This window comes from Streptomyces sp. NBC_01288, from assembly GCF_035982055.1.
Lineage (GTDB): Bacteria > Actinomycetota > Actinomycetes > Streptomycetales > Streptomycetaceae > Streptomyces.
Genome location: NZ_CP108427.1, coordinates 6,401,740 through 6,515,649, shown reverse-complemented (window position 1 = coordinate 6,515,649; position 113,910 = coordinate 6,401,740). Strand labels below are relative to the sequence as shown.

General features: G+C 69.9%; 102 protein-coding genes, 4 tRNA genes and 3 pseudogenes (2 of these 109 cut by a window edge). 51 read left to right on the top strand and 58 right to left on the bottom strand.

The window, feature by feature from the left end; all coding sequences use genetic code 11:
• Window positions 1–168, bottom strand: partial view of a response regulator transcription factor gene (locus tag OG194_RS29420; RefSeq protein ID WP_327403787.1) — the 5' end (the start) only. Its footprint begins 537 nt before the window's first position; only the first 168 of its 705 coding nucleotides appear in the window; it begins with the start codon at window positions 166–168; the stop codon falls past the left edge of the window.
• Between the two features lie 121 nt (window positions 169–289).
• Here OG194_RS29420 and OG194_RS29415 point away from each other — a divergent pair, with 121 nt between their 5' ends.
• A complete protein-coding gene (locus OG194_RS29415) occupies window positions 290–832 on the top strand; it encodes a hypothetical protein (protein WP_442811646.1) in 543 nt (180 codons plus the stop codon).
• 37 nt (window positions 833–869) lie between these two features.
• Here the strand turns inward: OG194_RS29415 and OG194_RS29410 are convergent, their stop codons facing one another.
• The gene (locus OG194_RS29410; protein ID WP_327403785.1) at window positions 870–1,742 is read right to left on the bottom strand and encodes a spermidine synthase; all 873 of its coding nucleotides are present in this window, start codon (window positions 1,740–1,742) and stop codon (window positions 870–872) included.
• Window positions 1,743–1,910: 168 nt separating this feature from the next.
• Window positions 1,911–2,345 carry a hypothetical protein gene (locus tag OG194_RS29405; RefSeq protein WP_327403784.1) on the bottom strand — a complete coding sequence of 145 codons (435 nt, stop codon included), beginning with the start codon at window positions 2,343–2,345 and terminating at the stop codon, window positions 1,911–1,913.
• Between the two features lie 271 nt (window positions 2,346–2,616).
• Here OG194_RS29405 and OG194_RS29400 point away from each other — a divergent pair, with 271 nt between their 5' ends.
• Window positions 2,617–4,089 (top strand): hypothetical protein, encoded by a 1,473-nt coding sequence (locus OG194_RS29400; RefSeq protein WP_327403783.1) that lies wholly within the window; start codon window positions 2,617–2,619, stop codon window positions 4,087–4,089.
• Between the two features lie 91 nt (window positions 4,090–4,180).
• On the opposite strand, the gene OG194_RS29395 is transcribed toward OG194_RS29400, so the two are convergent.
• Window positions 4,181–4,777 (bottom strand): histidine phosphatase family protein, encoded by a 597-nt coding sequence (locus OG194_RS29395; RefSeq protein ID WP_327403782.1) that lies wholly within the window; start codon window positions 4,775–4,777, stop codon window positions 4,181–4,183.
• Window positions 4,778–4,985: 208 nt separating this feature from the next.
• On the opposite strand from OG194_RS29395, the gene OG194_RS29390 reads away from it, so the two are divergent.
• The 8 genes from OG194_RS29390 to OG194_RS29355 all read left to right on the top strand — a co-directional run bounded on the left by OG194_RS29390 (window position 4,986) and on the right by OG194_RS29355 (window position 12,079).
• Window positions 4,986–5,987, top strand: coding sequence for a phosphatase PAP2 family protein (locus tag OG194_RS29390; RefSeq protein ID WP_327403781.1), 1,002 nt, complete (start codon window positions 4,986–4,988; stop codon window positions 5,985–5,987).
• A complete protein-coding gene (locus OG194_RS29385; protein WP_327407248.1) occupies window positions 5,938–7,152 on the top strand; it encodes a hypothetical protein in 1,215 nt (404 codons plus the stop codon). Before OG194_RS29390 ends, OG194_RS29385 begins: the two co-directional genes overlap by 50 nt.
• Window positions 7,149–7,565: a hypothetical protein gene (locus tag OG194_RS29380; protein ID WP_327403780.1), complete on the top strand. Its 417-nt coding sequence runs from the start codon at window positions 7,149–7,151 to the stop codon at window positions 7,563–7,565. The genes OG194_RS29385 and OG194_RS29380 overlap by 4 nt, the downstream gene beginning before the upstream one ends.
• The gene (locus OG194_RS29375; RefSeq protein WP_327403779.1) at window positions 7,556–9,154 is read left to right on the top strand and encodes a hypothetical protein; all 1,599 of its coding nucleotides are present in this window, start codon (window positions 7,556–7,558) and stop codon (window positions 9,152–9,154) included. The genes OG194_RS29380 and OG194_RS29375 overlap by 10 nt, the downstream gene beginning before the upstream one ends.
• On the top strand, window positions 9,151–10,491 hold the full coding sequence (locus OG194_RS29370) for an AAA domain-containing protein (RefSeq protein WP_327403778.1): 1,341 nt from the start codon (window positions 9,151–9,153) through the stop codon (window positions 10,489–10,491). The genes OG194_RS29375 and OG194_RS29370 overlap by 4 nt, the downstream gene beginning before the upstream one ends.
• 396 nt (window positions 10,492–10,887) lie before the next feature.
• Window positions 10,888–11,259 carry a hypothetical protein gene (locus OG194_RS29365; protein WP_327403777.1) on the top strand — a complete coding sequence of 124 codons (372 nt, stop codon included), beginning with the start codon at window positions 10,888–10,890 and terminating at the stop codon, window positions 11,257–11,259.
• 141 nt (window positions 11,260–11,400) lie between these two features.
• Window positions 11,401–12,015, top strand: coding sequence for a bifunctional DNA primase/polymerase (locus tag OG194_RS29360; protein WP_327403776.1), 615 nt, complete (start codon window positions 11,401–11,403; stop codon window positions 12,013–12,015).
• A tRNA-Lys gene (locus OG194_RS29355) sits at window positions 12,006–12,079 on the top strand. The genes OG194_RS29360 and OG194_RS29355 overlap by 10 nt, the downstream gene beginning before the upstream one ends.
• Before the next feature lie 128 nt (window positions 12,080–12,207).
• Here the strand turns inward: OG194_RS29355 and OG194_RS29350 are convergent.
• Window positions 12,208–13,533, bottom strand: a complete 1,326-nt coding sequence (locus OG194_RS29350; RefSeq protein WP_327403775.1) for a M6 family metalloprotease domain-containing protein — start codon at window positions 13,531–13,533, stop codon at window positions 12,208–12,210.
• 366 nt (window positions 13,534–13,899) lie between these two features.
• On the opposite strand from OG194_RS29350, the gene OG194_RS29345 reads away from it, so the two are divergent.
• Window positions 13,900–15,792 (top strand): putative bifunctional diguanylate cyclase/phosphodiesterase, encoded by a 1,893-nt coding sequence (locus OG194_RS29345; protein WP_327403774.1) that lies wholly within the window; start codon window positions 13,900–13,902, stop codon window positions 15,790–15,792.
• Here the strand turns inward: OG194_RS29345 and OG194_RS29340 are convergent.
• From OG194_RS29340 to OG194_RS29330, 3 genes are all read right to left on the bottom strand, one after another.
• On the bottom strand, window positions 15,780–16,916 hold the full coding sequence (locus OG194_RS29340; RefSeq protein ID WP_327403773.1) for an LLM class flavin-dependent oxidoreductase: 1,137 nt from the start codon (window positions 16,914–16,916) through the stop codon (window positions 15,780–15,782). The two genes, OG194_RS29345 and OG194_RS29340, sit on opposite strands and share 13 nt — an antisense overlap.
• A gap of 202 nt (window positions 16,917–17,118) precedes the next feature.
• Window positions 17,119–17,853 (bottom strand): maleate cis-trans isomerase family protein, encoded by a 735-nt coding sequence (locus tag OG194_RS29335; RefSeq protein WP_327403772.1) that lies wholly within the window; start codon window positions 17,851–17,853, stop codon window positions 17,119–17,121.
• Window positions 17,850–18,635, bottom strand: coding sequence for a maleate cis-trans isomerase family protein (locus OG194_RS29330; protein WP_327403771.1), 786 nt, complete (start codon window positions 18,633–18,635; stop codon window positions 17,850–17,852). Before OG194_RS29330 ends, OG194_RS29335 begins: the two co-directional genes overlap by 4 nt.
• A gap of 170 nt (window positions 18,636–18,805) precedes the next feature.
• On the opposite strand from OG194_RS29330, the gene OG194_RS29325 reads away from it, so the two are divergent.
• Together OG194_RS29325 and OG194_RS29320 are read left to right on the top strand one after the other, a co-directional pair.
• Entirely contained in the window at window positions 18,806–19,768 is a 963-nt protein-coding gene (locus OG194_RS29325) for a D-2-hydroxyacid dehydrogenase (protein ID WP_327403770.1), read from the top strand.
• Window positions 19,769–19,790: 22 nt separating this feature from the next.
• Entirely contained in the window at window positions 19,791–21,194 is a 1,404-nt protein-coding gene (locus OG194_RS29320; RefSeq protein WP_327403769.1) for an amidase, read from the top strand.
• Here the strand turns inward: OG194_RS29320 and OG194_RS29315 are convergent.
• On the bottom strand, window positions 21,175–21,669 hold the full coding sequence (locus OG194_RS29315; RefSeq protein WP_019056630.1) for a DUF3830 family protein: 495 nt from the start codon (window positions 21,667–21,669) through the stop codon (window positions 21,175–21,177). The genes OG194_RS29320 and OG194_RS29315 overlap by 20 nt on opposite strands.
• A gap of 47 nt (window positions 21,670–21,716) precedes the next feature.
• On the opposite strand from OG194_RS29315, the gene ehuB reads away from it, so the two are divergent.
• The 6 genes from ehuB (at window position 21,717) to OG194_RS29285 (ending at window position 25,933) form a co-directional block, all read left to right on the top strand.
• Window positions 21,717–22,631, top strand: a complete 915-nt coding sequence (gene ehuB, locus OG194_RS29310) for an ectoine/hydroxyectoine ABC transporter substrate-binding protein EhuB (protein WP_327403768.1) — start codon at window positions 21,717–21,719, stop codon at window positions 22,629–22,631.
• Window positions 22,628–23,350 (top strand): ectoine/hydroxyectoine ABC transporter permease subunit EhuC, encoded by a 723-nt coding sequence (gene ehuC / locus OG194_RS29305; protein WP_327403767.1) that lies wholly within the window; start codon window positions 22,628–22,630, stop codon window positions 23,348–23,350. Before ehuB ends, ehuC begins: the two co-directional genes overlap by 4 nt.
• Entirely contained in the window at window positions 23,347–23,997 is a 651-nt protein-coding gene (gene ehuD, locus OG194_RS29300; RefSeq protein WP_327403766.1) for an ectoine/hydroxyectoine ABC transporter permease subunit EhuD, read from the top strand. Before ehuC ends, ehuD begins: the two co-directional genes overlap by 4 nt.
• A complete protein-coding gene (gene ehuA, locus OG194_RS29295) occupies window positions 23,987–24,784 on the top strand; it encodes an ectoine/hydroxyectoine ABC transporter ATP-binding protein EhuA (RefSeq protein ID WP_442811645.1) in 798 nt (265 codons plus the stop codon). Before ehuD ends, ehuA begins: the two co-directional genes overlap by 11 nt.
• A 220-nt stretch (window positions 24,785–25,004) precedes the next feature.
• Window positions 25,005–25,763, top strand: coding sequence for an IclR family transcriptional regulator (locus OG194_RS29290; protein ID WP_327403765.1), 759 nt, complete (start codon window positions 25,005–25,007; stop codon window positions 25,761–25,763).
• Between the two features lie 96 nt (window positions 25,764–25,859).
• Window positions 25,860–25,933: transfer RNA gene (locus tag OG194_RS29285), tRNA-Lys, on the top strand.
• A gap of 106 nt (window positions 25,934–26,039) precedes the next feature.
• Here OG194_RS29285 and OG194_RS29280 read toward each other — a convergent pair.
• The 5 genes from OG194_RS29280 to OG194_RS29260 form a co-directional block, all read right to left on the bottom strand.
• Complete coding sequence (locus OG194_RS29280; RefSeq protein ID WP_327403764.1) at window positions 26,040–27,662, bottom strand: long-chain-fatty-acid--CoA ligase; 1,623 nt, start codon at window positions 27,660–27,662, stop codon at window positions 26,040–26,042.
• A 39-nt stretch (window positions 27,663–27,701) separates the two neighbouring features.
• Window positions 27,702–28,157, bottom strand: a complete 456-nt coding sequence (locus OG194_RS29275; RefSeq protein WP_327407246.1) for a DUF3592 domain-containing protein — start codon at window positions 28,155–28,157, stop codon at window positions 27,702–27,704.
• A 104-nt stretch (window positions 28,158–28,261) separates the two neighbouring features.
• Complete coding sequence (locus tag OG194_RS29270; protein WP_327403763.1) at window positions 28,262–28,870, bottom strand: lytic polysaccharide monooxygenase auxiliary activity family 9 protein; 609 nt, start codon at window positions 28,868–28,870, stop codon at window positions 28,262–28,264.
• Between the two features lie 127 nt (window positions 28,871–28,997).
• The gene (locus OG194_RS29265) at window positions 28,998–30,125 is read right to left on the bottom strand and encodes an SPFH domain-containing protein (RefSeq protein WP_327403762.1); all 1,128 of its coding nucleotides are present in this window, start codon (window positions 30,123–30,125) and stop codon (window positions 28,998–29,000) included.
• Window positions 30,126–30,192: 67 nt separating this feature from the next.
• On the bottom strand, window positions 30,193–31,539 hold the full coding sequence (locus OG194_RS29260; RefSeq protein ID WP_327403761.1) for a peptidoglycan-binding protein: 1,347 nt from the start codon (window positions 31,537–31,539) through the stop codon (window positions 30,193–30,195).
• 181 nt (window positions 31,540–31,720) lie between these two features.
• Between OG194_RS29260 and OG194_RS29255 the strand changes: the two genes are divergently transcribed.
• From OG194_RS29255 to OG194_RS29240, 4 genes are all read left to right on the top strand, one after another.
• Window positions 31,721–31,794, top strand: a tRNA-Lys gene (locus tag OG194_RS29255).
• 283 nt (window positions 31,795–32,077) lie between these two features.
• Complete coding sequence (locus tag OG194_RS29250) at window positions 32,078–32,791, top strand: FadR/GntR family transcriptional regulator (protein WP_327403760.1); 714 nt, start codon at window positions 32,078–32,080, stop codon at window positions 32,789–32,791.
• 315 nt (window positions 32,792–33,106) lie between these two features.
• Window positions 33,107–35,008, top strand: coding sequence for a glycosyltransferase family 2 protein (locus tag OG194_RS29245; protein ID WP_327403759.1), 1,902 nt, complete (start codon window positions 33,107–33,109; stop codon window positions 35,006–35,008).
• Window positions 35,005–36,939: a kelch motif-containing protein gene (locus OG194_RS29240; protein ID WP_327403758.1), complete on the top strand. Its 1,935-nt coding sequence runs from the start codon at window positions 35,005–35,007 to the stop codon at window positions 36,937–36,939. Before OG194_RS29245 ends, OG194_RS29240 begins: the two co-directional genes overlap by 4 nt.
• Before the next feature lie 106 nt (window positions 36,940–37,045).
• Here the strand turns inward: OG194_RS29240 and OG194_RS29235 are convergent, their stop codons facing one another.
• Window positions 37,046–38,074 (bottom strand): glycoside hydrolase family 6 protein, encoded by a 1,029-nt coding sequence (locus OG194_RS29235; RefSeq protein ID WP_327403757.1) that lies wholly within the window; start codon window positions 38,072–38,074, stop codon window positions 37,046–37,048.
• Window positions 38,075–38,249: 175 nt separating this feature from the next.
• Here OG194_RS29235 and OG194_RS29230 point away from each other — a divergent pair, with 175 nt between their 5' ends.
• Window positions 38,250–38,993, top strand: coding sequence for an ANTAR domain-containing protein (locus OG194_RS29230; RefSeq protein WP_327403756.1), 744 nt, complete (start codon window positions 38,250–38,252; stop codon window positions 38,991–38,993).
• A 249-nt stretch (window positions 38,994–39,242) separates the two neighbouring features.
• Here OG194_RS29230 and OG194_RS29225 read toward each other — a convergent pair whose 3' ends face one another.
• Entirely contained in the window at window positions 39,243–39,926 is a 684-nt protein-coding gene (locus tag OG194_RS29225) for a class F sortase (RefSeq protein WP_327403755.1), read from the bottom strand.
• Between the two features lie 5 nt (window positions 39,927–39,931).
• Complete coding sequence (locus OG194_RS29220; RefSeq protein ID WP_327403754.1) at window positions 39,932–40,480, bottom strand: hypothetical protein; 549 nt, start codon at window positions 40,478–40,480, stop codon at window positions 39,932–39,934.
• 146 nt (window positions 40,481–40,626) lie between these two features.
• Between OG194_RS29220 and OG194_RS29215 the strand changes: the two genes are divergently transcribed.
• Entirely contained in the window at window positions 40,627–41,406 is a 780-nt protein-coding gene (locus OG194_RS29215) for an HAD-IIA family hydrolase (RefSeq protein WP_327403753.1), read from the top strand.
• Between the two features lie 37 nt (window positions 41,407–41,443).
• Here OG194_RS29215 and OG194_RS29210 read toward each other — a convergent pair whose 3' ends face one another.
• The 10 genes and pseudogenes from OG194_RS29210 to OG194_RS29165 all read right to left on the bottom strand — a co-directional run.
• Window positions 41,444–42,499 carry a 2-aminoethylphosphonate ABC transporter substrate-binding protein gene (locus tag OG194_RS29210; protein ID WP_327403752.1) on the bottom strand — a complete coding sequence of 352 codons (1,056 nt, stop codon included), beginning with the start codon at window positions 42,497–42,499 and terminating at the stop codon, window positions 41,444–41,446.
• Window positions 42,500–42,550: 51 nt separating this feature from the next.
• Window positions 42,551–43,348 (bottom strand): ABC transporter permease, encoded by a 798-nt coding sequence (locus OG194_RS29205; RefSeq protein WP_327403751.1) that lies wholly within the window; start codon window positions 43,346–43,348, stop codon window positions 42,551–42,553.
• Window positions 43,335–44,177, bottom strand: a complete 843-nt coding sequence (locus tag OG194_RS29200) for a 2-aminoethylphosphonate ABC transporter permease subunit (RefSeq protein WP_327403750.1) — start codon at window positions 44,175–44,177, stop codon at window positions 43,335–43,337. Before OG194_RS29200 ends, OG194_RS29205 begins: the two co-directional genes overlap by 14 nt.
• Window positions 44,170–45,216 carry an ABC transporter ATP-binding protein gene (locus OG194_RS29195; RefSeq protein ID WP_327403749.1) on the bottom strand — a complete coding sequence of 349 codons (1,047 nt, stop codon included), beginning with the start codon at window positions 45,214–45,216 and terminating at the stop codon, window positions 44,170–44,172. Before OG194_RS29195 ends, OG194_RS29200 begins: the two co-directional genes overlap by 8 nt.
• Window positions 45,213–45,908, bottom strand: a complete 696-nt coding sequence (locus OG194_RS29190; protein WP_327403748.1) for a phosphonatase-like hydrolase — start codon at window positions 45,906–45,908, stop codon at window positions 45,213–45,215. Before OG194_RS29190 ends, OG194_RS29195 begins: the two co-directional genes overlap by 4 nt.
• Window positions 45,905–47,029: a TIGR03364 family FAD-dependent oxidoreductase gene (locus OG194_RS29185; RefSeq protein WP_327403747.1), complete on the bottom strand. Its 1,125-nt coding sequence runs from the start codon at window positions 47,027–47,029 to the stop codon at window positions 45,905–45,907. The genes OG194_RS29190 and OG194_RS29185 overlap by 4 nt, the downstream gene beginning before the upstream one ends.
• A 132-nt stretch (window positions 47,030–47,161) precedes the next feature.
• On the bottom strand, window positions 47,162–47,917 hold the full coding sequence (locus OG194_RS29180) for a GntR family transcriptional regulator (protein WP_327403746.1): 756 nt from the start codon (window positions 47,915–47,917) through the stop codon (window positions 47,162–47,164).
• A 31-nt stretch (window positions 47,918–47,948) separates the two neighbouring features.
• Entirely contained in the window at window positions 47,949–48,797 is an 849-nt protein-coding gene (locus tag OG194_RS29175) for a hypothetical protein (protein WP_327403745.1), read from the bottom strand.
• 502 nt (window positions 48,798–49,299) lie between these two features.
• Complete coding sequence (locus tag OG194_RS29170) at window positions 49,300–50,454, bottom strand: ROK family protein (RefSeq protein ID WP_442811809.1); 1,155 nt, start codon at window positions 50,452–50,454, stop codon at window positions 49,300–49,302.
• 6 nt (window positions 50,455–50,460) lie between these two features.
• Window positions 50,461–50,901: pseudogene (locus tag OG194_RS29165) on the bottom strand (MarR family transcriptional regulator); the annotation flags it as partial.
• Between the two features lie 299 nt (window positions 50,902–51,200).
• On the opposite strand from OG194_RS29165, the gene OG194_RS29160 reads away from it, so the two are divergent.
• The 3 genes from OG194_RS29160 (at window position 51,201) to OG194_RS29150 (ending at window position 53,793) form a co-directional block, all read left to right on the top strand.
• Window positions 51,201–52,286, top strand: coding sequence for a Gfo/Idh/MocA family oxidoreductase (locus OG194_RS29160; protein ID WP_327403744.1), 1,086 nt, complete (start codon window positions 51,201–51,203; stop codon window positions 52,284–52,286).
• A complete protein-coding gene (locus OG194_RS29155) occupies window positions 52,283–52,801 on the top strand; it encodes a heme-degrading domain-containing protein (RefSeq protein ID WP_327403743.1) in 519 nt (172 codons plus the stop codon). The genes OG194_RS29160 and OG194_RS29155 overlap by 4 nt, the downstream gene beginning before the upstream one ends.
• A 113-nt stretch (window positions 52,802–52,914) precedes the next feature.
• The gene (locus OG194_RS29150) at window positions 52,915–53,793 is read left to right on the top strand and encodes an LLM class F420-dependent oxidoreductase (protein ID WP_327403742.1); all 879 of its coding nucleotides are present in this window, start codon (window positions 52,915–52,917) and stop codon (window positions 53,791–53,793) included.
• Window positions 53,794–53,877: 84 nt separating this feature from the next.
• Here OG194_RS29150 and OG194_RS29145 read toward each other — a convergent pair whose 3' ends face one another.
• The 4 genes from OG194_RS29145 to OG194_RS29130 all read right to left on the bottom strand — a co-directional run bounded on the left by OG194_RS29145 (window position 53,878) and on the right by OG194_RS29130 (window position 56,503).
• Complete coding sequence (locus OG194_RS29145; RefSeq protein WP_327403741.1) at window positions 53,878–54,735, bottom strand: fumarylacetoacetate hydrolase family protein; 858 nt, start codon at window positions 54,733–54,735, stop codon at window positions 53,878–53,880.
• Between the two features lie 139 nt (window positions 54,736–54,874).
• The gene (locus OG194_RS29140; RefSeq protein ID WP_327403740.1) at window positions 54,875–55,549 is read right to left on the bottom strand and encodes a YidC/Oxa1 family membrane protein insertase; all 675 of its coding nucleotides are present in this window, start codon (window positions 55,547–55,549) and stop codon (window positions 54,875–54,877) included.
• 86 nt (window positions 55,550–55,635) lie between these two features.
• On the bottom strand, window positions 55,636–55,926 hold the full coding sequence (locus tag OG194_RS29135) for a DUF6412 domain-containing protein (protein WP_327403739.1): 291 nt from the start codon (window positions 55,924–55,926) through the stop codon (window positions 55,636–55,638).
• A 49-nt stretch (window positions 55,927–55,975) separates the two neighbouring features.
• Entirely contained in the window at window positions 55,976–56,503 is a 528-nt protein-coding gene (locus OG194_RS29130) for a winged helix-turn-helix transcriptional regulator (protein WP_327403738.1), read from the bottom strand.
• 68 nt (window positions 56,504–56,571) lie between these two features.
• Here OG194_RS29130 and OG194_RS29125 point away from each other — a divergent pair, with 68 nt between their 5' ends.
• Window positions 56,572–57,987, top strand: a complete 1,416-nt coding sequence (locus tag OG194_RS29125) for an MFS transporter (protein WP_327403737.1) — start codon at window positions 56,572–56,574, stop codon at window positions 57,985–57,987.
• A gap of 85 nt (window positions 57,988–58,072) precedes the next feature.
• On the opposite strand, the gene OG194_RS29120 is transcribed toward OG194_RS29125, so the two are convergent.
• The 3 genes from OG194_RS29120 to OG194_RS29110 form a co-directional block, all read right to left on the bottom strand.
• Window positions 58,073–59,152 (bottom strand): CU044_5270 family protein, encoded by a 1,080-nt coding sequence (locus OG194_RS29120; protein ID WP_327403736.1) that lies wholly within the window; start codon window positions 59,150–59,152, stop codon window positions 58,073–58,075.
• On the bottom strand, window positions 59,149–59,832 hold the full coding sequence (locus tag OG194_RS29115; protein ID WP_327403735.1) for an RNA polymerase sigma factor: 684 nt from the start codon (window positions 59,830–59,832) through the stop codon (window positions 59,149–59,151). The genes OG194_RS29120 and OG194_RS29115 overlap by 4 nt, the downstream gene beginning before the upstream one ends.
• Before the next feature lie 85 nt (window positions 59,833–59,917).
• Window positions 59,918–60,697, bottom strand: a complete 780-nt coding sequence (locus tag OG194_RS29110; protein WP_327403734.1) for a class E sortase — start codon at window positions 60,695–60,697, stop codon at window positions 59,918–59,920.
• A gap of 217 nt (window positions 60,698–60,914) precedes the next feature.
• Between OG194_RS29110 and OG194_RS29105 the strand changes: the two genes are divergently transcribed.
• The 6 genes from OG194_RS29105 to OG194_RS29080 all read left to right on the top strand — a co-directional run bounded on the left by OG194_RS29105 (window position 60,915) and on the right by OG194_RS29080 (window position 68,383).
• Window positions 60,915–62,390 carry a beta-1,6-galactanase gene (locus tag OG194_RS29105; RefSeq protein WP_327403733.1) on the top strand — a complete coding sequence of 492 codons (1,476 nt, stop codon included), beginning with the start codon at window positions 60,915–60,917 and terminating at the stop codon, window positions 62,388–62,390.
• A 41-nt stretch (window positions 62,391–62,431) separates the two neighbouring features.
• A complete protein-coding gene (locus OG194_RS29100) occupies window positions 62,432–63,643 on the top strand; it encodes an MFS transporter (RefSeq protein WP_327407244.1) in 1,212 nt (403 codons plus the stop codon).
• A 576-nt stretch (window positions 63,644–64,219) separates the two neighbouring features.
• Complete coding sequence (locus tag OG194_RS29095) at window positions 64,220–65,293, top strand: SEC-C domain-containing protein (protein WP_327403732.1); 1,074 nt, start codon at window positions 64,220–64,222, stop codon at window positions 65,291–65,293.
• Between the two features lie 108 nt (window positions 65,294–65,401).
• Window positions 65,402–65,827 carry a very short patch repair endonuclease gene (locus OG194_RS29090; protein WP_327403731.1) on the top strand — a complete coding sequence of 142 codons (426 nt, stop codon included), beginning with the start codon at window positions 65,402–65,404 and terminating at the stop codon, window positions 65,825–65,827.
• Window positions 65,820–66,806, top strand: coding sequence for a DNA cytosine methyltransferase (locus tag OG194_RS29085; protein ID WP_327403730.1), 987 nt, complete (start codon window positions 65,820–65,822; stop codon window positions 66,804–66,806). Before OG194_RS29090 ends, OG194_RS29085 begins: the two co-directional genes overlap by 8 nt.
• A 47-nt stretch (window positions 66,807–66,853) precedes the next feature.
• The gene (locus OG194_RS29080) at window positions 66,854–68,383 is read left to right on the top strand and encodes a DNA cytosine methyltransferase (RefSeq protein ID WP_327403729.1); all 1,530 of its coding nucleotides are present in this window, start codon (window positions 66,854–66,856) and stop codon (window positions 68,381–68,383) included.
• A gap of 7 nt (window positions 68,384–68,390) precedes the next feature.
• On the opposite strand, the gene OG194_RS29075 is transcribed toward OG194_RS29080, so the two are convergent.
• The 3 genes from OG194_RS29075 to OG194_RS29065 are packed head-to-tail and all read right to left on the bottom strand — an operon-like array spanning window position 68,391 to window position 72,401.
• Window positions 68,391–69,269 (bottom strand): DUF6339 family protein, encoded by an 879-nt coding sequence (locus OG194_RS29075; RefSeq protein WP_327403728.1) that lies wholly within the window; start codon window positions 69,267–69,269, stop codon window positions 68,391–68,393.
• Entirely contained in the window at window positions 69,266–70,261 is a 996-nt protein-coding gene (locus OG194_RS29070; RefSeq protein WP_327403727.1) for a hypothetical protein, read from the bottom strand. The genes OG194_RS29075 and OG194_RS29070 overlap by 4 nt, the downstream gene beginning before the upstream one ends.
• A gap of 4 nt (window positions 70,262–70,265) precedes the next feature.
• The gene (locus tag OG194_RS29065; protein WP_327403726.1) at window positions 70,266–72,401 is read right to left on the bottom strand and encodes a helix-turn-helix domain-containing protein; all 2,136 of its coding nucleotides are present in this window, start codon (window positions 72,399–72,401) and stop codon (window positions 70,266–70,268) included.
• A gap of 367 nt (window positions 72,402–72,768) precedes the next feature.
• Between OG194_RS29065 and OG194_RS29060 the strand changes: the two genes are divergently transcribed.
• The 5 genes from OG194_RS29060 to OG194_RS29040 all read left to right on the top strand — a co-directional run bounded on the left by OG194_RS29060 (window position 72,769) and on the right by OG194_RS29040 (window position 84,810).
• A complete protein-coding gene (locus tag OG194_RS29060; protein WP_327403725.1) occupies window positions 72,769–72,978 on the top strand; it encodes a hypothetical protein in 210 nt (69 codons plus the stop codon).
• A gap of 63 nt (window positions 72,979–73,041) precedes the next feature.
• The gene (locus OG194_RS29055; protein ID WP_327403724.1) at window positions 73,042–77,799 is read left to right on the top strand and encodes a DEAD/DEAH box helicase; all 4,758 of its coding nucleotides are present in this window, start codon (window positions 73,042–73,044) and stop codon (window positions 77,797–77,799) included.
• A complete protein-coding gene (locus tag OG194_RS29050; protein WP_327403723.1) occupies window positions 77,796–79,700 on the top strand; it encodes a UvrD-helicase domain-containing protein in 1,905 nt (634 codons plus the stop codon). The genes OG194_RS29055 and OG194_RS29050 overlap by 4 nt, the downstream gene beginning before the upstream one ends.
• Window positions 79,697–82,951, top strand: a complete 3,255-nt coding sequence (locus OG194_RS29045) for a helicase-related protein (protein WP_327403722.1) — start codon at window positions 79,697–79,699, stop codon at window positions 82,949–82,951. Before OG194_RS29050 ends, OG194_RS29045 begins: the two co-directional genes overlap by 4 nt.
• Window positions 82,948–84,810: a DUF1998 domain-containing protein gene (locus tag OG194_RS29040; protein ID WP_327403721.1), complete on the top strand. Its 1,863-nt coding sequence runs from the start codon at window positions 82,948–82,950 to the stop codon at window positions 84,808–84,810. Before OG194_RS29045 ends, OG194_RS29040 begins: the two co-directional genes overlap by 4 nt.
• 127 nt (window positions 84,811–84,937) lie before the next feature.
• On the opposite strand, the gene OG194_RS29035 is transcribed toward OG194_RS29040, so the two are convergent.
• Entirely contained in the window at window positions 84,938–85,540 is a 603-nt protein-coding gene (locus OG194_RS29035; protein ID WP_327403720.1) for a nitroreductase family protein, read from the bottom strand.
• Between the two features lie 719 nt (window positions 85,541–86,259).
• On the opposite strand from OG194_RS29035, the gene OG194_RS29030 reads away from it, so the two are divergent.
• Window positions 86,260–87,111, top strand: a complete 852-nt coding sequence (locus OG194_RS29030) for a hypothetical protein (RefSeq protein ID WP_327403719.1) — start codon at window positions 86,260–86,262, stop codon at window positions 87,109–87,111.
• 103 nt (window positions 87,112–87,214) lie between these two features.
• On the opposite strand, the gene OG194_RS29025 is transcribed toward OG194_RS29030, so the two are convergent.
• From OG194_RS29025 to OG194_RS29015, 3 genes are read right to left on the bottom strand one after another with little or no spacing between them, the layout of a single operon-like run.
• Complete coding sequence (locus OG194_RS29025; protein WP_327403718.1) at window positions 87,215–87,568, bottom strand: hypothetical protein; 354 nt, start codon at window positions 87,566–87,568, stop codon at window positions 87,215–87,217.
• On the bottom strand, window positions 87,565–88,902 hold the full coding sequence (locus OG194_RS29020; RefSeq protein ID WP_327403717.1) for a hypothetical protein: 1,338 nt from the start codon (window positions 88,900–88,902) through the stop codon (window positions 87,565–87,567). The genes OG194_RS29025 and OG194_RS29020 overlap by 4 nt, the downstream gene beginning before the upstream one ends.
• Window positions 88,903–88,906: 4 nt before the next feature.
• Window positions 88,907–89,368 carry a hypothetical protein gene (locus OG194_RS29015; RefSeq protein ID WP_327403716.1) on the bottom strand — a complete coding sequence of 154 codons (462 nt, stop codon included), beginning with the start codon at window positions 89,366–89,368 and terminating at the stop codon, window positions 88,907–88,909.
• A 367-nt stretch (window positions 89,369–89,735) separates the two neighbouring features.
• Between OG194_RS29015 and OG194_RS29010 the strand changes: the two are divergent.
• Window positions 89,736–90,662 (top strand): annotated as a pseudogene (locus OG194_RS29010) (hydrolase); the annotation flags it as partial.
• 92 nt (window positions 90,663–90,754) lie between these two features.
• Here the strand turns inward: OG194_RS29010 and OG194_RS29005 are convergent.
• Both OG194_RS29005 and OG194_RS29000 read right to left on the bottom strand, forming a co-directional pair.
• The gene (locus tag OG194_RS29005) at window positions 90,755–92,122 is read right to left on the bottom strand and encodes a HupE/UreJ family protein (RefSeq protein WP_327403715.1); all 1,368 of its coding nucleotides are present in this window, start codon (window positions 92,120–92,122) and stop codon (window positions 90,755–90,757) included.
• Entirely contained in the window at window positions 92,119–93,378 is a 1,260-nt protein-coding gene (locus OG194_RS29000) for a DUF3500 domain-containing protein (RefSeq protein WP_327403714.1), read from the bottom strand. The genes OG194_RS29005 and OG194_RS29000 overlap by 4 nt, the downstream gene beginning before the upstream one ends.
• Before the next feature lie 293 nt (window positions 93,379–93,671).
• Here OG194_RS29000 and OG194_RS28995 point away from each other — a divergent pair, with 293 nt between their 5' ends.
• Window positions 93,672–93,974, top strand: a complete 303-nt coding sequence (locus OG194_RS28995) for a hypothetical protein (RefSeq protein ID WP_327403713.1) — start codon at window positions 93,672–93,674, stop codon at window positions 93,972–93,974.
• A 267-nt stretch (window positions 93,975–94,241) separates the two neighbouring features.
• On the opposite strand, the gene OG194_RS28990 is transcribed toward OG194_RS28995, so the two are convergent.
• From OG194_RS28990 to OG194_RS28980, 3 genes are all read right to left on the bottom strand, one after another.
• Complete coding sequence (locus OG194_RS28990; protein ID WP_327403712.1) at window positions 94,242–94,670, bottom strand: hypothetical protein; 429 nt, start codon at window positions 94,668–94,670, stop codon at window positions 94,242–94,244.
• 62 nt (window positions 94,671–94,732) lie between these two features.
• Entirely contained in the window at window positions 94,733–96,280 is a 1,548-nt protein-coding gene (locus OG194_RS28985) for an MFS transporter (protein ID WP_327403711.1), read from the bottom strand.
• A 65-nt stretch (window positions 96,281–96,345) separates the two neighbouring features.
• The gene (locus OG194_RS28980; RefSeq protein ID WP_327403710.1) at window positions 96,346–97,698 is read right to left on the bottom strand and encodes a DUF445 domain-containing protein; all 1,353 of its coding nucleotides are present in this window, start codon (window positions 97,696–97,698) and stop codon (window positions 96,346–96,348) included.
• 104 nt (window positions 97,699–97,802) lie between these two features.
• Between OG194_RS28980 and OG194_RS28975 the strand changes: the two genes are divergently transcribed.
• Window positions 97,803–99,134, top strand: a complete 1,332-nt coding sequence (locus tag OG194_RS28975; RefSeq protein WP_327403709.1) for an SGNH/GDSL hydrolase family protein — start codon at window positions 97,803–97,805, stop codon at window positions 99,132–99,134.
• 24 nt (window positions 99,135–99,158) lie between these two features.
• On the opposite strand, the gene OG194_RS28970 is transcribed toward OG194_RS28975, so the two are convergent.
• The 4 genes from OG194_RS28970 to OG194_RS28955 all read right to left on the bottom strand — a co-directional run bounded on the left by OG194_RS28970 (window position 99,159) and on the right by OG194_RS28955 (window position 102,729).
• Window positions 99,159–100,016, bottom strand: a complete 858-nt coding sequence (locus OG194_RS28970; protein WP_327403708.1) for a DUF1707 SHOCT-like domain-containing protein — start codon at window positions 100,014–100,016, stop codon at window positions 99,159–99,161.
• Window positions 100,017–100,083: 67 nt separating this feature from the next.
• Window positions 100,084–101,061, bottom strand: a complete 978-nt coding sequence (locus OG194_RS28965) for an ABC transporter ATP-binding protein (RefSeq protein ID WP_327403707.1) — start codon at window positions 101,059–101,061, stop codon at window positions 100,084–100,086.
• A gap of 2 nt (window positions 101,062–101,063) precedes the next feature.
• Window positions 101,064–101,891 carry an ABC transporter permease gene (locus OG194_RS28960; protein ID WP_327407243.1) on the bottom strand — a complete coding sequence of 276 codons (828 nt, stop codon included), beginning with the start codon at window positions 101,889–101,891 and terminating at the stop codon, window positions 101,064–101,066.
• Window positions 101,892–101,928: 37 nt separating this feature from the next.
• Window positions 101,929–102,729 (bottom strand): ABC transporter permease, encoded by an 801-nt coding sequence (locus tag OG194_RS28955; RefSeq protein ID WP_327407242.1) that lies wholly within the window; start codon window positions 102,727–102,729, stop codon window positions 101,929–101,931.
• 221 nt (window positions 102,730–102,950) lie between these two features.
• Here OG194_RS28955 and OG194_RS28950 point away from each other — a divergent pair, with 221 nt between their 5' ends.
• Window positions 102,951–105,398, top strand: a complete 2,448-nt coding sequence (locus OG194_RS28950) for a transglycosylase domain-containing protein (RefSeq protein WP_327403706.1) — start codon at window positions 102,951–102,953, stop codon at window positions 105,396–105,398.
• Window positions 105,399–105,414: 16 nt separating this feature from the next.
• Here the strand turns inward: OG194_RS28950 and OG194_RS28945 are convergent.
• From OG194_RS28945 to OG194_RS28935, 3 genes and pseudogenes are all read right to left on the bottom strand, one after another.
• Window positions 105,415–105,765, bottom strand: a pseudogene (locus OG194_RS28945) (DMT family transporter).
• 77 nt (window positions 105,766–105,842) lie between these two features.
• Complete coding sequence (locus OG194_RS28940; RefSeq protein WP_026150372.1) at window positions 105,843–106,199, bottom strand: GroES family chaperonin; 357 nt, start codon at window positions 106,197–106,199, stop codon at window positions 105,843–105,845.
• A 56-nt stretch (window positions 106,200–106,255) separates the two neighbouring features.
• A complete protein-coding gene (locus OG194_RS28935) occupies window positions 106,256–106,603 on the bottom strand; it encodes a DUF3618 domain-containing protein (RefSeq protein ID WP_327403705.1) in 348 nt (115 codons plus the stop codon).
• A 94-nt stretch (window positions 106,604–106,697) separates the two neighbouring features.
• Here OG194_RS28935 and bcp point away from each other — a divergent pair, with 94 nt between their 5' ends.
• The gene (gene bcp, locus OG194_RS28930; protein WP_327403704.1) at window positions 106,698–107,165 is read left to right on the top strand and encodes a thioredoxin-dependent thiol peroxidase; all 468 of its coding nucleotides are present in this window, start codon (window positions 106,698–106,700) and stop codon (window positions 107,163–107,165) included.
• Window positions 107,166–107,177: 12 nt separating this feature from the next.
• On the opposite strand, the gene OG194_RS28925 is transcribed toward bcp, so the two are convergent.
• The gene (locus OG194_RS28925; protein WP_327403703.1) at window positions 107,178–107,726 is read right to left on the bottom strand and encodes a GNAT family N-acetyltransferase; all 549 of its coding nucleotides are present in this window, start codon (window positions 107,724–107,726) and stop codon (window positions 107,178–107,180) included.
• Window positions 107,727–107,880: 154 nt separating this feature from the next.
• Between OG194_RS28925 and OG194_RS28920 the strand changes: the two genes are divergently transcribed.
• The 3 genes from OG194_RS28920 to OG194_RS28910 all read left to right on the top strand — a co-directional run bounded on the left by OG194_RS28920 (window position 107,881) and on the right by OG194_RS28910 (window position 109,447).
• Entirely contained in the window at window positions 107,881–108,507 is a 627-nt protein-coding gene (locus OG194_RS28920; RefSeq protein ID WP_327403702.1) for an HNH endonuclease signature motif containing protein, read from the top strand.
• A complete protein-coding gene (locus OG194_RS28915; protein ID WP_327403701.1) occupies window positions 108,504–109,361 on the top strand; it encodes an HNH endonuclease signature motif containing protein in 858 nt (285 codons plus the stop codon). Before OG194_RS28920 ends, OG194_RS28915 begins: the two co-directional genes overlap by 4 nt.
• 10 nt (window positions 109,362–109,371) lie before the next feature.
• A tRNA-Leu gene (locus OG194_RS28910) sits at window positions 109,372–109,447 on the top strand.
• A 46-nt stretch (window positions 109,448–109,493) separates the two neighbouring features.
• Here OG194_RS28910 and rdgB read toward each other — a convergent pair.
• The 4 genes from rdgB to OG194_RS28890 all read right to left on the bottom strand — a co-directional run bounded on the left by rdgB (window position 109,494) and on the right by OG194_RS28890 (window position 111,806).
• Window positions 109,494–110,096 carry an RdgB/HAM1 family non-canonical purine NTP pyrophosphatase gene (gene rdgB, locus OG194_RS28905; protein WP_033286089.1) on the bottom strand — a complete coding sequence of 201 codons (603 nt, stop codon included), beginning with the start codon at window positions 110,094–110,096 and terminating at the stop codon, window positions 109,494–109,496.
• A gap of 31 nt (window positions 110,097–110,127) precedes the next feature.
• Window positions 110,128–110,541 (bottom strand): hypothetical protein, encoded by a 414-nt coding sequence (locus OG194_RS28900; protein ID WP_327403700.1) that lies wholly within the window; start codon window positions 110,539–110,541, stop codon window positions 110,128–110,130.
• Window positions 110,542–110,696: 155 nt separating this feature from the next.
• Window positions 110,697–111,434, bottom strand: a complete 738-nt coding sequence (gene rph / locus OG194_RS28895; RefSeq protein ID WP_019056710.1) for a ribonuclease PH — start codon at window positions 111,432–111,434, stop codon at window positions 110,697–110,699.
• Between the two features lie 102 nt (window positions 111,435–111,536).
• A complete protein-coding gene (locus OG194_RS28890) occupies window positions 111,537–111,806 on the bottom strand; it encodes a PTS glucose/sucrose transporter subunit IIB (RefSeq protein ID WP_327407241.1) in 270 nt (89 codons plus the stop codon).
• A 106-nt stretch (window positions 111,807–111,912) separates the two neighbouring features.
• Between OG194_RS28890 and OG194_RS28885 the strand changes: the two genes are divergently transcribed.
• Both OG194_RS28885 and OG194_RS28880 read left to right on the top strand, forming a co-directional pair.
• Window positions 111,913–113,205: a PTS transporter subunit EIIC gene (locus OG194_RS28885; protein WP_327403699.1), complete on the top strand. Its 1,293-nt coding sequence runs from the start codon at window positions 111,913–111,915 to the stop codon at window positions 113,203–113,205.
• Between the two features lie 205 nt (window positions 113,206–113,410).
• Window positions 113,411–113,910, top strand: the 5' portion of a protein-coding gene (locus tag OG194_RS28880; protein ID WP_327403698.1) for a PTS transporter subunit EIIC. It continues 817 nt past the right edge of the window; the window shows 500 of its 1,317 coding nt (coding positions 1–500); it begins with the start codon at window positions 113,411–113,413; the stop codon falls past the right edge of the window.

Genomic DNA, 113,910 nt, shown 5'->3' with positions numbered 1-113,910 from the left:
GGGCAGTCCGAGGTCCAGGATGACCACGTCGAAACGGAAATGGGCGACCTCGCGCAGCGCCTCAAGTGCCGTACCGACACTGCGCACCGTGTGCGCGGCATCGGTCAGATGCCGGATGAGGGCCGAGCGCACGAACTGGTCGTCCTCGACCACGAGCACACTTGCCATGCGCCGCACCGTAGCCCATGCGGGCGACCCGCATCCGGGCCTGTGGACAACTCCCCACCTGTGGACAACCGGTGGGACATCGACGGGACACCTGTGGGGCGCGTGAGGCAGTATGGCGGCGATGCCCACGTCGCCCAGAGGACTCGTCAACGGATTCGTACACGTGCTGGCCTGGTCGCTCGCCACCGGCGCGGCCGTCACGCTGTCCTGGTGGGGCGTCCACACGGTCATGACGGGCACGGCCTACGACCCGCCGCGCGCCCTGCCCATCACTGCGGCCGGCGCGAGCGCGCAGGCGGCTCAGCCACCGTCCTCGGCACCGGTTCGGGCCGAGTCCTCGCCGAGCCCGACGAACAGCCCGACGCCGACCCGCACCCCCGTCCCGACCCCCACGAAGACGACGACGGCGAGCCCGTCCCCCTCTCCCTCCACCACCGGCCAGGTGAAGAGCTACGCCACGGACGGCGGGCGGGTGGTGCTCGAACTCGACACCTCACCGGCCTATGTGGCGCTCGTGTCGGCGACACCGGGTACGGGCTGGTCGATGCAGGTGTGGAAGACGGACTCGTGGCTCCGGGTGGAGTTCACCAAAGGCACGGACAAGGTGTCGGTGATCTGCACGTGGCACGACGGGGCGCCGCGGGTGGACGTGGGCAACTACTGAGTTTTCCGGGTGCGTTGCTCCGGCTGAACTGTTCCGGCTAGCGGAACACGGACGGGGGCGGTGCCGGTGAGGCGACCGCCGACGCGTCCGTCACGGGTACGGCTCCGCCGGTGAAGTCGGTGAGTTCGCGGCCGTGTTGGAGTCGGCCCGGGTGCGGGTCGGAGGCGGCCCGCCGGGTCAACTCGGCGAGCGGCAGCGGGTGGTCGGAGGCGACGAGCACCGCGTTGCCGAACCGCTTGCCGCGCAGCACGGTCGGGTCGGCGATCAGCGCGCGTTCCGCGAACCGGGCGGCCACGGTGGCGATCTGGCCCCGGAGATGCGCGAGCGGGGGCCCGTCGGCGAGGTTGGCGGCGTAGAACCCACCGGGCTTGAGCACCCGGCGCACCTCGTCGAGAAATTCGGTGGAGGTGAGGTGGGCGGGGGTGCGAGCCCCGCTGAACACATCCGCCACGACGAGATCGGCCCACCCCTCGGGCACCTTCGCGAGTCCCGCGCGCGCGTCGGCCGACCGCACCCGGATCCGCGCGTTCGGGTCCAACGGCAGCTCCCGCCGGACCAGTTGGACGAGCGCCGCGTCGAACTCGACGACCTGCTGGGTGGATCGGGGCCGGGTCGCGGCGACATACCGGGCGAGCGTGAGGGCACCCCCGCCGAGGTGCACGACCTGGACGGGCTTCCCGGCCGGCGCGACGAGGTCGATGACGTGTCCGAGCCGCCGCTGGTACTCGAAGGACAGATACGCCGGGTCGTCGAGAGCGACGTACGACTGCGGCGCCCCGTCGATCAGCAACGTCCAGGCACGCGCGCGTTCCCGGTCGGGTATGAGCTCGGCAAGCCCACCGTCGACGGCCTCGACGACGGCTTCGGCGGTGCCGGCACCACCTCGCCGGGTGCTCCTGGACTTTCCCATGGGCCCATTATCGACGGGCGGGGTGAGTCCGGCGCGTCCGGCCTATGAGTCCCGGGTGGCATCCGCGCCCCAAAGGGGCGCGGGGCTGTGTCGATATGCGGCTCCGCCGCGTGGGCGCGACCAGCCCCCACCGGCCCGCAGGTTTCATCACGGCCCTCCCCGCGAAGCTCACCGACAGCCGTCCGCCGCCTCGATCAGCCTCGCCGCCTCACCCAGCGCGGCCCGCAGAACCTCCGGGTCGGTCGCGAGGTCGGCGTCACCGGGGGGCAGCAGCCAGTCCGAGCCCTCGACGGGCGGCTCGGGGTCAGGGGCGAGCCGCAGCCCCCTGCCATTGGTCTCCGTACACGTGCTGCCCGGCAGGTCCCACGCCGCCGCCGTGCCCGGCGGTACCAGGAAGCCGAGCGTGTCGTCGCCGTCGTCGTGCAGAACGGGGCCGACCCCGTCGCACGCGCCGCGCCGCAGGATGTCGACCGCCTCAAGACCCTGCCGCGTCGGCACCGTCACCAGGTCACAGGCCGAGTCCACGAACGGTGGCGCACTGCACTCCGCGCTCGGCATTCGAGGATCGACGCTCTGCCTGGTCTCCATCCCGGTCTCCACCACGGAACCCCTCCTTGGACGAGCGGGTCGGGAGTCGGGTGGCTCCCGGGTCCATCGAGTTCAACGCGTTGAAGCGTCAACGGCTACGGCACAAGTCAGCCGCAAAGGATGGCAGTTCATGGCAGATCCCGGATGAGATATCCGGTTTGTAGCCAAACCCTGCGTGGCGGGTCATGCACAGCAGGTACGTTCTTGCCCGCTGGAAACAGGGCGTCACTCAACAAGTCACCCTGAATCCGGCATGGTTCGACGGTTCGCACGAGAGGACCCGGCCATGGCGTCGTCAATGGTGACCCCGTCCCCGTTCCCCCAACCCCCGAGACCCAATCTCGCCTTCCGGCGGCTGCGCGGACAGCGCTCACCGGCGGAGTTCGCCGCGGCCGTACGCCGGTCCGCGCGGGAGATCGGCGAGCGGGTCAGCTGCGACGCGCGCTACGTAGGCCGCGTCGAGGCCGGTGAGATCCGTTGCCCCAACTACGCGTACGAACGGGTGTTCCTGCACATGTTCCCCGGCCGCGCGCTCGCCGACCTCGGCTTCGCGCCCCGCTCGTCCGTACGCGGACGCGGGGCGCGAACCGCCGAGGACACGCCCCCCGCACACCTCACGAGCCCGGCCCTCACCACGGATGAGGCGGCGAGGACGGGTGAGACGCGGGACGTGTACGAGCCGTATGACACGCAGGACCCGTACGACACGCACGAGAACCACGAGAACCGCGAGGAGAGCGACGTGCTGCGTCGCGCATTCATGAGGGGCGGCACCGTCACGGTGGCCGCCGGCACGCTGGGCCCCCTGGGGCTCACCCTGGACGCCGGGGCAACGGAACGTTCCGTCCGCCGCCCCGGTACGAGCGAGGCGGGCGCCCTGGAAGAGGCCGTCCGCAGAATCCGGCTGCTCGACGACCGACACGGCGCCGACGGCCTCTACCGGCGCGCGGCGGCCCCGCTGCGCGCCGCCTACGCCCTGCTCGACGCGGGCACCACCCGGCAGTCGGTCGCCGAGAGACTGCACTCCGGAGCGGGTGAACTCGCCATCTCGGTGGGCTGGTTGGCGCACGACTCCGGCCGCTTCGACGACGCCCGCTCGCACTACGCGGAGGCGCTCGCCACAGCCCGGATGACCGACGACCCCGGCCTTGAGGCACACGCCTTCTGCAATACGGCGTTCCTCGCGCGGGACGCCGGCCGGCCACGGGAAGCGGTGCGCGCCGCGCAGGCCGCGCAGCGCGTCGGACGCCCGCTGGGTTCCGCCCGCCTGATGTCGCTGCTCGCGCTGCGCGAGGCGGGCGGCTGGGCGGGGCTCGCCGACCGCACCGGCTGCGAACAGGCGCTGGCCCGGGCGCAGGCCCTCTTCGAGCGGGGGCACTCGGACGCCGACCCGGAGTGGATGAGCTTCTACGGAGAGGCCGAGTTGGAAGGGCTTGAGGCGCAGTGCTGGTCCACCCTGGGCGACTGGCCCCGGGCCGCCCGGCACGCGCGGCGGGCGGCGCATCTTCAGGATCCGCATTTCACTCGGAACATCGCGCTGTACATGGCTGAGCTGGCGGATGACCTTGCGCGCGGCGGGCGTCCCGACGAAGCGGCGACTGCGGGGATGCGGGTGCTTGATCTTTTGGACCTGGTGCAGTCGTCGCGGATTCAGACGATGTTGGCGGGGACTGCGCGGGTGCTGTTGCCTCACCGGCGGGCTTCGGGGGTGTCTGCGTTTCTGGACAGGCACTCGGGGTTGCCTCGTACTGCGGCCTAGTTGCTACGGAGGATGCGTTGTCATCCGTCTGCGGGCCGGTGGGGGCTGGGCGCGCAGTTCCCCGCGCCCCTAAAAACAGGGCGCTTAACGCCTAGGCCGTCAGATGGCCCAGGTCGTTCCAACTCTCGATCGCCGGCTCCCCGTAGGCCCACCCAAGTACCGACAGAGAGGTCGGGTTGAGCCGTATCCGCGCCGCGAAGTCGATCGGCAGGCCCAGCCAGCGGGCGCCGATCGAGCGGAGGATGTGGCCGTGGGCGAAGACCAGGACGTCGCGGTCCTCGGAGCGGGCCCAGGTGACGACCTCGTCCGCGCGGGCGGTGATCTCGGCGAGGGTCTCCCCTTCGGGGACGCCGTCGCGCCAGATCAGCCAGTCGGGGCGTGCGGAACGGATCTCCTCCGGGGTCAGGCCCTCGTAGGCGCCGTAGTCCCACTCCATGAGGGTGTCCCAGGGGGTCGCGCGGTCGGCGAAGCCGGCGAGTTCGCAGGTCTCACGCGCGCGTGCCAGCGGGCTGGTGCGGACCTCCACCCCGGGGAGGCCGTCGAAGGGGGGCCGGTGCAGTCGTTCGCCGAGCACCTTGGCGCCGCGTCGGCCCTCTTCGAGGAGGGGGACGTCGGTCCTGCCGGTGTGCTTCCCGGACAGCGACCATTCGGTCTGTCCGTGCCGGGCCAGCAGGATGCGCGGTGCCATGAGGGACCCTTCCGGGAGAAAACGAGAGGCGGGTCACTCCATCATCGCGCACCCTTGAGAAGGGCAACCCGGGGGGCGATCTCTGCGTCTTTGAGGTCCGGGGGCTCCCGAAACAGGGCGCTCACATACGCCGTAAAGTGTTCCGACCGGGCCATCGGGAAGCCGGACCACGGGGCAGCGCACAGAACAGAAGGGGGAGGGCGATCGGATGCCGCAGACCGAGACACCAGGCATCGAGGCGGACCGGCGAAGCCGGCTGCGCTGGTGGACCGAGCTGCCGCTGATCCTCATGGTGTACGCCTCGTACTCGGCGGGCCGACTGCTGGCCCGGGGCGACACGGCGAGCGCCGTGGACCACGGACTGGCGATCCTGCGGATCGAGAAGGTCCTGCACATCAACGCCGAGCACCCGCTCAACCGCCTCTTCACGCGCGAGTCCTGGATCGGCATCCCGGCGGACTTCTGGTACGCGTCGCTGCACTACCTGATCACGCCCGCGATCCTGATCTGGCTGTTCAGGTCGCGCTCTCACGTCTACCGCGCGGCCCGCACCTGGCTGATGACGTCCACGTTCATCGGCCTGATCGGCTTCACCCTGCTCCCGACCTGCCCGCCCCGGCTGCTCTCCCCGGACTACGGCTTCGTCGACACGATGGCCAAGTACAGCTCGTACGGCTGGTGGGGCGGCGACGCGAGCGCGCCGCGCGGCCTGGGCGGCATGACGAACCAGTACGCGGCGATGCCGAGCCTGCACTGCGGCTGGGCGCTGTGGTGCGGTGTGATGCTCTGGCGCCACGGCGGGACCCGGCTGACCAAGGTCATCGGGGTCGCCTATCCGCTGCTGACGGCGATCGTGGTCATGGGCACCGCGAACCACTACCTCCTCGACGCGGTCGCGGGCGTGGTCGTGATGGGGCTCGGGTTCGTGCTGGCGCCGCAGGTGATGAAGGCGGCGGACCGGCTCAGGGCACGGTTCGAGGGGCGCGGATCGCTCGTCGCGGCCCGCTCGCGTGACACCGCTCGGGACGCTTCCCCTGACGCCTCTCGTGACGCCTCTCGTGGCTCAGAAACCTCAATTGTCAGTGGCGGATGCCAGACTTCGCCGGGTGAGCGAATTCCACGGCAGCGCGAGTCACAGCTCGGTACCGGAGCCGAGCCGGGTGCCTCCCCCACGGACGCGGGGGACGGCGCTCCGGCACCGGCTCGCTGAGCTGCGGGGCCCGGACGTCCCGGCCAAGGCGCTGGACGCGCGCGCCCTCGCGGCGCTGGCCGCGAACCCGGGCTGCAAGCGGCGGGCGATCCTGGACGGCGCGGGGGTGAACAAGGCGGTGCTGGCCGACGCGCTCGGCTCGCCGTCGTCCTTCGGGCAGTCCCAGTTCGCCTTCATGCGGGGCAACGCGTTCGAGGCCCGGGTCAAGGCGGACGGCGGCGCGGAGCTGCTGCGGCTGGTGCACGAGAAGCTTGACCCGGGCGCCGAACCGCCGACCCGCGCGCGGGTGCCCGAGCTGGAGGCGATCGGCCCCGAAGGGCGCGCGGCCCGTACGGCACTCGCGCTGCGCGAGGCCACCGAGGCCGCCGCCTGGACCCTGCTCGACCACCCGATGCTCGCCCTCGACGTGGCGGGTTCGCCCGCGTTCCTGGAGCCGGACGCGGTCGTCGTGCACCCGGACGGCAGTTGGACGGTCGTGGAGATCAAGTCCTTCCCGATGTTGGACGGTTCGGCGGACCCGGCGAAGGTGGGCGCGGCGGCCCGCCAGTCGGCGGTGTACGTGCTGGCCCTGGAAGCGGTCGCCGCCAAGCTGGATCCCGCTCCCCGGGTCCGGCACCGCATCCTCCTGGTCTGCCCGAAGGACTTCTCGAACCTGCCCACCGCGTCCGCCGTCGACGTCCGCAAGCAACGCGCGGTCACCGGCCGCCAGTTGGCCCGCCTCACCCGCATCGAGGACATCGCCGACACCCTCCCGGAGGGCACCTGCTTCGCCCCCGACCGCCCCGCCGCCGAACTGACCGCCGCCATCGAGTCGGTCCCCGCGGCCTACGCCCCCGAGTGCCTGGCCGCCTGCGAGTTGGCCTTCCACTGCCGCGACCACTCCCGCACCTCCGGCGCGGTCACCACCCTCGGCCGCTCCCTCCGCGCCGAACTCGGCGACCTGACCACGGTCGAGGAGGTCCTGGCGGCGGCCCACGGCGAGTCCGGCGACCCGGACGACCCGGCGGTGGCGGCGCTGCGGAGAGCGGCCGAGCTACGGGCCGAGGCCCTGGAGAACGCGGCGGCGCTGAGGGAAGCGGCTGCGCTGCGCGGGCAGGCGCCGGGCAGCGCGGCCGAGTTGCCGATGGAGGCGCTGGGGAGTGCGACGGGCGGTGGGGTGCGGTGACTGTGATCCTTTCCGGCACTGTCGCCGACCCGGCGCAACACGCGATGACGGCAAGTCTGTGCGCCGTCGCCGTCGCCTCGGCACGACCCGCGACGACCACAGTCCCGCGCGGCGCTCTCGCCTCCGCGGCGCAACGCATGATGGCCGCGGGCCCGTGCGCCGCCGCGACACGACACCCGATGACCGCGAACCTGGACGCCACCGTCGCCGACCCGGCGCGACCCGCGACGGCCGCGCTCCCGTGGGCCGGCGTCACCGCCATCACGCGACACGAGGTGACCGCGACCCTGGACGCCCCCGTCGCCCCGGCACCACACCGCCGCCCGACATCCAGCGCCCCGCACCACTCACACACCCCGCACCACCGCACCCCGCTCCCGGTCACCCACCCCAAGGGGACCCCGTGTCGCTGATGTCAACTCTCGCCCGGCTGGAGGCAGTTCAGACCGGCCGTGCCCAGCCCGCCGCCACCGTCCTGCACCGGCACCTCTCCGCGCGCCCCCTCGTTCTCGTGCCGCTCACCACCGCCGGTGAGGCCGGGGCCCCGCTCGGCGCGCTCGTCGGTACGGACCGGGACGCGCCGCGCCTGTTCGTCGTACCGCAGCCGCGGGACCGCGACCTCAGGTTCACGTTTCTCGCCGAACTGGCGGACGTGGTCCTGCCGTACATCGACACGTTCGCGGACGACGTGGAGGCCGCCGAGCGGAACGAGACCGACCCGGAGACCGGGAAGCGGGTCAAGGTCGAGGTCGAACTGTGCGCGGACGCCCCGCAGTTGATCGTGCCGAGCCGCGCGGGCATCGAGTTGGTACGGCTGTTGGGCCGTTCGATGCGCTTCCGGCGTACGGCCGAGCAGGACCCGGAGACGCCACATCCCGCGCCCCCGCGCGTGCCGTTGCTCGGCCGGTGGCTGACCCACTACGGGGAGCGGGCCCGCGTGCCCGGTTCCTCACTGCTCCTCGCGCTCACCGAGGTCCTCGGCCGGCACTGGGCCACCGGCCAATCCAGCCTGGAGGACCAGCACTTGGCCGCGCTGCTCGCCTGGATCGACCCGCCGGACGGTGTCTCCGGGGCCGAGGCCGCGCTCGACGCGGAGCTACGGCGGGACGCGCGGGGCCAGTTGGCGTGCCCGCCGGCCGGCCCGGCCACCGACCCGGCGTTCGACAACAAGCTGCTCGCCCCCGCCATCGAGCGCTACGACCGCGCCCGCACCGCCCTCGCCGCCGCCGAGGACGGACTGGAGGCCGACGACCGGCTCGGTGAACTCACCGCCGCCGAGCGGGAGATCAGGTCCCTCGTCGAGAGCATCACCCGCCCCACCTGGGACGCGGTGTGGCACGGGCTCGACCTGCTGCGGGCACTGCCGGAGGGCGCGCACGCCGTCGACCGGTGGACCCGGGACCGCTGGTCGTTCACCGGCCACCGGGACCGGATCGTCGCCGGTGAGCCCCCGCAGCCGCGCCGCGACGACGCGGTCACCGCGGCCAACAAGCTCGCCACGCGCGAGCGCGAGCAGGCCCGGCTGGACGCCCAGGAGGCCCTGGACGACCCGCTGGTGATGGCCGGACGGCGGCTCGCCGGGGAGGCGTTCGCGGGCGAGGTCATCGATGTCGTCATGGCGTACAGCGAGGGCAAGAGCCCCCGCCCGCGCCCGCTGGTGACCGTGCGCACGGACGACCGGCCGCATCTCGGGGAGCGGGTGAAGGTGTTCCGGTCGCTCGGCGGAAAGCCGCAGTCGGCGGAGTTCGTGGGCCACGAGGAGGAGGGCGCCCTCGTCGTCCTCCGGGTCGTCGACAAGATGGGGCGCGGCAAGGAGCCGGAGACCGGTTCGCTGCCGGAGAAGGGCGACCGGATCTGCTTCACGCTGTTCGAGCACGAGCAGCGGGGCGGCGCGAAGTTGCCCGACCAGGAGGAGACACCGTGGACGCACGGGGGTCCGCCGGGCGAGGAGAGCGCCGTGCGGGAGGCCGCCGACCCGGTGACCGAGGAGGACGTCCTGTGAGCGCCGACATCGTCTTCGACCCCGGTGCCGAGGCCGGCCGCGCCACCGACGCGATCCTCCGCGACACCTTGCACGGCACCGCGCGCGGAGTCGTCGTGGACTCTCCACCGGGCGCCGGCAAGTCCACCCTCGTCGTCCGCGCCGCCCTCGAACTGGCCGACGCCGGGCGCCCGTTGATGGTGATCGCGCAGACCAACGCGCAGGTCGACGACCTCGTCCTCCGGCTCGCCGAGAAGAACGGCGAGCTGCCGGTCGGCCGCCTCCACAGCAGTGACGCCGACCCGTACGACAAGGCGCTGGACGACCTGCCGAACGTACGGAAGTCGGCGAAGGCGGGCGAACTCGCCGGGCTCCCGGTCGTCATCTCCACGGCGGCGAAGTGGGCGCACGTCAAGGCCGACGAGCCGTGGCGGCACGCGATCGTCGACGAGGCCTACCAGATGCGCTCGGACTCGCTGCTGGCCGTGGCCGGGCTTTTCGAGCGTGCGCTGTTCGTGGGCGACCCGGGCCAGTTGGACCCGTTCGCGATCGTCGGCGCGGAGCAGTGGGCGGGTCTTTCCTACGACCCCTCGTCCTCCGCGGTGACGACCCTGCTCGCGCACAACCCCGAACTACCGCAGCACCGCCTGCCGGTGTCCTGGCGGCTCCCGGCATCGGCGGCCCCTCTGGTCTCGGACGCGTTCTACCCGTACACCCGTTTCCGCAGCGGCACGGGCCACGGTGACCGGCTCCTCGACTTCGGTGTCCCGTCGGACGGTTCGGGCCCGGACCGGGTCATCGACGAGGCCGCGGAGTCGGGCTGGGGCCTGCTGGAACTGCCGGCCCGCCACACCCCTCGTACGGACCCGGAGGCGGTGCGGGCGGTGGCGACGGTCGTACGACGCCTGCTGGACCGGGGTGGCGCGGCCACGTCCGAACGCTCACCCGACCCCACTCCCCTGACCGCCGACCGCATCGCGGTCGGCACCGCGCACCGGGACCAAGCGGCGGCGATCCGGGCGGCGCTGGGTGAGTTGGGCGTCACGGACGTGACGGTGGACACGGCGAACCGGCTCCAGGGCCGGGAGTTCGACGTCACGGTGGTCCTCCACCCCCTCTCCGGCCGTCCCGACGCCACCGCCTTCCACCTGGAGACGGGCCGGCTGTGTGTCCTGGCCTCCCGACACCGGCACGCGTGCATCGTGGTCTGCCGGGCGGGAGTCACCGAGTTGCTGGACGACCATCCGTCGACGGAGCCGGTGCAGCTGGGGGTGACGGTGAAGTTTCCTGACGGGTGGGAGGCAATGATGTCCACATGGGACCACTGGTCCGAGCACCGGGTGGCCTGGCGTCCCTGACCGTCCTACGGCACCTGCCCGTCAGGCGGTCAGCACGGCGCCGCCCGAGCCGCCGGACGGAGTCCGGCACGCCGCCGGAGGCGGCCAATGGAAACAGCCCTGACGGGTGGGAGGCGAATCACGCGGTGCTGGCGCATCTCGCGGAACACCGGGTGGTGTGGAGACCCTGACCGGCACGCCCGTGCGCACGCCGGGTAGTGCGCGACCTTGACCTGCGGCCCCTCGTGATCCCGCCCGCGGGGTGATGAATACCGGGCCGGGCGGCTGGGCATCCAATCATGCGGTGCGGGATCCGTGCCTCGGGAGTATGCCCGGGGCCCCTTGCGCACCCGGGGGACAATGGACGGTGGTCCGCTCGTGAGGCGGGTCATCCACGACGTACGAGGAGGAGAAGACATGGCGGAGCACACGCCGCGTCGCAACGAATCGCGGCTACGCCCCGCGCCCCTGCTCTTCGAGCCCGCCCAGGCGGCCGAGGACCCGGAGCACTTCTTCGACCTGGAGTCGATGGACGACCCCCGCGCGCTGCTGGCCCGCGCGACGGAGTTGACCCACGCGTTCCGCGCCGCGACCGACCGCGCGGTGGAGTTCCAGGCGATCGCGGCGGCTCAGCTCGCCGATCCGCGCCGGTTCGACCGGCTGACACCGGCGGACATCGCCGAGCGCGCCGAGTGGACCGAGGACTACGCCAAGAAGATGGTCGAGTTCGGGCGGGATCTGCTGCGGGGCACGGAGGGCAGGGGCAGCGGGGGCGCCGACCCGGTGTGACGTCGGGGGCGCGGGCTCGGAGGACGAGAAAGAACTTCTGGCATATGCCGGTCGGGCAAGATACTCCCTCCCGCCCCCTCCTGTCCCGATTTCCGGCAACCCTCAGAGAGCGGACGCTCACGGCCGGTAGATCTAGGGGGCATGAGCCGCACACAGGATGAGCCCTTCGCCGACCGCTTCGACATCTCGGGTGTCACCTCGGACGGTGCCGCCTGGCTCGCCTCGGCAGGAACGTATCCGCGCAGCACTCTCGCCCTCTGGAGGGAACGGCCGGACGCCCCGGTCGTCCTGCCCTGCGGGTCCGCCTTCGATGTGGTGAGCGCCCCGGTGGTCTTCGGGCGGCGCATGGTCGACCGCCTGTGGGACGAGGGGCCGGGGTCCGGGCCGGTCGCGACGCACCGGGGTCGGATGCTCCTGTTCGCCGGCCCGGGTACGGCTCAGCGACTGCCGTCGCTGATGGGCTGGGAGGAGTGGGGCGCACACCCCGGGGAGCACAGCCGTACGGGGTCCGTCCCGCCGTTGCTGTGTCACGGCAGGGGCGACGCGGTGACCGTCCCGGCGCTGGTCGGCGGGGCCGAGCCGACCCCGTTCGACTCGCGCTGGCTGGTCGCCCCGGACACCCGTCGGCCCTGGCTTCCCGGCGCCGAAATCCTGCTCTGGGCGGCCGTGCGAGCGGCCCGGACCGCCGTGCGGATATCGATTTTTCCTCCCCCGGATCAGGATGCTAAGGTCTACGACGTCAGCAGGCGCCGCTAGCTCAGTTGGTTAGAGCAGCTGACTCTTAATCAGCGGGTCCGGGGTTCGAGTCCCTGGCGGCGCACGCTAGCGATGGCGAGGCATGTTCGCGGAAAACGCGAACCGGCCTCGCCATCGTTGTTTCTGCGCGGCTTCGCCGCGCGTTGCGGGGGCTTCGCCACCCGCACCCCCATCGCCAGTGATCCGGGGTTTTCAGCCCTGCTCCCCCGGCGTGATGGTCACCGTCCACGCCCCCGAAACCGTCCGCCCCTCCACCTCCACCTTCACGTTGTCGCCGGGCACGGTGAAGCTCTCTCCGAGGGAGACCGGGGCGTCGGCGAGGGGTGGGTAGACCGAGGTCTCCCAGCAGGCCTCGGTGTGCGGGTGGGCGTCGACGACCTCGATCGGGCCGTTCCCGGAAGGCGCGCCGCCGCGCACCCGGTACACGAGGACGCCCTGTTTGCAGGCCGTGCGGTCGTTGCCGACGGAGCTGCGCGCCTCGAAGGCCAGCGCGCTGTCGGTCCCGGTGCGTACGACCGCCAGTTTGACCCCCAGGCCGAGGCCGAACGCCGGTGATCCCGCGGCGCTGCCCGCCGGGGACGTACCCGGCCCGGCGGCCACCGGTTCCAGGGTCAGCCGTTTCGGCGCGGCGCCCCGTACGCACACCACCTGGCGCGGATCCAGCCAGCCCAGCTTCCACTTGTGCCAGGCGAACAGGTCCGGGGAGAGCCCGAACTGACTGCCCATCAGATCCCAGTCGCCGACATAGGTGTCCCAGTCGCCCTTGCCGTCCACCGGCCGGTGGTAGAGGTCGGGGAGGTCGAAGACGTGGCCGGTCTCGTGGGCGAGGACGAGCCGGTCCGGCGGGTGCTTCTCGAAGACCGTGACGACCCGCCGGACGTCCGTGCCGTCGGCCCGCAGCGGGGTGTCCAGGTTGACGACCTTCGTCGCGTCCGAGTCCACACCGGGCGCGTCCGGATCGGCCACGAAGTAGACGATGTCGTAGCGCGAGAAGTCGACCTGGGGGTCGGCGGCGGCGAGCGCGTCGCGGAGGTACGCGGCGCGGTTCGCCGGGTTCCAGTCGCGCTGTATGGCGTACGACGTCGACGCGTGCGGCATGCGGATCCAGTTCCGCAGCGGGTGCGGGCGGAGCGTGAACCTGCCGTAGGAGGCGCGTTCGTAGAAGCGGGTGGTGGCCGGGAAGTGGTCGGCGGCGAGTTCGGCGGGGGTGGTCCGCGGGGTCGCGTCGGGGAAGGAGAGGAAGATCATCACCGCGTCGAGCGCGCGGGTGGGGCGCGGGTAGGCGGTGTTCCAGGTGTCGAGGCCCTCGGAGTGGTGGGCGTCGGTGCGCTTGAGGGCACAGGGTGTGGTCGAGAACGGCTCGGCGACCGACTGGCTGGACATGATCGAGGTCGCGGCGAGCGCGGACATCGTGGTGAACACGGCGGCGGTGCCGCGCAGTCCGGGTCGGGTGCGCCACTGGGCGAGCCCCTTGAGCGCCGTACGGGAGAGCCCCTTGAGGGGGAGCTGACACGGCACGTTGGACCTCCGGGAGCGGGTTCACGGGACACCGACACCCAGCCTGTGATGGTTTGTTGGGGTACGCCCTGTTTATCTGCACCAGATGAGTGAGGGGGCGGCCGGGACACGCCCGGGCTGACATCCGGAAACACTCACGGAACGTCACATGTGGTCGGCCATTTGAAGAACCCGTCCAGGTGCGGGCGGAAACGATCTGCCGGAACCGGTCGTTGTTCCGGGACACTGGACAGTGGCTGGAAGGGCCGGGGGCCAACCTCTATGATCGGCACACTTTCCTGCACGGACACGGCACGGCGGCCCCCCACCCGGTCGGCCATCCCGACGAGACCCATCCGAAGATCGAGTGCACTGCGGGAGCGAGCGGTGAGCGGAACGTCCGAAGGGCCGGCGCCCGCGGCAGACCTCATCCGGCCAGCCGTCACAGAGAGTAAGGGCGAGGCATCGCCTCGTACCGATGTCCCCGATTCCACCGGGTTCCCGAATTCCCACGAGTCCCATCCGTCCCCCGAGTCCCTTGAGTCCCTCGAAGGCGGACGCCTCGGTTCCGCCTTCTCCGCGGCTCCCCTCGCGATGGCCGTCGTGGACCACGACGGTCTGGTCGTCAGCGCGAACGACTCGTTCGGCGCGCTGCTCGGCAAGACGGGGGCCGCGCTGACCGGGCGGGTCGCGGCCGAGCTGATGGACCTGAAGTCGGACGCGCGCACCTGGCACGCCTATCGCGAGGTGCTCCGCGGCCGGCAGGCCAAGCTGAGCTGCACCCGCCGGGTCAAGCATCCCGACGGGCGCGTGCTGTGGGCGCAGGTGACCGTGGCGCCACTGCCGGCCGAGGAGCACGGTGTGCTGCTGTCCCTCACCGACATCAGCGCCCGCCGTGAACTCCAGGCGCGGCTACGGCACTTGGAGATGCACGACCCGGTGACCCGGCTGCCCAACCGCACCCTGTTCTTCGAGCGGCTCTCGGCCGCGCTGGAGGCGGAGTCGTACGAGCAAGGGGGTACCGGGCGGATCGGCCTGTGCTATCTGGACCTGGACGGCTTCAAGGCGGTCAACGACACGCTCGGCCACCGGGTCGGCGACCGGCTGCTGGCCGCCGTGGCGGAACGGCTGACGCGGTGTGCGGACGAAGCCGGTTACGCGCGGGCGAGTTCGCCGCTGGTGGCTCGGCTCGGCGGGGACGAGTTCGCGCTGCTCGTCGAGGACTCGACCGGGACCGATCAACTGGCCGAACTCGCCGATTCGGTGCTGAAGGCATTGCAGGCGCCGTTCGACCTGTCCGGGCAGCGGCTGTCGTTGTCGGCGTCGATCGGTGTGGTCGAGCGGCACGCGTCCGGTACGACGGCCACCGGTCTGATGCAGGCCGCCGACACGACGCTGTACTGGGCGAAGGCGGACGGCAAGTCCCGCTGGACACTGTTCGATCCGGAGCGCAACGCGCACCGCATGACCCGGCAGGCGCTGGCCTCCACGCTCCGTCCGGCCATCGAGCGGGGTGAATTCACCCTGGAGTACCAGCCGTTGGTGGGGATGGAGAACGGACGGCTGCGCGGGGTCGAGGCGTTGGTGCGCTGGAATCACCCGCAGTTCGGCATGCTGACGCCGAATCGGTTCATCGGACTGGCCGAGGAGGACGGCTCGATCGTGCAGCTCGGCCGCTGGGTCCTGGTCACCGCCTGCCGTCAGGCCCGGCGCTGGCAGCTGGACCACCCGGACGAGCCGCCGATCTTCGTGAGCGTCAACGTGGCCGTACGCCAGGTGTGGGACTCGGACCTGGTCGCGGACGTCGCGGAGACGCTGGCCGAGACCGGACTGGACCCACGGCTGCTCCAGTTGGAGCTGACCGAGTCCGCGGTGATGGGGTCGGCGGGGCGGCCGTTGCAGACGCTCCAGGCGCTGAGCGACATGGGTGTGCACATCGCCATCGACGACTTCGGCACCGGCTACTCGAACCTGGCGTACCTGAGCCGGCTGCCGGTCTCCGTCCTGAAGTTGGACGGGTCCTTCGTGCGGGGCTTCCAGTACGAGGGCGAGGGCGTCCCGCCGAACCCGGCGGACGAGGTCATCGTCGAGGCGATGATCCAACTCGCCCACCGGCTGGGCCTGTCGGTGACCGCCGAGTGCGTGGAGACCTCGGCACAGGCGGCCCGGCTGCGCCGGATCGGTTGCGACACCGGACAGGGGTGGCTGTACTCCCGTCCGGTGGCGCCGGATCGTATCTCCGAACTGCTGGGCACGAAGGCCTGCAATCAGGCTTCCTGACCGGCAGTCAACTCATAGGCGTCGGCGATCAGTTCGTACGAGCGCAGGCGCAGGTCGCCGTTGTGGGCGTGGGACGTGAGCATCAACTCGTCGGCGCCCGTGCGCTTCTGGAGGTCGTCGAGTCCGGCGCGGACCTCGTCGACAGTGCCGTGGATGACGTTGGCGTTCCAGGAGGTGATGAACTCCCGCTCCATGGGGCTGAATTCGTACGCCTCGGCCTCTTCGGGGGTGGGCACGAGTCCGGGGCGGCCGGTGCGCAGCCGGACCATGTTGAGGGCGGCGGCCAGCACCTGGCGGCGGGCCTCCTTCTCGTCGTCGGTGGCGAGGGCCGAGACACCGATCAGGGCGTACGGCGCGTCGAGCACCGCGCTCGGGCGGAAGGACTCGCGGTAGAGGTCCAGGGCCGGGATCGTGTTCTGCGCCGAGAAGTGGTGGGCGAACGCGAAGGGCAGGCCGAGCATGCCGGCGAGGCGGGCGCTGAAGCCTGAGGAGCCTAGGAGCCAGATCGGCGGGCGGTGCGGGGACTGGACGCCGCCGGGTGAGGTCGACTGGATCGGGCCGGGGACCGCGTGGATGCGGGCGAAAGGGTGGCCGGAGGGGAAGTCGTCGTCCAAGAAGCGGGTCAGTTCGGCCAGTTGCTCCGGGAAGTCGTCGGCGCCCTCGTTCAGACGGTCGGTGCGGCGCAGGGCCGCGGCGGTGGCGCCGTCGGTGCCGGGGGCGCGGCCGAGGCCGAGGTCGACGCGGCCCGGGGCGAGCGCCTCCAGGGTGCCGAACTGCTCCGCGATGACGAGCGGCGCGTGGTTCGGGAGCATGACGCCGCCCGAGCCGAGGCGGATGCGGTCCGTGTGGGCGGCGAGGTTCGCCAGGATCACGGCGGGCGAGGAGGAGGCGACGCCCGGCATCGAGTGGTGCTCGGCGACCCAGTAGCGGTGGAAGCCGCGCGACTCGGCGAGCTTGGCGATCTTCACGCTCGTGCGCAGCGCCTCCGTGGCGGTGCGGCCGGCGCCCACGGTCACCAGGTCCAGTACGGAGAGGGGGACGGGGGCGGTGCCCTGTGCCGTGCCCCGGATCTCGTCACCCCTGATCTCGCCGGTCGCGCCCCGGACCTCGTCGTCTGCCGCCACGGTGGGTGCCTCCTGTTGTGAGCTGTGCGGTGTCCTGCCGGGGCTAACAGGAGGCTGTCTCCGCTTTATTCCCGGAGGCGCACCGCCCGGAGGGCGGGCACGGGGGGTTACTCAGGAAAGTGTGACACTTCCGACGAAACTGTCACACTTTTCTGGAGAGCCCCCTCACCCCCGGCGCCGCGACCGACCCTGCCCGACTTGTTCAGCCCGCCTGCACGAGCGGTTCCTTCGTGAACAGCGCCCCCAGATCAGGCGCGTTGACCTTGCGGTCCGCCAGCCGCAACGCCTCCCAGACCGTGACCTGGTTGGCCGTGAGGACCGGCTTGCCGAGTTCCTTCTCCAGGGCGGGGATGTGGGCGGCCGTGTGCAGGGCCGTGTCCGGGAGGAGGACCGCCTCGATGTCCGGGCCGTCCACCGCCCGGGCCAGGGCGAGGACCTCGTCGTAGCCCCAGGTGCCGACCTCCGCGGCGGTGATGATGCCGGAGGCGCGCACCGTGACCGGTTCCACTCCCCCGGCGCGCAGGAAGTCCGCGAACAGGTTCGCCACGTCCTCCGGATATGTGGCCCCTACGGCCACCCGGCGCACCCCCAGCTCCTTCGCCGCGTGGACGAAGGCGAAGGACGTCGACGACGCCGGCAGGCCCGCGGCCCGGGCCAGGGCGCGGATCTGGTCGTGGGCGCCCTCCCAGCCGTAGACGAAACTGCCGCTGGTGCAGGCCCAGACGACGGCCTCGGCGCCGGACATGCGGAGTTGTTCGACGCCCGCCGTGAGGCGCTCGGGGGAGCCCATCTCCAGGAGCGCGTCGACGCGGTGCGCGTCCTCGCCGATGTCCGTGTGGACCACGTCGAGGCGGACGTCGCTGCCGAGGAGCTGTTCGAGGCGGGGGTAGTCGTCCTCGGCGGAGTGGCCCGGGTAGAGGAATCCGAGTGCGGTCATGACCAGCCTTCCTGGTGTTCTTCCGGCAGTACCGGCCCCTGGCGGCGGGCGGACTCGTCCAGCAGCGCCTGATAGGGGCCCACGGCACGCGTACCCAGTCGGCGCAGGGCTGCCCACATCGTGACCTGGTTGGCCGATATCACCGGTATGCGCAGTTCCGCCTCCAGCTGGGGGATCACGTCGTACGTCGGGAGGTTGGTGCAGCTGATGAAGAGCGCGTCGGCCTCGCCCTTGACGGCCTGGTGCGCCATGTCGACGACGTCGCGGTACGGCACCTTCCAGATGTGCCGGGTCAGGCCCATGAAGGCGCGGCCGGTGACCTCGACGCCGGCCTCGGCGAGGTACTCCTCCAGGGACTGGGTGACGGACACCGTGTACGGCGTGACCAGGGCGATGCGGCGGGCGCCCAGTTCGGCGAGGGCGGCCAGCAGGGCGCCCGAGGTGGTCAGGGACGGGACCTCGCCGGCCCGGGTCATCGCCTCGCACATCGCGCGCTCCCCGGCGACCCCGCCGACGAAGCTCCCGGAGGTGCAGGCGTACGCGACGACCTCGGGGGCGACCGCGTTCAGCGTGCGGACCGCGTCGTGGAGCGTCTCGTGCTCGCTGACGAGCCGCGCCAGGTCGAGGCTCACCTCGACGGGCACGAACGGCGTCCGCGTGAGATGCAGCGAGATGTCGTCGGGGACCCAGCGCCACAACTCGCGGTCCAGCGCGAAGTCGAAGGGGGCGACGACACCGACACCGCGCTGCGGGCGGGGTCCGCCCAGGAAGGAAACATGCATGGCTACACCGGCCTCACCAAGAGAAACGGGGTGACAACGGTCCGTGCGGGCGTCCGTGTTGACGAAGGTAGGTTCGAGTGCGAGCGTGGTCAATCCGTGCATGTCAGACGGCCGCGCTCGGTGCCTCCCGCCGTGCCTCACGCTGTACCTCCCGCGAGAAACGGCTTCGCATGACCGCAATTCCCCCTGCCCTGCCCACCCTTCTCGTCCTGGACGCCGACCCGCTGCCCCGCCTCGGCAAGCTGACCGGGCGGGTGCGCGTCGAACACGCCGACGCGTCGACGCTCGCTGATCAACTTCCCTCGGCCGACGTCCTGTTGGTGTGGGACTTCGCCTCGCACGCGGTACGCGCCGCCTGGCCCGGCGAGGGTCCCCGGCCGCGCTGGGTGCACACCGCGAGCGCGGGCGTGGACCACCTGATGTGCCCCGAACTCGCCGCCTCCGACACGGTGGTGACGAACGCGCGCGGCGTCTTCGACCAGCCGATCGCCGAGTACGTCGCCGCCCTCGTCCTCGCGATGGCCAAGGATCTGCCCAGGACGCTGGAGCTCCAGCGGGAGCGGACCTGGCGGCACCGCGAGGCGCAGCGGGTGGCCGGAACCCGCGCCTGTGTGGTCGGCTCCGGGCCCATCGGGCGGGCGATCGTCCGCACCCTCAAGGCACTTGGCGTGACGACCGCGCTCGTCGGCCGCACCCCGCGTACCGGTATCCACGGCCCCGGCGAACTCGACCGGCTGATGGCCCGCGCCGACTGGGTGATCTCGGCGGCCCCGCTCACCGACGACACGCGGGGCATGTTCGACGCCCGCCGCTTCGGCTGCATGCAGCCCTCGGCGCGCTTCATCAACGTGGGACGCGGCCAACTCGTCGTAGAGGAAGCGCTCGCGGAGGCCCTCACCAAGCACTGGATCGCGGGCGCCGCACTGGACGTCTTCGAGGCCGAACCCCTCACCCCCGACAGCGTGTTGTGGCAGGTCCCGGGGCTGATCGTCTCCCCGCACATGAGCGGCGACACGGTCGGCTGGCGGGACGAACTCGGCACGCAGTTCGTGGCGGCGTACGAGAGATGGGAGGCGGGAAAGCCGCTGCCGAACGTGGTCGACAAGAAGCGTGGGTACGTACCGGGGCACTGAACTCCCCACTCTGGAGGGCCGGATGACGACCGAACTCACCGAGCTGACCGCCGTGGAACTCCTCGACGGCTACCGCAGAAGGGAGTTCAGTCCCGTGGACGCGACCCGCGCCACCCTCGATCGGGCCGAGGAGATCCAGCCCGCCGTGAACGCGTTCGTACGGCTCGACGCGGACGGCGCGTTGGCGTCGGCGGCCGAATCGGCGGAACGCTGGCGACGCGGGGAGCCGACCGGGCTGCTGGACGGCGTGCCGGTCACGGTCAAGGACATCCTGCTCCAGCGCGGCACACCGACCCTGCGCGGCTCCAAGACCATTGCCGAGCAGGGCGGTTGGGACGAGGACGCACCCTCGGTGGCCCGACTGCGGGAGCACGGCGCGGTGTTCATCGGCAAGACGACGACCCCGGAGTTCGGCTGGAAAGGCGTCACGGACTCCCCGCTGTCCGGGATCACCCGCAATCCGCACGACCCCTCGCGCACGGCGGGCGGTTCAAGTGGCGGGAGCGCGGCGGCCGTTGCCCTGGGCGCGGGTCCGTTGTCGCTCGGCACGGACGGTGGCGGCAGTGTCCGTATCCCCGCCGCCTTCTGCGGGATCTTCGCGCTGAAGCCGACGTACGGCAGGGTGCCGCTGTACCCGGCGAGCGCGTTCGGCACGTTGTCGCACGTCGGCCCGATGACCCGGGACGCGGCGGACGCGGCGCTGCTGCTGGACGTGATCGGCGTACCGGACGCCCGCGACTGGTCGGGGCTCGACCGCGCGCCGGGTTCCTTCACGGAGGGGCTCGCGGACGGCATACGGGGCCTGCGGATCGCGTACTCCCCGTCCCTCGGCGGCCAGGTCGCGGTGCGCCCGGCGGTCGCGGCGGCGGTCCGGCGGGGCGTGGAGCGGCTGGCCGCACTCGGCGCGTACGTCGAGGAGACCGACCCCGACTTCAGCGACCCGGTGGACGCCTTCCACACCCTGTGGTTCAGCGGCGCGGCCCGCGTGACGCAGAAACTCGCGCCGCGGCAGAGGGAGTTGCTCGACCCGGGGCTGCGGGAGATCTGCGCGACGGGAGCGGGCTTCTCGGCGCTGGACTATCTCGCGGCGGTGGACGCCCGCATGGAACTCGGCCGCAGGATGGGCCTGTTCCACGAGCGCTACGACCTCCTCGTCACGCCGACGCTGCCGATCACCGCGTTCGAGGCGGGAGTCGAGGTCCCGAAGGGTTCGGGGCACCGCCGCTGGACGGGCTGGACCCCGTTCACGTACCCCTTCAATCTCACCCAGCAGCCCGCCGCCACCGTCCCCGTGGGGAACGACGGCGACGGGCTGCCGATCGGGTTGCAGATCGTGGGGGCGCGGCACCGGGACGATCTGGTGCTGCGGGCGGCGCACGCGCTGTTCGCCGCCGGGGTCTCCGGAGTCAGGCCCGCCGGAAGCTGAGGCTCTCCCCCGCCGCCCCCGACCGCCACAGGTCGTTGCAGGCCTCCGCCATCTCCTCCAGCCCTTCGACCACCTGGCCCCAGACGATGCCGGGCACCCAGCCCACATCGCCGTTGAGGAGGAGGTTGTTGCGTTCGTAGAACAGGGCCAGGTCGACGACCGTCGTGCCGGCGCGGACCTCGCGGTCGTAGCCGTAGGCCTTCGTGCCGAGTTCCGTGCCGGCGAAGGCGAAATAGCAGAGATCGCCCGGTATGGGGGTGACTGTGGGGTTCTCCAGCGGGGGTTCCGTTTCTGCGAATGGCGGGAAAAGGGCGTAGATCTCGTTGCGGGCGTACTTGGCGTGGTAGACGTCGCCGATTAGCGGGAGTGCGTCCCAGATGGCCGCGCAGGTCAGCGGTGCGCGTTCCACCAGCAGTTTTGCCCGGCAGTGGACGTTCCGCTTTGCGAGTGAGACCTCGATGAAGTGATCCGTCATGTCTTCCAGGGTGCATAACCCGGGAGCGGTCGGGTAGCTGCGCGCCCATGGCTCCACCAATTGGGAACGACAGACACACATCCGGTCACACGCCGGGTCACACCCGTCGGGCACTGCTCGCCGGGGTGGCGGCGGCGGGTGCGCTGGGCGCGGCCGGCTGTAGCCGTGTGGCCACCGCGTCGACCAGCGGCGGTGAACTGCTCGACCGGCTGAAGGCGCAGGGCGTCGTACGGCTGGGGATCGCGGGTGAGATCCCGTTCGGGTACATCGACAAGGACGGTCAACTGACCGGTGAGGCACCGAAGTTGGCGGAGGCGATCTTCAAGCGCCTCGGCGTCGACAAGGTGCAGCCCGTGCCCACCGAGTTCGGCTCGCTCATCCCGGGGCTGAACTCGCAGCAGTTCGACGTCGTGGCCGCCGGGATGTACGTGACCCCGGAACGCTGTGCGCAGGTCATCTTCGCCGACCCCGACTACCAGGTGCTGGACTCCTTCGTCGTCCGCAAGGGCAACCCGAAGGGGCTGCACACCTACAAGGACGTCATCGCGAAGAAGGCGAAGTTCGCCACCGGCACCGGGTACGCCCAGATCCAGCACGCCGTCGACGCCGGGTACAAGCAGAGCGACATCCTGATCGTCCCGGACCAGGTCGCCGGGCTGAACGCCGTGGAAGCGGGGCGAGTCGACGTCTTCGCCGGTACGGCGCTCACCACGCGCGCGGTCGTGAAGAAGTCCGCCAAGGCGGAGTCGACCACGCCCTTCGCACCGCTCGTCGACGGGAAACCGCGGATCGACGGGGGCGCCTTCGCGTTCCGGCCGACCGAGACGAATCTGCGCGACGCCTTCAACGTCGAGCTGCACAAGCTCAAGAAGAGCGGGGAGTTGTTCCGGATCCTGCGGCCCTTCGGGTTCAGCAAGGCCGAGATGACGGACCTCACCGCGAAGGAGCTCTGCGGCGGATGACCTCAGGCCTCTGGGAACTCGTCCTCAAGGGAGTCTGGACCACCGTCCAACTCCTCGTCCTCAGCGCGCTGTTGGCGACCGCCGTGGCCTTCGTCGTCGGCATCGCCCGCACCCACCGGCTGTGGATCGTCCGCTTCCTCGCCGGTCTCTACACCGAGGTGTTCCGCGGCACCTCCGCCCTCGTCATGATCTTCTGGGTGTTCTTCGTCCTGCCGGTCGCCTTCGGCTGGCAGTTGGTCCCCCTGTGGGCGGGCACGCTCGCCCTCGGTCTGACCTACGGCGCGTACGGCACGGAGATCGTGCGCGGCGCGCTGAACGCGGTCGACCCGGCGCAGCAGGAGGGCGGGGTCGCGCTGAGCTTCACGCCCTGGCAGCGGATGCGGCTGATCCTGCTGCCGCAGGCGGTGCCGGAGATGATCCCGTCCTTCTGCAACCTGCTGATCGAACTGCTCAAGGGCACCGCCCTGGTGTCCGTCATGGGCATGGGCGATCTCACCTTCAGCGCCAACCTGGTGCGGCTCGCGTTGCAGCAGAGCGCGGAGATCTACACGTACATCCTGCTGATCTACTTCGTGATCGCCTTCACGCTCACCCGGCTGATGCGCGGACTGGAGAAGAAGCTGAAGGCCGGGATCGGCAAGGCGCCCGGCAACGAGAAGGCCGCGCGTGAGCTGAAGCGCGCGCAGACCACCGGCGTCGGAGGAGGTGGCGTCGCGTGAAGTGGGACTGGAACGCCGTGAGCGAGTTCATGCCGTACTTCTGGGACGGCCTGAAAGTCACCCTGCAGATCCTGCTCCTGGGGTCGCTGATGTCCTTCGTGCTGGGACTGGTGTGGGCGCTGCTGATGCGGACGCCGACCCGCTGGGTGCGCTGGCCGGTCGGGGTCGTCACCGAGTTCGTGCGGGACACCCCGCTGCTGGTGCAACTGTTCTTCCTGTTCTACGTGTTGCCCGAGTGGGGCCTGACCTTCTCCGCGCTGACCACCGGTGTCTTCGCGATCGGGCTGCACTACTCCACGTACACGATGCAGGTCTACCGCGCGGGCATCGAGGCGGTGCCCGTCGGCCAGTGGGAGGCGGCGACCGCGCTGAACCTGCCGGTGCGCCGGACCTGGACGGCCGTGATCCTGCCGCAGGCGATCCGCCGGGTGATCCCGGCGCTGGGCAACTACGTGATCGCGATGCTCAAGGACACCCCGATCCTGATGGTGATCACGGTGCTCGAACTGATGGGCCGGGCCCGGCTGTTCTCCCAGGACCACTACCAGTTCACCGAGCCCATCACGGTGATCGGTGTGGCCTTCATCCTCATCTCCTATCCCGCCTCCCTGCTGATCCGAGCCCTGGAGCGACGCCTTGTCCGCTGACACGCCCCTGACGAAGGAAACCGACGCCAACGCCAACCCCCCGGTGGACGGCAGCGAGTTGATCCGCCTGGACCATGTGACGAAGCGCTTCGGGTCCAACACCGTGCTCGACGACCTCGACTTCTCCGTGGAGTCCGGCAAGCACGTCACCCTGATCGGTCCGTCCGGGTCGGGCAAGACCACGATCCTGCGGCTGCTGATGACCCTGACCAAGCCGGACGAGGGCACGATCACCGTCGACGGGGAGCAGCTCTTCCCTGCCCCCGAGAAGCAGATCCGCGAGATCCGCAAGAAGATCGGGATGGTGTTCCAGCAGTTCAACCTGTTCCCGAACATGACCGTGCTGCGCAATGTCACCGAGGCGCCGGTCACCGTCCTGGGCCTGCCCAAGGAGGAGGCGGAGGCGCGCGCCCTGGAGCTGCTCGACCTGGTCGGCCTCGCCGACAAGGCCGGCGCCCGCCCGACCCAGCTCTCCGGCGGCCAGCAGCAGCGCGTCGCGATCGCGCGGGCGCTGGCGATGCGGCCGCGGGTGCTGCTCCTCGACGAGGTGACCTCCGCGCTCGACCCGGAACTGGTCGTGGGCGTCCTCGACGTCCTGCGGGACATCGCCCGCACCACCGACATCACGATGCTCTGTGTGACCCACGAGATGAATTTCGCCCGTGATATTTCAGATCAAGTCCTGATGTTCGACGCGGGCAGGGTCATCGAATCGGGCCCGCCGGAGCAGATCTTCGGCGATCCGGAACAGGAACGGACCCGGGAATTCCTCGGCGCCATTCTTTGACATTTATTCAATTACGACACGTGAGCATTCGAACACCCAAGGTCCACGTCACGTGGCATGACAGGGGCATATGCCAAAGGATTCGCGCCGCAGTTCGGAGGCCATAAGGAAGGCCACAATCTCACCAACAGCCGCTCCACATCGGCCGTTTGACAGCTATCGTGGAGGGGATTCGCTGTCCGGTATCACGGCCCAAAAAGCGAGCGCAGGGAGAAACACCGTGGCGCTGATGCACGAGCCGACCGCTCCCTACCACTCGGTACAGGACGCACTGCGCATCCTGGAGACAGTCGCCGGACACTCCACCGGCGTCACGGACACCGAACTCGCCCGCCGCACCGGCCTCGGCACCGAGCGCCTGACGATACTGCTGCGGACCCTGCGCCGCGAGGGCTACGTCGAGCAGCTCACCGACGGCGCCTACATCACCGGCGAGGCGCTGAGCCGGCTCGGCTCCGCGGCCGGCCGGGAGGAGGCGGTGCGCGAGCAGATCCAGCGGACCCTGGACCGGCTGCGCGACTCCCTGGGCGCGGCGGTCTACGTCAGCCGGTACGTCGACGGCGAGGTCACGATCACCCAGTACGCGGCCGGGCCCACCACCCCGGCCGTCAACGAGTGGGTCGACTTCCGCGTCTCCGCGCACGCGACCGCGCTCGGCAAGAGCCTGCTGGGCCAGCTCGACCACAACGGCCGCCGGGACCATCTCTCCCGGCACAAGATGGCCCGCCTCACCTCGCGCACGATCACCAGCGACCGGCTGCTGCTCTCCCGCCTGGAGACCCAGCCGCCGACCGTCCCCCACCTCGACCTCCAGGAGTACGCGGTGGGCACGGTCTGCGCGGCGGTCCCGATCACGGCCGGCGCCTCGGTCGGCTGCCTGGCCCTCTCCCTCCCGGTCGAGCACGCCCACCGCCTGCGCCAGGCGGCGGACACGCTGAACCGCGAGGCGGGGCCGGTGCTGCTGTCCCTCGCGATCTAGCGCGCGTAAACCTGGTCCAGAGCACCCCTCCGGACCAGGTAGTATTTTTCTCGTCGCCCTCCGCGAGACTCTGATCCAGCGGAAGGCGTGAGTCACGCGCCGCTAGCTCAGTTGGTTAGAGCAGCTGACTCTTAATCAGCGGGTCCGGGGTTCGAGTCCCTGGCGGCGCACGATGACGAGGACGAGGCACGTTCGCAGAAAGCGCGAACCTGCCTCGTCCTCGCTGTTTTGCACGGCTTCGCCGCGCGCAGTGGGGGCTTCACCACCCACACCCCCTCAAGCCGGGCCCCTCGTTCCGACGAGGGGCCCTTCGGCGTCCTCGGGGGTCAGTCGTCGGTAGGCCGCCTCCCCCGGCGGCCGCCACCACACCGGATCCGGACATACGACCCCCTCCCGCCGCAGCCCCGCCCGATGGATCTTGTTCGTCGCGGTCACCGGCATCCGCTCCACCACCCGCACGAACCGTGGCGCCATCTTCGTCCCCAGATCCGGCTGGGCCAGCAGGAACTCCGCGAAGTCGAGCGGGTCGAAGTGTCCGGCGATCGTCGCCATGACCTGGTCGCCGGTCACCGGGTCCGGTACCGCGTAGACCGCCACGGCGTCGGCGCCCTCGTAGCGGGCGAGGATGTTCTCGATCATCGCGGCGGCGAGGTTCTCGCTGTCGACGCGGAGGCGGTCGTCGGTGCGGCCGGCGAAGTAGAGATAGCCGTCGCGGTCCCGGTAGAAGAGGTCGCCGGTCCAGTACCAGCCCTCGCGGCGCCGCTCGGCGTCCGCCTCGGGGTTGCGCCAGTAGCCCTCGAAGGGGTTGGCGCCCCGGTTCACCAACTCCCCTATCGCCTCTTCCCCGTTGAGCAGCCGACCCGCCGAGTCGAAGGCCGCCGGCGAGCACTCCGTCCGCGTCTCGGGATCGAGTACGGCGAGCCCGGGCGCCGCCCGCCCGACCGCCCCGGCCGGTGTCCCCGGCGACCACTGCACCGCCGCCCCGCCCTCCGAGGACCCGTACCCCTCCACCAGCCGCACCCCGAACCGCCGCTCGAACGCCACCGCGTCCACCGCCCCCGCCTCCGTGCCGAAGCCCATGCGTAGTGGGTTGTCCCGGTCGTCGGGGCGTTCCTCGGTGGCCAGGACGTACTGAACGGCGCGGCCCACGTAGGTGAAGTACGTGGCCCCGTACGCCCGTACGTCGTCCAGGAACCGTGACGCCGAGAACCGCCGCCGCAGCGCCACGCCCGCCCCGGCCGCCAACGCCGGTGCCCAGTCGGCGATCACCGCGTTGCCGTGGAACATCGGCATGCAGATGTAGTGCACGTCGTCCGCGCGGACCCCGAAGCTGTCGGCCAACGAGCGCCCCGCAGCGGCCAGTCGGCCCTGGGTGCAGATCGCGGCCTTCGGGGCGCCGGTGGAACCGGAGGTGAAGTAGAGCAGGACGCGGTCGTCGGGCGTGGCCCGGGAGAAGGCGGACGGGTGCGCGTCCGCGTACGGGGCGAGCAGGTCGTCGTATGACTGAGTGTCCGTCACCAGGAGTCGTACGCCGGGGAGTTGGAGGCCTTCGAGGAGCTGGACGTGGGCGCGTTCCGTGACCAGGAACCGGCACTCGGTGTGCAGGATGTCGCGGGCCAGTTCGGGGCCTCGGCGGGTGGGGTTGATACCGGCGACGGCCGCGCCCGCGAGGGCCGCCGCGCTCAACCACAGGGGATATTCAGGGGTGTTGTCGAGCAGTACGCCGACGTGGGGTGCGGTGCCGGGTGGCAGGAGGTCGGTGAGGAGCGCCGCTCTGGCCGCCGCGCCGGACGCCATCTCGTGGTGGGTGAGCACCTGTTGCCCGCACCACAGGCCCGGGCGGTGGTCGCCCCACCGTGCCTGTACGAGTTCCGCGACGGTACGCCTGCTGGACTCCATGGGGGCGCAGGGTAGTTGACGTACCGTCAGATATGGAGACTACGAGCCCATGGAGTCGAACATCTTGTGGGTCACGAGGATGAAGACGACGCAGGCGGCGACGATCACGCCGAAGAACACCAGCGCGCAGCCCGCGCCCGCCGCGAGCTTCCCGCGGGACGGGGCGTGGGCGGTGGCCTGCTCGGGGTGGTCGGCCGCGTAGTGCACGGTGACGATGTCGCCCTCCAGCGTCGTGCCCGGCCCGTTGCTCTCCTCGAACCGGACCGTGCGGCCCTCGCGGGTCGTGAACTCGTAGACGTGGTGCAGCGTCGTCGACACCATGGTGTCCCCGGCGTCGCCGCTGGTCGTCGTGTACGTCCGCAGACAGCGGGCCTCGGCCGTGAGTCCGCTGCTCCAGGCGCTGTTGACCTGGCGCGAGCGGCGGATCACGCTCACCGCACCGAGCACCACGACGGCGATGATGAGAAGTGGCGCGATGTAGAACAGCGCTTCCATGGTGTCCCCCGAGGTCAAGTACCGCTTGGTGGAGGGAACCTACCCCCGGGGGACGCCGAACTGTCTCAAGCAATGCTCAGAACCTCATGCCGAGAACGTCAAGGTCAGAACGTGACGTCCGAGCAGGAGTAGAACGCGTTGGTCGTGTCCGCGATCGTCCACACCGCGACGATCACGTGGTGGCCGGAGAGGCCGGACGGCAGCGTGCCGGTGTGGGAGATGGTGGACGACGAGGGGCGCTGGCCGTTGTAGGGGACGGTGAGGAACGGGGTGGTGTTGAGGTCCGAGCGGGCCAGGTTGTGGTTCTGGTTCCAACCCGCCTTGGTGACGTAGTACTTGAAGTCCGTCGTCGCGTGGATCGCCGTGAACTGCCAGCGGAACGTGTACGACTGACCACCCGTCACCTTGGTCGTCGGCCAGGCGGTGCCCGACGGGGCCTTCGGTGCGCTGAGTTGGGCGAAGCGGCTGATTCCGCCGTTGCAGATCTGGCCGTCGGCGGGGCCGGCCGCCGGGAAGCCCTTGGGGCCCTCGACGCTCTGCGGCTCGTACTGGATGTCACCGCAGTTCGTCACCGTGCCGTTGGCACAGAGCTTCTGCCTGCTGATGGGGAGGTCGGTGTAGCCGTGGCTGCTCGCGGCCCCGGACGAGAGCACGATGGCCCCGGCCGTGGTGAGCCCGAGCACGCCCGCGTACCACTTGGCCTTTTTGCGCATGCTGCCGCTCCTGGAGAACGTGTGGGGAAGTTCCGTGAGCCGTGCAGGTCTAGACCAAGTCCCAGATTATTGCCCCTACTTGACCGTGTCTATATCAAAGACGCGTCCATCCCCGTCGCACTCCTCATCACGGCGCCGATTCCCCCCGCCCCGAGCAGAACGCGACCGTCAAGTCCTTCACCAGCGCCCGGCGTTCGTAGTCGTCCAGCTCCACCAGACCTCGCATGGTCAGTCGCGTCACCGTGTCCTCCACGGAGTCGACCACAGACGTGAGCATCGTCGCCCGCTGCTGCGCGTCCAGCGTGGCGATACGGCGCCGGGTCATCGCCGCCGCGACCTCCGGGGCGTACTCCACACGGACCGGCCGTACCGAGAACACCTCGATGCCGACCGGCGCCGAGTCCGCCGCGACCAGCCGGGTCAGCGCGTCGACGGCCAGGTCGGCCGCGCCCTTCGCGCCACCGCCCGGCGGCTCCACCGGCACCCGGGCCAGCGCCGCCTCCACGCACTCGCGCAGATACGTCTCGTGGTCCTCGACCCCGAGCGTGGCCCGCGCGGTGTCCCGCACCCGCCACACCACGAGCGTCACGACCCGCAGCGCGACCCCGTTCGCGTCGGCCCCCGGCATCGGCTCACTGCGCCAGTGCCGCAGCCGTACGTCGACGCGGCGGCGCAGCAGCAAGGGGTTGACCCACATCAGCCCGGTGCGCCGGACGGTCCCCCGGTACCGCCCGAACAGACCGAGCACCCAGGCCCGTCCGGTACGGCCCCGGGCCAGACCCCCGAAGCCGAACAGCCCGAGCGCGCCGGCCCCGGCGTACGCGGCCCACTGCGCGGGACCGAGTCCGGCACCGGCGTAGAACGGCAGTCGTAGCGCCTCGGTCGCGAGCGGGGGCAGGACGCCCGCCCACCACGAGGTGGCGAGGCAGCCGGCCAGTCCGCAGGAACCGGCGAGCACGCCCGCCGTGCCGGGCAGCACCCGGGCCGGGCGCTCCACGAGGTCGGGGTCGACCTCCGGGGCCGGGCGCGGCTTGGCCGGGACCGGGCGGCGGAAGCGGGGCTGCTCGCCGGTGCCCTGCCGACGGGCCACGACGGCGGGCCTGAGCGGCACCGAGACCGGGTCGGGGTCGTCGCGGAACAACAGGTGGACGGGGATCTCGGTGGTCGCCTCGTTCTGGATGAGCCGCGCGGGACGGGTCTGTCCCTCGGGCGGCCCCTCGTTCTCGGGCGTGTGTGAAGTGGTCGTCGTACTCATAGGTGCCTCCAGCCTCCGCGCCAGATGCGTCACAACGGGTGGTCATGGAACGGGTGGTCATAGGTGGTCAGGAAAAGAGCCGGCGCCAGGTCTCCGGCCCGGGGTAGCCGTCGGCCGCGCCGCCGCGCCAGCCCTGGGCGCGCTGGAAGGCCTCGACGTTACGGCGGTCCGGCTCGCCCCAGCGCGGTCCCGGGCCCGTCGTGTAGTACTTGCCGAAGCCCTTCTTGACCAGCTGCTTTCCCAGCTCGGTGACGTACTTGTTGTTCGCGCCGAGGCGGAACACGGCCTTGCCCGGGTAGCCCGGGACGCCGTGCGAGGCGGGGGCGGGCGGGCCCGCCGCTCCGACGGCCGCCGCGCCGCCTACGTTCTTGCCCTTGCCGGTGACGAGGAGTTGCCAGGTCTGCGGGCCGGGCAGGCCGTCCGCGTCCGCGCCGTTCCAGCCCTGGGCGAGCTGGAACGCCTGGGTGGCCCGCCGGTCCGCGTCCGACCAGCGCGGGCCCGGACCCGAGGTGTAGTACGCGCCGGCGCCCCGGGCGACGAGCATCGTGCCGAGCTGGGTGACGTACTTGTTGTCGGCGCCGGGGCCGAAAGACGACGCTCCCGGGTACGGCGTGTTCGTCCTGCCCGCGTCCGCGGGGGTCACCGGAGCCACCGGTGTCACCCCTTCCGTACCGCCCGTCACGCCCTTGTAGCGGTACGGCACATAGCTGTCCGAGTGGCTCCAGTACGCGTACGGGGTGGACTGGCGGCGGGCGTGCGAAGGGGTCTCCTCCAGGGCGATGTAGTAGGTGTGCGTGTAGTCGGTCCAGCCGCCGAAAATGACGACGTGCGAGCCTTTCTCGGGGTTCGCGAGATTGTGGAACAGGAGAATGTCGCCGGGCTCCAGTTCCTCCTTGGAAATACGCACCCCGTACTGGTCGAGACTCCCGGTCCATTCGTTCCCCGGCAGCCCCCAGGCCATCGAGACGAACCCCGAGCAGTCCTGCCGGTAACCGTCCGACCAGTACGCGTTCATGCTGTACGGCACCTGCGCCGCGATCCAGGTCTTGGCCCGGTTGATGATCTCCGCGCGGGTGGCCGTGGGCGCCTTGACCGCACCGGCCGGCTTCGCCGGTCTCCCGCTCGGGCCGTGCAGCGGGGCCTTGCTCCCCTGCGGGGTCGCGGGCTCGTCACCCGTGTCACCTGCGGGAACTCCGGGGCGAGCCGGAGCGTGGGGAGCGGCCGCGGCCGGTACGGCATGCCCGGCGGCGAGGGCGGCGGACGCCGCGGCCGCCACGAAGAGGGCCCGCTGGGCGGCGGGGTGGCCGACGGTACGGCCGGTCGGGGAATGCGACGGGAGGCGCCGCCGGTCAGCACATCCGGGGCAGTCGCAATCGCTCGCGGGATCGAATTCCTCGAATACCGGAGTCTCCATGCGATGCCCCTCACACTCCAGGTGGAAATATCCGCGCTCGTGCACATCCGCCAGTTTCTCAACTGTCTTCCGGACTCGCATGTTGACGGTCCGAATGATGTACAGGGCCCCCGCCCGGGCCTGTCCGGGGGTGGTCGGGAGCACCCCTACGCATCCGGTAGAGTTGTGCAGGTCAACGCACGCGCCGCTAGCTCAGTTGGTTAGAGCAGCTGACTCTTAATCAGCGGGTCCGGGGTTCGAGTCCCTGGCGGCGCACGATGACGATGGCGAGGCACGTTCGCAGAAAGGGCGAACATGTCTCGCCATCGTCGTTTTTGCTCGGCTTCGCCGCGCGCGGTGAGGGCTCCGCCACCCACACCCCCTACCCCGGCACCACGCCGACCGCGACCGAAAAGTCCGGCCCCCGAAATCCCCTCGCGACGCCGGAGGCCCTCCGCACTGCGGGGGGCCTTTTGCGTGGGCGGAAGACCCGCATGGGCGGAACATCCGCGCGGGCGGAACACAGCTCACCCCCCGTTTGGCCGGATACCCTCTCGCCATGACAGCCCGTGACCTTCAGGAGCGGATCAAGAAGCTCATCCTCGACCGTCGGCTGTCCTCCGGGGCCCCGCTGCCGACCGAGCCCGAGCTGATGGTGCTGCTCGGTGCGAGCCGGAACTCGGTGCGCGAGGCGCTCAAGGCGTTGCAGGCGATGGGGATCGTCGAGATCCGGCACGGGTTCGGGACGTACGTCGGCCCGATGTCGCTCGCGCCGATGGTCGAGGGCCTCGCGTTCCGTACCGTCGTCGGGCACTACCGCGGCGAGGACAGCCTGCTCCAGCTCCTCGAACTGCGGGAGGCGGTCGAGTCGGGGCTGGTCGCCCGGCTCGCGGGGCGGCTGCCGGAGCGGGATCTCGTCGAACTGGACGCGCTGGTACGGCAGATGGAGCGGGAGGCCGCCGAGGGGGTCGGGCTCGCGGCCACCGACCGGGCCTTCCACGCCACGCTCTACCGAGGGCTGGACAACGCGCTGCTGAGCGAGGTCCTGGACGCGTTCTGGGACGCCTTCCACCGCGTCCACACCGATCTCGCGGCCGGCCCGCAGGACCCCGAGGTCACCTGCCGCCAGCACCGGGCGATCCTCGACGCGGTCCGGTCCGGGGATGCGAAACGTGCCGAGAACGCCATAAGAGAGCACTTCGACAACGTGCGCACAAGGGTGTCCACAACGGCTGCACATGATCCCCACACGCACCCCAATGAACGCGTATGACCGGTAAACACCGCGTTTCGTGTCTTGCGATCAAGCTGAGCACCGTAGAACCCTGGTTTTGAAGAGACTGCCGGTACACGGCAGTTGAGGGGGTACGGAACCGGTTGCGCGGTTTCGCGGGGCGGAGGGGCCCCGCGCTGGAACAGATGTCGGAGGGGGCATCGCGCAACCGGGCGGTCGCAGCCGCACATCTCTGTGAGCGGACTGTGCGGTGACTGTGGCCACCACTGACACGCCCGTCGATCGTCGAGGGGGACGCCGGCGGGCGGCCGAGACAAACAGACACGCGCGTTCTCGCGTGTGGGGGGATGACTCATGACGTCGACGCCGACGGGCGCCCGGCACGACCTCGACCCGTCACCAACACAAACCACCGAACTCAGAGTCCCGGGACACCGGACCGGCAGCTTCCGCCGGATCAAGAGCACACTTCCGAGATACGACTACGAGCACTACAGCCGCCTGGCGGGACCCCTCACGCAGCCCGAACCGGGCAAGCCGTACAGGGTCCAGTACCGGTCGCTGCTGTCGCAGGAGACGCACCGCCTGCGCGCCGCCCTCATGCTGGGCGCGGCGCCACTGCTCTCGCTGGTCCTGCTGGGCTGGCTGATGCAGCCCGAGCACTGGACCCAACGCGACTATCCCGCCTACGACTTCCTGCCCGCGCTGGACATCGTGATGCTGGTCGCGATCGGCCTGATCGAGTTCTTCCGCTGCATGAACGTGCTGTCCAACGCGCACGCCACGCTGGTCGCCCGCGACCCGGTCCCGGTGGTGCCCGAGACGGGCACACGCGTCGCGTTCATCACGACGTTCGTGCCCGGCAAGGAACCCCTGGAGATGGTCACCAGGACCCTGGAGGCGGCCGTACGGCTGCGCCACCGGGGGCTGTTGCACGTGTGGCTGCTGGACGAGGGCGACGACCCGGCGGTCAAGGCCGTCTGCGGGCGGCTCGGCGTACACCACTTCACCCGCAAGGGAGTTGAGCGCTGGAACCAGCCCAAGGGCGCGCACCGCGCGAAGACCAAGCACGGCAACTACAACGCCTGGCTTGAGGCGCACGGCGACGAGTACGACTACTTCGCCTCCGTCGACACCGACCACGTGCCGCTGCCCAACTACCTGGAGCGGATGCTGGGTTTCTTCCGCGACCCGGACGTCGGCTTCGTCATCGGCCCCCAGGTGTACGGCAATTACGAGGGCCCGGTCACCAAGGCGGCCGAGTCGCAGCAGTTCCTCTTCCACGCCCTGATCCAGCGGGCCGGCAACCGCTACGGCTCGCCGATGTTCGTCGGTACGTCAAATGCCGTACGCATCAGGGCACTTCAGCAGATCGGCGGCCTGTACGACTCGATCACCGAGGACATGGCCACGGGATTCGAAATGCACCGGGCCAAGAACCCGGCGACCGGGAAGAAGTGGAAGTCGGTCTACACGCCGGACGTGCTCGCGGTCGGCGAAGGGCCCAGCGCCTGGACGGACTTCTTCACGCAGCAGCTCCGGTGGTCGCGGGGGACGTACGAGACGATCCTCAAGCAGTACTGGAAGGGCTTCTTCTCGATGCCTCCTGGGAAGTTCTTCAACTACACGATGATGATCATCTTCTACCCGATGTCGGCCCTCAACTGGATCCTGGCGGCGCTGAGTTGCGCGCTGTTCCTGGGCCTGGGCGCCTCGGGCGTGAACATCGACCCGACGGTGTGGCTGATGCTCTACGGCAACGCGTCCGCGCTCCAGATCGGCCTCTACATCTGGAACCGGCGGCACAACGTCTCCCCGCACGAGCCGGAGGGGTCGGGCGGGGTCGCGGGCATGGTGATGTCGGCGCTGTCGGCGCCGATATACGCCCGCTCGCTGTTCGACGCCGTGCTGCGCCGCAAGAGCAAGTTCGTGGTCACGCCCAAGGGCGACTCGGCCAGCCCCGACACGCTGTTCGGGACGTTCCGGGTGCACTGGTTCTTCATCCTGATCTTCGCCGGGTCGCTGATGGCCGGGTTCGAGAACGGGCACTCCCATCCGGCGATGATCACCTGGGCGACGTTCGCCCTGCTGATCACCGCGTCGCCGATCCTGGCCTGGCGGTACATGCTGCGGCAGGACCGGAAGAAGCCCCCCGTCGTCCCCACCGTCCCGCAGCAGAAGCCCAGTTGGGCGGCGGGCAGTGGTGAGCAGACCATGCGGATCGCGCTCGGCGGGCCGGGGGGTCGTAAGGAATGAAGGAAGCCGGCCGGCGCCGTGCCCGTCGACTCGCGATCAGCACGGTGGTCGTACTCGCCCTGGCCGGGATGAACGGGCCCTGGCTGTACAGATTCGGGACCGAGAGATACCACCGGTACGTCATCGACAAGCCCGAGTACAAAGCCGACAACGGGCACTGGGACATCGTCCAGTTCCCCAAGGAGTACCGGCAGGACACCATTCACGCGGTGCTGCTGCACACCGGGAAGGTGCTGCTCGTCGCGGGTTCGGGGAACAACCAGGACAACTTCAACGCGAAGAGGTTCGAGTCGCGGATCTGGGATCCGGTGAAGGGGACCGTCAAGAAGGTCCCGACTCCCGCCGACCTGTTCTGCACGGGGCACACCCAGCTCGCCAACGGCAACATTCTCATCGCGGGCGGCACCAAGAAGTACGAGAAGTTGAAGGGTGACGTCAAGAAGGCGGGTGGCGTCATGATTCTTTACAACGAGAATCCCGACAAGCCGATGACGTTGCCCCAGGGGACGAAATTCACGGGTAAGGCGAACGGTAAGTCGTTCGTCTCCACGGACTCGGTTCTCATCCCGCGTGCGACCAAGGTGTTCGACAAGAGCACCGGCAAGTTCCTGCGGAACAACCCCGGTTACGCCCGGGTCGTCGTCGAGGCGCCGAAGGAGGGCACCGAGTACGAGACCGGGGCCCAGGACAACTACCGGATCCGGGGGTTGACCGGTGCCGATGAGCGCAACACGTACGGCATCGGGAACAAGTTCGGGCTGGACAAGCGGGACTTCGAGGGGATCAAGAACGCGTACGAGTTCGATCCGGTCGCCGAGAAGTACATCAAGGTCGATCCGATGAACGAGGCTCGGTGGTATCCGACGTTGACGACGTTGAGCGACGGGAAGGTGCTCAGCGTTTCCGGGCTTGATGACATCGGGCAGTTGGTTCCGGGGAAGAACGAGGTCTTCGACCCGGCCACCAAGAAGTGGACGTACACGACGACGAAGCGGCAGTTCCCTACGTATCCGGCGTTGTTCCTGATGGAGAACGGGAAGTTGTTCTACTCGGGGTCCAATGCGGGGTACGGGCCGGACAACGTGGGGCGTGACCCGGGTATTTGGGACGTCGACACCAACTCGTTCACCAAGGTGCCGGGGCTCAGTGATCCGAACCTGTTGGAGACCTCGGCGACCGTGTTGTTGGCGCCGGCTCAGGACGAGAAGTACATGGTCATTGGGGGTGGAGGTGTCGGGGAGTCGAAGTTGTCGACCGCCAAGACTCGGCTCGTTGACCTGAAGGACGCCGATCCCAAGTTTGTGGACGGGCCCTCGCTGGAGAAGGGGACTCGGTATCCGCAGACCTCGATCCTGCCTGATGACACGGTGCTTGTGTCGGGTGGGTCCGAGGATTATCGGGGGCGTGGTGAGTCCGACATCCTTCAGGCTCGGCTGTATCACCCGGACACGAACAGTTTCGAGGAGGTCGCCGATCCGCTGGTCGGGCGGAACTATCACTCCGGGTCGATTCTGTTGCCGGACGGGCGGGTGATGTTCTTCGGGTCGAATCCGTTGTACGCGGACAAGGGGGACACGAAGGCGGGGGTCTTTGAGCAGCGGATCGAGATTTATACGCCGCCGTATCTTTACCGGGATTCTCGGCCGGATCTTTCCGGGGGGCCGGGGTCCATTGCTCGGGGGGCGTCTGGGGCGTTTACCTCGGCGCATGCGTCTTCGATCAAGAAGGTGCGGTTGATTCGGCCGAGCGCGTCCACACATGTCACGGATGTTGATCAGCGGTCCATCGCGTTGGACTTCAAGACTGCGGGCAACAAGATCACGGTTACTGTGCCGAAGGATCGGAATCTGGTGCAGTCGGGGTGGTACATGCTGTTTGTGGATGACGATCAAGGGACGCCGAGTAAGGCGGTCTGGGTGAAGGTGCCGTAGGGGTCGTTTTTTGGGTGCGGGTGCGTGGGGGCTGGTCGCGCTCGCGCGGCGGAGCCGCACATCGATACAGCCCCGCGCCCCTAAAGGCAGGGCGCGAGGCTGTGCGTCAGTTGGAAGACTTGGCCAGGCTCAGTGCGTAGCTCGGCCACCAGTCGCCCGCCTTCGGGCCGCCCTTGCACTCGCCGTCCGACTCACCGGGGCGTTTGATCCACAAGTACGCGTCCACCAAGGGGTCCGCGGTCTTCGTGGTCGGGGTTTCTCCCAGAGCCCTGCCCGGGGGGTTGCACCAGTTCTCGTCTGTGTCGCCGGACGTATACGGTCCGTTGCCGTTGCGGCTGGTGTCGATGACGAAGTGTTTGTCGGCGGTCTTGGCCGAGAGCTGTTTGCCGTAGGTGATGGAGTCCTGGGTGGAGTAGAAGTTGGAGACGTTGACCGCGAAGCCGTCGGCCTTCGCCAGGCCCGCTCGTTCGAGGGGCTGGTAGATCTCGTCGGGGTGGCCCCAGCCCGCGTTTCCGGCGTCCAGGTAGACCTTGGTGTTCTTCAAGGACGTGAGCTTGGTGATCGCGTAGGCGAGCAAGTCGTAGCGCTCCGCCTGGAATTGGGCGGGGGTGCAGCCGTCCACCAGGTGGAGGACGGCGTCCGGTTCCAGGATCAGCGTGGCCGAGCGGTCCCCGATGCCCTGCGCCACCGCGTCGATCCAGGCTCGGTACGCGTCGCCGTCGCCCGCGCCGCCCTGGGAGTACTGGCCGCAGTCTCGGTGCGGGATGTTGTAGAGGACCAGGAGGGCGGTGCGGCCGGCCCGGTCGGCGGCCTCGGTGAAGCCCTGGGCTTCCGCCTTCGGGTTCTCCGCGCCGATCCACTCGCCGGTCGGCTGCTCGGCGATCTTTCTGATCTGCTCGGCGTCGGCGGTCTTGCCCGCGTTGACGTAAGTGGCCACCTGGCGGGCCGCGTTGGTGTCCGGGTTGACCCAGATCGGGTCGGCTCCGTCGGGTTGCTGGGTGATCTTCGCTCCCGCGTCGGGTTTCCTGTCTCCGCCCCCCGAGGAGGAACATCCCGCCATCAGCAGTGCCGCTCCCAGGACCAGCGCCGACGTCCGTGTGCCGAAGGAGACAGGGGTCCCCTGGCTGCCGTACATCCAACTCCCCCTTGGCTGTACCGATCCAAGGGTCAATCGTGACATACGTGGCGTGCCGCCCACGAGAACAACGGGGTGTTGTCGGCGGGCTGTTACACCTCCGTCCTTGTGGGTAGGTGCGCCGCCTAGGGTCTGCCCGGCGGATCGGTTCCGGGGCAGGGAGAAGGTGGCCGTCATGCACCACACGACCCGGGAGGGCCGGTTCGCCGCGGCGCTGATGGAGGCCGCCGACACACTGACGGAGACCTTCGACACCGGGGACTATCTGCGGCGGCTGGCCGATCGTTGCGTGGAGCTGCTGGCCGCCTGGGCTGCCGGGATCGTGCTGATCGACGGTGGTGAGGCGGTGGCGCTGGGCGGGAGCACGTCCGGTGGCCGGGAAGAGGCTGCGCTCGAACTGCTTGCCGCGCAGCGCAACGGCGGGCCCTGTCTGGAGAGTTACGGCTCCGGGCAGCCCGTTCCGCCGGTGTCGATCGGCGAGGCCCATGCGGCCGCCCGCTGGCCGGAGTTCACCGAACAGGCCCTGCGGCACGGCGTCGTGGCGACCTTCGCGGTGCCGGTGCGGCGGCGGGACACGCTGTTCGGCGCGCTCAACGTGTTCGTGCCGAAGCTGCCCGACTGCGCCTCGGACAGCTGGCGTTCGGAGCTGGTGGTGGCGCAGGCGCTCGCCGACGCCGCCGGTCTCGGGCTGGAGAACAACCGCGCGTACGCCCGATCCCGTTCCCTGGCCGGGCAGTTGCAGGAGGCGCTGTCGAGCCGGGTGCGGATCGAGCAGGCCAAGGGGATGCTCGCCGAGCGCTGGCAGGTCGGCACCGACGAGGCGTTCGTCGCGCTGCGCGGACATGCGCGGCGGCGCCGGATGCCGTTGGACCGGGTGGCGCGGGCGGTGATCGAGGGGGGACTCGTGGATCGACTGTGACCAGTGCATATGACAGCGAGCAACTACCCTGAGACATGGCGTTATTTGCCCTCTAGGCCCTGACGCCCATTCGTTCTAGAGTCATTCCCAACGGCCCCGGCCCCTGGCCTAGTCCACACCTTCCACCACTGGTTTTCCAGACCTCCCGCGCCGTTCGCCGGGTTACTCCCGCAGCCCGTGCGCGTGCGGTTGAGGACCAGCCCGGTCGGCGGCTTCAGGGGGGAGCAGGTCGTCGGCCGGGCCCGGTTGTCAGAGTCCGGTGCCGGTGAGGTAGGCGGACACGATCACGTTCGCCGTGTAGCTGCGGCCGACGCGGTCGAAGGTGCCGCCGCAGGTGATGAGGCGGAGTTCGGCGCGGCCCGACTGCCGTGTGCCGTAGGCCTGTTGGGCGTCGAAGTGGGCACGGGTCAGGACGCGGACGTCGTCGACGGTGAACTCGGCGACCTTGCCGTCGTCGCGGATCACCCGGATCGTTCCGCCCGGGCGGAGGGTGCTGAGCTTGTAGAAGACGGCGGGGCGGGTCTCGGTGTCGACGTGCCCGACCATCAACGCGGTGCCCGCGGCTCCCGGCCGTACTCCGCTGCCGTACCAGCCGACCACGCCCGCCTGGTCGAACGGCGGTGGGTCGATCGCGCCCTGCGTGTCCAGGCCGCGGGCCACCACCGGTGCCTGTACGGCGAGTTGGGGGATGTCGATGCGCTGTGGCAGCGCGTTCCCCAACGGCTTCGCGGCGGGCGGGAGTTCGGCCTCCGGGGGCCGTCCGACCGCCGCCACGTCACCGGTGGTCGGCGCGGATATGCCCAGCCGGATGTCGGTCAGGTCCTGCCCCCACAGCCAGAGCCCGAGCAGCAGCACGGCCCAGGCGACCCCGGTCAGCAGCCGCCCGGTGCCGGAGGAACGCTCGTGCTCGGCGGGCCTGTCGTGATCGAACATGGCGGTCAGCCCGTCCTGCGGCTCCGGCGGGCGCTGCGCAGTGCCACGGCCGCCGCGGCGACACCGGCCAGCAACAGACCCACCACGGCGTGCGCGGTACCGGGACCGGCCGCACGCGCGTCCACGGCCGCGAGGTGCGCCGCCGCACCGCCGCCGCCCGCGTGGACGGGGGCGACGGGCGAGGCGGGGGCGGAGGGGGGCGCCGAGGGCGACTGGGAAGCGTCCGCCACGACCTTGATCGCGCCCTTCACCGTCACGCTCCCGCAGGTGATCTTCACGTCGTAGCTGCCCGGTTCCAGCGAGGTGCGGACCCGGGTCTCGCCGGCGAGGGTGCCGGCCGCGCCGACCAGCTTGGCGTCGGCGACGAACGCGGCCGACGCCGCCGAACCCGTCGTACCGGCACAGCCGCTGATCCTCAGCGCGACATCGGCGCCGGGGGCCGGGGAGGCGGGGGTCACCGTGACACCGCCTCCGTCCGCCGCGTACGCCGTTGGGGTGAGCGTCGCGAGGACCACCGCGGCACCCGCACAGAGTGTGACTTTCAGTGAACCCATCGTGAACCTCCAGATATCTGGAGACTCCTCCTCACAGCGGGCACCCGCATCCTCAGCCACGCCCCGCTGCTCCGTATGGGGGACGGCGCCGGAAGGTGCATAGCATGGTCACCTCACATGCCCGCGTACCGCAGGAGAGCCCACCCATGACAGAGCGCAAGCCCATCGAATCGTGGCTCACCGACATGGACGGGGTGCTGATGCACGAGGGCGTCCCGGTGCCGGGCGCGGAGGCGTTCATCAAGACGCTGCGCGAGAAGGGACGCCCGTTCCTGGTCCTCACCAACAACTCGATCTACACCGCGCGTGACCTGCACGCCCGGTTGAACCGGATCGGTCTCGACGTGCCGGTGGAGAACATCTGGACCTCGGCGCTGGCCACCGCCGCGTTCCTGGACAACCAGCACCCGGGCGGCACCGCCTACGTGATCGGCGAGGCCGGGCTGACGACGGCACTGCACGACGCGGGGTACGTGCTGACCGACTCCGACCCCGATTTCGTGATCCTGGGCGAGACCCGGACGTACTCCTTCGAGGCCCTGACCAAGGCGATCCGGCTGATCAACGACGGCGCCCGGTTCATCGCGACCAACCCCGACAACACGGGTCCCTCGCCCGAGGGCGCCCTGCCGGCCACCGGTTCCGTGGCCGCGCTGATCACCAAGGCGACCGGCAAGGAGCCCTACTTCGTCGGCAAGCCGAACCCGCTGATGATGCGGTCGGCGCTGAACACCATCGGCGCGCACTCGGAGACCAGCGCCATGATCGGCGACCGCATGGACACGGATGTGCTGGCCGGACTGGAGGCCGGGATGGAGACCTTCCTCGTCCTCACCGGGCTGACGACCAAGGGCGACCTCGACCGCTACCCCTACCGCCCCACGAACGTCGTCGACTCCATCGCGGACCTCGTCGACCTCATCTGAGGGTCGGCTTCATCTGAGAGTCGGCTTCACGGGAGGCTCAACTGCCCGTGGCGGACTGCCAGTCCTCGACGTACGAGGTCAGGTTCTTGTCGATGTCGGCCCAGTCCGGCTGGAAGATCTCGACGCCGGTCATGAGATCGGTCAGGGCGGTGGCGTTGGCGTCGGTGGCCTTGACGTCCCGGCGGGCGCTGAAGCCGCCGCCGACCGAGCTGACCTGCTGCTGGGCGGTACGGCTGAGCATGTAGTCGAGGAGCTTCCTGCCGTTGGCGCTGTGCGGGGCCTCGGTGACGAGGCCGGCCGCGTACGGGAGGGCGAAGGTGGTGGGCCTGCCGCCCCGCTTCGCCGGGAACCAGATCCCGAGGTTCGGCATGGTCTTGGACTGGGCGTAGTTCATCTGCACATCGCCGTTGGCGACGAGCAGCTCGCCCTTGTCGACCTTGGGCGCGAGCTTGCCGGTGGAGGCGGACGGCCCGACGTTGTTGGACTGGAGCTTCTTGAGGTAGGCGAGGGCCGCGTCCTTCCCTCCGAAGTCGTGAATCGCCTTGATCAGTACGGCGGTTCCGTCACCGGCGACTCCGGGCGTGGAGTACTGAAGCTTGTTCTTGTACGTACCGTCGAGCAACTCGTCCCAGGTGGTGGGCGCTTGGGTGAGCTGCTTCTTGTTGTAGACGAACCCGAAGTAGTTGTTGACGACGGAGGTCCAGGTGCCGTCGGTGGCCTTGTCGGCGCCACCCACCTGGTCGGCACCGGCCGGGGTGAACTTCTGCAACAGCCCCTTGCTGTCGGCCTGTTGGATGAACGGCGGCAGGGTGACCAGGACATCGGCCTGCGGGTTGCTCTTCTCGCGGACGGCACGCTGCACCATCTCGCCGGAGCCGCCCTCCACGTACTTGACCTTGATACCGGTCCGCTTCTCGAAGTCCTTGAAGACCTCGTCGTACCAGCCGTCACCGTTCTCGCCCTTGAGCCCGTCCGCGCTGTAGACGGTGACGACCTTGGCGTCCGAAGCGGCGGAGGTGCCACCGCAGCCGGTGAGCAGTGGGGTGGCGCAGAGCGAGACGGCTACGGCGGTCTTGAGCGTGTTTCTGGGCATGGCGAGGCCAACTCCTGGCGTGGTGAGGGCGGTTGAGGTGATGCCGGTGGATCAGCGGTACGAGGCTCGGTTGCGGACCCGGGAGACGACGAGCAGGACGAGCAGGGTCGCCGTCATCAGGACCACGGCGAGCGCGGACCCGGCGAAGAGGGCGCCGCGGTCGGTGGCCGAGTAGATGAGGACCGGAAGCGTGGTCCAGTCGGGCGGATAGAGCATCACCGTGGCGCTCAACTCGCCCATGGACAGGGCGAAACAGAGTCCTACGGCGGCGGTGAGCGAGGGCAGCAGCAAGGGCAGCCGGATGCGCCACAGGACGTACAGCGGCCGGGCCCCCAGGGAGGCGGCGGCCTGCTCATAGCCCGGGTCGAGGCGGACGATCGCCGCGGACACGGACTGGTAGGCGAACGCGGTCACGAGCACGGTGTGGGCGAGGATCACGATCCACCGGGTGCCGTTGAGCAGCATCGGAGGCTTGGAGAACGCGACCAGGATCGCCAGCCCGACCACGACGGACGGCACGGCCACCGGCAGCACGAACAGGGCGTCCAGCAGCCTGCGTTGACGCTTCTTGAGCCCGGCGGCGGCGAGCGCGGCCCAGGTCCCGATGCCGAGCGCGAACAGGCTCGCGGTGAGGGCGGTGACCAGGCTGGTGGTGAGCGCCTGGAGGGCCTCACCCCGGGTCGCGGCGGAGTAGTGGGAGGTGGTGAAACCAGAAGGGAGGACGCCGGACCAGTTGGTGGCGAAGGACGCCCCGAGGACGACGAGGAGGGGCAACGCGAAGAGGGGCAGGAAGAGAACGGCGAAGACCAGCCACACAGCCCACTTCGCCTTGCGGCTATGCACCAACACGACGGCTCACCACCCGGTAGAGGCCGTAAAGCCCCACGGATATAAGGACGTTGACGACGGCGACCACACACGCGCCCGGGTAGTCCGACTCCAGGATCGCCTTGCTGTACACGAGCATCGGGAGCGTCGTGACCCCTTTCGCCCCGGTGAACAGCACGATCCCGAACTCGTTCAGACAGAGCACGAGGACGAGACTCCCGCCGGCGGCGAGCGCGGGGAGCGCCTCCGGCAGGATGACCTGCCGGATGATGCGGGGCGCCTTGGCTCCGAGTGAACTGGCCGCCTCCAACTGCGCGGTGTCCAGCTGCGAGAACGCGGCGAGCAGCGGCCTCATCACGAACGGCGTGAAGTAGGTGACCTCCGCGAGCAGCACACCCCAGGGCGTCGCGAGGAACTGGAACGAACCGACGATGCCGGTGGTGCCGTAGATGAAGAGCAGGGCGAGCGTGATGAGGAAGGAAGGGAAGGAGAGGTAGACGTCGATGAAGCGGGCGACGGCTTTCGCCCCGGGGAAGGGGACGAAGGCGATGATCAGCGCGAGCACGAAACCGAGGACCAGGCAGCCGGCGGTGGAGGTGACTGCGATCCAGACGGTGGTCCAGAGGGCGGTACGGAACAGCTCGGAGGAGAAGACGTCGGCGTAGGCAGTGGCCGGCTGAAAGGACTGCCGAACGACGAGGGCGAGGGGGTAGAGAAAGAACAGGCTGAGGATTGCAACGGGCAGCAGGGCGATACCCAAGGGGCGCGGGGCTGTATTTGATTTGCGGCTGCCGCCGCGTGGGCGCGCCCAGCCCCCACTCAGCCGCACCCGACGAACAACCTCACTCATCGCCAACTCCAGCAGCCAGCAACACCGCGTCATCGGGAGCGAAATGAAGAGTCACCGCGTCCCCATGCACAGGCGGCTTCTTCAGTTCCGGCACGTCAGCCATGACCCGCTGCCCATCCACATCGACGTAGAGCCGGTGGGTCGCGCCACGCCACTGGATCTCCCGTACGACACCCGCGAGTTGATTGGGTCCATCCCCCAGCTCGACCAGATGCGGCCGTACGCACAAGGTCGCCTCCGCCCCCGGCACAACCCCCCGCACCTCAACCCTCCGCTCCCCGAAGAACACCCCCCGCTCCCCCACCGTCACCGGCAACAGATTCGCGCTGCCGACAAAGGACGCCGTGAACTCACTCTTGGGCGCCCGGTACAGCTCGCGCGGCGTCCCGCACTCCTGGAGCCGAGCCCGGTCCATGACGGCGATCCGGTCGGCCAGAGTGAGCGCCTCGACCTGGTCATGGGTGACGTAGAGGATCGACAACTCGGGCAACTCCCGGTGCAGTCGGGCGAGTTCGGCCAGCATCCCGGACCGCAGCTGCGCGTCGAGCGCGGAGAGGGGTTCGTCCAGAAGCAGCACCCCGGGCCGTATCGCCAACGCCCGCGCGATGGCGACCCGTTGCTGCTGTCCGCCGGACAACTCCCGTGGATGGCGCCGGGCATACTCCCCCATGCCGACCATCTCCAGCGCCTCGGCGACCCGGGTCCGGATCTCCGCCCGCGCCACCTTCCGCGCCCTGAGCCCGAACGCCACGTTCTCCTCGACCCGCAGGTGAGGGAACAGCGCGTACTGCTGCACGACCATCCCGACACCCCGCCGGTACGGCGGCAGGTCGGTGACATCGCGGCCGCCGAGGAACACCCGCCCCGACACCGGCCGTACGAACCCCGCGACCGCCCGCAACGCCGTGGTCTTGCCGGAGCCGGACGGTCCGAGCAACGCCATGACCTCACCGGGTTCGACGGCGAGGTCGAGGGCGTCGAGGACGACCGTGCCGTCGTAGGCCACGGTGACGGAGTCGAAGCGGATCCCGTTCGTCATGCGAGGATTCCGGGCAACTGTCCGACGCCGTCGAGGACTTGGGTCGCCCCGGCCGACCGCAGCGCGTCCGCGTCGTGCGCGCCGGTGAGGACACCGGCGACCAGCCCCGCCCCCGCGCGGACCCCGCTGAGCATGTCGTACGAAGTGTCGCCGACCACGGCCAGCTGCCGTACGTCATCCGCAACTGCCGTACGCAGGAAGGCGGTCAGGACCATGTCCGGGTACGGGCGTCCCCGGCCGCCGGCGTCGGCGGGGCACAGCGTGAGGTCGGCGAGGCCCTGCCAACCGAGCGCGGCCAGGATCGCGTCCTGGGTGGCGCGCGCGAAGCCGGTGGTCAACACGACCGTACGGCCTTGGGACTTGAGGGTCTCGATGGCCTCGCGGGCGCCGGGGAGGGCGGCGACCCGACCGCCGTCGACGAGGTCCGCGTACGCCGCTTCGAAGGCCTTGTTGGCGTCCTGGGCCTTCGACTCCTCGCCGAACAGGTGGCGGAAGACGGAGATCTTGGACTCGCCCATGGTGGCGCGGACGTAGTCGAGCATGTCAGCGGGTTCCGCGCCCATGTGCCGGGCGGCAGCGGCGAACGCCTCCTCGACGAGGCCGCCGTCGGCGACGGTGGTGCCGGCCATGTCGAGGACGACGAGACGGATGTCTGGTGTCGTGGGGTTGATGAGAGGGGTCACGGGGGTCACCAGTCCAGTTCGTTCGCGGTGGTTTCGGCGATCGCCGGGGAACAGGTCATGCCACGGCCACCCGGCCCGGTCACCAACCACACGCCGTCGCGCACCTGTTGGCGGTGGACGACGCGGGTGGGGTCGGTGCACTGCGCGTACACGCCGGCCCAGCGGCGGCGGATCTTCGGGAGGGGACGGCCGAGGAACGACTCGACGACCTCGGTGAGGTGGTCGTAGGGGTCCTCGGTGGTGTCGAAGGCGAAGGGGTGCTCGTACTCGTGGGTGTCGCCGATGGTCAGTCCGCCGTCGGCGCGCTGCACCATGAGGAGTTGCATGGCGTGCGCGGCGGCGGTCGGCAACTGCGGTTGCTCGTCGTTGAGTTGGTCCAGGGCCGGGCCGCGATAGGCCGGGTAGTAGCGAAAGCTGTCCGCATCGGCCACGGACGTGGTGAGCGGTTCGCCGAGCGGGTCGGTCTGCATCATCTGCAACCGGACGCGGCGGACGGGGAGTTCGGGCCCGGCGAGTTCGCGGACGAGTCCGCCGAGCCAGGCGCCCGTGCAGAGCACGACGGTGTCGGAGGCGTGCACGTCCCCGTGGTCGTCGCGTACCGCGTGCTCGCCGATGACCTCGCGGACCTCCCGGCCCGGCAGGAAGGTGTAGTTCGGGGACTTCGACAGCTCGGCGCGCAGGGCGAGTTGGGCGGTACGGGGTTCGACGGCCGCGTCGCGCTCGCAGTACAGGGCGGCGGTGAAGTCGCCGCGCAGAGCGGGGTTCACGGCGCGGGCCTCGGTGGCGGTGAGGAGCTTGTAGCCGCGCGCCGCGGAGTCCTCCCGTGCCACGGCCGCCTCGGCGACGGCGAGTTCGCGATCGCCCCGGACGGGGGTCAGCGAACCGTTGGCCCGGAAGCCGAGCCCGGGAACGCGGGCGCCGATCCCCTCCCACAACTCCCTTGCCCGCAGGGCGGTTTCCAGCTCTTCCCCGCCCGCGCGGCCGCTCACCCAGATCTGCCCGAAGTTGCGCAACGAAGCGCCGCGAGCCTCCGCCTCGCGCTCGATCTGTACGACCTCATGGCCGCGTTCCACTGCTTGCCAGGCGTGCATGGTGCCCACCACGCCGCCTCCGACGACTGTCACTCTCACGACGGCCACGCTCCTCGGGATCCGGGAACCGGAAAGGTCCGGCTCCCAACGAAAGCGTGAACGACCCATCACGTTTGGGCTAGACCCGTTACCTACACGTGACAATCGAGGAGGCTGCGGCAGGCCTGTTCGTCAGCCTCTGTGGTGCGTGGTGAAGGAGAAGCGGTCGCCTCGGTACAGGCCCCGCACCCGTTCCAGCGGGCGGCCCTCCGTGTCCCGTGACACGCGGTGGATCAGGAGCATCGGGAGGGCGGGCGGGGTGCCGATGAGGAGGGCCTCGCGCGGGGTGGCGAGCACGGTCTCGATGCGTTCGTCGGCGTCGCCGAAGTGGATGCCCCGGGCGCCCAGGTAGCCGTAGAAGGAGGAGTCGGGCTCGAAGTCGGTGTCCAGGTGCGGGACCCGGGCGACGGAGACGTAGGTGCTTTCGAGGCCGACCCGCTCGTCGTCGGCGAGCAGGACGCGCTCCAGGTGCCAGACGGGTTCGCCGCGGGTCAGTCCGGTCTCGGCGGCGAGCGCGTCGGTGCAGGGGAAGCTGTCGAGCGTGACGAGGCTGCGGCCCGGGGTGCGCCCCTGCCGCCGTACGCCCTCGGTGTAGCTGGCCAGGGACAGCGGCTGCTCCAGCTTGGGACCCGCGACGACCGTGCCGCGGCCCTGCCGGCGCAGCCTGCCCTCCAGCACGAGTTCGCGCAGCGCCTGCCGCACGGTCTCGCGGGCGACCTCGTACCGCTCGGAGAGGTCGCGCTCGGTGGGGATCAGGCCGCCCTCCCCCAACTCGTCGACGAGCACGGCGATTTGAGCCTTGACCGCGTAGTACTTGGGGATGCGGCCGTGCTCCGGGATGCCGGAGCGGACGGGGGCGCCGGGGGCCTGGTCGTTCGGGTAGTCCACGGGGAGATCGTCGCAGAGGTGGCGGCCGGTGTTATCGGCGCCTCCGGGCCAGCAGCAGGGCGCCGGTGGTGACGAGGAGGACGGAGGTGGCGGCGAGGACGAGGTGTTCGGGGCCGATGCCGGTGCGGGCGAGTTCGTCGGTGAACGAGAGGTCCTCGGCGGGCGCGGTGGTGGCGGGCGCGGGAGTCGTCGTGGAGGTGGCGGGGGCGGTGGATCCCGGGGCGGCGGGCTCGACGTAGAAGCGGTAGTCGTTCGACTGGCCGATCCAGTCCCCGTCGTCGGCATGCCGTTGTACGACGGCCGCGTCGGCGGTGATCTCGTTCGCGACGGCGTCCGGGGCGAGGGCGAGGCGGACCTTCACCGTGAGGGTCTTGCCGGGGTCCACGGTGAAGCCCGGGAAGCCGTCGTCGAAGGCACCGACGAGTTCGGCCTCGTCGGTCTTCTCGAAGTGGACCGGGTAGGGGCGCGGGCGGGTGCCGTCGTAGAACTCCAGCTTGGGCTGGGACGGTTTCAGGGCGCGTTGCCGGTCGACGAGGACGACGACCGGGTGGATCGCGGTGCAGCGGCGGGCGGTGGTGTTGGTGAGGTCGAGATACCAGGTGCCGTAGCCGCCGCCGGCCGCGTAGGTGTCAGGGCCGTCGTGGATGCGGGTGGTGAGGGGGAAGGTGTGGGTGTCGGGGGCGGCGCAGGCGGGGGCGGGGGCGGCCGTTGCGTGGCCGGGGGCGGCGGCCTCATGGGCGGGAGCGGTGGCTGCCGCGTGGGCCGGCGGGGCGGTGAGGAGGAAGAGGAGGGGGGCGGCGGCGGCGACGAGGCGGAGGGACAGGGATCGGTGCAGCAAGGTCAGGGACCGGTGCAGCGGCAGGGACCGGTACTGGGTCACGGGTCGGTGCAGGGGCAGTGACCGGAACAGAGGCTGAGACTGGGGCGGGGACTGGGTCACGGGCCGGGACGGAGGCTGGGACCGGGACAGGGACAGGAGCCGGTACAGGGACAGAGACAGAGGCACGGGCCGGGACTGGGACCGGGACGGAGGTGGGGACGAGAACCGGGGCGGCGTCACGGGCCGGGACGGGGATGGGGACGAGGACAGGGGCTGGGACCGGGGCTGGGACCGGGGCAGGGGTGTGCGCAGTGGGGTGCGTGGACTCAGGAGAAGTCGCATAAACACATGAGCATGTCGGACGGGCGCTGCCGATCAGGGTGCCGTGCCGAGCGCGGGCCGCGAATGCCTCGAACGGGCGCGGCGGGACCCCTGTTCGGCGGAAGTGTTACAGATCCGTCGAAAGTGTCACACTTCCCCGGGTCACCTATCGCCCCCACCTGCCAGTCCGCCGCGCGAATGCCGAAAGCGTCACACTTCCCCGGACCACCCACCCGCCCGCCTACCCGTCCGCCCGTCCGAACAGCGGCCCCAGCAGCAACTGCGCCGCCCCCTCCGCGACACCCCGCGCCCCGCCGGGGGCGACCCGTACGGGTACGGCGGCCTCGCGGGCGCCTTCGCGCCGGGCGCGTTCGTCGAGGACGGCGGCGACTCCGCGTACGAAGGGTTCCGGGTCGGCGGCGACGGTACGGCCGCCCAACAGCACGAGGTCGATGTCGAGCAGGCCCACGAGATTCGCGGCGCCGGCACCGAGCACCCGCGCCGCCTCATCGACATCACCGCGCGCTACGGCGGCCAGGCACAGGGCCTCGATGCAGCCCCGGTTCCCGCAGTCGCAGGGCGGCCCGTCCAGCTGGATCACCTGATGCCCGAACTCCCCGGCCCCGGTCCGCGCCCCCCGGTGCACACCCCCGCCGATCACCAGCCCGGCACCGAGCCCGGTCCCGAGATGCAGATAGGCGAACGCCCCGCCCTCCCCACCGACGGCCAGCCCCAACGCGGCGGCGTTCGTGTCCTTGTCCACGACAACAGGCACCCCGAGCCGCCGAGCAAGCGCGTCCCGCAACGGAAACCCGTCCCACTCGGGAAATCCGGTGACCCGATGCAGGATGCCGTGGGCATGATCGAGGGGGCCGGGGAGGGCTACGCCTACGCCGAGGAGGTGGGCGGTGACGGGGGTGGGGTGCGGTGCGGATACGGGGGGCGCGGGACGGGCAGGGTCAGTGGGACGAGCAGGGTCAGTGGGGGGCTCAGGATCGGTGGGGCGCGCAGGGTCAGCGATGCGCCCGGAATCGGCGGGACGCACGGATGCCGGGTCCACGGGACGCGCCGGGTTAGCGGGACGCCCGGCGTCGGCAAGGCCCGCAGCGTCGGCGAGGCGCCCAGAACCGGAGGGACGTCCGGATCCCGGGTTCGCGGGAGGCACCAGGTCAGCGGGACGCGCGGAGTCAGCCGGGCTCGCAGTATCGACAGGGCGCGCGGCGTCAGCGAGGCCCGCAGAATCGGCGAGGCGCCCAGAACCGGCCGGACGCCCGGAGTCGGCAAGGCGGCGCTCGACACCCGCACCCGCCGCACCGACAACCTCCGTACCGGCAGCCCCCCAGCCAGCACCGACACTTCCACCCGAACCCGAACCCGAACCCGAACCCGCACTCACACCGGCACCACCACCAGCACCCACACCACTCCCCCAACCCCCTCCCCCCACCAACCCCTCAACCTCTCGAGCCACCGCCTCCACGACAACCCCGGCTCCCGCCCCCAGATCCAGCGAAGCGCCCCGCTCCCCCACCACCGCCCCGGTGAGATCGACCAACACCACCCGCAACTCATCCCGGTCCAGATGCACCCCCACCGCATGCCCCGCCTCCGGCACCAACCTCAGCACCGTGCGCGGTTTCCCGCCCGTGGACGCGCGCCGCCCCGCCTCCGCGACGAGGCCGGAGTCCCGCAACCGAGCGGTGATCTTGCTGACGGCCTGCGGAGTGAGCCCGGTACGGTCGGCGAGTTCGAGCCGGCTGATCCCGTCCGTGCCGGCCGTCCGCAGCAGGTCGAGAACCAGCGCGGCGTTGTGACTGCGCACGGCAAGCAGATTCGCCCCCACCGGACCGACCCCCGCCCTGGCCCCTGCCGCGCCAGTCGAACCGATCCCTGCCCCGGCCCCCGCCGCACTCGCCGAACCAATGCCCGCCCCGGCGCCTACCGCGCTCCCCGAACCGCCCCCCGCCCCGACCCCTGCCACACCCGCCGAACCAATCCCTCCCCCGACTTCGACCCCCGAGCCAGCCCCCGCCCCGGCCCCAGCCCTCTCCCCCGCCGCCGTCCCACCCCACTCACTGTTGTCCACACCCCCATTCTCCCCACCACTTGCACTTTGGCAACAGCGTTGCGAAAGTGGAGGGCATGACTGGACGCACGACTCGCACACCCCTCCGCGTCGGCCTCGTCGGCTACGGCCTCGCCGGCTCCGTCTTCCACGCCCCGCTGATCGCCGCCACCGAGGGCCTGACCCTCGACACGGTCGTCACCTCGAACCCGGAGCGGCAGGAACAGGCCCGCGCGGAGTTCCCGGACGTCCGCACGGCCGCGACCCCCGAGGAACTGTTCGCCCGCGCCGACGACCTGGACCTGATCGTCATCGCGTCCCCGAACAAGACGCACGTCGCGCTCGCGACCACCGCCCTCAAGGCCGGCCTCCCGGTCGTCGTGGACAAGCCGATCGCCGGCACGGCAGCCGAGGCACGCGAGCTGGCGGCCCTCGCCGAGCAGCACAGCTTGCTCCTCTCCGTCTTCCAGAACCGCCGCTGGGACAACGACTTCCTGACCCTCCGCAAGCTCCTCGCCGAGGGCGAACTGGGCGACGTATGGCGCTTCGAGTCCCGTTTCGAGCGCTGGCGCCCGCAGCCCAAGGGCGGCTGGCGCGAGTCCGGCGACCCGGCAGAGATCGGAGGTCTCCTCTACGACCTCGGCAGCCACGTCGTGGACCAGGCGCTGGCCCTCTTCGGCCCCGTCGCCTCCGTGTACGCCGAGTCGGACATCCGCCGCCCGGGCGCGGAGACGGACGACGACACGTTCTTCGCCCTGACCCACACGAACGGCGTCCACTCGCACCTGTACGTCTCCGCGACCACCGCCCAACTCGGCCCGCGTTTCCGGGTGTTGGGCTCCAAGGCGGGTTACGTCAAGTACGGCCTCGACCCCCAGGAGGCCGACCTCCGCGACGGCAAGCGCCCGGGCACGGAGAAGAACTGGGGCCAGGAACCCGAGTCCCTCTACGGCCGTGTCGGCGCCGGAGAGTCCCCGCTCACCGGTGGCGGCCGCCCCGAGCCGACCGTCCCCGGCGACTACCCCGCGTACTACGCGGCCGTCGCCGCCGCCCTCCGCGACGGCGCCCCCAACCCGGTGACCGCCCTGGAGGCGGCCGCCACCCTCGACGTACTGGAAGCCGCGCGCCGCAGCGCCCGCGACGGAGTGACGGTGACCCTGTGACCCAGAACAAGCCCGCGATCACCCAGCGGATCGCCCCCGAGATCACCCCGACGGTCGAGGAACTCGAAGCACAGGAACGGCACTTGGTGTTCCAGCGCTTCACCTACGACGACGCCTGGGCGCTGGGCTCCCTCCTCGTGGAACTGGCCCGCGAGAGCCAGGCCCCGGTCGCCATCGACATCCGCCGCGCCGGCCAGCAGCTCTTCCACGCGGCACTTCCGGGCTCCTCCCCCGACAACGACGCGTGGATCGACCGCAAGCGCAAAGTGGTCGAACGCTTCGGCGCCGCCTCCTACCTGGTCGGCACCCGCTTCCGCGCCAAGGGAAGCACCTTCGAGGACTCCTCCCGCCTCGACCCGGACGAGTACGCGGCCCACGGCGGCTCGTTCCCGATCAGGGTCGAGGGCGTGGGCGTGATCGGCACGGTGACGGTGAGCGGTCTGCCGCAGCTCCAGGACCACCGATTCGTGGTGGCGGCGCTGGAGCAGTTCCTGGACGACGAACGACGAAATTAGATGAACGACGGGATTGAACGACGGGATTAAGCAGGACCCGACTCCGGTTGGCACTGTCCACAGGGCTCCTAGGGCTCACCGGTCCAGGTCCGACAGCGGAGGGAACAGCAGCGATGAGCAGCGATACGCCGAAGAAGCTGAGGGAAACGGTCGGGCGGTACGGCATCTGGAGCGTGGGCCTGCGCACCGAGGATCCGGCCCGGCGCGGTGAACTCGCCGACGCGGCGGCCGAGTTGGAGCAACTCGGTTACGGCGCGGCGTGGTTGGGCGGCAGCAGCGCCGCCCGACACGCCGTACCACTCATCGAGGCGACCTCGACGCTCGCCGTCGGCACCAGCATCCAGAGCATCTGGCAGTACGACGCGGCCGAAAGCGCCGCGGGCTTCGCGGAGTTGGAGGCGGCCCACCCCGGCCGCTTCCTGCTCGGCCTCGGGGTGAGCCACGCCAAGCTGGCGGACCAGTACCGCCGCCCGTACTCGGCACTCGTGAGCTACCTGGACGCCCTGGACACCGCCGGAGTCCCCGCCGACCGCCGTCTCCTGGCCGCCCTGGGCCCGAAGACCCTGGAGCTGGCCCGCGACCGCTCGGCCGGCTCGATCCCGTACCTGGTCACCCCCGACCACACGGCCAAGGCCCGCGCCATCCTCGGCGAAACCCCGCTCCTGGCCCCGGAGTTGAAGGTGGTCCTGGAAACGGACCCGACCCGGGCCCGCACCCTGGCCCGCGACTACCTGGCCATGTACCTCGCCCTCCCCAACTACACCAACAACTTCCTCCGCAACGGCTTCACCGAGTCCGACCTCGCGGATGGCGGCAGCGACCGCCTGGTGGACGCGGTCTTCGCCTGGGGCGAGGACGCTCAAATCCGCGCCCGCATCGACGCCTTCGTAGCGGCAGGCGCGGACCACGTGGCCCTACAGATCGTGGACGGCGGCTCCCGCGAAGACCTCCCGAGGGAGGCCTGGCGCAAGCTCGCCTCTCTATTGGGCTGAGGGACACCAACCCAGGGGCGCGGGGAACTGCGCGACCAGCCACAACGGCCGCGCACCCGCAAACAATGCACAGCCCCCCACCCCTCAGGCGTCCTTGAACTCCTGCCGCTGCTTGCCCAACCCCGCGATCTCCAGCTCGACAACATCCCCGGCCCGCAAGAACGGCTTAGGCTCAGGCTGCCCAAGAGCAACCCCCGCAGGCGTACCGGTATTGATGACATCCCCGGGATACAAGGTCATGAACTGGCTGACATACCGCACCACTTCAGCCACCGAGAAGATCTGCTCACCCGTCGTCCCGTCCTGCTTCAACTCCCCGTTCACCCACAGCCGTAGCGACAAAGCCTGCGGATCCGGAACCTCGTCCGCCGTCACCAACCACGGCCCGAGCGGGTTGAACGTCTCGCAGTTCTTCCCCTTGTCCCACGTCCCGCCCCGCTCGATCTGGAACTCCCGCTCGGACACGTCATGCGCGACCGCATACCCCGCGACATGCGCGAGCGCCTCCTCGTGGGACTCCAGATAGCGGGCCGTACGCCCGATGACGACCGCGAGTTCGACCTCCCAGTCCGTCTTCACCGACCCGCGAGGGACCAGCACCGTGTCGTACGGCCCGACGACCGTGTCCGCCGCCTTGAAGAAGATGACCGGCTCGGCGGGCGGCTCGGCGCCGGTCTCGCGGGCGTGGTCGTGGTAGTTCAGCCCGATGCACACGACCTTGCCGATCCGCGCCAGCGGCGGCCCGACCCGCAGCCCGTCGGCGTCCAGCGCCGGCAGCTCCCCGGCGTCGGCCGCGGCCCGGATCCGGCCCAGCGCGGCGGTGTCGGCGAGCAGCGGCCCGTCGATGTCCGGGACGATGCCGGACAGGTCCCGCAGGGTCCCCTCGGCGTCGAGCAGCGCGGGCCGCTCCGCCCCAGCCGTACCGACTCGCAGCAGCTTCATGTTCACCATCTCCATCGATCGCGGACGGTCGACCGATGGGTGCAGCCATCGGAGGACTGGTCGATCCTCCAAGCTCACGGTCCAGTCCGCAATACCTGGTTCACGGACTGGACCGTAACCACAAGCCGTCAGGCTGCCGTCACGTGTAAAGAACCGCCCGTTCTACGGCGCTCCAGGCCGCGCTGGTCACCACGTACAGCGCGACGGCGAGCGGCACGACGGCCACGGTGATCAGCGTGCCGTAGGAGAGGAGCGGCAGCACCTTCCCGAGGGCGCCGGTACCGGTGCCGGCCGGGGCGACGGCGGCCGCGCGCCGGGTGCGGACGTAGGTGAAGGTCGCGACCGCGACGACGACGAGGAACAGCCCGACGTAGACGAGCCCGGCCGGTCCGAACATCCCGTCCCCGGCGAGCGCGTCGGCCCAGCGTCCGCCGAGCGGCGCGGCGAACAGCTGGTGGGAGAGCAGGCCGTCGCCGCCACCGGAGAACAGGCGGTAGAGGAGGAAGAACGCCGGGAGTTGGAGCAGGCTCGGCAGGATCCCGGACAGCGGGGACACCTTCTCCTCTGCGTGCAGGTCGAGTACGGCCTTCTGCAGCTTCTCGGGCTGCTTCGCGTACCGCTTCCGCAACTCGGCGACACGCGGCTGGAGTTGGGCCCGGGCCTGCTGCCCACGCGCGGCGGCCCGCGACAGGGGATGCACGAGGAGTCGTACGAGAGCGGTGAACAGGACGATCGCGGCGGCGGCCGCGGCCGTACCGAACAACGGGTGGAGCAGGTCGGCGAGTTGGTCGACCAGGGCAGCGAAAACGGACATGGGTGAGCCCTCCGTGGGTCTCGTCGTGCCGGGAGTGGGCATGGCGACGGGACGACCCTCAGCGCGGGGCGGCAGAAAGAGGTGCCTTACGCGGTGGTCGTCCGGAGGGTGTGTCCGGGGGCTCGGGGGCGTGGGCGGCCCGAGGCGTCGGGGTCTCGCTGAGGCAGGAACGCCGTACGGCGGGCCCGGTCGCGGATGGCCGTACGGACCCGGGTGGGCGGTACGGCGGGCGCGCTGCGCGCGGTGAGGAGGGCGCAGACGGCGAGGGCGGTACCGGTCGCGGCGAGCGCGACGGCGGCCGGGAGGCTGCCGGTGTCCACCAGCACGATCGGGAGCAGGAAGAGGAGCAGCAGGGCGCTCGCCCGACGCTGGTTCATGGGTCCGCTCCCTCCCTCGACTGCCGTTCTCGTACTGTCCGTCTGTCCGTTATACCGGATCCGGCTCGATCGGCTGGAGCAGTCGCCTCGGTTTGAGGAACGCCCGGCTGACCGGATCCGCCGGGTCCGGATCGAGTCCGGGGCCCGGGTCCATGATGACATCCGCGACGGGGACGATGACGGCGCAGGTGGGGCACTCGCCGTAGGAGCCGAGTTCGGTGCCGCAGTCCGCGTGCCGGAAGTAGCGCAGCTGCGTCTCACCGTACTGCTCGCGCTTCCACCGGCCGAGCGAGCGCAGCACCGGCCACAGGGCGATCCCGCGCTCGGTGATGACGTACTCGTCGCGCGGCGGGGACTCCTGGTACCGGCGTTTTTCGAGGATGCCCTCGGCCGTGAGGGCCTGGAGGCGGCCGGCGAGGACCGCGCGCGGGATGCCGAGGTGGGCGAGGAAGTCGTTGTAGCGCCGTACGCCGTAGAGGGCGTCCCGGACGACGAGCAGCGTCCAGCGCTCGCCGACGACCTCCAGCGCCCCGGCCATCGAGCATTCCTGTCCCGCGTAGTCCTTGCCTAGTGACATGTCCTCCACTGTAGCCACTTTCCGACAGTAAGTTCAATGAACGAACCTAAGGTGCTACCGTGCCCCCCATGACTAGGTTCAATGAACGAACCCTCGATGAAGCTGCCCAGGTCGCCGAGGTGACGAAGGCCCCCGAGGTCTCCGGGCGGAGCGTGCCGCACCCCCGCGCCACCCTCGCCCTGACCAGCGCGGCCACCGCCGTGGCGCTGATGACGTACACCGCGCCGATGGTCACGCTCCCCGACATCGCCGCCGCCCTGCACACCCCGCTCTCCGCCCAGGCCTGGCTCCTGAACGGCACCCCGCTCGGCCTCGCCGCACTGCTCCTGGTCGCCGGCAGCCTCGCCGACGACTACGGCCGCCGCCGGACCTTCCTCGCCGGCACCTTCGCGCTGGGCATCACCACCGCGCTGTCCGCGCTCACGTCCTCGACCTGGCTGTTCACGCTGACCCGGATCGCGCAGGGCGCGTCCAGCGCGGCGCTGCTCGCCAGCAGCCTGGGCCTGATCGTGCACGCCTTCCCGACCCCGCGCGGCCGTCTGCACGCGACCGGCGTGTGGGGCGCGTTCGTCAGCGGCGGCATAGCCGTCGGCCCGCTGGTCGCGGGCGCGATGCCGGACTGGCGGCTGATCTACGCCGTGCTCGGCGCGGCGGCGATCGTCGTGGCGGCCCTCGGCGTCCGTACATTGTCCGAGTCCCGCGCGCCGCGTGGCGGACGCCCCGACCTGGCGGGCGCGGTCACCTTCGGACTGGCCCTGGTCGCCCTCGTCGCCGCCCTCACCCTGGGCCGCGACGGCTGGCTGCGGGCACCGGTGGGCCTGCTGGCACTGGCTGCCGTGGTACTCGTCGGCGTCTTCGCGCTGGTGGAACGCCGGATCGCGACCCCGATGATCGACCTGAGCCTGCTGCGCCACCGCCTCTTCCTGGCGTCCTCGGCGGGCGGCCTGTTCACGGGCTTCGCGGTGATCGGCCTGTTCAGCTTCCTGCCGGCGCTGTTGCAGCAGACGCTGGGCCTGTCCGCGATGGACACGGCCTGGCTGTTCCTCCTCTGGTCGGGCCTGTCCTTCGCGGTCGCCCTCCAGGCCCGCCGCCTCGCCGGCCGCGTCTCGCCCCGGCACCAACTCGCCCTGGGTTTCCTGCTCCACGCGGCCGGCGTCCTGACGATGCTGGGGGCGCTGGACTCCGGTTCCTGGCTACGGCTGCTGCCGGGACTGGTGATCGCGGGCGTCGGCAGTGGCCTGCTGAACGCCGCGCTGCCGTTGCTGTCCGTCGAGTCCGTACCGGCGGCCCGGGCCGCGATGGGCTCCGGCGCCCAGCAGACGTTCCGCTACATCGGCTCGTGCGCCGGGGTCGCGCTGACCATCGCGATCGCCACGTCGGCGGGAGGTGGGCTTGCCCGGGGTGCGGACATCGCGATGGTGGTGTCGGCGGGGCTCGCTGTGGTGGCGGCGGTGAGTGTGGGCGTGCTGCGGGAGCGCGCGTGAGGTAGGTGAGGTGTGTGAGGTGTCCGCACCCCGCCCGCGCCCACCCCGGCGTTCCACAGGGGCGCTCCCCCGGCGCGTCTCAGGGTCAGGGGCGCTCCCCCGGTTTGTCCACGACGCCCCATGCGGCGCGGGCCGTGATCATCTCGTCGGGGTCCGTGCCCGGCGCGGGCGACGCCACCGCGTACGGGCGGCCGTCGGCGCCCTTGGGGATCTCGACCGGCGCGGCGTGCCTGGTCTCCCCCAGGTACGCGTACGTCTTCGGGTCGAAGAACAGCTCCTGCTTGCCCTGCCAGCCCGAGGCGCTGGGCTTGGCGTAGGTCACGGTGACGCCGATGGCCGCCCGCCCGAGGGGGTCCTTGACGCCCTTCTCCACCCGGGCGCCGGGGATCTTGGCGAGCGCCCGGAACAGACCGGCCTGCGCGTTCGGCGGGATCAGGACGGAACGGTAGAGGACGTCGATCTCCCGCCAGTCGCGCTGCGCCGCGCTCTCCCCCTTGATGTCGCCGAGGGCGTGCTCCTTGCGGATGGCGGCCATCATGCGGTCGGGGTCGCTCGGGAGGGTCGCGAGGAAGCGGTAGAACTGGCGCTGGGACCGGTCGTCGTAGCCCTCCTTCTTCCACTTCTCCTCCTGGTTGGGGCCGTACCAGACCTGGAGTTTGTTCGGGTCGAAGTGCGAGATGTCGCCCGAGCCCGGGATGCCGGGCAGGTGTGCGGAGCCCGTGCCGTCCCAACGGGTCCACTGCTCCCCGCTCTGGGGCTTCCCCTGATCGAAGGAGGTGGTCTTCTCGTAGACCCACTGCTTGGGGCCGGGCTCGGTGGCGCCGATCTTCTCCACGGTGGCGGCGGCCAGTTCGAGGGTGTCGGCCGAGGCCTGCGCGGACAGCAGCTGACGGCCGCCGGTGGCGGCGGACGGGGTGGGGGCGGCGGACGGGGAGTCGTGGGTGAGGGAGACCACGGCCCCGCCGGTGACGACGAGGCCCGTGGCCGCCGCGGCGCCCATCAGGACGAACCCGCGGCGGGGCAGCGCGGCCCTGGCGGGTCGGTTTCCGGCGGCGGTCTCCTGCCGGAACGCCTCGGTGAGCAGGGCCCGTTGCGGCGCGAGGCGGTCGCTGTCGGGCAGGGGGACGTCGGCGCGCAGGGCACGTGCATCGACCGGCTCGTTCATGCGGGATCACCTTCGGGTACGTGCGGTTCGAGCGGTTGGACGGCGTCACCGGCGGTGTCGTCGGACCCGTCGGACGGGCGGTAGGGACCTGCCGTGACGCGCAGTTTCCGGCGGGCCCGGTTGAGCCGGGACCGGACGGTGCCGACCGGGATGTCGAGGGCCTCGGCGATCTCCTGGTAGGTGAAGTCGGCCCAGGCGAACAGCAGCAGCGCGTGCCGGTCCCCCTCGGAGAGGGCGGCCAGCGCCTTGGCCAGCGGCCGGGAGGCGGCCTGCGCGGTGACCCGGTCGTCGGCGGAGTCGGTCCATGTCTCGGCCACCGGGTCGTGACCGGTGCGGGCGAGCAGCTTCAGCGCCTTGACCTCCTCACGGCGGTGCCGGCTGATCAGCTTGGCCGCGATGCCGTACAGCCAGGGGCGGACACCGGCCCGCCCGCTGTCGTAGCGGGCTCTTATCCGGAACGCCGTGAGGAAGGTCTCGGCGGTGACGTCGTCGGCCGCGTCACGGCCGAGGCGCCGGGCGACGTACTGGTGGATGGTGGGCGCGTGGCGGTCGAACAGCACGGCGAAGCGCTCGGGTTCGTCGAGCGAGGCCGCGACGAGCACGGCGTCCGGCTGCGCGGTGTCCGCTTGCGCGGTGCCGCTCCCCCGGGAGGAGCGGCACAGTGAATCGGAATCGGTCATGGACGGTCCGTGTGGTCGGAGGAAAGGGACAGCGTTCACCCAGTACTTGCCGACTGACCGGAATCGGGTTCACGGCCCCCCAGTGTCACGTGCGGGGTCGCGTGGAGGTGAGCGTGCCCCACACGACCATGCGGTACCGGGACGTGTACTCCGGGGTGCAGGTGGTGAGGGTGACGTAGTAGCCGGGCCGGCTGAAGCCGTAGGACGGCTTGACGATCGAGCGCGGGACCGGCCGGATCACGCCCGAGTCGGAGGCGGAGGTCTGCGGCAGGATCTTGTCGACCGTGTACGTGTAGGTGGCCGCGCTCGTCTCGACCTCGACGGTGTCCTTGAGGCGCAGTCGCGGGAGATACCGGAACGGCTCGCCGTGGGTGTTGCGGTGCCCGGCGAGCGCGAAGTTCCCTGCCTGGCCCGGCTGTTGGGTGCCGGGGTAGTGGCCGACGTACCCCTTGTTGAGCACGTTCCGCTTGCTGACGCCCTCGGCGATCGGGACGCGGAGGTGGAGGCGGGGGATGGTGAGCACTGCGTAGGCCTGGGAGCGGCGGGGAGCGGTGGCGGAACCGGTGGGGTCGGTTGAGCCACCGGCTGCGGTGCCCCGGCGCGGTGAACTGCCGCCCACCAGACCGCTGTTGGCCGACGGGGTGTCGCCGCTCCCCGCACCCGGTGTCGCCCATTGCCGTTCCAGGGCCTGTACTTGATGCTCGGCGCCCTGACGGGCCTCCCGGTTGGTCCACCACAGCTCGTGGACGACGAGGAGGAGCAGGACGACCCCGGCGGTGACGAGGAACTCCCCACCGGTCCACAGGGCGCGTCGGCCCAGCGCACGGCGTCGACGGCCGCGGTGCTGCACGACGGGAACCCGCATGGGCCGCACGATAAGGGCCGGTTCGCGAACTCACCAGACGCATGGCTCCGTTGACCGGAAAGGGCGCCCGTTCGATCCTTCGTACACGGGTTTTAGAAAGGGGTGTCGCAACCCTCGACAACCTCACGCACCACACCCGATGCTTCCTGATGGCACGAGCCGGGGGGATGGCCGACGCCGGTGGGACGACCGGCGGTTGAGCGAATCGGGAGTAGAGATGATCCGACGCAGAACCCTGCTGGCCGCAGCGGGCGGTGGGCTCCTCGGCACCGCCCTGGCGACCGGTACCGCACGGGCCGACGCGACGATCGCGGTCAACCCGGGTACGACGTACGGCACTTGGGAGGGCTGGGGCACCTCGCTCGCCTGGTGGGCGAACGTCTTCGGCGCCCGGGACGACTTCGCCGACATCTTCTTCACCACCAAGTCGACGACGTACAACGGCACTTCGCTGCCGGGCCTGGGCCTGAACATCGCCCGTTACAACCTCGGCGCGTGCAGCTGGAACGCGGTGAGTGGCGAGTCGATGGTCGCCTCCGCCAACATCCCCGCGTTCAAGCAGATCGAGGGCTACTGGCAGGACTGGAACAACGAGGACCCCACGTCCTCGGCCTGGGACTGGACCGCGGACGCGACCCAGCGCGCGATGCTGGTGAAGGCGACCTCGCGGGGCGCGACCACCGAACTCTTCGCCAACTCCCCCATGTGGTGGATGTGTTCGAACCACAACCCGTCGGGCGCCTCCGGCGGCGGCAACAACCTCCAGACCTGGAACTACCGCCAGCACGCCTCCCACCTCGCCTCCGTCGCCCTCTACGCGAAGAACAACTGGGGAGTGAACTTCGCGACGGTGGAGGCCTTCAACGAGCCCTCGTCGAGCTGGTGGACGGCGACAGGTACGCAGGAGGGCTGCCACATGGATTCGACGGTCCAGGCGGCCGTACTCCCGTACGTGCGCAGCGAGTTGGACAGCCGAGGCCTGACGAGCACGAAGATCTCGGCGTCCGACGAGACGAGCTACGACCTCGCGCGCACGACCTGGAGCGCCTTCTCGTCCACGACGAAGGGGTACGTGAACCGGGTCAACGTCCACGGCTACCAGGGTTCGGGCGGCCGTAGGGACCTGCTCTACACGGACGTGGTGACGACGTCGGGCAAGGCCCTCTGGAACTCGGAGACGGGCGACAGCGACTCCACAGGCCTGACGATGGCCGGCAACCTGCTCTACGACTTCCGCTGGCTGCACCCCACGGCGTGGACGTACTGGCAGGTCATGGACCCGTCGTCCGGCTGGGCGATGATCGCGTACGACCAGAGCACGCTCACGGCCGGCGCGGTCCAGACGAAGTACTACGTGATGGCCCAGTTCAGCCGCCACATCCGCCCCGGCATGACGATCCTGGACACGGGCGTGAGCTACGCGGCGGCGGGCTACGACGCGTCGGCGAAGCGGTTGGTGATCGTCGCCGCCAACACCGGCTCGTCGTCGACGAAATTGACCTTCGACCTGTCCAAGTTCACTACGGTGGCGGGTGGTTCGAGCGGTCTGGTCCCGCGCTGGAACACGGTGACGGGTGGTGGAGGTGACTTGTACACCTCCCACTCGGACACGTATGTGAGCGGCAAGACGGTGAGCGCGACGTTCGCGGCGGGGGCGGTGCAGACGCTCCAGATCGACGGAGTGGTGATCTGACCCCGGGCCTCCAACTCGGTTACGGCGGCGGGCGGTTCGGCCTGCTCGCCCTGGCGCTCGGCGGTTTCGGAATCGGCCTGACCGAGTTCGTGATCGCCGGGCTGCTGCCCCAGGTGAGCCGCGGCCTGCACGTGTCCACGGCGGCCGCGGGCTGGCTGATCTCCGGCTACGCGCTGACGGTCGCGGTGGGCGCGATAGCGGTGACGGCGGCGACGGCGTCCCTGCCCCAAAAGCCGGTCCTGGTGGGCTTGGTGGCGCTGTTCGTCGTCGGCAACCTGCTGTCTGCGCTGGCCCCGGGATACGGGGTGATGCTGCTGGGCCGAATCGTCGCGGCCCTCTGCCACGGCTCGTTCTTCGGCATCGGCTCCTTGGTCGCCCGCCGCCTGGTCCCTCCCGAACGGGCCTCGCGGGCAGTCTCGTTGATGTTCACCGGCCTGACGGTGGCGAACGTGCTGGGGGTCCCGTTCGGCGCGCTCGTCGGCGAACGGTGGGGCTGGCGGGCGACGTTCTGGGCGATCACGGCGATCGGGGCGGTGGCGCTGATCGCCATCGCCGCCCTGATCCCGGCGTGGGCGGGAGGGAGGGGTGGCCGCGCTGACCTCCGCACGCAGGTGCGCGCCTTCCGCTCCACCCAGGTATGGCTGACCCTGACGGCCACGGCCCTCGGCTACGGCGGCATGTTCGGCGCGTTCAGCTATCTCGCGTACACCTTCACGCGGGTCGCGGGTTTCTCGCCGACGGATGTGGCGTGGCTGCTGGTGGTCTACGGCACGGGGCTGGTCGTCGGCAACATCGCGGGCGGCCGGGGCGCGGACCACAACCGGGACGTGACGCTGCTGGTGTCCCTGGCCGGCCTGGCGACCACGTTGACGTTGTTCGGGGTGCTGGCGAGCAGTCGGCCGGCCTCGGTGATCCTGGTGTTCTTGCTGGGTGTGTTCGGGTTCGCGACCGTCCCCGGGATGATCACGCGGGTCACGGATGCGGCCGGGGGTGTGCCGTTGGCGGCGAGCGCGAATGTGTCGGCCTCGAACGTGGGGAACGCGGTGGGGGCTTGGGCGGGGGGTCTGGTGATCAGCGCGGGGTTTGGGTATGCGGCTCCGTTGTTTGTGGGGGCGGGGATTGTGGGGGTGGGGGTGGGGGTTATGGGGGTTGCGGTGTGGGGGGTGCGGGTTGGGGGTGGTGAGAGCGGGGTGGGGGCGGGGGCGGGTGAGGCAGTCGGAGGGGGAGGGGTCGTAGGGCGGCGGGGGTTGTAGGGGTGAGGGGTTGGTGAGAGCGGGGCGGCGCGAGGGCGTAAGGCGCGGGGTCGGTGCGAGCCGGGCGGCTCGGTATTGGCGAGGACCGGGCGGCGCGGGGTCGTAGGGACGCGGGGTCGGTGGGAGCGGGGTCGGTGGGAGCGGGGCGACGGCGCGGGCTCGGCGACGCTAGGTTGCGGAAGCGCAGGGGGCGTATACGTGCGGGTCGCAGAGAATGAGGGGGTTGAAAGGCCGGGGCGCCGGTAAGCGCGGGGTCGTACAGGCGCGGAAGTCGTGGAGGCGGGGCGACGGCGGGGGCGGGGCGACGCAGGGCCGTAGCGGCGCAGGGGTCGTAGAAGCAAGGCGCCGACAACGGCGGGGCGTCGGCAACGGCGAAGCGACTCGGGGTAGCGGCGTAGGGGTGTAGACGCGAGGCGGTCGTAAAGGCGGCGGAGCCCGAGAAGTCACCCCGTGCTCCCCGTGGGGCGGGCTCCGGTGGCGTCCTTACCGCTCCCCCACGCCACTCTCACCGGCCGACCTGGGCATATCTCTGCCCTTGCCTCCATCTGTGTCGGCATCGGCAGTACCGTGTCGTTCATGCGCCCCGACACGCCCGCCGAGAACGTCGACCACTCCGCCGAAGCGGCCCGCCTGGAGCGGACCGCCGCCCGTTACCCCGAGGACGCCGAAGCTCTGCTCCTCCAGGCCGCGGCCCACCTGGAACTGGCCGGCGACCGCCCCGCCGCCACCGCGCTCTACGACCGCCTGCTGTCATCGGCGGACGCCCTGGAAACCCCCCATCTGGTACGGGCCCTCAAGGCCTCGAACCTCTGGGAGTACGGCCACGAGGCCGAGGCCAGGGCGATCATCGACGGGGTACGGACCGCGTCCCCCCGCGATGCCGCGCCCTGGGTGATCGTCGCGGAGTCCCTGGAGTCCCACGACGAGTTGGAGGCGGCGCAGGAGACGTTCACGGAGGGCGTGACGCTGCTCCTGACCGATGTCCCCGAACCCCCTTACTCCACCCACCCGTTGCTGTACGGCCGGCACCGGGTGCGGCGGATGCTGGGCGTGTCGCACGACGAGTGGGACACGCTGGCGGACACGCTGCACTCGGCCCACGCGTCCTCGTCGTCTTCCTTGTCTCCCGCATCCTCCTCGTCTTCCTCGTCGCCGGTGTCCCTGGACGAGCTGCATGATCCGAAGCGGGTGTGGTCGCTGGGGTCGGACAATCCGGCGGAGCTTGAGGCCGAGATCTCGCGGCTGCGGGCGGAGCTGGGCGCGTTCCGGGAGGCGTTGTCCCGTCCATTCCCGGTGGCCGTACTGCACTGGCCCGAGGGGGAGTTGGCCGAGCTGGTGGGGGCGTACGAGTCCCTCGCGGTGGAGTACCCGTCCCACGAGGAGCACCTCGCGACGATAGAGGGGTCGTTGCGGGAGCTGGCGGCGAGCGGGACGCCGAACCTTGGGATCGTTACGGGGACTGTGCCTTCTTATGAGGCGTTCGCAGCGTCCGAGGGAGCTTCGCCGGGGGATGTTGATCTGTTGCCGCAGTATGCGACCACTCTTGCTGCGCGGGGGCGGGCTGTGGTTTGGCCGCCTCAGCGGGGGGCCAGTTGTTGGTGTGGGTCGGGAGATGCGTACGGGGAGTGCCACGGGACCGGGCAAGCCTGACGGTGTGCCGGCTCCGAAGGTTGACACCCCGGAACGTAGATCACGGGTTCGTGAGGCTGGACGACAGTGAACAGTGTGACGCCCTCCTCTCCGGGCGTATCGGCCCGCATGAGCAGACAGGCGAGCAAGGACACGGAGGCCGAACTGGCCGTGCGGCGGCTGCTGCACGCCGGCGGGCTCCGATATCGCGTGGAGTACCCCGTGCCGGACATGCCCCGACGCCGGATCGACGTGGCCTTCACCCGGGCCAAGGTCGCGGTGCTCATCGACGGCTGCTTCTGGCACGGCTGCCCTCAGCACGCCACTCGCCCGAAGGCCAACGCGGACTGGTGGCGCACCAAGTTGGACCGGAACATGGCCCGTGACCGGGAGACCACCGAGCATCTGCGGACGGCAGGGTGGACCGTGCTGCGGTTCTGGGAGCACATGCCGGCGGAGGAGGTCGCGGCCACGGTGCGCGCGGTGGTGGACCGGCGGACGCAGCGGACGCCGGAGCAGGACGGCCGGACGGACCGAGGGGGAACTGATGGCTGACCGACTTCGGTTCGTGGACATCTGCTCGGGCGCGGGCGGATTGGCTTCCGGGCTGGAGAGTGCGGGCTTCTCGCCGGTGCTTCTGCTCGACAACAAGCTCCAGGCCTGCGAGACGCTCCTGGCCAACAGGCCGCACTGGAGCGTGGTCCGCGAGGATCTGGTCGATTTCCTTCCGGAGGAGCACCCGGAGACCCTCGACGTCGACCTCCTGTCGGCAGGCCTACCGCGGGTGAAGTCCTCGGCCGCGGTGCGGCGTTCGGACAGCGACCAGGAGCTGCGCCTTCTCACCGCCGCTGTCTATCTGGTCCACTCGATCCAACCGCGGGCCCTGCTGCTGGAGAATCTGCCCGCGCTCGTCGAGTCCCCGGCCTACGCCGGCATCCGCGACTTCATCCAGTCCGAACTGACGCATCTCGGCTACGGATTCCGCTGGTTCGTGCTGAACGCGGCCGACTTCGGTGTGCCGCAGGAGCGCAGGCAGGGCATTCTCGTGGCGCTCAAGAAACCATGGCTCGACGCCTTCACCCCGCCCGAGCCCACGGTGGACGCGCATGTCCCGGTCGGTCGGGCCCTGCGGCGGTCGATGCGCGCCCGGGGCTGGCGCGACGCCGACGCCTGGGCGGCCCAGGCGCTGTCCGTGGCACCCACCCTGGTCGGAGGTTCGGACAACCGCGGCGGGGCGGATCTCGGCCCGTCCGGAACGAAGCGGGCCTGGGCGCGGATGGGGGTGAACGCGGGCTCGTTGGCCGACGAGGTGCCGGGGGCGGAGTACCGATGGCCGCGCTCGGCGGACCCCGCACAGATGCTGAAGATCACGGTGGATCAGGCGGCCCTGCTCCAGTCGTTCCCCCCTGAGTGGCACATCACCGGGAAGAAGACAGCCAGGTACCGGCAGATCGGACACGCGACTCCCCCACCGGTCGGAGGGGCGCTCGGAGCCGCCATCGCGACCGCTCTGAACTCCCCCGGTCGCACCTGAGCAAGACACACGCAGCGCCCCGGTGGCGCCGTCTAAACTTCAGGCCCATGAGCCACATCGAGAAGGTAGACTCCCCACCTGCGCATTTCCATATCCTGGACTTGTTCGCGGGACCGGGCGGACTGGATGTGGCAGCAGATGTGCTGGGGTATCAGGTCACCGGCATCGAATGGGATCCCGGGGCCTGCGCCACCCGCAGTGCGGCGGGGATGGACACTTTTCAGGGCGATGTCCGGCAGTACCGCGCGGCTTTCTTCCCTCGTGCCCAGGTACTGACCGGTGGACCCCCTTGCCAGACTTTCACCGTGGCCGGGCACGGGGCGGGCCGTAGAGCGCTGGACAAGGTTCTGGAGTACATCGAGCGTCTGCACGCGGCCGTACGCCCGGAGAACCAGCAGGACTGGCGGCAGATCTTCCGGACCTGGCGAAAGATCTCCGAGGAACTCAGACAGCGGGAGCTCGACGCCAAAGGGATCAAGGCCGAGAAGCGCGAGGTCGAGGAGCTCAGAGCCAAGATCCGCAAGGCCATGAGGAACAGACTGGACCAACTGGGGACCTCGCCGGACGAGGTCAAGAAGTTCGTGAAACAGCTCAAGACCCCGCAGAAGATCGACTCCACGGATCGCGAACTCGGTGATCTGGTCAAGGAGTTCAGCGATCTGAACAACAAGCTCGGCAAGTTGAAGATCCAGCTGGAAGAACTGGGCGACGAGCGCACGGGGTTGGTCCTGCAACCCCTGTGGTGGGTGATCGAGCGGAGCCGGCGCCCGGGATGCACCCCCTACGAGGCAGTCGTCCTGGAGCAGGTGCAGGCGGTCATGCCGGTGTGGGAGAAGTACGCCGAGGTGTTGGCCTCTCTCGGCTACCGGACCCGGACCCAGCTCATGCACACCGAGGCCTTCGGTGTTCCGCAGACCCGACGGCGCGCGGTCCTGATGGCCCGGCTGGATCGGACCGCCTTCCCCGGGGCCGGCACCGGCCGTCTCCCGACGGTGCCCGAGACTCATGAGCTGTACCACCGCAGCAGTTCCTCCGTCCCGCCGTCGAAGACAGGTCAAGCGGACACCCTCCCCTTCAAACAGCCCTGGGTCTCCATGGAGACAGCCCTCAAGAAGGCACGGCAGATCTCACGCAAGGTGGGTGATCGCCCCGCTTTCACCGTCGTCTCCAACTACGGGACAGGCGGCATCCCCGAGGCGCGCGGCCGACGGGACCACGACGTCCCGTCCGCCACGATCACGGGCAAGGTGTCGCGGAACCGGGTGGTCCACAAGGGCACCGACAAGGACCTCGCCGACTTCAACCGCTTCAACAACGCCGAGGCGGGGGTGCTCCAGACGTTCCCCGTGGCGTACCCGTGGCGCGGCAACGACGTGGCGCAGCAGATCGGCAACGCCGTACCGCCCAGACTGGCTCTGCACGTGTTGCGGCAGGTCCTCGAACCCGGGCTGAGCGCCGACGGGGTCGAGGACCGGCTGGATCGGGCCGTCGTGAAACTGGAGAAGTGGAAGCCCGGCAAGCCGGTCGAACTCCGCGAGCACGGTGGATGGGAGGGGCATCCGCTCACGGGCAGATGACCCCTCGTCAGGCCTGCGGCGCACGTCCTCTGACCGGGGCAGTCTCGAAGAGTTCGGCGAAGCAGTCCGTGAGCGCGACCACCGCCCCCTCCGGTACCGGCTCCTCGTCCGGCCCGGCCGGCAGGGAGTGCCGCGGCACCGGGGGCGCGGACTCCGCCTCCGCGATCCACTGCCGGAGAGCCTCGGGATCGCGTGGCTCGTCCGGGGCCAACGCGTCGTAGACGAGGGTCGCGCCGGCGGCGTTGATCGCCGTCATGAGGCCCTCGATCTCCCGGCCGGTGGTGGCGATCCCACGTCCCAGGACACGTACCAGTGCCTGGGCCGTAGGCCGGTGGTCGATCAGATCCCGGCGCAGCGCGTTGTGGATCAGGTCCTGGTTGGCGCAGGCCGCAACCACGGGAGAGTAGTCCTTGCCGTTGCGGAACATCTCCGCCGCCCACCACAGGCGCGAGAAGCACTGTCGGTCGAGCGGCCCCCGGAACCGGGCCGGGTTGATGCGCGGCTCGGGCCGGCCCGGCGCGGGCACCGGGGGGTGCCGCCAGGCCACGTAGTCCGGGGCGACGCCCAGCGCGAGGTGGGTCCAGAGCCTTCGGTCCGCGGCCTCCCGCCGGGTGATGCGGAGCGTCGCGTGCAGCCGGGGCGCCAACCAGCCGTCGGCTCGGGTCCTGTTGTCCCTGAACTCGTGCATCGCGTCCTCCACCAGTTCCCTGAGGGGATCGACCTCCCACCGAGGGTCGTCGGCCGACAACGGTTCGACGGTCCTGGCGAGATCGACACCTGCATGTCCCTGGACCCCCTTGAGCAGATCCTCGGTGAGGAAGGGGTCTGCCGCCGTCGCGGACAACAGGCCGAGTCGCCGCGGAAGTCGGTACGGCTTCTCGATCATGCGCTGTCCTCTCTATTCATCTGCTGCAACCCGCGCAGGGCGTTGGCGAGCGCCTTGCCCGCCCCGGCACGCCGTACGGCGGCATAGTGGATGCGGGTCTGGAGCTCCACCCATCCCGCGTCTCCGGTACGTCGCCGATGCACCTGTCGGAGCGCCTCCTCGACGTGGACACCCGGCACCACGTCGGGAAGCATCTCCCGCAGCACTTCGCCCTGCCAGTCGGTGGGGAAGACCGGTGAGCCGTCGGGTTCGACCTCCAGGTCGCCGACGGAGCTGTGGAACACCGCGGTCCACACATCGGTGGCCATCTGGGAGACCAACATCTCGTGGACCTTGCTCTCGATGCCCCCGCTGTCACCGCCCAGCAGGTCCGAGAAGCCCTCGATGTCGGTGTTGACCAGGACGGTCGGTACACGGCCCGAGGCGTCCACGATCCAGGGCGCGTCGGCGTAGGAGTGCAGCCACTCCCGCGCGCTCTTGGAGAAACCCATCTGCTTGACGTCGAGCCGCAGACCGCCCAGCGGCTCCTCCGCGACCACGTCGACGGTCCACTCGTCCCCGGTCTCGGCGATCGCCCGACCGACCACGTCGTCGACCGTGGCGACCGCTTGGACCGCGAGGCCGGCACGGCCCACGTGATCGTCACGGAGCACCTCGATGTCGCCGGACCACTCCTTGCTCCCGGGGGCGTCCTGCCGAAGATCGACGGCGGTACGCACATTGGTCTCACCGTCGGTGAGCACCGCCAGGACACGCAGTCCGCTCCACGGTGCGTCAGGAGCATTGGCGCCGGGCGGCAGCGTGGCGGACAGACCGATCCTGGCGGAGACCCAGTCGTCGCGCTGCGCCACGCCCAGGGCGACGGTCCGCTGCGGGGTCGAGTAGGCCGAGGTGTCCAGGCGGTCCCTGGAGCCGTCGACGAGCTTCAGGGACACCGAGGTCACGCGAAGGGCGATCGGCCGGTTGAGCCGCTTGTACGGATAGAACTTCACGTCGTCACTCCCCCGTACCGGCACGCAGTTCGACAACGAGCCGGGTGAGCGCGGCCCGCACCGGATGACCGGTGACATCGGTCGAGCCCCGGAAGACCGCCCGCCGGGCGTTCGGCGTGAAGCGGAGCACACCACCCTCGACCTCGCAGCCGTCCACGGCGACAAGTTCCGCCCAGTCGAGTCTGGGACGGCTGCCCGACCGCACGTCGAGCAGGACCACCGGCGTCATGGCAGGCAGTTCGTCACCGCGGGGCAGTTTCACCTCGGCGACGATCTGCCACTCCCCGCCCTCGCCGATCCGGGCGTCGAGCCCGTCCAGTTCCGGCAGGACCTGCCCGGAGCCGCGTGTCGGCGCGGCCCTCCGCGCGACGGTGAGCGCCTTCCGCAGCTTCGCGCTCCCCGCCTGGCCGTCGGAGCGCTTCGGACGGACGACCAGTTCCTTCACGGCCGCGTTGACCTCGGTGGTCAACCTGGCGATGCGGTGGTGCGCGGTGTGCGACCAACGGAGGGTCAACTCCTCGGTCTGGCCCCAGCGGTCGTGCTCGGGCGGCTCGGCCGCGCGCAGGAACTCCTCCGCCTCTTCCGCGAAGGGAACCGATTCCCCGGCGGCCTGCCCCACCAGGAGCACGGCCTGAAAGGCGTTGACACCCAGCGGCAGGCCGGCGACGCCGGACTTCTTGATGGTCATCCGATTGCCGCGCAGCGAGTGGACCTGGTTCGGGACGCCGTCCGCGTCCTCGGCCTCCGTGACCAGAAGGACCGCCGGGTGGGTCCCGAGCGTGCCGCGGCGCTCGCCGGAGAGCGGCAGCCGGAGCGGAACCGTGCGGAGGGCGACCTGACCGGCCTCGGTGAGTCGGTCCACGGTCGCCCCGTCGTAGAAGGCGCGCAGCGCCCGGGTACGGGCGGGTTGGGTGTTGGTGGGGTCGACCTTCTGCTCCTCCATGACGACCTTGCCGTTGCGCAGTGCGCGAACCGAGGTCTCCAAAAGGGGAAGTCGGTTTCCGCCACCGGTCATCGCCGCCCAGAAGTCCCGCTCCAGCGCCTGGACCAACCGTCGGTGCATGGCTCCGATGTCACGGGTGCCGTCGTCGTCCGCGTCCTCGTCGTCGGTTCCGGGACCGGCCTGGTCGAGGCTCGCCAGATCATGGGCGCCGACGATGAGGAAGGAGGTACCCGGTTCACCGCTGTCGCGGGTGAGGTGAAGGCGTTCGACCGTCTCCTCGTCGGCCCACCAGGAGCGGGCGACCTCGGCTCCCTGGGTGTCGGGGTCGGGGCGCCCGAGCCATGCGGGGCCGGCGTACTCCCGGCCGTCGACGGAACGCCACGGCAGCTCCAGTCGTCCGATGACACGGCGTTCGGTGCGGCCCTCGTGAGGAACAGAGAGGGTGGAGTTGATCAGCACCATGCCGAGGGCGCTGGTCGCCCAGAGCGTCGCCTTGCCCAGACCGTAGGAGCCGCCCGCACTCCGTCCCGACTTGAGACTCTCCAGTTGACGTCGGACGACGGCCGCGAACTTGCCGTCTTCGTAGTCGTCGCCGGTGAGACCGGAGGCGTTGTAGTCGTCGATCCGCAGCAGGACCAGGCGCCCCTTCTCGAACATGTCACGAACGCCGGCATCCACGACACGTCCGACCTTCTGGTGGGACGCCGCCTGCGACACCGCCAGATAATGGGGGTGCAGCTCGTCCCAGAGGATCGCCTGACGGAAAGCGTCCAGCGCCTCGCCGGTGAGTTCATGGAGGGTGTAGCGCACGCGCACCGGACGGTCGTTCTCGGTGAGCCGCTCGTCGAGGCTGTTCTGACAGGTCTCGCGGGCGAGCACCTGGACGTCCGCGTCGAAGGCGAAGGCCGCCGCGTTGCCGCCGTCGCGTCCGCCGTCGGAGTAGCCGGGTCGGTGGTACCAGGTGACGGGGAGACCGACCTGGGTGTCGGTGGTACGCATGTGGACCGTACCGACATCTGTCCCGAGCGCCTTGGCGATCTCCGCCATCACGGTCGGACGAGGTACCGACCTCTTGGTGATCCAGGCCGAGACCGCGGCCCGGGTCAACCCCAGCTCCTCGGCCAGCTCCGCCTGGGTCCTGCCCGTCAGCTTGAGTTGGCGGGCCAGCCAGGGCCCGAACTCCTCACCGGTCTCCACGTAGACCCACCCGATCCTCCGTTGCGCCTGCGGACACGGACAGGCTAATTTGACATGGGGCCCGACGTCAATTGTTGCTTGACGAAAGCCTCGCCCAACCTTCCTGATCATCGACTGCCCGAGATGTCCCCTTTGGGGCGCTTCGTGGAGTTTGAAGACATTTACACCGCGGTTCGGAATCTGGAATTCCGATTCCGTCCACCGAAGCACTTGAACAGGGTGGCGCGGGCCCCGGGATTTGCCCTACGGTTCCTGTTGATGGATCTGCCATCTCGCCCGGAACTCGCCACAAGAGATTCCGACGCGGCTGGCGACAGCCATGCCTTTTACACACTCCAGAGTCGAAAGAAACCGGGGGAAGCACACCATGGAAGAGCCTTCCGAGGACGACGAGGAGTCGTCGTCCTACCCGCCTCCGCACTCGCAGCGCGAGCTGGGTGCCGTGCTCCTGGAGCTGGCGGCGGCGCCCACCGTCGCGGACAGGAAGCGCATCTTCGACAAGACCGGAATGACGGTCGAGGAATTCGGCGAGCACTTCGGTCCCTACGGGTTCGGACTCGCCGACTTTACCGACTGATGGCCTTGACCGGGTCCCGTGCTCTCCCTCACCGTCTCTTTCGACTTCAGGAGTCGAGAAACAATGTCAGTCGCCACGTCATCGGTCGTTCGTACCGTTCTCGAACAGTCTTCCCGTGTATTGCAGACCTACGAGGTCGACCCCGGCCTCATTCCGGAACACGCCAACAGTGAGCGGCGGATCACCCAGGGTGGCTACGGTGATCGTCAGCTCTTCGAGCTCGTGCAGAACGCGGCCGACGAGATCGCCGACGAGCCGGGGGGCTCCACCCAGGTCGTCCTGACCGACACGCATCTCTACTGCGCCAACGAGGGCGCCCCGGTGACCCCCGAGGGCGCCGAGACCATTCTCCGCATGAGCATGTCGCGCAAGCGCGGTGGCCAGATCGGTCGCTTCGGCGTGGGCGTGAAGTCGGTCCTGGTCGTCACCGACACCCCGCAGTTCTTCAGCAGTACGGGGTGTTTCGGGTTCGACCGCGAGTGGGCGTACGAGCGGATCCGGTCGGTTTCCGGTGTGGAGGAGCACCTGGGCGCCGGCTTCGAAGCGCCGGTGCTCCGCATGGCACGCCCCCTCGACATGGCCGGCGAGCGCGCCCAGGACCCCGTCCTCGACGAACTCCTCGGTTGGGCCACCACAGTCGTCCGCCTGCCGTTGCTCCCCGGCGCCCCCGACAAGTTGGCCCAGGACATGCACGGCGGACGGACGACCGCCGGCTCCGCCCGTGAGGAGTTCCCGCTCGGCTTCCAGCTCTTCTCCCCTCATGTGGCGAGGGTCGTCCTGGAGGACCGCCGGCCGCGCCCGCTCGCCCGCCGTGTGCTGACCACCGAGCAGACCGATGACCTGCACACGGTGGTCGAGGAGCGGACGGGGAAGCCCACCACCACCGGCCGCTGGCGGGTCTTCACCGCCGCGCACGAGCCCGGCCCGGCGGCGCGGGCCGACGCCGGCGAGCTGCACGACCGTCTTTCACTCGCCCTCTCCTGGGCGGTGCCGGCACTGGAGAAGGACCCGGAGAGCGGCCTGTACCTCAGCCAGAAGGCGCGTGGTCGGGGCCGCTTCTGGTCCTTCTTCCCGACCAAGTACGAGATGTCCCTGAGCGGCATCCTCAACGGAGCCTGGAAGACGAACGAGGACCGACAGAACCTGCTCGACTCCTCGCCTTTCAACCAGGAGATGATCCGGGTGTCGGCGGCACTGGTGGTCGACTCCCTCCCCGGGCTGGCTCCCGTCGAGGACCCCGCCGCGTACCTCCCCCTGCTGCCCGGCCGTGTGAAGGAGTCGATCAGTTGGGCCGACGAGTTCCTGACGCGGGAGATCTGGGCGCGAACGGCGGTCCGTCCTTCGCTGCCGGACCAGGAAGGGGTGTTGCGCGTTCCGACCGAACTGCGGGTCCACCCGCGTCTCGACAAGGACCTCAAGCGCCTCTCCAACTGGCTGCGGATGTGGCACGAGTGCCCCGGTCGTCCCACGGACTGGCTGCACCCCGGCGTCGAGGCGGACGCACTGCGGTCCGGGAAGGTCGAGCACATCCTGGGCGCGGCCGGACACGGGCGGACCGAGGTCCGTGAGTGGCTGGAGGCACTCGTCGCGTGCGGCACCGCCGAGGCGTCGGCGGTGGCGATCCGCATCCTCGCGGACATGGTCGAGATCGGTTCCCCTTACGCCCAGGAAGCCCGCAAGGCACACATCGTGCTCACCGAGGAGCACGGCCTCGTCGCCCCCGTGCCCGGCCGGGTGTTCCGCCGGGCCGACGAGGGTGGACTGCGCGAGTCCCTGGTGTACGTCGTCGGGGAGATCGCCCATGATCCGTCGCTGACCCACGCGCTCAATGTCCTCGGCATCCGTGAGGCGGATGTCGAGGGCCGGTTCATCAGCGTCCTCGACCAGGGCTTCGACGGCTATGGGGACGCCCAGTGGGAGCGGTTCTGGGAGCTGTTCCGCCAGGCAGGTGGGCGTCGACTGGCGCACAAGGTGCTGGAGCGGGTGGCCGATCCGCGCGAGACACTGCGCGTGCGAACCATGGACGGAAGGTTCCGGCCGGTGCGCGACTGCATGCTGCCGGGCGCGGTGGTCGACGCGCGACGGGACCCGGGCATCGCCGTCGACAAGGCGTTCCACTCGGACGACTTCTCGTTCTTCGCGGAGATCGGCCTGCGGGAGCGGCCCTCGACGGCGGTACGGCCGGAGGGCGAGGCCTGGTTCGAGGAGTACCGGCAAGCGGTCCACTCCGCCTATCTGCGCGGGTTGGACGAGCGCGCGCCCCGGCCTTCCCTCACCAGGATGAAGGTGGAGGGCTCCGCGATCGGCGGCCCGCTGCATCTGTTCCCGTCACTGTCCGAGGAGTCCCGCGCCGCCTTCCTCAAGGCGCTGCCGGACGACGCCGTGGTGGACAACTGGACGCGTCAGATCGGTACGCAGACGAGCACCCGGCAGGCCGTGGAGTCGCCGATCCGTTGGATGCTCAGAAGGTACGGGCGCGTCGCCACCTCCCAGGGGATCAAGCCGCTGAGGGAAGCCGTCGGGCCGCAACTGGCCGCCTACCGCGACGTGTTGCCGGTCGCCGACATCTCCCCGGAGAAGGCCCGCAAGCTGCGGCTGCCGATCACGGTCGACGAGGTCCCGGCCGACCGTTGGAACACGCTCCTCTCGGAGGTGTCCCGGAGCGAGGACGACACCTTCGTCGGCGCCACCTACGTGATGCTGACCCGGTTCGGCGCGGACTTCCCCGAGGACTCCCTGACCCGCTGCCGGATCGGCGACACCTGGGGCACCCGTGCCGACGACGAGATCACCGTCGCGGTCGGCGCCGCCGAGTACCGGGCGCTGCGTGCCGAGCAGCTTCCCGCACTGCTCGTGGCGAGGCCCCAGGACGCCGAGCTGATGGTCGACAAGTGGGGCATGCTCCGCTACGCGGACGTGATCAGCAGAGAGACCCGGGAAGTCCCGGACGGCGATCCGGTGCCTCTGCTGGAGCTGTACCCCGCGCTGCGCCAGCGGCTGAACAGCACCGCCCGGAACAGCCTCGTGCAGCGATGCACCGAGCTGGAGGAGGTGACCCGTACGCCGAACGGCACGCAGCCCACCCCTCTGGACGCGGTGCGCCAGGGCAGCACGGTCAAGGTCCGCGTCCCGCTCGACGCCGAGCCCATGCTGCGGTTGATCGACCGCGAGCTGGAACTCGGGCTCGGTGCGGACGGCTGCCGGGCGGTACTGGAGCACCAGGAGCGCATCGCCCGGGACAGCCGGACGAAGGCGGCGCTCAAGGCCGTACGCGACGCCGAGGACGTGGTCACCAAGATCGAGCTGCTGATCGGCGCGGAGTCCCTGCGGTCCGGGCTGCCCGAAGGGTTGATGGAGGCCGAGCTGGAGGAGACCGACGGTGCGGAGGCGTCCGGGCACCGGATCGCGCAGATGGCCTTCAACGCACACGGCGACGGAGTGCTCCAGCAGCACGCCCGGGACATCCAGGCCACGTTCCCCAACGCGCCGGTCGCCTACGGCGGTTCATCGGCCGCCGTCGCCTTCGTGTCGGAGCTGCGGCTGCCCGTTTCCTTCGCCGGTTCCCGGACTCCGTCCCCGCCCGCCTTCGAGACCGTGGACGGCCCTCGGGACTTCCCCCGGCTGCACGCCTACCAGGAGGATCTGGTCCGCAACGTCACCACTCTGCTCGACCGGCTGGCCCCGCAGCGCGGCATGCTGTCATTGCCCACCGGCGCCGGGAAGACCCGGGTCACCGCCGAGGCCGTGATCCGTTGGGTGAAGCGGGTGGGTGATCTGGAGGGCCCGCTTCTGTGGATCGCGCAGACCGAGGAGTTGTGCGAACAGGCCGTGCAGAGCTGGAAGTTCGTGTGGAGCAAGGTGGGCGCGGAACGGCCGCTCACCATCAGCCGGTTGTGGGGCAGCAACGAGGTGGGTGACGTCGTCGACCACCCGCACCTCGTCGTCGCCACGGATGCCAAGCTGGAGCGCTGCCTGGACACCGACTCGTACGCGTGGCTGCGTGCGGCGGTACTCGTGATCGTGGACGAGGCGCACACCGCCGTCTCGAAGCGGTACACCGGGATTCTCGGGCAGTTGGGCCTCACCCAGTACACGACCGAGCGGCATCTGCTCGGTCTCACCGCCACTCCGTTCCGCAACACCAACGAGGAGGAGACCAGCCGTCTGGTCAGCCGCTTCGGCAACCGGCGGCTCGACGAGGGCGTCTTCCCGTCCGGAGACCCGTACCGGGATCTCCAGGAATGGGGGATGCTCGCGCAGGTCGAGCACCGCACGCTGGAAGGCGGTCGGATCGAGCTGACCCGGGACGAGAAGGCGCAGGCCGACCGGATGGCGACGCTCTCCCGAGCCGCCGAGCAGCGTCTCGCCGACGACCACGCGCGCAGCCGGCGCATCGTCGACGAGGTGGCGTCCCTCCCGGAGAACTCGCCGACCCTGCTCTTCGCCACCTCGGTGGATCATGCCAAGTACCTCGCGGCCAGGCTGAACGACCGGGGTGTCACGGCCGCCGCCGTGGACTCGACCACCAGCGCCCAGGACCGCCGCCGACGGATCGAGGACTTCCGTTCGGGACGTATCCAGGTGCTCACCAACTACGGTGTCCTCACCCAGGGCTTCGACGCCCCCGCCACCAGGGTCGTGGTGGTGGCCCGCCCGGTCTACAGCACCAACGTCTACCAGCAGATGATCGGTCGTGGCCTGCGCGGTCCCGGGAACGGCGGCAAGGACACCTGCCTGATCCTGAACGTCAGCGACAACATCGCGAACTTCGACACCCGGCTCGCCTTCACCCAGTTCGAGCATCTCTGGAGCCGGACGTGACCGACGCCTACCTCGACAGCCCCTCGCTCACCGACGAGCAGCGGGCCGTGGTCGAGCAGCCCTGGGACGCACGCGTCCTGGTCACCGCCGGGGCCGGGGCCGGAAAGACGCACACACTGGTGCGCCGGCTCGACGCGCTGTGCGGTCACGAGGACCCCGACCAGGCGTTGGAGGCCGCCGAGATCCTGGTGCTCACCTTCTCCCGGGCCGCCGCCCGCGAGCTGCGCGAACGCATCGCCCGACACGGCGAACGGGCCCGCCGGGTGCGCGCCCAGACCTTCGACGCCTGGGCGTACGGGGTGCTCCTCCAGGCTTATCCGGACGAGGAGTGGGCCGGGGTCGGTTTCGACGAGCGGATCGGCGCCGCGACCCGGGCGATCGAGAACGGGGCGCTGGAGGCCGGCGATGCCGTCCCGCCCGCGCATGTCGTGATCGACGAGGTGCAGGACCTGTTGGGCAGACGCCGAGAGCTGGTGGAGGCCCTTCTCGACCGGTACCAGGAGAGCTGCGGCTTCACCGTTGTCGGCGACGCCGCCCAGTCCGTCTACGGCTTCCAGATCGAGGACCCGACCGAACGCGCCGCCGAGACCGGTCGGTTCTTCGACTGGTTGCGCTGCTCGTACCCCGACGATCTCGTGGAACTGCACCTCACGCGGAACTTCCGGGCCGTCACCCCCGAGGCCCGGATCGCGCTGGCCCACGGCCCCCTGCTCCAGCAGATCACCGACGCGGACGAGGCGGCGACGTACTACGAGGAACTGCGTGACCTGCTGATGGCTCCGGCCAACGGGATGGGTGAGCTCACCGATCCGTTCGTCCTGGCCGGGTTGCGGAGCCTCTCCGACACCTGCGCGATCCTCACCCGCGACAACCGCCAGGCCCTGGTGATCTCCGGACTGCTCCACGAGCACGGTGTCGAGCACCGGCTGCGGCGCCCCCTCGAAGAGCGGCCGGTGCCGTACTGGGTGGCGGAGTTGTTGCGCCGCACCGAGGCGACCGGCCTCACCGAGGACCGGTTCCGGTCCCTGCTCGCGAGGATCCCGCTGCCGTACGAACCCAATGCGAGCGCCCTGTGGACGGTACTGCGTCGGGTCGCACGCGGGCCCGGGGGCGCCGTGCTCGATCTGGAGCGGCTGCGCCGCTCGGTCGCCGACGGCAGGTTCCCCGACGAGGCGGCCGACCCGGAGACCACGCGGATCGTCGTCTCCACGGTGCACCGCGCCAAGGGCCTGGAGTTCGACCGGGTGATCGTCCTGACCCCACCGACCGTCGCCGAACTGTACGGACAGCACAAGGAAGAGTCGGACCTCCCGGCCGAGGCCCGCGCCCTCTACGTGGCGATGACACGCGCCCGCCAGGACCTGTACCACATGGACTCTCCCGAACTGCCGATCGTCAAGAGGGCAGGCGGCAGGCGGAACGGCCGTCGGTACGTCGGAGGGTGGCGGCCGTACGACAGGTTCGGGATCGTCGCCGAGGCGGGTGACGTCGACCGGGACAGTCCGCCCGGTCACGCGACCGCCGCCGTGGCCACCCAGACGTATCTCCTGGATCAGGTCGGTCCCGGGGCCGACCTGGTGCTGCGCAGGCGCCACGACCTGCCGATGGGCGAGTTCCAGAGTCCGCCGTACGCCCTGGTGCACGAGGGGCGGGAGGTCGGTGAGGCGTCGGAACGGTTCCGCGAAGAGCTGTTCCAGGTGCAGAAGGTGAACCGGACCTGGGATCCGTGGTGGCCCGACGAGATCCACGGCATCCGGGTCGACACCCTGGAGACCGTGACGGGCAGCAGTGCCGCCGGCGCCAACGCCGGACTCGGGGACCGAGGCGTGTGGATCGTCCCCCGGATCACCGGCATCGGAACGTACCGACGGGCCGAGAACAACGAGGAGCAGAGCGCATGACAGACGGAGCGGGTCAGCACTCCGAGCACTATCGGGTCCGGGACGACGAGTTGTTGGTGGGGCTCCGCCGTGAGCTCCTCGGTCCCGCTCCGGACGCGGCGGCGGACGACCGGGACGAAGTCCTCACCCAGGACGCACCGATCGATCGCTATCTCACCGGCGTCCTCTACCCGCGGTCGGCGAACGCGACGGCGGAGCAGCGGATCCGTGAGGACGAGGCCGAACAGGACGGCCTCGACATCGCCCCGCTGCGCACCGGTGACAGCGTCGAGGAGTCCGGTACCGCGCAGGAGGTGGGTGCTGCGGGGTCCCGTCGCCCCTCGTCGATGGGCCTCACCTTCGCGGTCGCCCCGGCCATAGGCGAGGCGATCGTGGTCTCGGCGCGCGCGGCCGTCTACCAGCCCACCGATGAGGAGGGCCGGCCGATCCCGGCCCGCCGTGCCGAGGCTCGCACCACCTCCGACCAGCGGGAGCGGTGGCGGCGCAAGGAGCTCTCCCTGCCGGACACCACGATCGACGTGACCAGGCCCGATCCGGACAGGAGGGTCGACCTCGGCACCGGGGCCGAGCTGCGCGTCAACGTACGACGCCCCGACCGCGGCACCGGTACGGTCACGATCACGATCACGCTGGTCAACACCCACGAGGTCGACGAGCGAGAGCTGCAGGACGCGTCCGCGCTGTTCCAGTGCGGACTCACGGTTCGCGCGACCAACGGCTCCACCGCGTTCGTGGAACGCCCCGCACCGGCCGCCGCGCACGATCCCGAGGTCGCCACCAGCCGGCTGCTGCACCGCCACGCCCCTACCTTCGCCGTCGGTCACGGCTGCGCCGCCGAATGGGACTGGACGCCGCCGCCGATCGGCATGACGGACACCGTCCTGGCCGCGGTCACCCAGGTGCGGAGCGAGTTCGTGCCCACCGTCGAGGTGCTGCTCACCGACTCCAACCCGGAGATCGACAGCTCCGCCCTGTCCATGATCGGCCTTGCGGAGCGCTCCGACGCAGAGGTCCTGGCCGCCCTGGCCGCACTCGCCGACGGCTATGAACGCTGGATCGAGCGCAAGGAGACCGAGGCGGGCGCGCTGGCGGGCGACCCGTACGAGAGGCCCGCGCTGGGTCAGGTGGCGGCCTGCCGTGAGGCGCTCGGCCGTGTACGCGAGGGCATCGACCTGCTGGGAGCGAAGCCAGATCTGATGCGGGCGTTCCGGTTCGCCAATCGCGCCATGGCCGACCAGCGCGCCCGCAGCGACTGGGTGAAGGACGGTCGAAGCGGTCGCCCCGACCTGGCAAAGGGTCGTTGGCGCCCCTTCCAGATCGCGTTCCTGTTGCTCTGCCTGGCAGGCATCGACGACCCCGAGCACCGTGATCGCGGCATCTCCGACCTGCTGTGGTTCCCCACCGGCGGTGGCAAGACCGAGGCGTACCTCGGCCTGATCGCCCTCACCTCCTTCCTCCGACGCATCCGCAAGGGCTCGGCCGGCGGTGGCGTCACTGTGCTCATGCGCTACACCCTGAGGCTCCTCACGCTCCAGCAGTTCGAGCGTGCGGCGATCCTGCTCTGCGCCATGGAGTGCATGCGTCGAGGCACGCCCGAGTTGGGCCACGAGGAGTTCTCCATCGGCATGTGGGTGGGCCGTTCGGCCACGCCCAACACCCTGGAGGAGGCCGAGAACAAGCTCGCCGAACTCCACGGGAATCTCGACAGACGCCTCGCCACCGAGAACCCCGTCCAGTTGCACGCCTGCCCCTGGTGCGGAACCCGCCTCGACGCACGCGCCTATGAGGTCGACAAGGACGCCGTACGGATGCGCGTCCGTTGCCCCGGTACCGGTTGCGACTTCGCGGACGGTCTGCCGGTCCACCTGGTGGACGAGACGGTGTACGACGCCCGGCCGACGCTGGTGATCGCCACCGTCGACAAGTTCGCGTCGATGCCTTGGCGCCCGGCCACCGCCGCGCTCTTCAACCGTGACGACCCGCACGACCGTACTCCGCCCCCGGAACTGATCGTCCAGGACGAACTCCACCTGATCTCGGGCCCGTTGGGCACACTCACCGGGCTCTACGAGACCGCCGTGGACGCGCTCGCCGACCGCCCCAAGGTGATCGCCTCCACGGCGACCATCCGTCGCGCCGCCGACCAGGGCCGCCGGCTCTTCGCCCGCGAGGTGCGCCAGTTCCCGCCCGCCGGTCTGGACTCCCGCGATTCCTGGTTCGCCGTGGAGACCCCACGCGAGGAGAAGGCGAGCCGCCGCTACGTCGGCCTCCTGACCCCCGGCACCAGCCAGTCCACCCTCCTGATCCGTACCTACGCCACCCTGCTGCACCGGGCCGGGCAGGCACGGACCACGGACGAGGTGCGCGACGCGTACTGGAGCCTCGTCGGTTACTTCAACAGCCTCCGGCTGCTGTCCGCCGCCGAACTCCAGGTCCACGACGACGTGGTGGCCTACCTCGAACTGCTCGCCGAGCGTGAGGGAGTGGCGGTGCGCTCCATCGCCAACTACTCGGAGCTGACGAGCCGGATCGACGCCAGCGAGATCCCCGCCCGTCTCAAGGGCATCGAGAAGAAGCTCCCCGACGAGGACACCGTGGACGTCCTCCTCGCCACCAACATGATCGCGGTGGGCGTCGACGTGGACCGACTCGGCCTCATGGCCGTGATGGGTCAGCCGCAGACCACCGCCGAGTACATCCAGGCCACCAGCCGTGTCGGCCGTGCCCGTCCCGGACTGGTCGCCGTCATGCTCAACGCGACCCGTTCCAGGGACCGCTCCCACTACGAGAACTTCCTGCACTTCCATTCCGCCCTCTACCGCGAGGTCGAATCCACCTCCGTCACTCCGTTCTCCGCCAGGGCCCGTGAGCGAGGCCTGCACGCGGTGATCGTGGCCCTGGCCCGCATCCTCATCCCGGCTGCCCGCCCCAACGAGGCGGCGGGCCGGGTCGACTCCTACGAACACCTTCTCCGCGAGGACATCAGACCCGTTCTCCTGGAGCGTGTCCGTGCCGTCACGGACGAAGAGGCCGACGCGGTGGCCCGTGCCTTCGACGAGTTCGTCGAGTGGTGGTGCGACGAGGCCGACACACACGGCGGCCTGCTCTTCGAGCCCCGCAGGGGAAGTCGTACCCCCTCGCTCCTGAAGTCGTACGACGACGAGTCCGAGGACGCCGAGGCCTGGCGCACCCTGTGGAGCCTGCGCGACGTCGACGCCGAGTCCGCCCTGTTCATGGAGGCATCCCGATGACCCCGCCCCCCGCGCGCCGCCGCCGGGCCGGCGCGGACCGCTCCGCACCCGCCCGCAACCTGCTCCGCCGCGGTTCGGTCCGTCGCGCCCAGGCGATCACCACGTACGGTGTCGGCTCGCTCGTGGCCGTCGACCAGGAGTCCTTCATCGTCTCCGGCCTCGACGGGGCGGACGAACACTGGAGCCTCGACGAGTCCCCCCGGATCCACGAGCGGCGCCTCGCCCGTCTCCTGGGCGTCCAGCACTTCCGACTGCCGCCCGCGTCGGACGACTCGAGCAGGGACGGCCTCCGGGTCCGCCGGTTCCCCCTCATGCATTCCTGCCCCGAGTGCGACGACCTGCGCCGGCACCGTGACTTCAATCCGCCGCCCGGTCGGAGCATCTGCGGCACATGTGAAGTCGACCTCGTCCCCTCCCGTTTCGTGATCGCCTGCGAGGCGGGGCACCTCGACGAGTTCCCCTACTGGCACTGGGTCCATCGCGCCGCCGGTCGCGGCACCACGGCCGCCGGGCAGTGCGGCGGAACCCTCAAGCTGCGCTCCACCGGCCGGAGTTCCTCGCTCCGCTCGATCCTCGTCTCCTGCACGTGCGGAGTACCCGAGGTCTCGATGGAGGGCTCCTTCCGCAAGCGTGCCCTCAAGGATCTGGGACTCCGCTGCCGTGGCACCCGTCCCTGGCTCGGCACGTCCGTTCCCGCCCATACCTGTTCTCTGACCCCGCGCACCCTCCAGCGCGGTTCCTCGACCGTGTGGCAGCCCGTGTTGAAGTCGGCTCTCTCCATCCCGCCGTGGAGCGACGGCCGCGCCGATCCGCTGGCCGAGCACTGGGACAGACTGCGTCGGCTCAACAGCCGCGAGGAAGTGGAGATGATCCTCAACTACGTGTTCGAGGGCGGGAGTCCGGTCCCGATCGACGAGGTGATGGCGCTCCTCGACGCGGAACGGGAGGAGGACCCGAACGGAGAGGACACTCCCACCTTCGACCACCGCTACAGCGCTCTGCGCAACAAGGAGTACGAGCGCCTCCGCTCGGGAAACGACGAGCGCGAGCATTCCCGCAACGAACAGTTCATCTGCGAGACCCCGCTCGGCGACTCGACCGCGCTCCACCCGCTCGGTGTCACGGGCCCGATGCTCGTCAAGAAACTCCGCGAGGTGCGCGCGCTCAAGGCGTTCACCCGCCTCACCGACCCCGACTCCACGACCGAGTCCAACGAGGTCCCGCTCTCCGACTCCGACATGCGGTGGCTCCCCGCCATGGAGGTGCACGGCGAGGGAGTGTTCCTGCGCCTGGACGAGGACCGCCTCGGCTCATGGGAGAAGGCTCCTGCCGTGGCAGCCCGGGTCGAGAGGATGCGCGGCGCCCACCAGAGGACCTTGGACCAACGCGCCGCGGATGCGAGCCGCGTCGCCCCCTCCCCCGCCACTCCCCGCATGGTGCTGCTGCACACCCTGGCCCATGTCCTCATCAACGAGTGGAGCCTGGAGGCCGGCTATCCGGCCGCCGCCCTGCGGGAGCGCCTGTACGCCACCGACGACATGGCGGGGATCCTCGTCTACACCGCGACGAGCGACTCAGCGGGCAGCCTCGGTGGACTCGTCGCCCAGGGCGAACCGGACAGCCTCGCCCGAACCCTCCACTCGGCCGTGCGCCGCGCCTCGTGGTGTTCCTCCGACCCGCTCTGCGTCGAGTCCGAGGCGTCCGGCACCGGCGGCACCAACCTCGCCGCCTGCCACGCCTGTGTGATGCTCCCCGAGACGAGCTGCGAGCACAACAACATCCTGCTGGACCGTGCGCTGCTCGTCGGGACCCCGGAAGATCCTCACCTGGGCTTCTTCGCGGACGTACTGGAACAGTGACACCCGGCCGACCGCGGAGTCACCGGGTCGGGAACGGGGCCGCAGTCGCCGCTCCGTTCCCGGTCCCCGACTCTGCTCACGGCTCGTGCCGCGAGCTTCCGTCGCCTCGAAGCGGTGACCCCCGCGCTCAGGCGTGCCGCCCCCACTGCCCCCGGTGAACAACATCCCCCACGCCCCGCCGCCGCTCCGCGACCCGCCCGCTCTGCTCGGGAACGTCCTCCGCCCGGTACCCCACCGTGATCCCGCCGATCGGGTCGTACTCGTCCGGAATCCCGAACTCCGCCCGGAACGGCTCCAGATGCTCCGGCATGATGCCGAAGAAGCACGCGCCGAGCCCCTCGTCGACCGCGGTCAGGAGCATCAGCAGGGAGGCCATTCCTGTGTCGATGTACCAGTACGGGGCGGGCCAGCGGGCCTCGGCTCGGTCCTCCCAGCCCTTGTCGGGTTCGGCGTAGCGCGCCAGGTAGGCAGCTTTGTGGGCCAGGGGCACCACGACCAGCGGGGCGTCCTGCATGGTCGGGGTGTTCTCGACCCGGGTGGGGACGAACGGCCAGAAGCGGGCGCGGTCGGCCGGGTCGGTCAGGGCGAGAAACGCCCAGCCCTGGGAGAAGCCGGCCGAGGGGGCTCGTAGCGCGGAGGCGAGGATGCGTTCGATCACCTCCGGGGTCAGCGGCTTGTCGGAGTAGTGACGGATCATGCGTCGCCGGCGGACCACCTCGGAGAATTCCATGCTGGCAGATCTTGCCATGAACTCCCGCCGCGGCTCGTGGTGTTGGGGCGCCTCTCAGCCGTGGACGACGTGCGATGCGCAGTGGAATCCGAGAACGTCGGCCACTTCATATCGCCCGTTTCCGGGTGAAGGTCAGAGCTCCGGAGCCGGCAACGTCAGCCGAAGCACCGCCGCGACCGCCAGCCCCGCCGGAGCTGCGTACCACCACCTGCGGACCCATTCCCCCCTGACGAACACCCAACTCAGCCCCGCTGTAACGGCCGTGAGCGCCAGGGCGGAGCCGGCCGCGAAGTTCGAGTGGGCGACCGTCTCCCTGTCCCAGGGGCCCGCGGGGTCAGCCGTGTGTGCCAGGAGTGCCAGGTATGCCGTCACCAGGTGGCCCAGGGCTGGTCACCGCAGGGCCTCCTTGGCATCGTCCAGTTTGCGGTCGAGGCCGCGACCGTAAGCCTGGGCGGCGGGGTCCCGTCGGCGGGGTCGGGTCGTCTGGTCCGGCAGGGCATCACCGACGCCGGTGAACCGGCCTTCACCGCAAGGAATTCGATGCCCTCAGCGGTACGGCGAGCCTGGTCGATACCAACTCCCAAGCCCCACTGGTCCGTTACGCACTTATTGCACAAGAGATCTTCACCATTTCCGACCTGGGTCCATATCATGCGGAGATCAACAGGCCCGGCCAAGGCGACACTTGGGCGGGCCTCTCGGGTTCCCGTGGGGGTTTCATGCGTATACGTGTTGCGGCTGCCGCCGTCGTTTCCGGTGCCGTCGTACTTTCCGCGCTCGCGCTTCCGGTGGCCGCCCAGGCGGCGGAGCGTCCGGGTGCGGCGGCGGGGCTGACTTCCTTCGCCGCCAAGGCAGTTCAGCCCAGAGACTCCTCGGGCAACACAAAGTTCTCGCACGCTGTCATCAACGGCGGCAAGGACATCGTCCTCGGTACCACCGGCACGAAGTCCGTCGCCGTGACGTACACCGCGACGGACGCGAGCGGTGTCGCCCTCACCGAGGCGTTCCTGTGGCAGGGGACCGACAGTTCGACCACGGACGGCATCACCGGCGGGCTGGGGACGGACGACGACCCCAACTGCACGGAGACGGCGACCCAGGGCACGTACACCTGCAAGGCCGTCTTCAACATCCACCCCGCCACCGACATGAAGGACAACGGCGCGGCCGGGACCTGGAAGCTGTTCCTGGGGGCCTGGGACCTGTACGCGAACGCCAGTTACAACGACGACGTCGCCACCGCCTCGATCAAGAAGGCCGCCACGCTGACCGCCAACGCAACGCCCGAGCCGGTCAAGAAGGGCAAGACCATCACGGTCACGGGCAAGTTGGCGCGCGCGAACTGGTCGACGGGCAAGTACGCGGGGTACGTGTCCCAGCCCGTGAAGCTGCAGTTCCGTAAGAAGAGCAGCAGCACCTACACCACCCTCAAGACGGTCAAGACCAACAGCACCGGCGTCCTGAAGACCACCACCAAGGCCACGGTCGACGGTTACTACCGCTACGTCTTCGCCGGCACCGCCACCACCGCCGCGGCGACAGCGCCCGGCGACTTCGTCGACGTCCGGTAGACGGCGGTTCGGCAGCACCACACGTCAGCACCACACGCAGTACTCCGGTGCCGGGCCGTCCTCCATCACGGCGCCCGGCACCCCCTTTTTCCGAACCGACCGGTCAGAGCTCCGGAGCCAGCAACGTCAGCCGAAGCACCGCCGCGACCGCCAGCCCCGCCGGAACCGCGTACCACCACCCGCGCACCCATCCCGCCTTGACGAACACCCAACTCAGCCCCGCCGCAACCGCCGTGAGCACCAGGGCGGTGCCCGCCGCGAAGTTCGAGTGGGCGACCGTCTCGCTGTCCCAGGGGCCCGCGGGGTCGGCCGCGTAGGCCAGGAGCGTCAGGTAGGCCGTCACCAGGTGGCCCAGGGTGAGGACGAGGGCGCAGAGCGCGGACGCGATGCGGGTGCGCGGGGGGCGGGGCGCCCGTACGTCCGCGTGAGGGGTCGGGGGGCGGACAGGGCTGGTCACTTCAGGGCCTCCTTGGCGTCGTCCAGTTTGCGATCGAAGCCGCGACCGTAGGCCTGGGCGGCGGGGTCCTCATAGTAGGGACCGCCGTTGTAGCGAGCGGCCAGCTCCTGTAGCTGTGCTCGGGTCATCCGGTCCGGCGGGACATCCGCGAAGCCGCTCTCCGCCTTGAGCTGGGCCAGGTACTCCGAGGAGATGAAGATGTTCTTGGCCGGGTCCTTGATCGAATCCACCACGACGTCCCGCTGCATGTCGGTGAGGTGGTTCGGGTCGTAGCCGAGGACCTCGGCGGCACGGCGGACCTGGATGGACATGGGCCCCATCGAGGTGCGGTCGGGGTCCTCGCTGAAGGGGAGGACCTTGCGGCCCTCGTAGGCCAGGTCGTCGAGGACGCCCGGATCGCCCTCGACCTCCTGCCAGGCGATGCCGGCGACCATCTCGGGCGGCAGGCCCGCGTCCTGGGCGGCGGCCTTGATGACGGCGCTGTTGGCCGAGATGTACTGGCGGCGGCTCTCGTCGGAGTTCGACGGCAGCCAGTAGTTGTTGCCCTCGGCGCCCGGCAGGCCGTCTATGCGGGTCTGGATGCGGGACAGCGTCTCGTTGATCACGACGTTCCCGCCCATGGTGGGGATCGAGTCCACCTTCGGCCCGGCGCCCGGGAGTTGGGCGTACGGGTTGTCGCTCGCCTGGCGGGCTTCGGCCTGCAACGGGCCGAGGTTCTTGAGGAACTGGCCCGGGTCCGCGATGGGGCTCTGGAAGTCGGGAAGGGAACGGTTGGCGGCCTTGATGTCCGCGACGCAGGCCTCGCGCGCCTCGGACTCCACGCGCAGGGCGTCGCCGTAGTGGCCGCCGGCCTGGTTGTAGTAGCGCTCGGCGTCCTCGCGGATCGCGTCGACGTCGACCGTCAGTTCCGCGAACCAGTCCATGACGCCCGTGGTGGCCCGGAGGTCCTCCCACTGCCTCATGGGCTCCGCCGCGCGGGCGGTCGGGGTGACGGCGGTGGCCTCCCGGGACATCACCTCGGACAGTTTGCCTTCGCTGACTTTGCCGCTCTTGTAGTGGCTCTTGGCCGTGGTGACCGCGTCCGCATACGTCGTGAGAGCGTTCCCCACTCTGCGGAAGGCTTCCGACAGGGCGTCGGTGAGATCCTTGGCCTCGCTCAGCCGCTTCGCGTACAGCTCGCGGGCGTCGCTCCGCCACTCCACCTTCACCGCCTTGCGGAAGGCGTCGTCGGTCGTGTCGATCAGCTTGTGCAAACGCGTGAACTCGGCGGCGCCGCGACCGATGAGTGCCGGGTTCGCGTCCTCCAGGAACTCGACGTCCTCACGGTGGGCCACGGGATCACCGGTTCCCTGGTTCGGTGTAACGGCCCGCCACCAGAACGGAGTTCAGCTGCCCGCGTACGTCGCCGTCGTACTGCGTGTACGTGTTGTTCGCGGACCTCAGCTTGCCCGACAGCGCCGCCAGCAGGACGACCGCGTCCGTGTACTGGTCCTGGGCGAACCGGGCGAACGCCTCGACGTTCGAGGCCACGTCCGGGTGGGATCGGGGCACCCGGGCCATCGTGGCGTTCTCCCCGTCCATGCGTCCCTCGTACAGGACTCCCGCGATCTCGATGAGCAGATGCGAACTCCCGTCGACCGAGCCCGCGTTGACGGAGAACCCGTCCGCGCCACCACCGGCCGGACCAGTGGACGAGCCACCCGGGTCGGCAGGCAACTGGTTCAACCGCATCCGCGCCGACGGCTGTTGCCGCGCCAGCGCGTCCGCCTTGAGCCGGGCCCATTCCTCGTCCCACGACACGCTTCCCGTCCCCCGTTCAGCCGTGACATCGCGCGAGCACACACACCTCGCCCCTCCAAGTCTGCCACGAACAGGTCAAGGACGATCAAGAGTTGACCAAAGGAAGTCACCAAAAGGTCCCCGAGTAAGAGATCTACGTGAACCGCCGAGACCCCCTCCCGGCACCCCCGATCCTCTGTGTACCGTCCTCCCGTGTGTCGATCGGTGATCACTCAACTACCGTTCTACGCGCGAAGATTCACCGCAGTCAGCGACATCCGCACCACTCGCAACACCACAGCACCCGCACCCCTGTTCACTCCACCCCCCACTGATGGAATCCCCCCACTCCACGGAGGTTCACCGGATGCTCGGCCTTGGCAAGTCCATGACACGCACCTTCGCTTCACGCCATCGGTTCACCACCGCCCTCACCGTCCTCGGCATGCTCGCCACGGGCGCAGCCGTACAGGCGGCCACCGTCACCCGCGCGCACGCGGCCACCACGCACCGCGTCCTGTTCGACGACGGCCACGCCGAGGAGGCGGGCAACGCGGACTGGATCATCTCCACCAGCAAGCCCGACCCGCTGTCCCAGGACTCCTCGCCCTCCTCCGACAAGGACTGGACCGGGGCGCTCTCCTCCTGGGGCATCGCCCTTCAGAAGACCGGCGACTACAGCCTCAAGACCGCGACCAGCGCGCTCACTTACGGGGGTTCGTCGGCGACCGACCTGTCGAACTTCGACACGCTCGTGCTGCCCGAGCCGAACATCAAGTTCACGACCGCCGAGAAGACCGCCATCATGAACTTCGTGAAGGCCGGCGGCGGGCTGTTCATGATCTCCGACCACACCGGGTCCGACCGCAACAACGACGGCTACGACGCGGTCCAGATCCTCAACGACCTGATGACGAACAACAGCGTCGACTCGACCGACCCGTTCGGCCTCTCCATCGACTCGCTGAACATCAGCTCCGGCTACCCGGCCGCCATCAGCGACAGCAGCAACGCCGTGCTGCACGGCTCCTTCGGCACCGTCACCAAGAGCCTCATCGCCAACGGCACCACGGCCACGATCAAGCCCGCCGACAACTCCGCCGCCAAGGGGCTGCTGTACCGCTCCGGTTACTCCGGGTACACCGGCGCCTTCTTCGCCACCAGCACCTTCGGCAGCGGCAAGGTCGCGTTCTGGGGCGACAGTTCACCGATCGACGACGGCACCGGCCAGTCCGGCAACACCCTCTACGACGGCTGGAACGACACCGGCGCCACCAACGCCGCCCTCGCCCTCAACGCCACGGAGTGGCTGTCTTCGTGACCCACTGATCGCGATCGCGTACAGAGCAGGGTAGTTGGGTGCGGGTCCGGGGAGTCCGCTTCCCCGGACCCGCACCCACTGTCTGCCTACGGAAGTGTGGAGAGCGCCAACTCCGGTACCTCGCGCCCACGTTGGCGAACAACCAACGTCCACCCACCAGCCGCGACCGCCGCCACCACAAGCACCGTCAGCATCCCGGTCGTATGGGATCCCGCACTGTCGGCCGCCCTGGCCACCGGGTTGGGCAGTCCCACTCGATCCGCGAGCCAACCGACAGCGGCCGTAGCCGTGATCACCGCACCGCCCACCCGCAACGCAGGCTGCACCCGCAACCGTGCGAGGACCAGCAGCGACGGCAACGCCAGGCAGACCAAAAGCAGTTGGACCAGTTCGATGCCCAGGTTGAAGGCCAGGAGGCTGGTCGCCAACTGCCCTGTGGACAGGTGCATTTCGGCGAGGACGAACGAGAACGCCATGCCGTGGCCCAGGCCGAAGACGCCCGCCACGATCGCTTCCTTGCCGGGGAACAGCGGGCGGATCGCGTGGACCGCGCCCACAAGGATGCTGGCCGCGATGAACGCCTCGACCGGTCGGCCGGGAATCTCCAAGCGGGTGAGGGCGGTTGCCGCCAGGGCGACGGAGTGGCCGACCGTGAAGGCCAGCGTGATGAGGCCGATACGCGACAGCGCCGCACGCGGACCCGCCAGGCCCTTCCAGCGTCCGCCGGCCGCCAACAGCGGTGCGGGCAGCAGCAGGATGAGCAGGAACAGCAGGTGGTCGGTGCCGGTGAGGATGTGGTTGCCGCCCAGTTCGAGCATCGCGACGAAGCCACGCCAGGCGCTGCCCTCGCCGAGGTCGACGACCAGCGGCGGAACCTTCATGTGCCGGACGTCGAGGCGGACGGTGCCCACCTGAGTCGCGCCGTCACCCTCGACCCGACCCGCGGCCCAGTCCTGACGAACCGACACCAGCGTTACGTGCGTGACCACTTGGTGCACGATCACGTCGTAGTCGAGGGTGAAGTGCCGTACGTCCGCTCCCGTCGGCGGGGTGAGTACGGCCTTCGCGATCAGCTCGCGGTACGGGCCGGTGGAGGTCTGTTCGGTGCGGCTGAGGCTCAGCGTGCCGATGGTGACCTGCCAGGCCTCGCCTTTGAGGGTGGTCGGGTGGATGTGCCGGGCGAGGTAGGCGCGGATCGCAACGGCCTTGGTGGGAAGGTCAGTTGACTTGATCGTGTTGAGATCGATGCCGCTCGCCCGGGAGAAGTCGTCGACCGGCAGCGCCAGCCGCGCGGTCACCGAGGCCTGGTACACGTCGAGTTGGACCACAGAGTGCGGCATCGGGTGCGCGGCGGCCGGCGACGCTCCGAGCAGGAGCGTCGCCGGTACCGCGATCGCGATCCCGGCCACCAGGCGAAGCAGCGCTGTGGTCAGCCAAGTTCGCGGTCGGGTCATGAGAAGGTGAACTCGCTGCCGTAGTCGCGGGTGTGGTCGCGGTACACGGTGTGGTAGTGGACCTTGCCCTGGAAGACGAGGCCGTTCTGGCAGACGAACTCGATCCAGACGCCGGGGCCGTCGATGCGGACGTAGTCGCCCTGGGTGTCCAGCGCGGTGCCGCCGGAGTAGCCGACGTAGGTCTGGTTCAGCTCGTGCTCGTACGTCTTCATGAGCTTCTTCGCGGTGGCGTCGTCCACGTTGGCGATCCAGGGGTGGATGGCCTTGAGGACCAGCTGCTTCTGCTTCGGTGACAGCGAGCTGGCCTTGATGCCTTCCTTGGTCGCCGGGAACTGGCCGTCCTGGCCCGGCCCGAGGAGTACATCACTGAACGACTCGGTCAGCTTCGCGCTGGCCAGCTGCTCCGTGCTCAGACTGCCGGTCAGCGCGAGCATGCCGTTGCGCTGCGCCTCCAGGGGCGAGTACGTGGTGCCGTCGTCGGCGGTCCAACTGCTCGGCTCGACCCCGACGAAGAACGGGCTGGCGCCTGCCACCTTCCCCTTCTTGTAGGTCTCGTTCACGGCGAGGTGGTGACCGCCGAAGTGCAGCTGCCAGGTGCCGTCCACCGAGGGGGTGCCAAGGAACGCCAGGAAGTAGACGCCGCTGCCGTAGCCGCCCATTCCACCGCCGGCGCCGCCGGACGGCGGGGTGCCGGTCGGAACGTCCGTCGGGGCGTCGGTGGCCGTCGCGGACGGGTCGGCGGAGGCCGTGCTCGACGCGGTGTCGGACGGCGCCGGGCCCGCGGAGCTGGTGGCCTGTGCGGCGTTGAGCACGTCGTCGGCCTTGATGATCTGCGTGATCTGGTCGTACCCGGTGCCCTTGCCGGTGCCCGTGGCGAGCTTCACCACCTTCATGGCGGCGGCGAGTTGAGTGTCCGTCAGGGAACCCAGCTGGATGCCGGGACGGCAGGTCGAGCCGCACGGGAGGTTCGACCACGCGGTGGCGTTCGCCTGCGAGAAGTCCAGCAGCACCTCCGCCTGCTGATCGGCGTCCAGCGTGTTCAGGAACGCGTTGGCCGCGCTGACCACGGCGCCGACGCCGGTGGCCTTCTTGTCGACCGGACGCTTGACGCCCGCGGCCGATTTACTCGCCTGAGTGTCCGTCGAGGCATTGGCCACGGCGAAACCACCACCGACCAGCACAACCGCCGTAACCGCTCCGGCTATTCCACGCCAGGTCCGTCTCGTACGCACGAGACGGGTTCTTTCTCTACTCACGGACCACTCCTTCAATTCCAGAAAGATGTCCCAGCCGCATGGGCAGCACCCATCGCCGCTCGTCAGCGGTCGCAGGCAGGGGTGAGACACGCAGGGGGCGGCGCCGGTCGGCCGCTCGCGCGATCGTTGACAAGATTATCGACGTTCTTACCTGAATCTCAATGGATGGTCACGTAGGTAAAATAAGTTTCAGGTTGCACAGCAATGCGACATGAATTCAGAGAATTCACTCAGGCATTTGCCAGGCTGTTCTTATCGCCTGAATAGGATGACCTGCTACCAGGAGGTACGTCATGACCAAGGTCCCCAGCGCGGTGATCGCCGCGAGCGGGCTTGTCGGTGGGTACGGCGTGGCCCGCTGGACCAGGAAGCGGCAACTCGGCGGAGTCGTACTGGCCGTGGCCGGAGCAACTGCCGCACAGCAGTGGCGCCAGCAGGCCGGCGGCAAGGCAGCCGGTGCACTCACGGTCGCCTACGTCGCCGCGTTCGCCGGTTCCCACCCGCTGGCCAAGAAGATCGGCGCCTGGCCCTCCGTCTTCGGGGTCGCCGCCGCCGTAGCCCTCGCATCCTGGGCGGTAGCCGACCGCCACGCGTGACGACCGTCGCCCGCGTACGGCGGCAAGGCGACGTGTCGGGGGGTGTCCGCCCGCAGCGGTTGGCGCGTCAATCACGCCCGAGCCGATAACCAACAGCCCCCGCGCCAATCCGAGGACGGACACCCCCCGGCGCGGCGCCGACCCCCAACGCACCACAGGCGACCCACAACGCACCCGCACCCAGCCACAAAGCCGCACCCCCAACCACCCAGGGGCGCGGGGAACGGCGCGACCAGCCCGACACAACCCGCACCCGACAACGGCTCCTCACGATCGATGGGCAGCCGCGCACAGCACACCGTCCGCCGAATCCTCCCCGCCGCGCGGCCGGAAACAGCGTCCCACCGTCGCCGCGATCAACGCCCCCGCCGCGATCACCAACGTCGCGAACGCCCAAGCCAGCGGCTGCTCCGCCTCGAACGACACGTACATCTCCACCGCCGGCGGCACCGCCACCACCAGCAACGGCCAGGCCAGATCGTCCCGGTAACCGAAGTAGCCCGCAAGAAAAACCAGGATCACCGCGAGCGCCACCCCACCACCACCGGACACCCCGCCCGCCACCGACACCGGCACCGATCCCGACGGAACACAGACGACGTACGCCACCGTCGCCACCCCCGCACCGAGCATCCGGGTCAGCCAGCGTTCCGGCCAGGGGCGCGTCCGCAGGGGGCTCAGCAGCTTCTCGGTCATGTGTACGAGGGTTCCTCCGCCGCCGGGGTCGCGACAGAGTACGAGTACTCAGATCCCCAGGGTCACGGGGACGCCGGCGCGACTTTCGCATCAACCGCCGTCAACGGCGTAGCCACATCCTCCAGCGACCGCCCCTCCGCCCGCACCGCCAGCACCGCCGCCACCAGCCCCGCCGCACACATCAACCCCGCCCCGATCTGGAACGCGAGCACCGTGTCCCCGACCTTCCCCGTCCCCGTGAGATCCGCGAAGAGCAACGGTCCGCTGATCCCACCCGCCGCCGTACCCAGCGCGTAGAAGAAGGCGATCGACATCGCCCGGGTCTCCATCGGGAAGATCTCCGACACCGTCAGATACGCACTGGACGCGCCCGCCGACGCGAAGAACAGGACCGCGCACCAGCACGCCGTCATCGTGGTCGCGCTCAGCGAACCCCGGTCGAACAACCAGGCCGTGCCGAACAGCAACAGCCCCGACAGCAGGTACGTCGACGAGATCATCACCCGGCGCCCGACCGTGTCGAAGAGCCTGCCCAGCAGCAGCGGGCCCAGGAAGTTACCGACCGCGATGACCGCGAAGTAGTAACCGGTGTTGCCCGTAGGCACGTTGAAGAACTTCGTCAGGATCGCGCCGAAGCCGAAGGTGATCGCGTTGTAGAGGAACGCCTGTCCGATGAAGAGCGAGAAACCGAGCGTCGCCCGCTTCGGATAGTCGCGGAAGATCGTGCGGGCGATCTCCCCGAACGAGACACTCTTGCGCTGATGGATGGTGATCTCGCCCTCGGCAGGCGGCAGTTCACAGCCCCGCTCCGTCTCGATCCGGCGCTCGATCGACGTCACCACCTCGTCCGCCTCCCGATCCCGCCCGTGGATCAGCAGCCAGCGCGGGCTCTCCGGCACATGCCGTCGCACGAGAAGAATGACCAGCGCGAGCACGGCGCCCAGCGCGAAGGTCAGCCGCCAACCCACGTCCGCCGCGAAGATGTTGGTGTTCAGCGCGACGATCGACAACAACGAACCACCCACCGCGCCCACCCAGAAGCTGCCGTTGATGATCAGATCCACGCGGCCTCGGCAGTACGCCGGGATCAACTCATCGATCGCCGAGTTGATCGCCGCGTACTCGCCGCCGATCCCGAACCCCGTGAGGAATCGGAACGTGAAGAACCACCAGGTGGAGAAGGAGGCCGCGGTCAGAGCAGTCGCCGCCAAATACACCACCAGCGTGATCATGAAGAGTTTCTTACGACCGTAGAGGTCGGTGAGGTGCCCCCAGAACAGGGCGCCCACGCACGCGCCCGCCACATACAGCGCCGCCGCGATACCCGTGACCTGCCCGGAGCTGATCGGCAGCCCGCTGCCCGGCTCGGAGAGGCGGCTCGCGATGTTGCCGACGACCGTGACCTCCAGGCCGTCGAGGATCCACACGGTGCCCAGGCCGATGACGATCGTCCAGTGCCAGCGGGACCACGGAAGGCGGTCGAGCCGGGCGGGGATGGACGAGGTGACCGTCCGGCCCCCACCCCCGGCCGGAGTCTCGGCACTCGCACCCTCGCCCTCGCCCTCACCCGCACTCGCGCTCGCGCTCGCGCCCTCACTCGCACTGGCCATCGGGGTTCCTCCTCGTCGAGCGAACCCCCTCCGGGTGCCCCCGAAAATCGCCCCCTACACCCCGCCTACACCCCCACCAGCCGAGTCACCGTATAGATCAACAAGCCCACCAACGACCCCACCACCGTGCCATTGATCCGGATGAACTGCAGATCACGCCCGATGTTCGCCTCGATCTTCCGGGTCGTGTGCTCCGCGTCCCAGCCCGCCACCGTGTCCGTGATCAGCGAGGTGATCTCCTTGCGGTAGGTCGTCACGACGTACACCGCCGCGCCCTCGACCCAGCCGTCGACCTTCTCCTGGAGCTTCGGCTCCACGGCCATCCGCGCGCCCAGCGACAGCAGCGAGGCCCGCACCCGCAGCCGTAGCTCACTGCGCTCGTCCTCGGCGGCCGACACGATCATCGAGCGTACGGACGTCCACGCGCTGGCGATCAGGTCCTGGACCTCACCGCGGCCGAGGACCTCGCCCTTGAGGCGCTCCACGCGCGCGCGGGTCTCCGTGTCGGACTGGAGGTCGGCGGCGAAGTCGCCGAGGAAGCGGTCCAGGGCGCCGCGGGCCGGGTGGGAGGGCATGTCGCGCATCTCGGTGACGAAGCGGAGGAGTTCTTTGTAGACGCGCTCGCCGATGCGCTTGTCGACGAATCTGGGGGTCCAGCCGGGGGCGCCGCCCTCGACCGCGTCCATGACCTGCTCGTCGTGCAGGACGAGCCAGTCGTGCGCGCGGGCCACGATCAGGTCCACGACCCGCTTGTGACCGCCGTCGGCGACGATCCTCTCCAGCGTCTTCCCGATGCCGGGCGCGATCTCCTGGGCGTCGGCCCGCCGGGTGATCGCCTCGCCGACGATCGCCTGGACGTCGGAGTCCCGCAGGACGGTGAGCGCGCCCCGCAGCGCCGCCGACAGTTCCGCCGTCACGCGGTCCGCGTGGTCCGGGTCCGCCAGCCAGGCGCCGAGACGGCTGCCGATGCCGACCGCGCGCAGGCGTTGCCGTACGACCTCCTCGGAGAGGAAGTTCTCGCCGACGAACTCGCCCAGGGAGACGCCCAGTTGATCCTTCTTGGTGGGGATGATCGCGGTGTGCGGGATGGGCAGGCCCAGCGGGTGGCGGAAGAGGGCGGTGACCGCGAACCAGTCGGCCATCGCGCCGACCATGCCCGCCTCGGCCGCCGCGGCGACATAGCCCGTCCAGGGGCCCGCGCCCGCATGCGACGCCCATTTCGCGAGCACGTAGACGACGGCCACGAAGAGCAACAGGGCGAGCGCCGTCAGTTTCATCCGGCGGACGCCGCGCTGTCGCTCCTGGTCGGCCGCGCTGAACGTGGTCATCGTGCGGCGGGACCCGTCACTCTCGGTCGCCGCCCCCAACCCCGCCTCTGTCCGTTCCATCCGCTCCACCCGTTCGCCGGTACCGTGCATATTGTCCCTTCCTGACCGACTCCCGGAACGGAACAGGAGTTCCCACAGTCACCCGATCGGGCAAAATGGCAGGGCCCTGCCACTCACCCGAGGAGACCCACCGCGTGACCAAGCCTCGTGGTTATGCCCTACTGTCCGCGATCATCACCCTGATCGCGGTCCTTTCCGTCTGCATATACGTCGGGGCCGCCGCAGGCGACGGAAGCCGGGGCGACGACGGGAAGAACTCCGCCGGCTCACGCTCCGGCGGCAACTCCGCCGCCCCCGCCTCGGCGGGTACCTGGGTGGGCGCCTGGGCCGCCGCCCCGGTGAGCGGCGAGACCGGCACGGAACAGACCGGCACGGCGGGGCGCTCGGTGCGCAACATCGTCCACACCAGCGCGGGCGGCGCGGGCGCCCGGATCACCCTCTCCAACCTCTACGGCCAGGCCCCGCTCAGCATCACGCACGCCTCGATCGCCGTCGCCGCCACCCGCAACAGCTCCGCCGCGGCCCAGGGCACCATGCGGCGGCTGACCTTCGGCGGCGCGACCTCGGTGACGATCCCGGCCGGGCAGCAGACCCTCAGCGACGCCGTGCGCCTCCAAGTCCCTGCGGGCGCCGACCTGTTGGTCACCACCTACTCCCCCACCGCGTCGGGACCGGTCACCTACCACCCGTACGCGCGGCAGATCTCCTATCTCGCCGAGGGCGACCACGCCGAGGACGCGACCGGCACGCCGTACCGCGAACGCACCGCGATCTGGCGCTACTTGACCGCGGTGGACGTGCTGAGCGACCAGGCGAAGGGCACGGTCGTCGCGTTCGGCGACTCGATCACCGACGGGTCGACCTCGACGGAGAGCGCCAACCGCCGCTGGCCGGACGCCTTTTCGGAACGGCTGCGCGCGGCCCTGGCCGCCGGGCGGGACGTGCCGCGCTACAGCGTCGTCAACGAGGGCATCAGCGGCAACCAGATACTCACGAGCCTCGCCGGCCGGCCCGCCGAGAACCAGAGCGGCCTCGTCCGCTTCGGCCGTGACGTGCTGGGCCGTCCGAACGTCAAGGTCGTCGTCGTCGACCTCGGCGTCAACGACGTCCTGCACGGCGCCCGCGCCGACCGGGTCCTCGCAGGCCTGCGCAGCCTGGTCCGCCAGGCCCACGCGCGGGGTGTGAAGGTCATCGGCGCGACCCTGATGCCCTTCGGCAACTACTTCCGGTACACGGCGGCCCGGGAGGCCGTACGCCAGCAGGTGAACGCGGCGATCAGGAACGGCACGGTGTACGACGCCGTCGTGGACTTCGACAAGGCGCTGCGCGATCCGTACGCCCCGCGCAGGTTCGCCGCCGAGTACGACTCGGGCGACCATCTCCACCCCAGCGACCGGGGCTACCGGAAGATGGGCGCCACGATCGACCTGGCGGACCTCAAGGGCGCGGTCCCCGCTCAGTTGTGAGCCGGTTCGCCTCGTGGAGAAACGTCAGTCCCAGTCCCGGTGCCTGCGCTCCCGCCGGTCCCGGTGCCGCTCGCGGCGCTCCTCGTGCCGTTCCCTGCGCTCCTCATGGCGGCGCCGGATCGCCTCGCGGTGTTCGTCCATGGCCTCGCGGTGGGCGTCGTGCAGGCCGGACAGGGCGTCGCGGTGGGAGCCGTAGAGCTGCTTGGCGGACGAGCCGCGCTCCAGTTTCTCCTGGCGGCGCTCCTCCTTGAGGCGCTGGCGTTCCGCCCGGGTCACCTTGCGTTCCACGCCGACGCCGCCCCAGAAGGCGAAGCCGGTGAGGATCACGCGCGGGGCGCCCGGGTCGCCCGGCACGCCCTCCTGGCTGTGGTCGAAGGCGCCCATGATGCCGATGCCGCGGACGACGACCTCGACGCCCGGCGGCACGACGACCTGCGCGCCGCCCATGATCGCGATGCAGTTGATCTCGACCTCGCGGTCCGCGAAGTTCGCCTCGCGCAGGTCGATCTCGCCGCCGCCGAAGAAGGAGAAGCAGGTGAACCGCTTCGGGACCGTCCAACGGCCCTTGCGCTGGAACCCGGACAGGATGGCCACGGCGCCGGTCGAGGACCCCTCGCCGCCGACGATCCGCCCGGCCCAACTCCCGCTGCCCACCAGCTCCTTGACCATGTTCACCGGCGGCGGGGTGACCCCGGCGACCGGCAGGTCCTGGGTGATGGGGGTCAGTTCGCCGTACGTGCGCGCCTTGTAGGTCGCCTCCAGACGCTCCTCGAACTCCTCCATGTCGAGGCGGCCCTCCGCGACGGCGTCGCGCAGCACCTCGGCGACCCGCTCACGGTCGGCGTCGGATGCGCGGAGTTCCGGGACTGCGTCGTCGGTCATACAGAGCAGCCTACGAGTTCACTCCGCGCAGGGCCATGAGGGAAAGCGAGCCCGCCTTCTCCATCTCCTACGACACCGCTTTCTCGGCCTGTTCCGCGTACATCTTCGCGATCACCGCCTCGATGTCCGGCTCTCGCACCGACAGGTCCACCATCGGGTACTCCGCCGCGATCCGCGCGACCAGCGGAGCCGCCGACGCCGACGCCGGGAACGCCAGCCACTGCCTCGGGCCCTCCACCTTCACGACCCGCGCGTCCGGCACCTCGATCGGGGGCAACTCCCGTTCCAGGTCCACCACCAGGGTCCGCTCGCTCTCCCCCGCCTCGTGCAGACCGGCAAGGGGGCCGTCGTACATCAGGCGGCCGTGGTCGATGACCATCACGCGGGAGCACAGCTGCTCGATGTCCTGGAGGTCATGGGTGGTGAGGAGGACCGTGGTGCCCTGCTCGGCGTTCAAGTCCCGCAGGAACTCCCGGACTCGGGCCTTGGAGATGACGTCCAGGCCGATGGTCGGCTCGTCGAGGTAGAGCACCTCGGGGTCGTGCAGCAGGGCCGCCGCGATGTCGCCGCGCATCCGCTGTCCCAGGGAGAGCTGTCGTACGGGGACGTCCAACAGGGCGCCCAGTTCGAGGAGTTCGACACAGCGGTCGAGGTTCTCGGCGTAACGGGCGTCCGGGATGCGGTACATGCGGTGCATCAGCTTGTACGAGTCGATCAGCGGGAGGTCCCACCAGAGGGTGGTCCGCTGGCCGAAGACCACGCCGATGCGGTGCGCGAGCCGGGTGCGCTCGCGGGACGGGTCGATACCGGCGACCCGCAGCCGGCCCCCGCTCGGGGTGAGGATGCCGGTCAGCATCTTGATGGTGGTCGACTTCCCGGCGCCGTTCGGACCGATGTAGCCGACCATCTCGCCGCGCGCCACCGTGAAGGAGATCGAGTCGACGGCCCGCACCTGCCGCCGCTCCCGTTTCATGAACCCGGTCTTCTTGCGCACGTCGAAGACCTTCTCGACGCCGTCCAGTTCGATGAACGCCTGCTCTGTCACCCTCAACTCCCAGTACTTCGGTACGACTTGAGCCCGGCGCGCCAGGCCAGCCCGGCCAGCGCGCAGAAGGCGAGTGCCACCAGCGGCGAGGCGAACTCCGCGCCCGGCGGCAGGTCCAGCGGGTACGGCCGCCCCAACACATAGGAGGCGGGCACCCAGTTGACGAAGGCGAGCGGCAGCATGAAGGTCACGCCCCGCAGGAAGTCCTTGCCGAACACGGCCGGCGGGTACTGCAACAGTGTGGTGCCGCCGTAGGTGAACGCGTTCTGCACCTCGGCCGCGTCCTGCGCCAGGATCTGGAAGGCCGCGCCCGCCACGAACAGCGCGCCGAAGATCGCCGCCCCGCAGATCAGCATCATCGGCACCAACAGCAGCTTCCCCACTGTCCAGTTGACGTCGATGTGGAGCAGCGCGTACCCCAGCACCAGGCCGCCCTGGGTGATCCGGCCCAGGCGGCGCAGCGCGAACCGGTCGGCGCCGATCTGGGCCAGCACCGGTGCCGGGCGCACGAGGAGCGTGTCGAAGGAGCCGTCGCGGATGCGGGCGCCGAGCACGTCCATCGAGCCGAGGACGAGGTCGGAGATGCCGAACGCGGTCGCCGACAGGCCGTAGAGGAAGGCGACTTCGGGCAGGGACCAGCCGCCCAGCGAGTGGACCTGCGAGAACATCAGCAGGATCGTGGCGAAGTCGAGGCCGGTCACCAGCAGGTTGCCGAACACCGTGATGACGAAGGAGGCGCGGTAGGTCATGCTCGACCGGATCCACATCCCGGCGATCATCCCGTAGGCCCGCAACCCCTCGCGCCAGCGCGGCAGTTCACCGTCACCCATATGTGGGCCGATCACCCCCTCACTCGTTCGGGTCGTCTCAGCCACCCTGAACCACCACCCTCCGCGTCGCCGCCGACTGCATCAGCCGCCCCGCCGCGAGCAGCGCCACCGCCCAGGCCGCCTGGAAGGCGTACGCGTGCAGCGGAGCGGTCTTCCCCATCAACACGTCCGCGGGCATCTGGAGCTGCGCCGCCCACGGCAGCGCGCGGACGATGTCGCCGAGCGCGCCCGGGAAGGCGTTCAGCGGGAGCACCATGCCCGAGCAGAAGACCCCCAGGATCATCGTGGCCTGGTTGATGCCCGTGCCGTCCATCAGCCAGAACACGCTCAGGGCCGCGAGATAGCGGATGCCGAAACTGACGAGGATCGCGAGCAGCAGCGCCACCAGGAACGCCGCCCAGGACATGACGTCCGTGGGCAGCGCCATCGGGAAGAACAACGAGCCGAACACGAACGGGATCACGCCCCGCCCCAGCAGTTGGAACAGGGCCCGCCCGAAGTCGCTTGCCAGCCACCAGAGTTGGAGGTCGGCGGGCCGGTACAGGTCGACGGCGATGTCGCCCGTGCGGATGCGCTCCATCAGGTCCTTCTCGAACCCGCCGCCCTGGATCGCCAGCGTCGCGTACAGGCACTGCCCCAGCCACACGTACGTGACCGCCTGCGCCTGGTCGTACCCCCCGAGATGCGGCCGCTCGTCCCACAGCGCCAGATACGTGTAGACGAGGACGACACCGAAGACCGTGTTGGTGAAGACCCCGGCGAGCGTCGCCGCCCGGTACGTCGCGTACCGCCTGAAACCCCCCGCCGCGACGGCCGCGTACAACCGCCCAGCGCCCACAGAAACCACCCTCCACCACCTCTTGACACCGAAGCGCAGGAGCCTAGTCCGCAGGTGGTGACGCACGCCACGCATTTTCCGGGCAAGTGCGTGCCGATCGGCGGGAACGGAACGCATGGTGCGAGAGTCTTCGTCTGGGGGCGCAGAAGCGCACAAGGCCGTACACGAACGTACGAGGCAGTGCGGGACGGTACGACGCGAAACAGGAGTCCGTGCACGACATGAGCGACCAGCCGCAGCCGCAGCAGCCGAACCAGGGCTGGGCACCGAGAGAGCCGGAAGCGGCCGCCGCACCCGAGGCCCCTGGGGCGTCCGGGGCGGCCGGGGGCGAGCAGCCCAAGAAGGCCAAGCGGCCCAAGCGCACCGGGTGGCGGCGGGCGATCCCGACCTGGCGGATGACGCTCGGCGGGCTCGTCGTGCTCGTGGCGCTGCTGATCGGCGCGTTCTTCCTCGGCTACTCGCTGGTCAAGATCCCGCCCGCCAACGCCCTCGCGATGAAGCAGTCCAACGTGTACCTCTACGCGGACGGCTCCCAACTCGCCCGCGACGGCGAGGTGAACCGCGAGAACGTGAGCCTCGACCAGATCTCCGCGAACGCCCAGCACGCCGTACTGGCCGCCGAGGACCGGGACTTCTTCACCGAGTCCGCCGTCGACCCCAAGGCGATGGTCCGCGCCGCGTGGAACACCGCGACCGGCAAGGGCACCCAGTCGGGCTCGACGATCACCCAGCAGTACGTCAAGAACTACTACCTGGGCCAGGAACAGACCGTCACCCGCAAGGTGAAGGAGTTCTTCATCTCGATCAAGCTGGACCGCACGGAGTCAAAGGCCGAGATCCTGGAGGGCTACCTCAACACCAGCTACTTCGGCCGTAACGCGTACGGCATCCAGGCCGCCGCCCAGGCCTACTACGGCAAGGACGCCACCGCCCTCGACGCCGGCCGCGGCGCCTACCTCGCCGCGCTGCTGAACGCGCCGAGCGAGTACGACGTCGTGGCGCATCCGGAGAACAAGGCCGCGGCGGTGGCCCGTTGGAACTACGTCCTCGACGGCATGGTCAAGAAGCACTGGCTCACCGAGTCCGCGCGCGCCGGCATGAAGTTCCCCATGCCGAAGGAGGCGACGGCCTCAACGAGCATGTCCGGGCAGCGGGGTTACATCGTCGGCGCGATCAAGGACTACCTCACCACCAACAAGATCATCGACGCGGACACCCTCGAAGCCGGCGGCTACCGCATCACCACCACGCTCCAGAAGAGCAAGCAGGACGCCTTCGTGAAGGCCGTCAACGACCAAGTCATGTCCAAGCTCGACAAGAAGAGCCGCAAGGTCGACAACTACGTGCGCGCGGGCGGAGCTTCGGTCGATCCCAAGACCGGCAGGATCGTCGCGATGTACGGCGGCATCGACTACGTGAAGCAGTACACGAACGGCGCGACCCGCGGCGACTTCCAAGTGGGCTCCACCTTCAAGCCGTTCGTCCTCGCCTCGGCGATCCAGAACGACTCGCAGACCCAGGACGGCCAGACCATCACGCCCAACACCTACTACGACGGCACCAACAAGCGCCCCGTGGAAGGCTGGAACGGCGGCTCGTACGCGCCCGAGAACGAGGACCAGGCCTCCTACGGCGACATCACCGTCCGTACGGCGACCGACAAGTCCGTCAACTCGGTGTACGCGCAGATGGCCGTCGACGTGGGCCCCACGAAGGTCAAGCAGACCGCCGTCGCCCTCGGCATCCCGTCCGACACCCCGGACCTGACCGCGACCCCGTCCATCGCGCTCGGCCCGTCCACCGCGAGCGTCCTCGACATGGCGGAGGCGTACGCCACGATCGCCAACCACGGTGAGCGGCACACGTACACGATGATCTCGAAGATCACCAAGGACGGCACGAGCGACGTCAAGCTGCCGGAGAACAAGACGACCCGCGCGGTGAGCCGCGAGTCCGCCGACACCACGACCTCGGTCCTTCAGAGCGTCGTCGACAACGGCACGGCGACCGCGGCCCAGGGCGCCGACCGCCCGGCGGCCGGCAAGACCGGCACGGCGGAGGAGGACACGGCGGCCTGGTTCGCGGGCTACACCCCGGACCTGGCGACGGTCGTCTCGGTCATGGGCCAGGACCCGACGACCGCCGCCCACAAGTCGCTCTACGGCGCGATGGGCCTCGAACGCGTCAACGGCGGCGGGGCGCCCGCCGAGATCTGGGCCCAGTTCACCAAGTCGGCCCTCAAGGGCACCGAGGCGAGCGACTTCGACCTCCAGCTCCAGGACGGCGCCGAGACGGTCGCACCCCCGAGCCTCCAGCCCAGCCAGCCGGCGACCACGGGCGACCAGGACAACGGCGGTACGACCACCACGGGCGGCCCGGGCACCCAGGGCCAGACGCAGGGCGGCCAGACGAACGGCGGCACGACCACCACCGGCGGTGACACCACGACGACCGGCGGCACGACCGGCACCACGACGGACGGCACCACCACCACGGGCGGCACGACGACCGACGGCGGCACCACGACCACCGGCGGCACGACGGGCACGACCACGGACGGCACGACGACCGACGGCACCACAGGAACCACGACCGACGGCACCACCGACGGCACGACGACCGGAGGAACGACAGCGGGCCCGCAGAGCACCGGCCGCAAGAAGGAGTGACCGGTTCTGCCGGCGGCTAGTGGCCGGAGGTGGCCTTCAGCCCCACGACGGCGACCAGCAGCAGGGACACGAAGAAGATCCGGGCGGCGGTGACAGGCTCACCCAGCACCACCATGCCGAGCACCGCCGCCCCCGCCGCGCCGATCCCGACCCAGACGCCGTAGGCGATACCGATGGGCAGCGACTTCGCGGCGTACGAGAGCAGCAGCATGCTGGCGACGATTCCGGCGCCGGTGAACACGCTGGGGACGGGTCGGGTGAAGCCGCCGGTTTACGGGGGTCTGGGGGTGTCCCCGGATAAACACAGCATGCCGATCGACCGGCCGACTTCGAGCAGACCGGCGACGACGAGCAGAACCCAGGCCATGACAGGCACCTTGGCACGCGGCAGAAGACGGCCGAAGGGGCCGGTGACGATCGTCACCGGCCCCTTCGGCCTTCGTACTACAGGTACAAACCCGTCGAGTCCTCGGACCCCTCGAACCGGTCCGCGGCGACGGCGTGCAGATCCCGCTCGCGCATGAGGACGTAGGCGACTCCGCGCACCTCGACCTCGGCGCGGTCCTCGGGGTCGTAGAGGACCCGGTCGCCGGGCTCCACGGTCCGCACGTTCTGGCCTACGGCGACGACGTCGGCCCAGGCCAGCCGGCGCCCCACGGCCGCCGTCGCGGGGATCAGGATCCCGCCACCCGAACGCCGCTCGCCCTCGCTCTTGTCCTGCCGCACGAGCACACGGTCGTGCAGCATCCGGATGGGCAGCTTGTCGTGCTGGGTGCTCTGCTCGTCTCTCTTGGCGCTCACGCCCACGAACCTACCTGCCCAGGACCCGTCCGTACGCGGGCGGGTCACCCACGGTTTCAGCCCTTACGACCGTTACGACGCCGGGACCCGAGGACGAACAACCCCACGACGCCGACGGCAACGAGAGCCACAGGAACGATCCGCTCGACGCGCGGCGCACCCTCTTCGTCGACGAACTGACCCTTGACGTCACTCACGACCCGGTTGACACCGACGTACGCCCTGCCGAGGGTGTGATCGATGCTGGACGCGACCTTCGCCTTCGCGTCGCCAACGATGGTCTTCGGGTGCACCCGCACCCCGATCTCGTCGAGCGTGTCGGCGAGGACATCGCGGCGGCGCTTGATGTCCGCCTCGATCTGCGCCGGGGTTCTGGTGTCCGGCGTGTTCGACGTGTCCGTCACCGTACGGCCTCCGAAGTCTGCTGGTACTTGTGCCGGACAGTCTGTCAGCTCTCGCGCGGAGTGCACTGTCAGCACCCCCGGTTACGCTAGCGCGATGAGTGAACGACTCCAGCCCGGGGACGTTGCCCCCGCCTTCACGCTCCCCGACGCCGACGGCAACGAGGTCTCCCTCGCCGACCACAAGGGCCGCAAGGTCATCGTCTACTTCTACCCGGCGGCCCTGACCCCCGGCTGCACCAAGCAAGCCTGCGACTTCACGGACAACCTGGACCTGCTGACGGGCGCCGGCTACGACGTCATCGGCATCTCCCCCGACAAGCCGGAGAAGCTCGCCAAGTTCCGCGAGAAGGAGAACCTCAAGGTCACCCTCCTCGCGGACCCCGACAAGAAGACCCTCGACGCCTACGCGGCCTTCGGCGAGAAGAAGAACTACGGCAAGACCTACATGGGCGTCATCCGCTCCACGATCATCGTGGACGAGTCCGGCAAGGTCGAACACGCGCTGTACAACGTACGGGCGACGGGCCACGTGGCGAAGATCATCAAGGACCTGGGCGTCTGAGGCTCCGGGGCTCTAGGCCTCTACCGCCTTTCCGTACCTGAACGAGATCCACACATCAGGAGGCAGGTCGGCCCGCCCGGGAACCGACCTGCGCTCCTCGCCCCACTCCCCCGGGGCAAGCTCCTCACCGACCCGCCGCCAGAACGCCACGGCCCCCGGATTGGCGTCCTGAAACGCGACCTCCCACTCCCCCGGATACCGCGCGACGACATCCCGCACGGCCCGCACCCCGACCCTGGCCCGCCGGGCACCGCGCACGACGAAGAAGCTGTTGAGGATCCGGGTGGGCGAACTGATCCCCCGCACGAACGCGAACCCGACGGGCCGCTCCCCACTCCAGAAGAGATACGGCGCCCAGTCACCGGAGTCCCCGAACGCCGCGGTCACCCGCTCACTGCGGAACGTGCCGTCCGGGTTGGGCAGTTGAGGTTGCACTTGCGCTCCGGGCGTGAACTCGGACAGGTCATGCCGAAACATCAGCCACAGCCGCTCGACGGCGGGGCGGTCGGCGGGGGTGGCTGGTCGTACGTGTATGTGCGCTGCTGCCGCGAAAGAGGTCATGAAAAAAGCCTCCCGGGCGGACAAGGGTCCGTTCCTGGAAGGCTTCAGCGACCCGCAGTCTACCAACCGCTTTACGGTTCGGGCGTGACTGTCCGATAAGCGGTTCGTTACTCCATTCGAGACCACGAACACGTGGTCGAGATCGGAGGGGAACGTGGCAGCCCGGTACACCCGCCAGTTACGGGAAGAGGCAGCTCGCCGCACGAGGCACATCGATGACGCGGTCCGATGGTGCGGAGGCAGTCCCACACCTGGCAGCAGGCGCTATCTGCGCCAGAAGATGGCCGAAGCTGACATCGACATCTCCCATTTCGCGACGAACCAGGTTCGCCATACCGAGGAGCGGCTTCGGGCGGCCGTGGCGACGTCGACCAGCGTCAAGGACGTCGTACGACACCTCGGGATCAGCCAGGTCGGTGGTAATCAGACCCACATCAGTCGCCGTATCGCCGCTCTCGGAATCGACACGAGCCACTTCGTGGCCGTACGACGAGGGCGTCCCAAAGGTTCGCTCGGGGGCGCTCTCTGTCTCCGCTCCGCAGAGGACGGAAGAGTGCCGGGTGACCGCCTGCGCCGCGCACTGCTCCATGCCGGCGTCGAGGAACGCTGCACCATGTGCGGCACGGGGCCGGAGCGGAATGGTCTGCCACTGAGGCTTGAGGTGGACCACATCAACGGCGACTGGTGGGACAACCGCCAGGAGAACCTCCAGTTGCTGTGCCCCAACTGCCATGCGGTGACGGACACTTACCGAGGCCGTAAGCGGAGGGCCCGGGGATGAGCTCCGCGAAATACACGCGCGACTTGCTCGCCCGTACCGCAGCCTCCTCCGCGAGCCTCGTCGATCTGATGCGCAGACTGAACGCTCCGATGGGCAGCGCGCCACGCAACTACCTGCGCGGGAGGCTTGAGCACTACGGGATCGACACCTCGCACTTCATCGACGAGCCGATGCCCGAACGAGAGCGGCGAAGCTACTCGAAGACGCTTCTGCAGGAGGCCGCGGCCTGTTCGGCCAGCATCCGGGAGATGTTGGAGTACATGGGCCTCGATCCGCGTGACAGCCCGTACAGCCACATCCGCAAGAAGCTCGACCAGTTCGGGATCGACACCTCACACTTCGTCAGCGGGCGCAGATACGGCCCGGGAATCCTGCCGTACGACCGACTCGCTCCTGCTGTGGCTTCGTCCCGGAGCATCGCGGGTGTCCTGAAGCTGCTCGGCATCGTCGACAACGGGGCAGCGCGCGAGCGCCTCAAGAGGAGCGTGGCGGCCCACGACCTGTCGGTCGGTCATTTCGTCGGCCAGGGACACCGCCGCGGCGTTCCCGGGAAGGATCGTAAGTCCGCCGCCCAGATCCTGGTGCGGCTGGAATCGGGTTCGTCCCGTACCAAGACGGTGCAACTGAGACGGGCACTCGACGACGTGGGCGTCCCGCACATCTGTGAAACCTGCGGTGTCGGTGATGTGTGGCAGGGAAAGCGGCTCGTTCTGGAGATCGACCACATCAACGGGGACCGGCTGGACAACAGGAAGGAGAACCTGCGGTATCTGTGCCCGTCCTGTCACAGCCAGACGAAGACCTTCGCGAATCGATCTCCGCGTACGCCCTCGCAGAGGCACACAGTAGAGTAGGCCGTGCTGTGGGCCCGTACCCCAGCTGGCCTAGAGGGCGCCGGTTTAGAGCCGGTGTGTCGTGGGTTCGAGTCCCACCGGGCCCACTTCGTGAAGGGCGCGCCACCGACTCCGGGGTGCGCCCTTCCGCACTCAGCCCAACAGCTCCCGAACCACCGGCACCAGCGCCCGGAACGCCTTCCCCCGGTGGCTGATCGCGTTCTTCTCGTCCGCCGTGAGTTCCGCGCAGGTCCGCGTCTCGCCCTCCGGCTGGAGGATCGGGTCGTAGCCGAAGCCGTTCGTGCCCACCGGCACATGGCGCAGCACCCCCCGCAGCTGACCCTCGACCACCCGCTCCGTGCCGTCCGGCAGAGCCAGGGCCGCCGCGCAGGCGAAGTGGGCGCCCCGGTGTTCGTCCGCGATGTCCGAGAGCTGGGCCAGGAGGAGGTTCAAGTTGGCCTGGTCGTCGCCGTGTTGGCCGGACCAGCGGGCCGAGAAGATGCCGGGGGCGCCGTTCAGGACGTCCACGCAGAGGCCCGAGTCGTCGGCGACCGCCGGGAGGCCTGTTGCCTGGGCCAGGGCGTGGGCCTTCAGGAGGGCGTTCTCCGCGAAGGTCACGCCCGTTTCCTTGACGTCGGGGATGTCGGGGTAGGACTCCGCGCCGACGAGGTCGTGGGGCAGGGCCGCGGCGGTGAGGATCGACCTCAGTTCGGTGATTTTGCCGGCGTTGCGGGTGGCGAGGATCAGGCGTGTCATGGCGGTCAGTATTCCAACCCCCGTCACACGACTACGACGTGCAGACCTTCGTCAGTTCGCCCGCCGCGTCCGTGACCGGGCTGATGTCGGGCGTGTTGTCGCCGTTCTTGACCGCCGCACGGACGTTGTCGACGGCCTTGCTGAGGTCGTCCACCGCCTTGTTGACGTCCGCGTTGTCGGTCTTGTCGCCGATCTTGTCGAGGTCCTTCTCGATGGAGTTGAGGGACGCGTCGGTCTGGGTGGGGTCGTCGGCCGCGTTCTCCACCGCCTGTTGGAGGCCGGTGACGCTGTCGGCGATGGTGTCGGCGGTCTGGACGCAGTCGATGGCCTTGTCGACGGCGTCGCAGCCGGTGGCGAGGCCGGCGGTCAGGCCGATCACCGCGACGGTGGCGGCTATGGCGATACGGCGTCGACTGCTGCGGCTTCGTCGGCTTGCGGCGGCCATGGTTCGGTTTCCTCCCCGTGGGGCGGGCCTCGGCGGCCACTCCCCGTTTCCGTTCCGTATGCGTAGGGACGCGGGGGCGGGCCGCCGGGTTGCCCCCGCGGCCCGCCTCTCTTGGTACGACCTTGGTGCGCCCTTTACCTGACCGCCCAAGCCTCCTACTTCTCCAGCGCGGCCTCAAGTGCCTTTCGCTGTACGGCGGTCAGCTCGTCGCAGCCGGCGACCGCGAGGTCGAGGAGGGCGTTGAGTTCGTCGCGCGCGAAGGGCTCCGCCTCGGCCGTGCCCTGGACCTCGACGAAGCGGCCGTCGCCGGTGCAGACGACGTTCATGTCGGTCTCGGCGCGGACGTCCTCCTCGTAGCAGAGGTCCAGGAGCGGGACTCCGCCGACGATGCCGACCGACACGGCGCTGACCGTGCCGGTGAGCGGCTGGCGGCCGGCCTTGATGAGCTTCTTGCCCTGGGCCCAGGTCACCGCGTCCGCCAGCGCGACGTACGCGCCGGTGATGGCCGCCGTACGGGTGCCGCCGTCGGCCTGGAGGACGTCGCAGTCGAGGACGATGGTGTTCTCGCCGAGGGCCTTGTAGTCGATGACCGCGCGGAGCGAGCGGCCGATGAGGCGGCTGATCTCGTGGGTGCGGCCGCCGATCTTGCCGCGGACGGACTCGCGGTCGCCGCGGGTGTTGGTGGCGCGGGGCAGCATGGAGTACTCCGCGGTGACCCAGCCCTCGCCGCTGCCCTTGCGCCAACGGGGGACGCCCTCGGTGACCGAGGCGGTGCAGAAGACCTTCGTGTCGCCGAAGGAGACGAGGACGGAGCCCTCGGCGTGCTTGCTCCAGCCGCGTTCGATGGTGACGGGGCGGAGCTGTTCGGGGGTGCGGCCGTCGATTCGAGACATGGCGAAGAGCCTAGTGGTACATGAGGAAGGGGCTCCTCCCGCGGTGGGAAGAGCCCCTCAATACGTGAAGCGGGGGTCAAAGCCGGGAACGATCCCCGCGCTTCACATCATGTCTTCGATGTCCGCCGCGATCGGGTCCGCGTCCGTGCCGATGACGACCTGGATGGCCGTGCCCATCTTGACGACGCCGTGGGCGCCGGCGGCTTTCAGGGCAACGTCGTCGACGAGGGCCGGGTCCTTGACCTCGGTGCGCAGGCGGGTGATGCAGCCCTCGACCTCTTCGATGTTGTCGATGCCGCCCAGCCCGGCAACGATCTTCTCAGCCTTGGTGGCCATGTTGTTCTCTCCCTGATCCGAACCGCTTTGTCGCAGTAACCCACAGTTGGCCCAGCTTCGCGAGCGGTCATGTCGTGCGTGCCGAATGATGGTGAACGATCACGTCGCCAACTGGTCTACACCACATTACCGAGGGGCGTCCATGAGTGCCGACAGTGCCGCCGCCCGTCCTGGGCGGACCCTTTGGGGCAGCCTGTTCCAGGGGTTGCAGAAGATGGGCCGCAGTCTCCAACTCCCCATCGCCGTACTGCCGGCGGCCGGCATCCTCAACCGGCTCGGGCAGCCGGACGTGTTCGGGGACGACGGGCTGGGGTGGACCAATGTCTCGAAGGTGATGGCGGGCGCGGGCGGGGCGCTGCTCGACGGGCAGCTCGGGCTGCCGCTGCTGTTCTGTGTGGGTGTCTCGATCGGCATGGCGAAGAAGTCGGACGGGTCGACGGCACTGGCCGGACTCGTCGGCTTCCTCGTCTACTACAACGTGTTGCGCCAGTTCCCGAAGGACTGCACGGGCGGTACGAACGTGGTGCCCGGCATCGGGTGCCAGGCCGCCGATCACTCGGTCTCGGTGTTCACGTACCAGAATCCCGGGGTGTTCGGCGGGATCGTGCTGGGGCTGCTGACCGCGTTCTTCTGGGCGCGGTACCACCGTACGAAGCTGGTGGACTGGCTCGGCTTCTTCAACGGGCGGCGGCTGGTGCCGATCATCATGTCGTTCGTGGCGATCGCGGTGGCGGCGGTGGCGCTGTGGGTCTGGCCGCCGATCGGCACCGGCCTTGAGCATTTCAGCGACTGGCTGAGCGCGCGGGGCGCCCTGGGCGCGGGGGTGTTCGGTCTCGCCAACCGGGCGCTGCTGGTCGTGGGGCTGCACCAGTTCCTGAACGTGCCCATCTGGTTCCAGTTCGGCAGCTACACAAAGCCGGACGGGACGGTGGTGCACGGTGACATCAACATGTTCCTGGCGGGCGACCCGCACGCGGGGCAGTTCACCTCGGGGTTCTTCCCGATCATGATGTTCGCGCTGCCGGCGGCGGCGCTCGCGATCGCACACTGCGCGAAGCCGAGCCGTCGCAAGGAGGTGGGCGGCCTCATGCTCTCGGTCGCGCTGACGTCCTTCGTGACCGGCATCACCGAGCCCATCGAGTACTCGTTCCTGTTCATCGCGCCGGTCCTCTACGCGGTCCACGCGGTGCTGACCGGGGTGTCGATGGCGGTGACCTGGGGGCTGGGGGTGCACGACGGGTTCAGCTTCTCGGCGGGGCTGATCGACTACGCGATCAACTGGAACCTGGCGACGAAACCGTGGGCGATCATTCCGATCGGGCTGTGCTTCGCGGCGGTGTACTACGTCGTCTTCCGTTTCGCGATCACGAAGTTCGACCTGAAGACGCCGGGGCGCGAGCCGGAGGACGAGCGCGAGGACGTCACCAAAGCCTGACGGAACAGGCAGGCAGGGCAAGCGAGTTGGGCCCCCGGACCATCGGTCCGGGGGCCCTTCTTCGCGTGTGCCGTCGTGTACATCGTCGTGTACGTCGCGTAGCGATTCGGTCGCAGGATTCGCGGGTTCCTTTATGCGGACTTCATCTGCTACAACAGGTCTACACCACTGAGTGGTGTAGACCACCACCCGATGGAGGAAGTCCATGAGCACTGCCACCGCGCCAACGGCGGCACCCCCGAAGAAGTGGGGATCCGGCCTGTTCCAGGGCCTGCAGAAGATCGGTCGCAGCCTACAGTTGCCGATCGCGGTGCTTCCGGCGGCGGGCCTTCTGATGCGCCTGGGCCAGCCCGACGTCCAGGCGAAGTTGCACCTCCCGACCGATGTCGCGAAGGTCTTCGCCGGGGCCGGTGGCATCCTGTTCGACGGCTCGTTCGGACTGCCGCTGCTGTTCTGTATAGGCGTGGCCATCGGCTTCGCGAAGAAGGCCGACGGCTCGACGGCGCTCGCCGCCGTGGTCAGCTTCCTCACCTACTACGCGGTGATCCACCAGTTCCCCATCAAGGACGGGCACGCCGGCGCCACCTACACGTCGGTCGCCCCCTTCGGCGGTTTCTGGCAGAAGGGCACCGAGGCCGCGACGGCCGCGACCTTCCAGAACCCGGGTGTGCTCGGCGGCATCATCATCGGTCTGCTGACCGCCGT

What these genes read in the sequence shown, in the direction of transcription:
- OG194_RS29415 (WP_442811646.1), top strand. Translation starts at nt 290, where the DNA reads ATGCCCACGTCGCCCAGAGGACTCGTCAACGGATTCGTACACGTGCTG.
- OG194_RS29410 (WP_327403785.1), bottom strand. Translation starts at nt 1,742, where the DNA reads ATGGGAAAGTCCAGGAGCACCCGGCGAGGTGGTGCCGGCACCGCCGAA.
- OG194_RS29400 (WP_327403783.1), top strand. Translation starts at nt 2,617, where the DNA reads ATGGCGTCGTCAATGGTGACCCCGTCCCCGTTCCCCCAACCCCCGAGA.
- OG194_RS29395 (WP_327403782.1), bottom strand. Translation starts at nt 4,777, where the DNA reads ATGGCACCGCGCATCCTGCTGGCCCGGCACGGACAGACCGAATGGTCG.
- OG194_RS29390 (WP_327403781.1), top strand. Translation starts at nt 4,986, where the DNA reads ATGCCGCAGACCGAGACACCAGGCATCGAGGCGGACCGGCGAAGCCGG.
- OG194_RS29365 (WP_327403777.1), top strand. Translation starts at nt 10,888, where the DNA reads ATGGCGGAGCACACGCCGCGTCGCAACGAATCGCGGCTACGCCCCGCG.
- OG194_RS29360 (WP_327403776.1), top strand. Translation starts at nt 11,401, where the DNA reads ATGAGCCGCACACAGGATGAGCCCTTCGCCGACCGCTTCGACATCTCG.
- OG194_RS29335 (WP_327403772.1), bottom strand. Translation starts at nt 17,853, where the DNA reads ATGACCGCACTCGGATTCCTCTACCCGGGCCACTCCGCCGAGGACGAC.
- OG194_RS29330 (WP_327403771.1), bottom strand. Translation starts at nt 18,635, where the DNA reads ATGCATGTTTCCTTCCTGGGCGGACCCCGCCCGCAGCGCGGTGTCGGT.
- OG194_RS29325 (WP_327403770.1), top strand. Translation starts at nt 18,806, where the DNA reads ATGACCGCAATTCCCCCTGCCCTGCCCACCCTTCTCGTCCTGGACGCC.
- OG194_RS29320 (WP_327403769.1), top strand. Translation starts at nt 19,791, where the DNA reads ATGACGACCGAACTCACCGAGCTGACCGCCGTGGAACTCCTCGACGGC.
- OG194_RS29315 (WP_019056630.1), bottom strand. Translation starts at nt 21,669, where the DNA reads ATGACGGATCACTTCATCGAGGTCTCACTCGCAAAGCGGAACGTCCAC.
- ehuB (WP_327403768.1), top strand. Translation starts at nt 21,717, where the DNA reads ATGGCTCCACCAATTGGGAACGACAGACACACATCCGGTCACACGCCG.
- ehuC (WP_327403767.1), top strand. Translation starts at nt 22,628, where the DNA reads ATGACCTCAGGCCTCTGGGAACTCGTCCTCAAGGGAGTCTGGACCACC.
- OG194_RS29280 (WP_327403764.1), bottom strand. Translation starts at nt 27,662, where the DNA reads ATGGAGTCCAGCAGGCGTACCGTCGCGGAACTCGTACAGGCACGGTGG.
- OG194_RS29275 (WP_327407246.1), bottom strand. Translation starts at nt 28,157, where the DNA reads ATGGAAGCGCTGTTCTACATCGCGCCACTTCTCATCATCGCCGTCGTG.
- OG194_RS29270 (WP_327403763.1), bottom strand. Translation starts at nt 28,870, where the DNA reads ATGCGCAAAAAGGCCAAGTGGTACGCGGGCGTGCTCGGGCTCACCACG.
- OG194_RS29265 (WP_327403762.1), bottom strand. Translation starts at nt 30,125, where the DNA reads ATGAGTACGACGACCACTTCACACACGCCCGAGAACGAGGGGCCGCCC.
- OG194_RS29260 (WP_327403761.1), bottom strand. Translation starts at nt 31,539, where the DNA reads ATGGAGACTCCGGTATTCGAGGAATTCGATCCCGCGAGCGATTGCGAC.
- OG194_RS29250 (WP_327403760.1), top strand. Translation starts at nt 32,078, where the DNA reads ATGACAGCCCGTGACCTTCAGGAGCGGATCAAGAAGCTCATCCTCGAC.
- OG194_RS29245 (WP_327403759.1), top strand. Translation starts at nt 33,107, where the DNA reads ATGACGTCGACGCCGACGGGCGCCCGGCACGACCTCGACCCGTCACCA.
- OG194_RS29240 (WP_327403758.1), top strand. Translation starts at nt 35,005, where the DNA reads ATGAAGGAAGCCGGCCGGCGCCGTGCCCGTCGACTCGCGATCAGCACG.
- OG194_RS29235 (WP_327403757.1), bottom strand. Translation starts at nt 38,074, where the DNA reads ATGTACGGCAGCCAGGGGACCCCTGTCTCCTTCGGCACACGGACGTCG.
- OG194_RS29230 (WP_327403756.1), top strand. Translation starts at nt 38,250, where the DNA reads ATGCACCACACGACCCGGGAGGGCCGGTTCGCCGCGGCGCTGATGGAG.
- OG194_RS29225 (WP_327403755.1), bottom strand. Translation starts at nt 39,926, where the DNA reads ATGTTCGATCACGACAGGCCCGCCGAGCACGAGCGTTCCTCCGGCACC.
- OG194_RS29220 (WP_327403754.1), bottom strand. Translation starts at nt 40,480, where the DNA reads ATGGGTTCACTGAAAGTCACACTCTGTGCGGGTGCCGCGGTGGTCCTC.
- OG194_RS29215 (WP_327403753.1), top strand. Translation starts at nt 40,627, where the DNA reads ATGACAGAGCGCAAGCCCATCGAATCGTGGCTCACCGACATGGACGGG.
- OG194_RS29210 (WP_327403752.1), bottom strand. Translation starts at nt 42,499, where the DNA reads ATGCCCAGAAACACGCTCAAGACCGCCGTAGCCGTCTCGCTCTGCGCC.
- OG194_RS29200 (WP_327403750.1), bottom strand. Translation starts at nt 44,177, where the DNA reads ATGAGTGAGGTTGTTCGTCGGGTGCGGCTGAGTGGGGGCTGGGCGCGC.
- OG194_RS29195 (WP_327403749.1), bottom strand. Translation starts at nt 45,216, where the DNA reads ATGACGAACGGGATCCGCTTCGACTCCGTCACCGTGGCCTACGACGGC.
- OG194_RS29160 (WP_327403744.1), top strand. Translation starts at nt 51,201, where the DNA reads ATGACTGGACGCACGACTCGCACACCCCTCCGCGTCGGCCTCGTCGGC.
- OG194_RS29150 (WP_327403742.1), top strand. Translation starts at nt 52,915, where the DNA reads ATGAGCAGCGATACGCCGAAGAAGCTGAGGGAAACGGTCGGGCGGTAC.
- OG194_RS29145 (WP_327403741.1), bottom strand. Translation starts at nt 54,735, where the DNA reads ATGAAGCTGCTGCGAGTCGGTACGGCTGGGGCGGAGCGGCCCGCGCTG.
- OG194_RS29140 (WP_327403740.1), bottom strand. Translation starts at nt 55,549, where the DNA reads ATGTCCGTTTTCGCTGCCCTGGTCGACCAACTCGCCGACCTGCTCCAC.
- OG194_RS29135 (WP_327403739.1), bottom strand. Translation starts at nt 55,926, where the DNA reads ATGAACCAGCGTCGGGCGAGCGCCCTGCTGCTCCTCTTCCTGCTCCCG.
- OG194_RS29130 (WP_327403738.1), bottom strand. Translation starts at nt 56,503, where the DNA reads ATGTCACTAGGCAAGGACTACGCGGGACAGGAATGCTCGATGGCCGGG.
- OG194_RS29125 (WP_327403737.1), top strand. Translation starts at nt 56,572, where the DNA reads ATGACTAGGTTCAATGAACGAACCCTCGATGAAGCTGCCCAGGTCGCC.
- OG194_RS29120 (WP_327403736.1), bottom strand. Translation starts at nt 59,152, where the DNA reads ATGAACGAGCCGGTCGATGCACGTGCCCTGCGCGCCGACGTCCCCCTG.
- OG194_RS29115 (WP_327403735.1), bottom strand. Translation starts at nt 59,832, where the DNA reads ATGACCGATTCCGATTCACTGTGCCGCTCCTCCCGGGGGAGCGGCACC.
- OG194_RS29110 (WP_327403734.1), bottom strand. Translation starts at nt 60,697, where the DNA reads ATGCGGGTTCCCGTCGTGCAGCACCGCGGCCGTCGACGCCGTGCGCTG.
- OG194_RS29105 (WP_327403733.1), top strand. Translation starts at nt 60,915, where the DNA reads ATGATCCGACGCAGAACCCTGCTGGCCGCAGCGGGCGGTGGGCTCCTC.
- OG194_RS29095 (WP_327403732.1), top strand. Translation starts at nt 64,220, where the DNA reads ATGCGCCCCGACACGCCCGCCGAGAACGTCGACCACTCCGCCGAAGCG.
- OG194_RS29090 (WP_327403731.1), top strand. Translation starts at nt 65,402, where the DNA reads ATGAGCAGACAGGCGAGCAAGGACACGGAGGCCGAACTGGCCGTGCGG.
- OG194_RS29085 (WP_327403730.1), top strand. Translation starts at nt 65,820, where the DNA reads ATGGCTGACCGACTTCGGTTCGTGGACATCTGCTCGGGCGCGGGCGGA.
- OG194_RS29080 (WP_327403729.1), top strand. Translation starts at nt 66,854, where the DNA reads ATGAGCCACATCGAGAAGGTAGACTCCCCACCTGCGCATTTCCATATC.
- OG194_RS29075 (WP_327403728.1), bottom strand. Translation starts at nt 69,269, where the DNA reads ATGATCGAGAAGCCGTACCGACTTCCGCGGCGACTCGGCCTGTTGTCC.
- OG194_RS29060 (WP_327403725.1), top strand. Translation starts at nt 72,769, where the DNA reads ATGGAAGAGCCTTCCGAGGACGACGAGGAGTCGTCGTCCTACCCGCCT.
- OG194_RS29055 (WP_327403724.1), top strand. Translation starts at nt 73,042, where the DNA reads ATGTCAGTCGCCACGTCATCGGTCGTTCGTACCGTTCTCGAACAGTCT.
- OG194_RS29045 (WP_327403722.1), top strand. Translation starts at nt 79,697, where the DNA reads ATGACAGACGGAGCGGGTCAGCACTCCGAGCACTATCGGGTCCGGGAC.
- OG194_RS29040 (WP_327403721.1), top strand. Translation starts at nt 82,948, where the DNA reads ATGACCCCGCCCCCCGCGCGCCGCCGCCGGGCCGGCGCGGACCGCTCC.
- OG194_RS29035 (WP_327403720.1), bottom strand. Translation starts at nt 85,540, where the DNA reads ATGGAATTCTCCGAGGTGGTCCGCCGGCGACGCATGATCCGTCACTAC.
- OG194_RS29030 (WP_327403719.1), top strand. Translation starts at nt 86,260, where the DNA reads ATGCGTATACGTGTTGCGGCTGCCGCCGTCGTTTCCGGTGCCGTCGTA.
- OG194_RS29005 (WP_327403715.1), bottom strand. Translation starts at nt 92,122, where the DNA reads ATGACCCGACCGCGAACTTGGCTGACCACAGCGCTGCTTCGCCTGGTG.
- OG194_RS28995 (WP_327403713.1), top strand. Translation starts at nt 93,672, where the DNA reads ATGACCAAGGTCCCCAGCGCGGTGATCGCCGCGAGCGGGCTTGTCGGT.
- OG194_RS28990 (WP_327403712.1), bottom strand. Translation starts at nt 94,670, where the DNA reads ATGACCGAGAAGCTGCTGAGCCCCCTGCGGACGCGCCCCTGGCCGGAA.
- OG194_RS28985 (WP_327403711.1), bottom strand. Translation starts at nt 96,280, where the DNA reads ATGGCCAGTGCGAGTGAGGGCGCGAGCGCGAGCGCGAGTGCGGGTGAG.
- OG194_RS28980 (WP_327403710.1), bottom strand. Translation starts at nt 97,698, where the DNA reads ATGCACGGTACCGGCGAACGGGTGGAGCGGATGGAACGGACAGAGGCG.
- OG194_RS28970 (WP_327403708.1), bottom strand. Translation starts at nt 100,016, where the DNA reads ATGACCGACGACGCAGTCCCGGAACTCCGCGCATCCGACGCCGACCGT.
- OG194_RS28960 (WP_327407243.1), bottom strand. Translation starts at nt 101,891, where the DNA reads ATGGGTGACGGTGAACTGCCGCGCTGGCGCGAGGGGTTGCGGGCCTAC.
- OG194_RS28950 (WP_327403706.1), top strand. Translation starts at nt 102,951, where the DNA reads ATGAGCGACCAGCCGCAGCCGCAGCAGCCGAACCAGGGCTGGGCACCG.
- bcp (WP_327403704.1), top strand. Translation starts at nt 106,698, where the DNA reads ATGAGTGAACGACTCCAGCCCGGGGACGTTGCCCCCGCCTTCACGCTC.
- OG194_RS28925 (WP_327403703.1), bottom strand. Translation starts at nt 107,726, where the DNA reads ATGACCTCTTTCGCGGCAGCAGCGCACATACACGTACGACCAGCCACC.
- OG194_RS28915 (WP_327403701.1), top strand. Translation starts at nt 108,504, where the DNA reads ATGAGCTCCGCGAAATACACGCGCGACTTGCTCGCCCGTACCGCAGCC.
- rdgB (WP_033286089.1), bottom strand. Translation starts at nt 110,096, where the DNA reads ATGACACGCCTGATCCTCGCCACCCGCAACGCCGGCAAAATCACCGAA.
- OG194_RS28900 (WP_327403700.1), bottom strand. Translation starts at nt 110,541, where the DNA reads ATGGCCGCCGCAAGCCGACGAAGCCGCAGCAGTCGACGCCGTATCGCC.
- rph (WP_019056710.1), bottom strand. Translation starts at nt 111,434, where the DNA reads ATGTCTCGAATCGACGGCCGCACCCCCGAACAGCTCCGCCCCGTCACC.
- OG194_RS28885 (WP_327403699.1), top strand. Translation starts at nt 111,913, where the DNA reads ATGAGTGCCGACAGTGCCGCCGCCCGTCCTGGGCGGACCCTTTGGGGC.